General features: G+C 72.4%; 91 protein-coding genes (2 of these 91 cut by a window edge). 51 read left to right on the top strand and 40 right to left on the bottom strand.

Features of this window, described 5'->3' with window-relative positions; all coding sequences use genetic code 11:
* Positions 1 to 544 carry the 5' portion of a Scr1 family TA system antitoxin-like transcriptional regulator gene (locus ACQP26_RS20650; protein ID WP_433493754.1) on the bottom strand. It extends 224 nt beyond the left edge of the window, so only the first 544 of its 768 coding nucleotides appear in the window; the start codon lies at positions 542 to 544; its stop codon lies beyond the left edge, outside the window.
* 88 nt (positions 545 to 632) lie between these two features.
* Here ACQP26_RS20650 and ACQP26_RS20645 point away from each other — a divergent pair, with 88 nt between their 5' ends.
* On the top strand, positions 633 to 947 hold the full coding sequence (locus tag ACQP26_RS20645; protein ID WP_013475922.1) for a hypothetical protein: 315 nt from the start codon (positions 633 to 635) through the stop codon (positions 945 to 947).
* Between the two features lie 65 nt (positions 948 to 1,012).
* Here the strand turns inward: ACQP26_RS20645 and ACQP26_RS20640 are convergent, their stop codons facing one another.
* Positions 1,013 to 3,868 carry an aconitate hydratase gene (locus tag ACQP26_RS20640; protein ID WP_269705094.1) on the bottom strand — a complete coding sequence of 952 codons (2,856 nt, stop codon included), beginning with the start codon at positions 3,866 to 3,868 and terminating at the stop codon, positions 1,013 to 1,015.
* 156 nt (positions 3,869 to 4,024) lie between these two features.
* Here ACQP26_RS20640 and ACQP26_RS20635 point away from each other — a divergent pair, with 156 nt between their 5' ends.
* The 3 genes from ACQP26_RS20635 to ACQP26_RS20625 all read left to right on the top strand — a co-directional run bounded on the left by ACQP26_RS20635 (position 4,025) and on the right by ACQP26_RS20625 (position 7,605).
* Positions 4,025 to 4,381 (top strand): VOC family protein, encoded by a 357-nt coding sequence (locus tag ACQP26_RS20635; protein WP_269705095.1) that lies wholly within the window; start codon positions 4,025 to 4,027, stop codon positions 4,379 to 4,381.
* Between the two features lie 23 nt (positions 4,382 to 4,404).
* Positions 4,405 to 5,058, top strand: coding sequence for a DedA family protein (locus ACQP26_RS20630; RefSeq protein ID WP_269705096.1), 654 nt, complete (start codon positions 4,405 to 4,407; stop codon positions 5,056 to 5,058).
* A gap of 999 nt (positions 5,059 to 6,057) precedes the next feature.
* Positions 6,058 to 7,605, top strand: a complete 1,548-nt coding sequence (locus ACQP26_RS20625; RefSeq protein ID WP_433493753.1) for an IS110 family transposase — start codon at positions 6,058 to 6,060, stop codon at positions 7,603 to 7,605.
* A gap of 4 nt (positions 7,606 to 7,609) precedes the next feature.
* Here ACQP26_RS20625 and ACQP26_RS20620 read toward each other — a convergent pair whose 3' ends face one another.
* Positions 7,610 to 8,446 carry a hypothetical protein gene (locus ACQP26_RS20620; protein ID WP_433493752.1) on the bottom strand — a complete coding sequence of 279 codons (837 nt, stop codon included), beginning with the start codon at positions 8,444 to 8,446 and terminating at the stop codon, positions 7,610 to 7,612.
* Between the two features lie 41 nt (positions 8,447 to 8,487).
* Positions 8,488 to 8,679 (bottom strand): hypothetical protein, encoded by a 192-nt coding sequence (locus tag ACQP26_RS20615; protein WP_269705098.1) that lies wholly within the window; start codon positions 8,677 to 8,679, stop codon positions 8,488 to 8,490.
* Here ACQP26_RS20615 and ACQP26_RS20610 point away from each other — a divergent pair.
* Both ACQP26_RS20610 and ACQP26_RS20605 read left to right on the top strand, forming a co-directional pair.
* On the top strand, positions 8,678 to 9,439 hold the full coding sequence (locus ACQP26_RS20610) for a hypothetical protein (RefSeq protein WP_433493751.1): 762 nt from the start codon (positions 8,678 to 8,680) through the stop codon (positions 9,437 to 9,439). The two genes, ACQP26_RS20615 and ACQP26_RS20610, sit on opposite strands and share 2 nt — an antisense overlap.
* 41 nt (positions 9,440 to 9,480) lie before the next feature.
* Positions 9,481 to 9,870 (top strand): hypothetical protein, encoded by a 390-nt coding sequence (locus tag ACQP26_RS20605; protein WP_030274248.1) that lies wholly within the window; start codon positions 9,481 to 9,483, stop codon positions 9,868 to 9,870.
* Positions 9,871 to 9,922: 52 nt separating this feature from the next.
* Here ACQP26_RS20605 and ACQP26_RS20600 read toward each other — a convergent pair whose 3' ends face one another.
* Positions 9,923 to 11,434, bottom strand: coding sequence for an APC family permease (locus ACQP26_RS20600; RefSeq protein ID WP_269705101.1), 1,512 nt, complete (start codon positions 11,432 to 11,434; stop codon positions 9,923 to 9,925).
* A 198-nt stretch (positions 11,435 to 11,632) separates the two neighbouring features.
* Between ACQP26_RS20600 and ACQP26_RS20595 the strand changes: the two genes are divergently transcribed.
* Positions 11,633 to 12,286 carry a GOLPH3/VPS74 family protein gene (locus tag ACQP26_RS20595; RefSeq protein ID WP_421498485.1) on the top strand — a complete coding sequence of 218 codons (654 nt, stop codon included), beginning with the start codon at positions 11,633 to 11,635 and terminating at the stop codon, positions 12,284 to 12,286.
* 39 nt (positions 12,287 to 12,325) lie between these two features.
* On the opposite strand, the gene ACQP26_RS20590 is transcribed toward ACQP26_RS20595, so the two are convergent.
* On the bottom strand, positions 12,326 to 12,925 hold the full coding sequence (locus tag ACQP26_RS20590; protein WP_433493750.1) for a GNAT family N-acetyltransferase: 600 nt from the start codon (positions 12,923 to 12,925) through the stop codon (positions 12,326 to 12,328).
* Between the two features lie 197 nt (positions 12,926 to 13,122).
* On the opposite strand from ACQP26_RS20590, the gene ACQP26_RS20585 reads away from it, so the two are divergent.
* Positions 13,123 to 13,767, top strand: coding sequence for a cellulose binding domain-containing protein (locus tag ACQP26_RS20585; protein WP_433493749.1), 645 nt, complete (start codon positions 13,123 to 13,125; stop codon positions 13,765 to 13,767).
* Between the two features lie 142 nt (positions 13,768 to 13,909).
* A complete protein-coding gene (pulA, locus tag ACQP26_RS20580) occupies positions 13,910 to 19,408 on the top strand; it encodes a pullulanase-type alpha-1,6-glucosidase (RefSeq protein ID WP_433493748.1) in 5,499 nt (1,832 codons plus the stop codon).
* 71 nt (positions 19,409 to 19,479) lie between these two features.
* On the opposite strand, the gene ACQP26_RS20575 is transcribed toward pulA, so the two are convergent.
* The 3 genes from ACQP26_RS20575 to ACQP26_RS20565 form a co-directional block, all read right to left on the bottom strand.
* On the bottom strand, positions 19,480 to 21,366 hold the full coding sequence (locus ACQP26_RS20575; protein ID WP_433493747.1) for a hypothetical protein: 1,887 nt from the start codon (positions 21,364 to 21,366) through the stop codon (positions 19,480 to 19,482).
* Between the two features lie 284 nt (positions 21,367 to 21,650).
* Positions 21,651 to 23,384 carry a hypothetical protein gene (locus tag ACQP26_RS20570; RefSeq protein WP_433493746.1) on the bottom strand — a complete coding sequence of 578 codons (1,734 nt, stop codon included), beginning with the start codon at positions 23,382 to 23,384 and terminating at the stop codon, positions 21,651 to 21,653.
* Between the two features lie 265 nt (positions 23,385 to 23,649).
* A complete protein-coding gene (locus ACQP26_RS20565) occupies positions 23,650 to 25,125 on the bottom strand; it encodes an aminopeptidase P family protein (protein ID WP_433493745.1) in 1,476 nt (491 codons plus the stop codon).
* A gap of 112 nt (positions 25,126 to 25,237) precedes the next feature.
* On the opposite strand from ACQP26_RS20565, the gene asnB reads away from it, so the two are divergent.
* Entirely contained in the window at positions 25,238 to 27,199 is a 1,962-nt protein-coding gene (asnB, locus tag ACQP26_RS20560) for an asparagine synthase (glutamine-hydrolyzing) (RefSeq protein ID WP_433493744.1), read from the top strand.
* Positions 27,200 to 27,259: 60 nt separating this feature from the next.
* Here the strand turns inward: asnB and ACQP26_RS20555 are convergent, their stop codons facing one another.
* Positions 27,260 to 28,411 (bottom strand): lytic polysaccharide monooxygenase auxiliary activity family 9 protein, encoded by a 1,152-nt coding sequence (locus ACQP26_RS20555; RefSeq protein ID WP_433493743.1) that lies wholly within the window; start codon positions 28,409 to 28,411, stop codon positions 27,260 to 27,262.
* A gap of 335 nt (positions 28,412 to 28,746) precedes the next feature.
* On the opposite strand from ACQP26_RS20555, the gene ACQP26_RS20550 reads away from it, so the two are divergent.
* Entirely contained in the window at positions 28,747 to 29,679 is a 933-nt protein-coding gene (locus tag ACQP26_RS20550) for a carbohydrate kinase family protein (RefSeq protein WP_281577281.1), read from the top strand.
* A 96-nt stretch (positions 29,680 to 29,775) separates the two neighbouring features.
* On the opposite strand, the gene ACQP26_RS20545 is transcribed toward ACQP26_RS20550, so the two are convergent.
* Positions 29,776 to 31,002 carry a multidrug effflux MFS transporter gene (locus ACQP26_RS20545; protein WP_269705113.1) on the bottom strand — a complete coding sequence of 409 codons (1,227 nt, stop codon included), beginning with the start codon at positions 31,000 to 31,002 and terminating at the stop codon, positions 29,776 to 29,778.
* 83 nt (positions 31,003 to 31,085) lie between these two features.
* Here ACQP26_RS20545 and ACQP26_RS20540 point away from each other — a divergent pair, with 83 nt between their 5' ends.
* Both ACQP26_RS20540 and ACQP26_RS20535 read left to right on the top strand, forming a co-directional pair.
* A complete protein-coding gene (locus ACQP26_RS20540; RefSeq protein ID WP_269705114.1) occupies positions 31,086 to 31,595 on the top strand; it encodes a MarR family winged helix-turn-helix transcriptional regulator in 510 nt (169 codons plus the stop codon).
* Between the two features lie 7 nt (positions 31,596 to 31,602).
* Positions 31,603 to 32,517 (top strand): aminoglycoside phosphotransferase family protein, encoded by a 915-nt coding sequence (locus tag ACQP26_RS20535; RefSeq protein WP_433493742.1) that lies wholly within the window; start codon positions 31,603 to 31,605, stop codon positions 32,515 to 32,517.
* Between the two features lie 13 nt (positions 32,518 to 32,530).
* Here the strand turns inward: ACQP26_RS20535 and ACQP26_RS20530 are convergent, their stop codons facing one another.
* Positions 32,531 to 33,358, bottom strand: coding sequence for an MBL fold metallo-hydrolase (locus tag ACQP26_RS20530; protein ID WP_433493741.1), 828 nt, complete (start codon positions 33,356 to 33,358; stop codon positions 32,531 to 32,533).
* Positions 33,355 to 33,759, bottom strand: coding sequence for a thioesterase family protein (locus ACQP26_RS20525; protein ID WP_433493740.1), 405 nt, complete (start codon positions 33,757 to 33,759; stop codon positions 33,355 to 33,357). The genes ACQP26_RS20530 and ACQP26_RS20525 overlap by 4 nt, the downstream gene beginning before the upstream one ends.
* 115 nt (positions 33,760 to 33,874) lie before the next feature.
* On the opposite strand from ACQP26_RS20525, the gene ACQP26_RS20520 reads away from it, so the two are divergent.
* Entirely contained in the window at positions 33,875 to 34,945 is a 1,071-nt protein-coding gene (locus tag ACQP26_RS20520; RefSeq protein ID WP_433493739.1) for a phosphatase PAP2 family protein, read from the top strand.
* 116 nt (positions 34,946 to 35,061) lie between these two features.
* Here the strand turns inward: ACQP26_RS20520 and ACQP26_RS20515 are convergent, their stop codons facing one another.
* The 3 genes from ACQP26_RS20515 to ACQP26_RS20505 form a co-directional block, all read right to left on the bottom strand.
* Complete coding sequence (locus tag ACQP26_RS20515; RefSeq protein ID WP_433496172.1) at positions 35,062 to 36,423, bottom strand: PH domain-containing protein; 1,362 nt, start codon at positions 36,421 to 36,423, stop codon at positions 35,062 to 35,064.
* Between the two features lie 191 nt (positions 36,424 to 36,614).
* Positions 36,615 to 37,142: a PH domain-containing protein gene (locus tag ACQP26_RS20510; RefSeq protein ID WP_269705121.1), complete on the bottom strand. Its 528-nt coding sequence runs from the start codon at positions 37,140 to 37,142 to the stop codon at positions 36,615 to 36,617.
* A gap of 73 nt (positions 37,143 to 37,215) precedes the next feature.
* Positions 37,216 to 37,425 carry a hypothetical protein gene (locus tag ACQP26_RS20505; RefSeq protein WP_269705122.1) on the bottom strand — a complete coding sequence of 70 codons (210 nt, stop codon included), beginning with the start codon at positions 37,423 to 37,425 and terminating at the stop codon, positions 37,216 to 37,218.
* A 254-nt stretch (positions 37,426 to 37,679) separates the two neighbouring features.
* Here ACQP26_RS20505 and ACQP26_RS20500 point away from each other — a divergent pair, with 254 nt between their 5' ends.
* The 7 genes from ACQP26_RS20500 (at position 37,680) to ACQP26_RS20470 (ending at position 44,693) form a co-directional block, all read left to right on the top strand.
* Positions 37,680 to 38,786 (top strand): AAA family ATPase, encoded by a 1,107-nt coding sequence (locus tag ACQP26_RS20500; protein ID WP_269705124.1) that lies wholly within the window; start codon positions 37,680 to 37,682, stop codon positions 38,784 to 38,786.
* Positions 38,765 to 39,712, top strand: coding sequence for a DUF58 domain-containing protein (locus ACQP26_RS20495; protein ID WP_269705125.1), 948 nt, complete (start codon positions 38,765 to 38,767; stop codon positions 39,710 to 39,712). The genes ACQP26_RS20500 and ACQP26_RS20495 overlap by 22 nt, the downstream gene beginning before the upstream one ends.
* Positions 39,709 to 40,659 (top strand): VWA domain-containing protein, encoded by a 951-nt coding sequence (locus ACQP26_RS20490; protein ID WP_433493738.1) that lies wholly within the window; start codon positions 39,709 to 39,711, stop codon positions 40,657 to 40,659. The genes ACQP26_RS20495 and ACQP26_RS20490 overlap by 4 nt, the downstream gene beginning before the upstream one ends.
* A 558-nt stretch (positions 40,660 to 41,217) precedes the next feature.
* On the top strand, positions 41,218 to 41,922 hold the full coding sequence (fabG, locus tag ACQP26_RS20485) for a beta-ketoacyl-ACP reductase (protein ID WP_013287372.1): 705 nt from the start codon (positions 41,218 to 41,220) through the stop codon (positions 41,920 to 41,922).
* 23 nt (positions 41,923 to 41,945) lie between these two features.
* Positions 41,946 to 42,713, top strand: coding sequence for an enoyl-ACP reductase FabI (gene fabI, locus ACQP26_RS20480; protein ID WP_135241111.1), 768 nt, complete (start codon positions 41,946 to 41,948; stop codon positions 42,711 to 42,713).
* Positions 42,714 to 42,848: 135 nt separating this feature from the next.
* Positions 42,849 to 43,880: a ferrochelatase gene (locus ACQP26_RS20475; RefSeq protein WP_433493737.1), complete on the top strand. Its 1,032-nt coding sequence runs from the start codon at positions 42,849 to 42,851 to the stop codon at positions 43,878 to 43,880.
* A 33-nt stretch (positions 43,881 to 43,913) separates the two neighbouring features.
* A complete protein-coding gene (locus ACQP26_RS20470) occupies positions 43,914 to 44,693 on the top strand; it encodes an HAD-IIA family hydrolase (RefSeq protein WP_091048117.1) in 780 nt (259 codons plus the stop codon).
* 22 nt (positions 44,694 to 44,715) lie between these two features.
* On the opposite strand, the gene ACQP26_RS20465 is transcribed toward ACQP26_RS20470, so the two are convergent.
* Positions 44,716 to 45,510, bottom strand: coding sequence for a hypothetical protein (locus ACQP26_RS20465; RefSeq protein WP_433493736.1), 795 nt, complete (start codon positions 45,508 to 45,510; stop codon positions 44,716 to 44,718).
* A 161-nt stretch (positions 45,511 to 45,671) separates the two neighbouring features.
* On the opposite strand from ACQP26_RS20465, the gene ACQP26_RS20460 reads away from it, so the two are divergent.
* The gene (locus ACQP26_RS20460) at positions 45,672 to 46,484 is read left to right on the top strand and encodes a DUF3097 domain-containing protein (protein WP_269705128.1); all 813 of its coding nucleotides are present in this window, start codon (positions 45,672 to 45,674) and stop codon (positions 46,482 to 46,484) included.
* Between the two features lie 236 nt (positions 46,485 to 46,720).
* Here the strand turns inward: ACQP26_RS20460 and ACQP26_RS20455 are convergent, their stop codons facing one another.
* On the bottom strand, positions 46,721 to 48,031 hold the full coding sequence (locus ACQP26_RS20455) for a serine hydrolase domain-containing protein (protein ID WP_433496171.1): 1,311 nt from the start codon (positions 48,029 to 48,031) through the stop codon (positions 46,721 to 46,723).
* Between the two features lie 128 nt (positions 48,032 to 48,159).
* On the opposite strand from ACQP26_RS20455, the gene ACQP26_RS20450 reads away from it, so the two are divergent.
* The 4 genes from ACQP26_RS20450 to ACQP26_RS20435 all read left to right on the top strand — a co-directional run bounded on the left by ACQP26_RS20450 (position 48,160) and on the right by ACQP26_RS20435 (position 52,970).
* Positions 48,160 to 48,633 (top strand): NfeD family protein, encoded by a 474-nt coding sequence (locus tag ACQP26_RS20450; RefSeq protein ID WP_269705129.1) that lies wholly within the window; start codon positions 48,160 to 48,162, stop codon positions 48,631 to 48,633.
* A 5-nt stretch (positions 48,634 to 48,638) separates the two neighbouring features.
* Positions 48,639 to 49,745 carry an SPFH domain-containing protein gene (locus tag ACQP26_RS20445; RefSeq protein WP_269705131.1) on the top strand — a complete coding sequence of 369 codons (1,107 nt, stop codon included), beginning with the start codon at positions 48,639 to 48,641 and terminating at the stop codon, positions 49,743 to 49,745.
* Positions 49,746 to 49,873: 128 nt separating this feature from the next.
* Positions 49,874 to 50,677, top strand: a complete 804-nt coding sequence (locus ACQP26_RS20440; protein ID WP_043329731.1) for a hypothetical protein — start codon at positions 49,874 to 49,876, stop codon at positions 50,675 to 50,677.
* A gap of 91 nt (positions 50,678 to 50,768) precedes the next feature.
* Entirely contained in the window at positions 50,769 to 52,970 is a 2,202-nt protein-coding gene (locus ACQP26_RS20435) for a transglycosylase domain-containing protein (protein WP_433493735.1), read from the top strand.
* A gap of 14 nt (positions 52,971 to 52,984) precedes the next feature.
* Here ACQP26_RS20435 and ACQP26_RS20430 read toward each other — a convergent pair whose 3' ends face one another.
* Positions 52,985 to 53,677, bottom strand: a complete 693-nt coding sequence (locus ACQP26_RS20430; RefSeq protein WP_433493734.1) for a thymidylate kinase — start codon at positions 53,675 to 53,677, stop codon at positions 52,985 to 52,987.
* Positions 53,678 to 53,798: 121 nt separating this feature from the next.
* On the opposite strand from ACQP26_RS20430, the gene ACQP26_RS20425 reads away from it, so the two are divergent.
* Positions 53,799 to 54,359 carry a dihydrofolate reductase family protein gene (locus tag ACQP26_RS20425; protein ID WP_433493733.1) on the top strand — a complete coding sequence of 187 codons (561 nt, stop codon included), beginning with the start codon at positions 53,799 to 53,801 and terminating at the stop codon, positions 54,357 to 54,359.
* Between the two features lie 4 nt (positions 54,360 to 54,363).
* Here the strand turns inward: ACQP26_RS20425 and ACQP26_RS20420 are convergent, their stop codons facing one another.
* On the bottom strand, positions 54,364 to 56,196 hold the full coding sequence (locus ACQP26_RS20420; RefSeq protein ID WP_433493732.1) for a thiamine pyrophosphate-requiring protein: 1,833 nt from the start codon (positions 56,194 to 56,196) through the stop codon (positions 54,364 to 54,366).
* 102 nt (positions 56,197 to 56,298) lie between these two features.
* Between ACQP26_RS20420 and ACQP26_RS20415 the strand changes: the two genes are divergently transcribed.
* The 3 genes from ACQP26_RS20415 to ACQP26_RS20405 all read left to right on the top strand — a co-directional run bounded on the left by ACQP26_RS20415 (position 56,299) and on the right by ACQP26_RS20405 (position 60,527).
* Positions 56,299 to 57,111, top strand: a complete 813-nt coding sequence (locus ACQP26_RS20415; RefSeq protein WP_433496170.1) for a TrmH family RNA methyltransferase — start codon at positions 56,299 to 56,301, stop codon at positions 57,109 to 57,111.
* Between the two features lie 57 nt (positions 57,112 to 57,168).
* Entirely contained in the window at positions 57,169 to 58,620 is a 1,452-nt protein-coding gene (gene argG / locus ACQP26_RS20410) for an argininosuccinate synthase (protein ID WP_269705141.1), read from the top strand.
* A gap of 98 nt (positions 58,621 to 58,718) precedes the next feature.
* On the top strand, positions 58,719 to 60,527 hold the full coding sequence (locus ACQP26_RS20405; protein ID WP_433493731.1) for a PucR family transcriptional regulator: 1,809 nt from the start codon (positions 58,719 to 58,721) through the stop codon (positions 60,525 to 60,527).
* Between the two features lie 214 nt (positions 60,528 to 60,741).
* On the opposite strand, the gene ACQP26_RS20400 is transcribed toward ACQP26_RS20405, so the two are convergent.
* Entirely contained in the window at positions 60,742 to 62,091 is a 1,350-nt protein-coding gene (locus tag ACQP26_RS20400) for a hypothetical protein (protein ID WP_433493730.1), read from the bottom strand.
* Positions 62,092 to 62,178: 87 nt separating this feature from the next.
* On the opposite strand from ACQP26_RS20400, the gene murD reads away from it, so the two are divergent.
* A complete protein-coding gene (gene murD / locus ACQP26_RS20395) occupies positions 62,179 to 63,525 on the top strand; it encodes a UDP-N-acetylmuramoyl-L-alanine--D-glutamate ligase (RefSeq protein ID WP_269705145.1) in 1,347 nt (448 codons plus the stop codon).
* A 4-nt stretch (positions 63,526 to 63,529) separates the two neighbouring features.
* Here the strand turns inward: murD and ACQP26_RS20390 are convergent, their stop codons facing one another.
* The 3 genes from ACQP26_RS20390 to ACQP26_RS20380 form a co-directional block, all read right to left on the bottom strand.
* Positions 63,530 to 64,075 carry a DUF6114 domain-containing protein gene (locus tag ACQP26_RS20390; RefSeq protein ID WP_433493729.1) on the bottom strand — a complete coding sequence of 182 codons (546 nt, stop codon included), beginning with the start codon at positions 64,073 to 64,075 and terminating at the stop codon, positions 63,530 to 63,532.
* A 1-nt stretch (position 64,076) separates the two neighbouring features.
* Entirely contained in the window at positions 64,077 to 64,706 is a 630-nt protein-coding gene (locus ACQP26_RS20385) for a DUF6230 family protein (RefSeq protein ID WP_269705147.1), read from the bottom strand.
* 181 nt (positions 64,707 to 64,887) lie between these two features.
* On the bottom strand, positions 64,888 to 65,643 hold the full coding sequence (locus tag ACQP26_RS20380; RefSeq protein ID WP_433493728.1) for a TetR/AcrR family transcriptional regulator: 756 nt from the start codon (positions 65,641 to 65,643) through the stop codon (positions 64,888 to 64,890).
* Positions 65,644 to 65,992: 349 nt separating this feature from the next.
* On the opposite strand from ACQP26_RS20380, the gene ACQP26_RS20375 reads away from it, so the two are divergent.
* Positions 65,993 to 66,679, top strand: a complete 687-nt coding sequence (locus ACQP26_RS20375) for a Tat pathway signal sequence domain protein (protein WP_269705149.1) — start codon at positions 65,993 to 65,995, stop codon at positions 66,677 to 66,679.
* 128 nt (positions 66,680 to 66,807) lie between these two features.
* A complete protein-coding gene (locus ACQP26_RS20370; RefSeq protein ID WP_433493727.1) occupies positions 66,808 to 68,103 on the top strand; it encodes an aspartate aminotransferase family protein in 1,296 nt (431 codons plus the stop codon).
* A gap of 3 nt (positions 68,104 to 68,106) precedes the next feature.
* On the opposite strand, the gene ACQP26_RS20365 is transcribed toward ACQP26_RS20370, so the two are convergent.
* Positions 68,107 to 69,486, bottom strand: a complete 1,380-nt coding sequence (locus ACQP26_RS20365) for an acyltransferase family protein (RefSeq protein WP_433493726.1) — start codon at positions 69,484 to 69,486, stop codon at positions 68,107 to 68,109.
* A 163-nt stretch (positions 69,487 to 69,649) separates the two neighbouring features.
* Between ACQP26_RS20365 and ngcE (ACQP26_RS20360) the strand changes: the two genes are divergently transcribed.
* The 4 genes from ngcE (ACQP26_RS20360) (at position 69,650) to ACQP26_RS20345 (ending at position 73,662) form a co-directional block, all read left to right on the top strand.
* The gene (ngcE, locus tag ACQP26_RS20360; protein ID WP_433493725.1) at positions 69,650 to 71,065 is read left to right on the top strand and encodes an N-acetylglucosamine/diacetylchitobiose ABC transporter substrate-binding protein; all 1,416 of its coding nucleotides are present in this window, start codon (positions 69,650 to 69,652) and stop codon (positions 71,063 to 71,065) included.
* The gene (locus tag ACQP26_RS20355; protein WP_013287344.1) at positions 71,065 to 71,973 is read left to right on the top strand and encodes a carbohydrate ABC transporter permease; all 909 of its coding nucleotides are present in this window, start codon (positions 71,065 to 71,067) and stop codon (positions 71,971 to 71,973) included. The genes ngcE (ACQP26_RS20360) and ACQP26_RS20355 overlap by 1 nt, the downstream gene beginning before the upstream one ends.
* Positions 71,970 to 72,884, top strand: coding sequence for a carbohydrate ABC transporter permease (locus ACQP26_RS20350; RefSeq protein ID WP_269705153.1), 915 nt, complete (start codon positions 71,970 to 71,972; stop codon positions 72,882 to 72,884). Before ACQP26_RS20355 ends, ACQP26_RS20350 begins: the two co-directional genes overlap by 4 nt.
* An 85-nt stretch (positions 72,885 to 72,969) precedes the next feature.
* The gene (locus ACQP26_RS20345; protein ID WP_433493724.1) at positions 72,970 to 73,662 is read left to right on the top strand and encodes a hypothetical protein; all 693 of its coding nucleotides are present in this window, start codon (positions 72,970 to 72,972) and stop codon (positions 73,660 to 73,662) included.
* A gap of 167 nt (positions 73,663 to 73,829) precedes the next feature.
* Here the strand turns inward: ACQP26_RS20345 and ACQP26_RS20340 are convergent, their stop codons facing one another.
* Positions 73,830 to 74,819: an N-acetylglucosamine kinase gene (locus tag ACQP26_RS20340; protein ID WP_433493723.1), complete on the bottom strand. Its 990-nt coding sequence runs from the start codon at positions 74,817 to 74,819 to the stop codon at positions 73,830 to 73,832.
* 157 nt (positions 74,820 to 74,976) lie between these two features.
* On the opposite strand from ACQP26_RS20340, the gene ACQP26_RS20335 reads away from it, so the two are divergent.
* The 9 genes from ACQP26_RS20335 to ACQP26_RS20295 all read left to right on the top strand — a co-directional run bounded on the left by ACQP26_RS20335 (position 74,977) and on the right by ACQP26_RS20295 (position 83,746).
* A complete protein-coding gene (locus ACQP26_RS20335; protein ID WP_269705156.1) occupies positions 74,977 to 75,924 on the top strand; it encodes a MurR/RpiR family transcriptional regulator in 948 nt (315 codons plus the stop codon).
* Positions 75,921 to 76,670: an SIS domain-containing protein gene (locus tag ACQP26_RS20330; RefSeq protein WP_269705157.1), complete on the top strand. Its 750-nt coding sequence runs from the start codon at positions 75,921 to 75,923 to the stop codon at positions 76,668 to 76,670. Before ACQP26_RS20335 ends, ACQP26_RS20330 begins: the two co-directional genes overlap by 4 nt.
* A gap of 23 nt (positions 76,671 to 76,693) precedes the next feature.
* Entirely contained in the window at positions 76,694 to 78,106 is a 1,413-nt protein-coding gene (gene ngcE, locus ACQP26_RS20325) for an N-acetylglucosamine/diacetylchitobiose ABC transporter substrate-binding protein (RefSeq protein WP_030500335.1), read from the top strand.
* Positions 78,107 to 78,128: 22 nt separating this feature from the next.
* Positions 78,129 to 79,070, top strand: a complete 942-nt coding sequence (locus tag ACQP26_RS20320; protein WP_120569017.1) for a carbohydrate ABC transporter permease — start codon at positions 78,129 to 78,131, stop codon at positions 79,068 to 79,070.
* A 13-nt stretch (positions 79,071 to 79,083) separates the two neighbouring features.
* The gene (locus tag ACQP26_RS20315) at positions 79,084 to 80,034 is read left to right on the top strand and encodes a carbohydrate ABC transporter permease (protein ID WP_433493722.1); all 951 of its coding nucleotides are present in this window, start codon (positions 79,084 to 79,086) and stop codon (positions 80,032 to 80,034) included.
* Between the two features lie 134 nt (positions 80,035 to 80,168).
* A complete protein-coding gene (locus ACQP26_RS20310) occupies positions 80,169 to 81,842 on the top strand; it encodes a bifunctional 3'-5' exonuclease/DNA polymerase (RefSeq protein WP_433493721.1) in 1,674 nt (557 codons plus the stop codon).
* Between the two features lie 140 nt (positions 81,843 to 81,982).
* The gene (locus tag ACQP26_RS20305) at positions 81,983 to 82,576 is read left to right on the top strand and encodes a nucleotidyltransferase family protein (RefSeq protein ID WP_116507115.1); all 594 of its coding nucleotides are present in this window, start codon (positions 81,983 to 81,985) and stop codon (positions 82,574 to 82,576) included.
* A 39-nt stretch (positions 82,577 to 82,615) separates the two neighbouring features.
* Entirely contained in the window at positions 82,616 to 82,948 is a 333-nt protein-coding gene (locus ACQP26_RS20300) for a TfoX/Sxy family protein (protein WP_433493720.1), read from the top strand.
* Positions 82,949 to 83,029: 81 nt separating this feature from the next.
* Positions 83,030 to 83,746: a VOC family protein gene (locus ACQP26_RS20295; RefSeq protein WP_433493719.1), complete on the top strand. Its 717-nt coding sequence runs from the start codon at positions 83,030 to 83,032 to the stop codon at positions 83,744 to 83,746.
* A 39-nt stretch (positions 83,747 to 83,785) separates the two neighbouring features.
* Here ACQP26_RS20295 and ACQP26_RS20290 read toward each other — a convergent pair whose 3' ends face one another.
* Genes ACQP26_RS20290 through ACQP26_RS20255 form a run of 8 tightly spaced genes read right to left on the bottom strand, consistent with a single transcriptional unit; the run spans position 83,786 to position 92,830 of the window.
* Positions 83,786 to 85,429 carry a DUF4127 family protein gene (locus tag ACQP26_RS20290; protein ID WP_433493718.1) on the bottom strand — a complete coding sequence of 548 codons (1,644 nt, stop codon included), beginning with the start codon at positions 85,427 to 85,429 and terminating at the stop codon, positions 83,786 to 83,788.
* Positions 85,426 to 86,139, bottom strand: a complete 714-nt coding sequence (locus ACQP26_RS20285) for an N-acetylmannosamine-6-phosphate 2-epimerase (RefSeq protein ID WP_433493717.1) — start codon at positions 86,137 to 86,139, stop codon at positions 85,426 to 85,428. The genes ACQP26_RS20290 and ACQP26_RS20285 overlap by 4 nt, the downstream gene beginning before the upstream one ends.
* The gene (locus ACQP26_RS20280; RefSeq protein ID WP_433493716.1) at positions 86,136 to 87,056 is read right to left on the bottom strand and encodes an ROK family protein; all 921 of its coding nucleotides are present in this window, start codon (positions 87,054 to 87,056) and stop codon (positions 86,136 to 86,138) included. The genes ACQP26_RS20285 and ACQP26_RS20280 overlap by 4 nt, the downstream gene beginning before the upstream one ends.
* Positions 87,053 to 87,895, bottom strand: coding sequence for a carbohydrate ABC transporter permease (locus tag ACQP26_RS20275; RefSeq protein WP_013475968.1), 843 nt, complete (start codon positions 87,893 to 87,895; stop codon positions 87,053 to 87,055). The genes ACQP26_RS20280 and ACQP26_RS20275 overlap by 4 nt, the downstream gene beginning before the upstream one ends.
* A complete protein-coding gene (locus ACQP26_RS20270; RefSeq protein WP_269705165.1) occupies positions 87,885 to 88,832 on the bottom strand; it encodes a carbohydrate ABC transporter permease in 948 nt (315 codons plus the stop codon). Before ACQP26_RS20270 ends, ACQP26_RS20275 begins: the two co-directional genes overlap by 11 nt.
* Before the next feature lie 10 nt (positions 88,833 to 88,842).
* A complete protein-coding gene (locus ACQP26_RS20265; protein WP_433493715.1) occupies positions 88,843 to 90,126 on the bottom strand; it encodes an ABC transporter substrate-binding protein in 1,284 nt (427 codons plus the stop codon).
* Between the two features lie 21 nt (positions 90,127 to 90,147).
* Positions 90,148 to 91,743, bottom strand: a complete 1,596-nt coding sequence (locus ACQP26_RS20260) for an FAD-dependent oxidoreductase (protein WP_269705167.1) — start codon at positions 91,741 to 91,743, stop codon at positions 90,148 to 90,150.
* Between the two features lie 40 nt (positions 91,744 to 91,783).
* A complete protein-coding gene (locus tag ACQP26_RS20255) occupies positions 91,784 to 92,830 on the bottom strand; it encodes a LacI family DNA-binding transcriptional regulator (RefSeq protein ID WP_433493714.1) in 1,047 nt (348 codons plus the stop codon).
* Positions 92,831 to 93,214: 384 nt separating this feature from the next.
* Here ACQP26_RS20255 and ACQP26_RS20250 point away from each other — a divergent pair, with 384 nt between their 5' ends.
* Positions 93,215 to 93,700 carry a hypothetical protein gene (locus tag ACQP26_RS20250; RefSeq protein ID WP_433493713.1) on the top strand — a complete coding sequence of 162 codons (486 nt, stop codon included), beginning with the start codon at positions 93,215 to 93,217 and terminating at the stop codon, positions 93,698 to 93,700.
* Position 93,701: 1 nt separating this feature from the next.
* On the opposite strand, the gene ACQP26_RS20245 is transcribed toward ACQP26_RS20250, so the two are convergent.
* From ACQP26_RS20245 to ACQP26_RS20225, 5 genes are all read right to left on the bottom strand, one after another.
* On the bottom strand, positions 93,702 to 94,511 hold the full coding sequence (locus ACQP26_RS20245; protein WP_073831818.1) for a metal-dependent hydrolase: 810 nt from the start codon (positions 94,509 to 94,511) through the stop codon (positions 93,702 to 93,704).
* Between the two features lie 198 nt (positions 94,512 to 94,709).
* Positions 94,710 to 96,233 carry a hypothetical protein gene (locus ACQP26_RS20240; protein ID WP_433493712.1) on the bottom strand — a complete coding sequence of 508 codons (1,524 nt, stop codon included), beginning with the start codon at positions 96,231 to 96,233 and terminating at the stop codon, positions 94,710 to 94,712.
* A complete protein-coding gene (locus tag ACQP26_RS20235) occupies positions 96,233 to 97,213 on the bottom strand; it encodes a serine/threonine-protein kinase (RefSeq protein WP_433493711.1) in 981 nt (326 codons plus the stop codon). The genes ACQP26_RS20240 and ACQP26_RS20235 overlap by 1 nt, the downstream gene beginning before the upstream one ends.
* An 80-nt stretch (positions 97,214 to 97,293) precedes the next feature.
* Complete coding sequence (locus ACQP26_RS20230; RefSeq protein WP_433493710.1) at positions 97,294 to 98,619, bottom strand: glycosyltransferase family 4 protein; 1,326 nt, start codon at positions 98,617 to 98,619, stop codon at positions 97,294 to 97,296.
* Between the two features lie 128 nt (positions 98,620 to 98,747).
* Entirely contained in the window at positions 98,748 to 100,691 is a 1,944-nt protein-coding gene (locus ACQP26_RS20225) for an amylo-alpha-1,6-glucosidase (RefSeq protein ID WP_433493709.1), read from the bottom strand.
* 42 nt (positions 100,692 to 100,733) lie between these two features.
* On the opposite strand from ACQP26_RS20225, the gene ACQP26_RS20220 reads away from it, so the two are divergent.
* A complete protein-coding gene (locus ACQP26_RS20220; RefSeq protein WP_433493708.1) occupies positions 100,734 to 103,454 on the top strand; it encodes an MGH1-like glycoside hydrolase domain-containing protein in 2,721 nt (906 codons plus the stop codon).
* A gap of 46 nt (positions 103,455 to 103,500) precedes the next feature.
* On the opposite strand, the gene ACQP26_RS20215 is transcribed toward ACQP26_RS20220, so the two are convergent.
* Positions 103,501 to 104,826, bottom strand: a complete 1,326-nt coding sequence (locus tag ACQP26_RS20215; protein ID WP_433493707.1) for a hypothetical protein — start codon at positions 104,824 to 104,826, stop codon at positions 103,501 to 103,503.
* 138 nt (positions 104,827 to 104,964) lie between these two features.
* Between ACQP26_RS20215 and ACQP26_RS20210 the strand changes: the two genes are divergently transcribed.
* From ACQP26_RS20210 to ACQP26_RS20200, 3 genes are all read left to right on the top strand, one after another.
* Complete coding sequence (locus ACQP26_RS20210; protein WP_433493706.1) at positions 104,965 to 105,663, top strand: HAD family hydrolase; 699 nt, start codon at positions 104,965 to 104,967, stop codon at positions 105,661 to 105,663.
* Between the two features lie 22 nt (positions 105,664 to 105,685).
* On the top strand, positions 105,686 to 106,471 hold the full coding sequence (locus ACQP26_RS20205; RefSeq protein WP_433493705.1) for a DUF4184 family protein: 786 nt from the start codon (positions 105,686 to 105,688) through the stop codon (positions 106,469 to 106,471).
* Positions 106,472 to 106,986: 515 nt separating this feature from the next.
* Positions 106,987 to 115,343, top strand: the 5' portion of a protein-coding gene (locus ACQP26_RS20200; protein WP_433493704.1) for a DNRLRE domain-containing protein. It continues 775 nt past the right edge of the window; only the first 8,357 of its 9,132 coding nucleotides appear in the window; its start codon is at positions 106,987 to 106,989; its stop codon lies beyond the right edge, outside the window.

Raw genomic sequence — 115,343 nt, 5'->3', positions numbered from 1 at the left:
CCGGCACCACGTGGAGCTGCACGTTCGGCAGCTCGGCGCAGGCGAGCAGGTGGGTCACCTGCGCGGCCATCAGCGCCCGGTCGCCGGCGGCGGCGCGGCGCAGTACCTGCTCGTCGAGCACCACGACGTACAGCGGCCCGCGCGGCCGGGTGAGGATGCCCTGCCGGTCCAGCCGGGCGGTGACCAGGTCGGTGACCTCGTCGGCGGTCAGTGGCTGGCCGATGAAGGTGGCCCGGGCGTACGCCTCGGTCTGCAGCAGGCCCGGCACCCACGCCAGCTCGAACGTGCGTAGCGCGACCGCCTCGCGTTCGATGTCCACCCACGGGCGGAACCAGACCGGCTCGCGGCGGCGGACCGCGTCCGGCCAGAGCGCCTCGATCGGCTGGCCCAGCAGGTTCGCCACAGTCGCGCGGTGCCGGCTCTGCGGGATGTGCCCGGGGTTCGCCCATCTGGCCACCGTCTTCGGATGCAGGCCGAGCCGTTCCGCCAGGCTCTCGGCGGTGTGGCCGGCGCCGGCCAGCGCGGTGACGAAAGCATGGTTCATGCCCGTTCCTCCCCGGAGCAAAAGAACCGTCCGAAGGAGATTACACAACGCTGTGTGATTGTTCGGGCACCCTCGGCACGGTGAAGGCATGACCGAACCGACACCCACATCGGCGTACCCCCGGGTGGTGCTGCCGCTGACCGGCCACCGCGCGTGCGGTCCGGCCTGGCGCTGCGACCGCTGCGGTGAGCCCTGGCCGTGCCCGACCCTGCGGGCCGCGCCCACCGACGCGGCCCGCCGCGCCACGATGATCCCCGAGTTCTCCCGGCTCACCCGGCAGGCCATCCGCGACCTGCGCGGCCGGCCCGACGGCCCGGACCCGATCGCGATCGTGCGGCGTTTCCTGTGGTTCCTGCCGCTCACCGACGCGGAGGCACGCGCCGTCGCGCTCCGGCTGCGATGACCACGGTACGGCGAGGGCCGCTTCCCGCCGGAGCGGGAAGCGGCCCTGTGTCAGCCGTACGCGAATCAGCTCGCGATCATGCGGCGCAGCACGTACTGCAGGATGCCGCCGTGCCGGTAGTAGTCCGCCTCACCCGGGGTGTCGATGCGGACCACGGCGTCGAACTCCACACCGGTGTCGGTGGTGACCTTCACCGTGCGCGGGGTGTCGCCGTCGTTCAGCGCGGTGACGCCGCTGATCGAGAACGTCTCCGTGCCGGTCAGGCCCAGCGACTCGGCGGTCTCGCCGCCCGGGAACTGCAGCGGCAGCACGCCCATGCCGATCAGGTTCGAGCGGTGGATCCGCTCGTACGACTCGGCGATGACCGCCTTCACGCCCAGCAGCATGGTTCCCTTTGCGGCCCAGTCCCGCGACGAGCCCGAGCCGTACTCCTTGCCGGCCAGGATGACCAGCGGGACGCCCGCCTCCTGGTAGGCCATCGAGGCGTCGTAGATCGAGGTCTGCTCGCCGGTCAGGTGGTTGACGGTGAAGCCGCCCTCCACGCCGGGGACCAGCTGGTTGCGCAGCCGGATGTTGGCGAACGTGCCCCGGATCATCACCTCGTGGTTGCCCCGGCGGGAGCCGTACGAGTTGAACTCGTGGCGGGCCACGCCGTGCTCGGCCAGGTACTTGCCGGCGGGGGAGTCCGCCTTGATCGAGCCGGCCGGGGAGATGTGGTCGGTGGTCACCGAGTCGCCCAGCTTCGCCAGCACCCGCGCGTCCGCGATGTCCTGCACCGGGGTCGGCTCCTGCTGCATGCCCTCGAAGTACGGGGGCTTGCGCACGTACGTCGACTCGCCGTCCCAGGAGAACGTATCACCGGTCGGGGTGGGCAGCGACTGCCAGCGCTCGTCACCGGCGAACACGTCGGCGTACGCGGCGCTGAAGCCGGTCGCGCCGATCGCGGAGGCGATGACGTCCTGGATCTCGGCGCTGTTCGGCCAGATCTCCCGCAGGAACACCGGGTTGCCCTGGGCGTCCTCGCCGATCGGCTCGTTCGCGAGGTCGATGTCCATGGTGCCGGCGAGCGCGTACGCGACCACCAGCGGCGGCGACGCCAGGTAGTTCATCTTGACGTCCGGGTTGATCCGGCCCTCGAAGTTCCGGTTGCCGGACAGCACCGACACGACCGCCAGGTCACCGTCGTTGACGGCGGCGGAGACCTCCTCCGGCAGCGGGCCGGAGTTGCCGATACAGGTGGTGCAGCCGTAGCCGACCAGGTTGAAGCCGAGCTTCTCCAGGTACGGGGTGAGGCCGGCGCGGTCGTAGTAGTCCATGACGACCTTCGAGCCCGGCGCCAGGGTGGTCTTCACCCACGGCTTGCGGGCCAGGCCCTTCTCCACCGCGTTGCGGGCCAGCAGCGCGGCACCGATCATGACCTGCGGGTTCGAGGTGTTGGTGCAGGAGGTGATCGCGGCGATCACCACGGCGCCGTGGTCCAGCTCGTACTCGACGCCGTCGGCGCCGGTCACGCGTACCGGATTGCTGGCCCGGCCGCCCGCGCCCACCGCGGCGGTCTCCAGGTCGCGCGGCGCGTCCGCCGGGTCGTTGACGCCGTTGGCGGGGGAGTCGCTGGCCGGGAAGGACTCGGCCGACGCCTCGTCGGCCGGGCCGTCGGCGCCGAACGGCTTCTCCTGCTGCGGCACGCCCGGCTTGCGGCCCGGGTCGCCGCCGGTCTCGTCGGCTGCCACGTAGTCGCTGAGCGCGGCGCGGAACAGCGTCTTGGCGCTGCCGAGCGGCACCCGGTCCTGCGGGCGCTTCGGGCCGGCCAGCGACGGCTCGATGGTGCTCAGGTCGAGCTCGAGGCGCTCGGAGTACTCCGGCTCGCGCTCCGGGTCGTGCCAGAGGCCCTGCTCCTTGGCGTACGCCTCGACCAGCGCCACCTGCTGTGCGTCGCGGCCGGTCAGCTCCAGGTAGCGGACGGTCTCGGCGTCGATCGGGAAGATCGCCACGGTGGAGCCGTACTCCGGCGACATGTTGCCGATGGTGGCGCGGTTCGCGAGCGGCACGGCGCTCACGCCCGGGCCGTAGAACTCGACGAACTTGCCGACCACGCCGTGCTTGCGCAGCATCTCGGTGATGGTCAGCACCAGGTCGGTGGCGGTGGTGCCGGCCGGCATCTCGCCGGAGAGCTTGAAGCCGACGACCCGGGGGATCAGCATGCTGACCGGCTGGCCGAGCATCGCGGCCTCGGCCTCGATGCCGCCGACGCCCCAGCCCAGCACGCCCAGGCCGTTGACCATGGTGGTGTGCGAGTCGGTGCCGACGACCGTGTCCGGGTACGCCTGGCCGTTGCGCTCCATGATCGTACGAGCCAGGTACTCGATGTTGACCTGGTGCACGATGCCGGTGCCCGGCGGGACGACCTTGAACTCGTTGAACGCGGTCTGGCCCCAGCGCAGGAACTGGTAGCGCTCCTTGTTGCGCTCGTACTCCAGCTCGACGTTGCGCTCGAAGGCGTCCTCGCGGCCGAACAGGTCGGCGATGACCGAGTGGTCGATGACCAGCTCGGCCGGGGCCAGCGGGTTGACCTTGGTGGCGTCGCCGCCCAGGTCACGGACCGCCTCGCGCATGGTGGCCAGGTCGACCACGCAGGGCACGCCGGTGAAGTCCTGCATCAGCACCCGGGCCGGGGTGAACTGGATCTCCACGCTCGGGTCGGCGGTGGCGTCCCACGCGCCGAGCTGCTGGATGTGGTCGGCGGTGATGTTCGCGCCGTCCTCGGTCCGCAGCAGGTTCTCCAGCAGGATCTTCAAGCTGTAGGGCAGCCGCTCGTGGCCCTCCACCTTGTCGATCCTGAAAATCTCGTAGCTCGCGTCTCCGACGCGTAGCTGGGTCTTCGCACCGAAGGTGTCGAGGCTCGCCACGTCGTACTCCTTCACACCAGCGACCGTGAGTAGTCCTGAGCAGTTTGTCGCACCGACCGGAGCGCCGCCGTGCTTAGGCAACACTTACCTGCGTCGGTCTTAACAAAACCGTACGTCCGTCTTGCTATCCACGCAACCTCGTGCCACGCTGCGGGACGAGGAGGTGCCACCATGATCCATCACGTCCTGCTCGCCTGCCCCCGCGGCTCCGAGGACGCGTCCCGCTCCTTCTACGCCGGCCTGCTCGGCCTCACCGAGAAGCCCAAACCCCCGGCCCTCGCCGCCCGCGGTGGTTGCTGGTTCACCGGGTACGACGCCGAACTGCACCTGGGCGTCGAGGACGACTTCCGTCCGGCCCGCAAGGCGCACCCCGCGCTGGTGCGGCCCGACCTGGACGAGCTGGCCGCCCGCCTCGACGCCGCCGGACACGCCGTGACCTGGGGCGACGACGAGATTCCCGGCATGCGGCGGTTCCACACGTACGACCCGCACGGCAACCGGCTGGAGTTCTTGGCCCCCGCCGGGTGACCGGGCGCGGGTAGGGTCGGCGGGTGGTCGACGTACAGCACTGGCTCGCCGCGCTCCCACCGGGCCTGATCTGCCTGCTCGTGGGCGCGGTCATCGGCGTGGAGAGCATGGGCATCCCGCTGCCCGGCGAGATCGTGCTGGTCAGCGCCGCCCTGCTCGCCGCCACCGGTGCGGTCGGGCCCGAGTGGGTGGCCGCCGCCGCGGCGACCGGCGCCATCGTCGGCGACTCCATCGGGTACGCCGTGGGCCGCCGTGGTGGCCGTCCCCTACTGGAACGGCTCGGCCGGCGCTTCCCGAAACACCTCGGCCCGGCACACCTGGCCCGCGCCGAGTTGAGCTTCGCCCGGCACGGCGTCTGGGCGGTGTTCTTCGGGCGGTTCGTCGCGCTGCTGCGCATCCTCGCGGGCCCGCTAGCCGGAGCACTGCGTGTGCCGTACCGCCGGTTCCTGGTCGCGAACGCCGCGGGCGGGCTGGTCTGGGCGTTCGGCACCACCTACCTGTTGTTCTACGTCGGGCAGGCCGCCGAGCATTGGCTCAAGGACATCTCCTGGGCCGGATTGGTGCTGGCCGTGCTGGCCGGCGTGGCAAGCACCGCGTGGCTGCGCCGCCGCGCCAAGCGCCTGCCCCAGGCCGAAGCCCCCGACCAGCCCACCCCGGTCCCCGCCACCGACCGCTGACGCCGGACACCCAACCGCCCGCCCGAAGGCGGACGACCAGTCCAGCGCTCCCAGGGCATCACCGGCCAGGGCGCAGCGCGCTCTCCTCACGCCGTCCCGCCCGCGCGCCGACTCGCCCTCCCGCCACTCCACCCTCGCGCCGGCCCGCCCTCGCGCTGGCCCGCCCCCGTCCCGGCCCGCCCTCGCGCCGTCCCGCCCCCTTGCGGTGATCAAGGAGTTTGTGTCCTGTGAGGGCTCCCGCAGTGACACAAACTCCTTGATCACCGACGCGGATTGAGGGCGGGTGAGTGGGGCGGGGCGGATGGGGGAGGGCCGGGTCGGCAGGGTGGGGCGTGGCCGGCCGGAGCCGGCCGGGCAGGCGGGGTGGTTCGGGCAGGCAGGGCAGTTCGGGCCGGCTGGGCGATGGGCGGGCGACCGGCGGCGGGGCAGGGGACAGGGCGCGGTGGACCGGCTGGGCCAGGTGGCCGGGTGGCCGGGGTGCACGGGTGCGCGCGATGCCGCGCCCTGTCCTGCCCCGTCGATCATGAAGTTGGCGGTGGTTGGAGCCCGATTTGTCGCCGCCAACTTCATGATCGACGCGGTGGGGGTGGTGGGGTTGGGGCTGTGGTGCTTCTGGGGCGCCCCTGCTCGCGGTCACCCCTTGGGGTGGTGGAGATCTTGGTTGGAAACGGCCCCTATGAGGGCCGTTTCCAACCAAGATCTTTGTGCGTTCCGCTCTGCGGGACGGCGATCCTGGGAAGTGGGCGGTGGGCGGGGGCGGCCGGGGTCATGTAAGGAACTCCGGTGCTTGATCAGCGCGGGGGTCCTGGGATTGCATGAGCATCCCGGTTGGTCCGGTGGGTGGCGTCGAGTTGGGGTCTGAGGGAGAGCCTCGTACCGCTGATTGCCACCGCTGGTCTGGCCACGGATGCCCCGGATGAGGGAAGTGGGTCGGCCCTGTTGAGGTCGGGCCCGGTTGCAGCACATGAGTGGGAGCCGTCGTCGGATTGCTCTGCCTCCTTGGGACCGTGGCTGTTGTGCGGTGTTCCCGCGCGGATCGCCGGAGTAGGTGGTTGGTCGGTGCGCGGGAGGCGGCAAGTGCAGCGCAGGTTGGTCGGTATCGATCTGGGGATCGCGTCGGCGCACACGGTGCGGGTGCGTGACGAGGCCGGGCAGGAGGTGTGCAGGCGGCGGTGCGAGCCGACGCTGCAGAGTCTGACCGCGATTGAGACGGCGGCGCTGGCAGGCGCCGAGGCCGGGACTCGGTTGGAGGTGGTGATGGAGCCGACCGGGCCAGCGTGGTTGCCGATCGCGGTGTTCTTTACCGCCCGCGGGCATCTGGTGTTCCGGGTGTCGAGTGCGAAGGCCGCGGATCTGCGTCGATTCCTGTCGCGGCATGCGAAGTCCAACGGCATCGACGCGGACACCCTGGCCCGGCTGCCGTTGATCGATCCGGACGGGTTGCGGCCCCTGGAACTGCCGGATGCGGCCGCGGCGGCACTGGACCGGCGGGTGCGGGCGTGTGATCGGCTGACGATGGCCGCGTCCGAGCACAAGGTGCGGATCAAGGACCTGGTCCGGCAGGTGAGGCCGTGCACGCCGCTGACCGGTGATCTGGGCAAGGCCGATCTGGCGGTGCTGGAACGCTACGCCGACCCGCGTGCGCTGCTACGGCTCGGGCGGGCCCGGCTGACCGCGCTGATTGTCAAAGCGTCGAACAACCACCAGGGTCAGGCGCGGGCCGAGTTGTGGCTGGTCGCCGCCCGGGCCGCGGTCGACCTCTACGGTGAGCATCCGGCGGTCGCGTTCAGCGACCTGGCCGCGGAGATCGCGACCGAGGTGCGGCTGCTACGCGCCATCGACGCCGAACTGGCCTCGCACGCGGCCGAGCGGGAATCCTGTTACCGGTGGGTGGACCCGATGCAGCTGGCCCGCAGCCTGCCCGGCCTGGCCGAGGTCGGCGGACCGGCAATGACCGCGGTGATCGGTGACGCCGCCCGGTTCCCGACGGCGGCGCACTTCAAGTCCTACCTCGGACTCGCGCCGCGGGCGTCGGAGACCGGTGACACCAACCGCAAGGGCCAGCCGATGTCCAAGGCCGGCTCCCGGCTCGCCAGGGCCACCCTGATCCGGGCCGCGGACTGGGCCCGCAAGCAGGATCCCCAGCTCGCGCGGGTCTACCACCAGCAGATGGTCGAACGCGGCGCCGAGCACCTCAAGGCCAGCTGCGTCGTCGCGGCCCGGCTCGCCGAACGGCTCTGGGCCGTGATGCGCCGCCGCATGCCTTACGTGATCTGCGACCTCGACGGCACCCCGGTCACCCCACAGCAGGCGAAACAGCTCATCACCGAACAGTGGACCGTCCCCGCCAGCGTCCGCGCCCGCCGGCGCAGCACCAAAACCACCGACACGAAGGCGGGGAAGGCCCCTCAACGAGTCCTCGCGGGACATGTCAGGTCAGACGCGCAAAGCGCCGACAAACGAGGCGACCTTCCCCGCCAACGATCGTCCAACCAGCCGACCTACAAGGTCAAGCCGGCCACCACCTTGACAGCCGATCCCCGATAGGGAATCAGGGGGCGGTGAGCAGGGCGATCAAGGTGTCGCGGGCGGTGCGGACTGCGGCCCGGGACTCCTCGGTGTGGTCGAGCGCGTCGAATCCGTGCTGCCCGTTCGGCACGTCCACCACGCACAGCGGGATGCCGCGCCGCCGCGCGACCACAGTGAACGCCTCGACGGTGGGAGCGACCTCGGGCCGTTCCCGCCCCGCCCGGGTCAGCACGAGCGTCGGCCGCGCCGCGCCCTCCGCATGCGCGGCGTCGACGTCGACGCTTTCGGAAGATGCCGCCTCCGGGCGCGGGGCGTCGACGACGGGAGAGTCGGGAGAGGCGGTGCCGGACGGAGCGGCGGGCTGGTCCAGCGCGTCGACCGGGCGGAAGCGCGGGTCCACCGGCGGCCACCCGGGCAGCGGCGCCAGCAGCGGATAGGTGGCGGCCACGCCGCGCAGCCAGGCGGGCGGGTCACGGAGCCAGTCGCCGAGCAGCAGGCCGGCGCCGGAGAAGAACCAGAGGCCGAGCCGGTCCGGGTCGACGCGCGGGTCGGCGCGGAGCAGTTCGGCGGCGGCGGCCACCCGGGCGGCGACCGTGTACAGGTCGTCCGGGCTCGCCACGGTGAGCCGGGGGATCGCGGTCAGCACACCCGCCTCGGCGAGCAGCGCGCCGTAGCCGCGGTAGAGCGGCCAGTCACGTGCGTCGGGCGCGTCGGGCGGCCCCGGTACGCCGTGCACGACCACGACGGCGGGATGCCGGTCGTCGCCGGTGGGCACGTGCAGGTCGACGTCGCCGTGCCGCTCCACGGCGGCAGGTGGGGGATCGAGGACGAACGGGCTCTCCCAGAAAACGGTTCCCATCATGACAATGGTAGGAGAATCCGCCGTCCGCGACCGTCCCGTCAGGACGGCGGCGAGGCCTTGGCGTGCCGTTCGCGCAGCCGGTCCCGGATCTCCTCCGGCGTGTACGCCCGGCGCCGCCGCTCGGCCCGGGCCACCACCACTCCGGTCGCCGCGACGCCGGCGAGACCCGCGAGACCGAGTACCTTCCACCACCGCATCCGTTGCCGCATCCGCATAGGGTAGTCCTCCATGAGCATCAGCCTGGACGAGGCCGTGGAGCTGACCCGCACCGGCGATCTGTGGGTGTTCCGCGGACGCAGCGTGCCCGACCGGGCCATCCAGCTCACCACGAACAGCCCGGTGAACCACGTCGGCATGGCCGTGGTGCTCGACGACATGCCGCCGCTGATGTGGCACGCCGAGCTGGGCCGTTCGCTGCCGGACATGTGGACCGGCACCCACCAGCGCGGCGTGCAGCTGCACGACCTGCGGGACGCGGTCTGCGTCTGGGCCAACCGGTACGGCCAGCGGGGCTGGCTGCGCCAGCTCGAACCGCCGGCCGACACGGCGATGGAGGAGGCGGTGCTGCGTACCGTGGCGCGTCTGGACGGGACGCCGTTCCCGTCCACCGCGCAGCTCGCCTGGCGGTGGGCCCGGGGCCGGTTGCCGCACCCGCGCCGCCTGAGCCTCGGCGACCTGCGGGGCAGGGCCGGCGACCGGAACCAGACGGGCATCCTGAGCAAGATCATCGACAGGGGCGATACCGGCGACCGAGCCGAGACCGGCGACACCAGCGAGATCGGCGACACCAGCAGGGAGAACGCGGCAGGACTGGAGACGGCGTACTGCGCCGAGGTGGTCGCGGTGACCTACGAGGCGATGGGTCTGCTGCCCGCCGGGCGGCGGCCCAACTGGTACGACCCGGGCCGGTTCTGGAGCGGCGACGACCTGGCGCTGCGCGGCGGCGCGCACCTCGGCGCCGAGATCGAGGTGCGGATCCCGCCGCGCTGAGAAAGGTTTGCCGCGAGGGCGCGCCGGTAATGAGGAGCGTCGTGACGGCTTCCACCGACCTCGACACGCTCACCGACTTCTTCGACCGGTACGGCGTGGCGCTGACCACCGCCGACGTGCCGGCCATCGCCGGCTGCTACGCCCTGCCCGGGCTGGTGGTCGCCGACACCTACAGCTTCTCGTTCACCTCGCCGGCGGCGGTGGCGCTCAGCTTCGTCGGCGCCGCCCCGGACTACCAGGAGCGGGAACTCGTCGCGGCGAACGCGCAGATCGAGGACGTGCAGCAGATCTCGGCGCTGCTCACCGAGGTGGCGGTGCGCTGGGAGTTCCTGGACAGCCAGGGCGGCGCGGTGCCCGGCGAGCGCTACCGCTACCTGCTGCGCACCACCGAGGACGGCCCGGTGATCTGCACCGTCATCCGTACCGCCTGATCGTGGTGGTGCGGCGGCCGGCCACGCGGGCCGGCCGCCGCACCGACGGGCGTCAGCGGTGGTGGGCGCCGGCCCAGCGGTCGGCCTCGGGGGCCGGGTGCAGGCCGGGCTCGTGCAGGCCCTCCTCGGTGACCTGGCCGATCCGGCGGTAGGTCTCCGGCCGGCTGGTACGCAGGATCACGCCCCAGATCAGGCCGAGCACCCCCGCCGCCACCGGGATCGCCGGCAGCAGCCACTTCAGGTAACTCGCCGTGTCGGGGGCGAGCAGCGCGTCGAAGTTGAACAGCAGCACCAGCAGCACGGCGGTGAGCAGGACCGTGCCGAGCCCCGGCGCGATCGCCCGCTGCCACGCGCTCTCCGGGCCGGGACGGCCCCGGAAGAAGCCCACCACGGAGGCCGAGGTGAGCGTCATCAGCAGCACGACGCCGACCGCCGCCGCGCCGGACAGCCAGGTGAACAGGTCGATGACCGGGTCACGGCCGGTCATCGCGAACGCCAGGAACACCACCACGGCGAGGATGCTCTGCATCACCGAGCCCGCGACCGGGGCGCCGCTGCGGCTGGAGGTGGCGCCGAGGAAGCGCGGCAGGACCCGCTCCCGGCCCAGCGCGAACAGGTAACGCGCCACGCCGTTGTGGAACGACAGCAGGGCGGCCAGCACGCTGGTGATGAACAGGACGTTGGCGATGTCGGCGACGACGGCGCCGGTGTACTGGTCGAGCGCGCCGAAGATGATGCCCGGACCCGCCTCGGCGCTGGCCGCCGGGGCGTTCTCCGGCCCGGTGAGCACGGTGAGCGCCCAGGCCGAGAAGGCGTAGAACAGGCCGGTGAACGCGACCGCGATGTAGGTGGCGCGAGCCACGGTGCGCCGCGGGTCCTTGACCTCTTCGCTGTAGATCGCGCCGCTCTCGAAGCCGGTGAAGGAGGCGATGGTGAACGCGAGCACCGCGCCGAAGCCGGCGCCGAACAGGTGGCCGGGGCTGATGCCGGCGGTGGTGACGGTGCCGCCGTCGGGGTTGGCGAAGGCCACCAGGTCGAAGATCAGCACGGCCACGCACTCGAGGATGAGCAGGACGGCGAGGACCGTGGCGTTGAGGTCGATGCGCAGGACGCCGAGCGCGCCGATGAACACCCAGGCCAGCAGCGCCCAGACCCACCAGTCGAGGCTGATGCCGGTCTTGGCGTCCATGAAGTCGCCGAGGATCGCGCCGAGCAGGCCGTACAGACCGATCTGGATCGCGTTGTACGCCGCGAGCGCGACAGCCGAGCCGGCCACCCCGCCGGCCCGGCCGAGGCCGTTGGCGATGTACGCGTAGAAGGCGCCCGCGTTGGCGACGTACCGGCTCATCGCGGCGTAGCCGGTGGCGAAGACGGCGAGCACGGCGGCGAGGAGCACGTATCCGAGCGCGGCGCCGATGTTGCCGCTGACCGCGTACATGGTGGTGACACCACCGCCGAGAACGGTCAGCGGGGCGGACGCGGCGACGGTGAAGAAGACGAGGTGAGCGGTGCCGAGACGACCGCGGCGCAGCCCACCGTCGGAGAAGAACGGATCGGAGGACAAGGCTTCTCCAGGGGAGGGAGTGAGGGGATTGAGGTGTCTACTTCGGAACAACCTGAAGCAGGGTATTGGTGATCACGTATCGTGACAACCCCGCTTCGATATCGATTGGGGTGCGCGTGATCGCCCGGAATTGAGCTGTGCGTGGTCATGCCGTACCGTCCCGTGTCGACGATCACGGCCACCGTTCGAGGATGGACCATGACCTACCCCGGGGCACAGGCCACTTACCGGCTTGCGGATGCGCTGTTCCTTATCGGACACGACGAGTTCACCGGCAAGCCACACGTCGCCGTCGACCGGCTGGAGTGCGGGCTGGCCGGCGCCGCGCTCGCCGAGCTGATGTTCGAGGGCCGGATCGCCCTCGACGGAGGGGGGATCGCCGCTGTCGACCCGCGGCTGTGGCAGGAGCCGCTCACCGACCTGCTGATCACCGAGATCCTGCGCCGCGAGGGCGCGCATCCGGCCCGGCTGTGGATCCGTTACCTGCGGACCCAGCTCAACATCAACGAGCGGGTGGGCACCCGGCTGGTCACCGCCGGCGTCCTGCGCCGGGAGCAGGGCAAGCTGATCGGCCGGATGGTGCGCTGGCCGGCCATAGACCCGAACCAGGCGGCGTCACCGCGGGTGCGGCTGACCGCGATGCTGATGCACTCGTCCCCGGCCGAGCTGGACCCGGGCACGCTGCTGCTGGCGACGCTCGCCGAGGCGGTCGGCCTGGCCGCGCACATCTTCGACCCGCAGGTGGCCACGCGGATGCGCGACTGCCGCCGGTTCCTGCCGGCTCAGCTCGAGGGGCTGCTCGCCGCCGTCGTGGGCGCGCTCGACGTCACCACCACGACGGTACGGCGCTGACGTCCCGCCCCGGGCCGAGCCGGGGCGGGACGGCACCGGTCAGGCCGGGTCGCGCCACATCGGCTGGAGGCTGGGGCCTTCCGGCAGGTCCAGCGTGACCGGGCGGCGCCGGAATCCGAGCCGCTCGTAGAGCGCGGCGTTGCGCGGCGAGCTGGCTTCCAGGTACGCCGCGGTGCCGGCCTGATCCAGCTCGGCCAGCTTGTTACGCAGCAGCGCCGACCCGACGCCCTTGCCGTGATGGTCCGGGTGCACCCCGATGAAGGGCAGGTACCAGTGCGGCTCTCCGGGGTGCTGGGCGCTCATCATCTCGTCGAGCGTGCCGAACCGCTTCATGGCCTCCGCGCCGATGGCGGTCTCCATCCCGTCGAACTCGTCGCCGTCCTCGGCGTCGTGGCCCTCGCCGGTGGGCAGCCAGAGCGTGACGCCCAGCCCGTCACCGGCGATGTACACCTCACCGGTGCGCAGCGCCAGCGCGACGAACGGTGCGAAGAAGGCGCGGTGGACCCGCGCGCGATGGTCGTCGTCGGGGAAGACCCAGCCGCTCACCGGATCCCGCATGAAAGCCTCGGCGAGAATCACCGTCACGACGGCGGCGTCCGTCGCGGACGCCCGCCGGATACTGTCCTGCCACTCAGTCACTGGCTATCCGTCCTACCGGCTCGACGAGCCATTGTGGTCATTGATCGGCGTGCAAGGTATCAGGTGCGAGGCACCGTGCGGCAGGGCTCGGGCGGGACGCTCGCCGCCACCCGGTCCGGGTGGCTACGCTGGCCCGGACCCCCGACAGGAGGACCATGTCCCGCACGCGCCGCCCCGGTCCGCAGCCCGGAGCCGCCATGACCTCGTCTCCCTGGATCCTTGTCGCCGCCGGCGTGGTCGTGATGGTGGTCCTGCTGGTGGTGGCGCTCGGCTCGGTGCGGGGCCGCAGTACGTTCCCGGCAGCCGGTCCGGCCGATCCGGTGATGTCGCTGCCGCAGGTCCCGCCGACGCCCACGGCGGCCGGTGCCGCCGGTCCGTCGTCGGTGTCCGCCACCGCCCCGGTGGTGCCGGGTCTGTCGCCCCGGTCCACGGTGCTGCCCGCCCGGCCGACGCCGGCCGCGTCGACTCCTAGCCCTCGGGGTGTGGCCCGGCCGGTGCTGCCCCCGCCGTCTCCGTCCGCGCCGCCGTCCGCGGTGACCGGCCGGTACAGCGTGGCGAGTGCGTTCGACGGCGGCTTCATCGGTGAGGTGCTGCTGGTCAACACCGCGCGTACGGCGCACGGCTGGACGGTGCGTGCGGTGTTCCCCGGTGGCCGGCTGGTCACCGCCTGGGTCGAGGGCGCCGAGCAGGGCGTGTTCCGCTTCGACGACGGCGTGTTCACCTACCGCAGCGGGTTCGACCTGGCCCCCGGGCAGTCCCTGCCGGTGCGGTTCCACATCGAGCGGGCCGGCACCCGCCCGGTGAGCTGCACCGTCGACGGCACACCCTGCGCCGGACGCTAGGTCGCACGGCCCGGTAGGGGGCTGGCGTCGGTGCTCCTCTTGCAAGGTGGCTGCTTTGTTGCGGCAGTGTTTGCAAGGTATTGCAGAATGTTTCGGCAAGGGCTAGCGTGCGGGCGAATCAGCGACCAGAGAAAGGCCGTCGATGAAACCGCCGCCGATATCCCCCAAGGCGCTGCTCGCCCTGGTCACCTCCCTCGTACTCACTCTCGTCGGCGTGCCGGTGGCCCTCCACCAGCTCGGCGCCGACGCCACCGGCCCGGCCGCCGCCACCCCCGACGTGCTGGCCGCCGGCAACGCTCCGCAGTGGAACCGCGAGCCGTCCCCCGACGCGCTGCTCAAGGCCGCCACCAGCACCAGGAAGGCGGAGCAGTTCTACTTCGTCCTGCCGGACCGCTTCGCCAACGGCGACAAGCGCAACGACACCGGCGGCCTGACCGGCGGCCGGCTCACCACCGGCCACGACCCGGCCGACAAGGGCTTCTACCACGGCGGCGACCTCAAGGGCCTGATCGACCGGATGGACTACATCCAGGGGCTCGGCACCACCGCCATCTGGCTCGCCCCGATCTTCAAGAACCGGCCCGTGCAGGGCACCGGCGCCGACGTCTCGGCCGGCTACCACGGCTACTGGATCACCGACTTCACCCAGGTCGACCCGCACTTCGGCACCAACGCGGAGCTGAAGAAGCTGGTCGACCTCGCCCACCGCCGGGGCATCAAGGTCTACCTCGACATCATCGTCAACCACACCGCCGACGTCATCCGGTACGCCGAGGACAAGTACGGCTACGTGGACAAGAAGACCACGCCCTACCGCGACGCGCAGGGGCGCCCCTTCGAGGACCGCAACTACGCCGACGGCACCCGGAAGTTCCCGGCCGTGAACTCGACGTCGTTCCCGTACACCCCGGTGTTCGCCACCCCGGCCGACGCGAAGGTCAAGGTCCCGGCGTGGCTGAACGACCCGACCATGTACCACAACCGCGGTGACTCCACCTTCGCCGGGGAGAACAGCGAGTACGGCGACTTCTTCGGCCTCGACGACCTGTGGACCGAGCGTCCCGAGGTGGTGCGCGGCATGACCGACATCTACGCCGAGTGGATCGGCAAGGCCGGTGTGGACGGGTTCCGCCTCGACACCGTCAAGCACACGAACCTCGACTTCTGGCCGCAGTTCGCCCGGGGCGTCGAGGCCGCCGCGGCCAAGGCCGGCAAGAAGGACTTCTTCATGTTCGGCGAGGTCTACAGCGCCGAGCAGGAGATCCAGTCCACCTACGTGCGGCAGGGCGGACTGCCCGCCACGCTGGACTTTTCGTTTCAGGAGGCGGCACGCGGGTACGCCGCCGCCGACGGCTCGGCCAAGGCGCTCGCCGACGTCTACGCCAAGGACGACCTGTACTCCGCGCGCGACACCAACGCCAACCGGCTCACCACGTTCCTGGGCAACCACGACATGGGCCGGATCGGCTCGTTCGTCGCCGCCGCCGGTGGTGACGACGCCGCCCAGCTGAACCGCAGCAGGCTCGCCCACCAGCTCATGTTCCTCACCCGTGGCCAGCCGGTCGTCTACTCCGGCGACGAGCAGGGCTTCACCGGACCGGGCGGCGACAAGGACGCCCGGCAGGACATGTTCGCCTCGCGGACCGCCGACTACCTCGACGACGACCTGATCGGCACCACCCGCACCCACGCCGTCGACCAGTACGACACCCGTCACCCGCTCTACCGGACCATCGCCGAGCTGGGCAAGCTGCGGTCGGCACACCCGGCGCTGCGCGACGGTGTGCAGGTGACCCGGTACGCGGCCGACGGGCCCGGCGTCTTCGCGTTCTCCCGCGTCCTGCCGTCCGACCGGATCGAGTACGTGGCCGCGGTGAACAACGCCGCGACCCCGCAGACTGTCAGCGTGGACACCTGGTCGGCCGGCGCCCGCTTCACCGGCGTGTACGGCGACGCCGCGGGCGCGACCGCCGGCGCGGACGGCAAGCTGAGCATCACCGTACCGGCGATGTCGGCGCTGGTGCTGAAGGCCGACCGGGCGATCCCGCAGGCCGGGGCACCGAAGATCACGATCACCGAGCCGGGCGACACCCCGGTCCCCGGCAAGGCCGCCGTCACCGCCCAGGTGACCGGCGACCCGCTCGCCACCGTCACGTTCGCCGCCCGGGTCGCGGGCGGCAAGTGGACGCTGCTCGGCACCGCGCAGCGTGCGCCGTACACCGTGCACCACGACCTGACCGGCCTGCCCGGCGGCACCCGCGTGGAGTACAAGGCGGTGGTCCGCGACGGCAAGGGCCGCACCGCCACCGCCCGCGCCACCGGCACCGTCGGCACCCCCGACCAGGGCGAATCGCGGGACTGGGCGATCGTGCACTACCAGCGCCCGGCCGGCGGGTACGACGACTGGCGGCTCTACGCCTGGGGCGACATCGACCCGGCGTACGTGACGCAGTGGCCCGCCGGGCAGCCGTTCGCCGGTGAGGACTCGTACGGCCGGTTCGCCTGGGTCAAGCTCAAGCCCGGCGCGAAGTCGGTCGGCTTCCTCGTGATCGACGGCGACGGCAACAAGGACGTCGCGAACGACCGCACCATCGACGTGACTGCGACCGGCGAGGTCTGGGTCAAGCAGGGCGACCCGGCGGTCTACCCGACGCGGCAGGCCGCCACCGGCGAGCCCGACCCGCCCGTCGCGCAGGACACGGCGCTGATCCACTGGCGCAAGGCCGACGGCAACTACGACGGCTGGGGCCTGCACCTGTGGGACGGCGCGGCCACCCCGACCGACTGGGCCGCGCCGCTCAAGCCGGAGAAGATCGACGCGTACGGCGCGGTGTTCCGGGTGCCCCTGGCCGCGGGTGCGACCGGGCTGAGCTACATCATCCACCGAGGCGACGAGAAGGATCAGCCCGATGACCAGCGGCTCGACTTCGCCTCCGCGGGGCGTGAGGTGTGGCTCCTGGCCGGCGTGAAGGGACGGCTGCTGCCGACCACCACGTCCGGCGCCGCCAAGGACCTCGACATCACCAAGCAGAAGGCGCACTGGATCGACAGGTCCACTGTGGCCTGGCCCACCGGGCCGACCGACGGGCGGCGGTACGCGCTCGCCGTCGCTCCGGCCGGTGGGATCGGCCTCGCCGACGGTGAGCTGACCGGCACGTACACCACCATCGGGCTGCGGGCGCAGCGCAACGGGCTGACCGAGGCGCAACGGCAGGCGTACCCCCATCTCTGGGCCTCGCGCGCCTTCACGCTGGACCGCGCCGACCTGGCCAAGGTGCCGGCGGCGCTGCGCGGCCAGCTCGTGGTGACCGAGCGGGACGCCGAGGGCGCGCTGCTCGCCGCCACCGGCGTGCAGATTCCCGGTGTGCTCGACGACGTCTACGCGGCGGCGACCGGCGCGAAGCTCGGCCCGACGTTCGCCGGGCGGGTGCCCACCCTGGCGGTGTGGGCGCCGACCGCGCGGACCGTCTCGCTGGAGCTGTTCGACTCACCCACGGCCCAGCCGACCACTGTGGCGATGCGCCGCGACGACCGCACCGGCGTCTGGTCGGTACGCGGCACGAAGGCGTGGAACGGCCGCTACTACCGCTACCGGGTGCAGGCGTGGCAGCCGGCCACGCAGAAGATGGTCACCGCGTCGGTGACCGACCCCTACTCGGTGGCGCTCGCGGCGAACTCCACGCACAGCCAGATCGTCGACCTGACCGATCCGGCGCTCGCGCCGGCCGGCTGGGCGAACCTGCGCAAGCCGGCCGCCCCGCCGGCGTCGAAGATCCAGATCTCCGAGCTGTCGGTGCGGGACTTCTCCATCGCCGACACCACAGTTCCGGCCGACCGGCGAGGGACGTATCTGGCGTTCACCGACCCGAACACGGCGGGCATGAAGCACCTGCGGGCGCTCGGCGACGCCGGGGTCAACCACCTGCACCTGCTGCCGGCCTTCGACTTCGCCACCATCCCGGAGAAGCGGGCCGACCAGGCCCGGCCGAACTGTGACCTGGCCGCGCTGCCGCCGGACTCCGACGAGCAGCAGAAGTGCGTCGCGGCGGTCGCCGGCACCGACGGCTACAACTGGGGGTACGACCCGCTGCACTACACGGTGCCCGAGGGCGGGTACGCCGTCGACCCGAACGGCGCCAAGCGCACCACCGAGTTCCGGCAGATGGTCGCCGGGGTGAACAAGGCCGGCCTGCGGGTGGTGATGGACGTGGTCTACAACCACACCTCGGCCGCCGGCGCCGACCCGAAGTCGGTGCTCGACCAGGTGGTGCCGGGCTACTACCACCGGCTCCTGGAGGACGGGACCGTCGCCAACTCCACCTGCTGTGCCAACACCGCCCCGGAGCACGCCATGATGGGCAAGCTCGTGGTGGACTCGCTGGTCACCTGGGCCAAGGCGTACAAGGTGGACGGTTTCCGGTTCGACCTGATGGGCCACCACCCGAAGGCGAACATCCTGGCCGTACGGGCCGCGCTGGACAAGCTCACGCTCGCCCGCGACGGCGTGGACGGCCGCAAGATCCTGCTCTACGGCGAGGGCTGGAACTTCGGCGAGGTCGCCGACGACGCCCGCTTCACGCAGGCCACCCAGGCCAACATGGCCGGTACCGGCGTCGGCACGTTCAACGACCGGCTCCGCGACGCGGTGCGCGGCGGCGGCCCGTTCGACGCCAACCCGCGGGCGCAGGGCTTCGCCTCCGGCCTGTACACCGACCCCAACGGCGACGACGTGAACGGTTCGGCGGCGGACCAGCGGGCCCGGCTGCTGCACCAGCACGACCTGATCAAGGTGGGGCTGACCGGCAACCTGCGCGGCTACCGGTTCACCGACTCCACCGGCAAGCGGGTCACCGGCGCCCAGGTCGACTACAACGGCGCGCCGGCCGGATACACGGCCGCGCCGGGCGAGGCGGTCACCTACGTCGACGCGCACGACAACGAGATCCTGTACGACGCGCTGGCGTACAAGCTGCCGCAGGGCACCTCGGCGCAGGACCGGGCCCGGATGCAGGTGCTCGCGCTGGCGACCACGGCGCTCGGGCAGGGCGCCGGGTTCGTCACCACCGGCTCGGAGCGGCTGCGCTCGAAGTCGCTGGACCGCAACTCGTACAACTCGGGGGACTGGTTCAACCAGATCCGCTGGGACTGCGCCCAGGGCAACGGGTTCGGTGCCGGCCTGCCACCGGAGGCCGACAACCGCGACAAGTGGTCGTACGCGAAGCCGCTGCTGGCCGACCCGTTGCTGGTGCCGGACTGCGCGGCGATCGAGTTGGCGAACGCCCGGTACGCGGAGCTGCTGCGCGTGCGCCGGTCCTCGCCGGTGTTCGGGCTCGACACCGCCGAGCAGGTGCAGAAGCGGGTGGCGTTCCCGCTTTCCGGGACGACTGAGACGCCGGGCGTGCTCACCATGACCCTCGACGCCCGCGGGCTGGACGGGACGTGGAAGTCGGTGACCGTCGTCTTCAACGCCACGCCGGAGACGGCGAAGCAGACGGTCACCGGGCTGCGCGGGGCGAACGTGGCGCTGCACCCGGTGCTGCGGAACTCGGCCGACCCGGCGCTGCGTACCGCGTCGTTCGACCGGGCCGCCGGCACGTTCACCGTACCCGCGCGCAGCGTGGCGGTGTTCGTCCAGAGCTGACCGCACGGCCGACCGGCCCCCTGCCACGTCACGTGGCAGGGGGCCGGTCGCGTTACCTGTCGACCGTCAGGTCAGTTGAAGCAGTCCTCGACGGTGTTGGCGCAGTTGGTCGGGTCGTTGTTGCTGATGAGGGACTTGTCGTCGAGCTTGACGCGTCCTTCGTTGTTGAGGACGCCGCCGGCGACCCGGTGGAGCTTGCTGGAGTCGGTGGCGGTGTTCTTGGTGACGTTGGTCTTGGTCAGGGTGATCTTCGCCTTGTTGTTGAAGATGCCGCCGCCGTTGAGGGCGGTGTTGCCCTTGATGTCGGTGTCGCGGATGGTGAGGGTGGCGTTGTCGTCCTTGTCGTGCTCGCGGGTGAGGAAGCCGTCCTCGATCTTGATGAGCCACTCACCGTTGAAGATGCCACCACCGAAGCGGTTGGCGGTGTTGTCGACGATCTTGCTGTCGGCGATCGTGGCGCTGGCGTGCTCCTTGTTCTCCGGGTAGCCCCAGTGCTTGCCACCGGTGACCACCACACCGCCGCCGTCGCCGTCGGCGTGGTTCTTGGCGACGTGGACCTTCTCCAGGAGCAGGTCGGTGTTCTCGGCGTACACGCCGCCGCCGTTCTCGCAGGCGGTGTTGCCCGTGATCGCGGTGAAGGAGACCGTGACGGTGCCGCCGCTGCTGAACAGACCGCCACCGTTCTTGCCGGCGCGGTTGTCCGACAGGCTGGACTTGACGCCGTCCTTGCCGTGGTCGGAACCGAAGATCTCGACGATCCCGGCCGCGTGGTGCTTGCCCTTCGGGTCGTAGCCCTTCGGCGCGGCGGAGGCCGCCGGGCCGTGCCCACCGGACAGGCCGCTGCCGTTGGCGATGCCGCCGCCGTTGCCGCCTGCGGTGTTGTCGTCGACGTGGGTTTCCTCGACCTTGAGGATGCCCTCGTTGAAGATGCCGCCGCCGTCGCCCTGGGCGTGGTTGCCGACGACCTTGCTCTCCTTGAGCCAGGTGCGGCCGTAGTTGGCCACGGCGCCGCCGTCGCCCTCGGCGTTGTTGTCGACGAGCTTGACGTTGTCCAGGTAGGCGCTGCCGCCACGCTCGACGAGCAGCGCGCCGCCGTCACCCTCGACCCGCTTGTCGTCGTCCTTGCCGCCGTTCATGCCGTCGGCAACGGGCGTGACAGTGGCGGCGGTGGTCGCCGCGGCCGGGGCCGCAACAGCCGGGGCGGCGGCCGGAGCCGCGACCGCCGGAGCGGCCGGAGCGGCAGCCGGGGCGGCGGCCGGCGGCTGGCCGCCGCCGGGAGCCCCGCCACCCGGGTACTTGAACTCGTTGGCGTTGCCGCCCTTGACGGTGAGGTCCTTGAGGGTGAGGTCGCCGCCGTCGACGACGCGGAAGATGCGGAAGGTGTCTTCGGCGTCGCGTTTGATGGTGGAGCCGTTGCCCTTGATGGTGACGTCCTGCTTGATCTCGGGCAGGGCGGAGCCGAACTTGCGGTCCTTGACGCCGAGTTCGTAGGTGCAGTTCTCGGCGAGCTTCAGGGTGCCGCCGTGGTCGCGGTTGGCCAGTTCGAGGGCGTCGACCAGGGCGTCGTCGTCGCAGGCGACGTCGCGGGTCTTGCCGTGGTCGTCCTTGCCGTCCTTGCCCTTGTCCGGGCCCCACTCGCCGCGGTCACGGCCTTCCTGGCCACGGTCCTTGCCGTCCTTGCCGTTCCAGTCCTTGTCGTGCCCGTCCTTGTCGTAGCCGTCCCGGCCGTACTCGCCCTTGTCGCCGTGGTCATCGGCGCTGAGCTGCTGCGTGGTCGACCACTTGACGTCGGCGAGGCGGTGCGGGCCGGTGGCCCCGGTGGTCGCGTAGGCCACGCCGGCGAGGCTGACCGCTCCGGTCAGGCCCACGACGCCGGTGGCGAGCCACATCCGGCGACGCCGGAGCGGGGAGATGGTCTTGCTGGTGGCGTCATTGTTATTGCGAAGGTAGTTGGACATCGGAGCTCTCTGCCCTCTCCTTGTACCTGACAAGGTCGCTTCGCCTCGGCGAGGCGGCCTTCGCTACAAATCGGTTGTAGCTGCTGAAGATGACCGTATGAGAACCTTCTTCGCCTCGCGGCCATACACGAAAAAAACCCGCATAAGGGTGCGGGTGGGATGGGCGGACGCAGTGCGGTCCGGACGCCCCGGCGGGGGACACGGCGGTCGGCCGGGCCGCTCTGGGGTGGGAGCCCTCCTCGCACGACGGCGAGAAGGGCTCCCCGGTTATGTGGTGGTGCGGTTCAGTTGAAGCAGTCCTCGACGGTGTTGGCGCAGTTGGTCGGGTCGTTGTTGCTGATGAGGGACTTGTCGTCGAGCTTGACGCGTCCTTCGTTGTTGAGGACGCCGCCGGCGACCCGGTGGAGCTTGCTGGAGTCGGTGGCGGTGTTCTTGGTGACGTGGGTCTTGGTCAGGGTGATCTTCGCCTTGTTGTTGAAGATGCCGCCGCCGTTGAGGGCGGTGTTGCCCTTGATGTCGGTGTCGCGGATGGTGAGGGTGGCGTTGTCGTCCTTGTCGTGCTCGCGGGTGAGGAAGCCGTCCTCGATCTTGATGAGCCACTCACCGTTGAAGATGCCACCACCGAAGCGGCCGGCCGTGTTGTCCACGACGGCGCTGTCGGCGATCGTGGCGCTCCCCTCGAGGCCGTCCTTCTCGGCGCCGTTCCCGGCCCAGTCCCGCCCGCCGGTCGTCACCACGCCGCCGCCGTCGCCGTCGGCGTGGTTGCCCGCCACGTGGACCTTCTCCAGCAGCAGGTCGGTGTTCTCGGCGTAGACGCCGCCACCGTTCTCGCAGGCGACGTTGCCACCGATCGCGGTGAACGAGACGGTGACCCAGCCGCCGCTGCTGAACAGACCACCACCGTTGCGACCCGCCCGGTTGTGGCTCAGCGTGCTCAGCGAGGCGTCCTTGCCCTCGTACGCCCCGATGATCTCGACGGTGCCCGCGTGGTGCTTGCCGTGCTCACCCTTGTCGGCCTTCGCGGCCGAGGCCAGGTCGACCGGCCCGTCGTGGTGCTCACCGCTGCCGTTGGCGATGCCGCCGCCGTTGCCGCCTGCGGTGTTGTCGTCGACGTGGGTCTCCTCGACCTTGAGGATGCCCTCGTTGAAGATGCCGCCGCCGTCGCCCTGGGCGTGGTTGCCGACGACCTTGCTCTCCTTGAGCCAGGTGCGGCCGTAGTTGGCCACGGCGCCGCCGTCGCCCTCGGCGTTGTTGTCGACGAGCTTGACGTTGTCCAGGTGGGCGCTGCCGCCACGCTCGACCAGGAGCGCGCCGCCGTCACCCTCGACCCGCTTGGCATCCAGCTCGGCCAGGTCGGCGGCCTCCGGCACGGACGGCCCGGGGTACTTGAACTCGTTGGCGTTGCCGCCGGAGACGGTGAGGTCCTTGAGGGTGAGGTCGCCGCCGTCGACGACGCGGAAGATGCGGAAGGTGTCTTCGGCGTCGCGCTTGATGGTGGAGCCGTTGCCCTTGATGGTGACGTCCTGCTTGATCTCGGGCAGGGCGGAGCCGAACTTGCGGTCCTTGACGCCGAGTTCGTAGGTGCAGTTCTCGGCGAGCTTCAGGGTGCCGCCGTGGTCGCGGTTGGCCAGTTCGAGGGCGTCGACCAGGGCGTCGTCGTCGCAGGCGACGTCGCGGGTCTTGCCGTGGTCGTCCTTGCCGTCCTTGCCCCACTCGCTGCGGTCACGGCCTTCCTCACCACGGTCCTTGCCGTACCCGTCCTCGGCCTTCTCGCCGCCCTTCCCGCGCTCGCCGCGGGAGTCGTCGCCGGCGCTCTGCAGCGCGGCGGCGTGGTTGTCCGCCACCGGTTCGGTGCCGGGATTGTCGTCGCGGGCGGCGAGACCGCCGAGCGCCGCCAGCCCGACGACGCCGGTCAGCCCGGCCACGCCGGTGGCGACCCAGAGCGCCCGCCGCCTGCTCGTCCGCGGCGGGGGCGCCATCGGAGCGCCGCCGTCGGGTGTCGTTACGTCGTTCGACATGAGAGCCCTTTCGGTTCTTCCCAAACGGGTCGCACCGCCCCAGGCCGGGCGACCAGCTACAAACCGGTTGTAGCCTCTGATCAGCACCGTATGAGAAGGTTCCTCGCGAGGAAGACGTATCCGAAAAAAGCCCGCATTCCTCCCACGAACGGCGGGCGGTGACCAACCACGTCAGGGGGACCGGAACGGCCCAGACAGCGACGGGCCCCACCACCCGCCGTCGAGGCGCGGAGGTGGGGCCCGCCGGAGAAAGCGGCCGCAGGGATCAGCCGGGCAGGCGGGGTCCCGCCTCGCGTTGCTCGGCCAGCCAGGTCTCCACCTCGGCGGAGGCGCGCGGCAGCCCGGCCGACAGGTTCACCGGGCCGTCGGCGGTCACCAGGATGTCGTCCTCGATCCGCACGCCGATGCCCCGCAGCTCCTCCGGGACCAGCTCGTCCTCCGGCTGGAAGTAGAGCCCCGGCTCGACGGTGAGCACGTACCCCTCGCCGAGCGGCCCCTCGCGGTAGGTCTCCTTGCGCGCGTTGGCGCAGTCGTGCACGTCGATGCCGAGCATGTGGCTGGTGCCGTGCAGCGTCCACCGGCGGTAGACCGTGGAGGCCGGGTCCATCGCCTCGTCCACGCTCACCGGCAGCAGCCCGAGATCCTTCAGCGCCTCGGCCAGCACCCGCATCGAGGCCAGGTGCACGTCCCGGAACGCCACGCCGGGCCGGCACATCTCGATGCCGGCCTGCTGCGCGGCGTACACCGCGTCGTAGACCTGACGCTGCAACGGCGTGAACCGGCCGTCGACCGGCAGCACCCGGGTCACGTCGGCGGTGTAGAGGTTGCGGTTCTCCACGCCCATGTCCATCAGCAGCAGGTCACCCGGGCGGGTGGCGCCGTGGTTGTGCACCCAGTGCAGGATCGTGGCGTGCTCGCCGGCCCCGACGATCGAGCCGTACCCGACATCGTTGCCGTCGTGGCGCGCGCGCAGCGCGAAGACGCCCTCCAGCAGCCGCTCGGAGACCCCGCGGTCGGCCGGCAGCGCCCGCGCCACGTCCTCGAAGCCGCGCACCGTGGCGTCGCACGCCTCCTGGAGCTGCGCGATCTCCCACTCGTCCTTGACCAGCTTCAGCTCGGCGATCGTGATCGCCAGCTCCCGGTCGCGGCCGGGCTGCCCCTCGGCACGCGCGCCGTCGTAGGGACGCACCGCCGCGTCCACCCGGGCGTCGAAACCGCGAAGCACCCGGGTACGCCCCGGCGCCAGCTCGGCCAGCGCCGCGTCCAGCTCGCTCAGATCGGCCGTCGGCAGGCCCAGCTCGGTGGACTTCTCCCGCAGCGTCGGCCGGCGGCCCACCCACAGCTCACCGTGGCGGCTGCGGAAGAACTCGTCCGTCGCCCGGGACGAGCGGGGCCGCATGAACAGCGTGGACTCGCCACCCGGCCGCAGCACGAGGACGCTGTCCGGCTCCAGGTCGCCGGTCAGGTACGCGAAGTCGCTGCCCGGCCGGAACCGGTGGTCGGTGTCGTTGGCGCGTACCTTCTCGTTGCCCGTGGGGATGACCAGCGTCTCGCCCGGGAAGGCCTCGGCCAGCGCGGCCCGCCGCTTGGCGTGGTTGGGCACCTCCGGGCGCGGGGTGACCGGCAGTTCGGTGTCCCGCCAGCCCTGCCGCATGAACGACAGGAACGCCTCCGGGAAGTCCGGGTCGTGCGACTCGGTGCCGTCCGCCGCCTTGCCCTGCCGGTTTCGCTCCTCAGCCATCATTCGCCCTCCCTGAGCCCCGTCGCTGGTCCCGACGGTACCGCGCGCACGTCAGCGGGAGGTGCCTGCGGTGCCGCGACGACGGCTTCCGGCGCGTGGAAAGATGGCGGCCATGTGCGGACTCCTGGCCTTCTTCAGCGCGCGCGGCGACGCCGCCGCCCACCGCGACCACATCGCCGGCGCACTGGAGTGCCTGCACCACCGTGGCCCGGACGAGACCGGGGTCGAGGTGGTCGGCGACGCCTCCGGCCGGTACGCGGACGGCGTGTTCGCGCACAAGCGCCTGGCGATCATCGACGTGGCGCTGAGCCACGAGCCCCTGCCCTACGCGGGCGGGCGCTACCTGCTCACCTTCAACGGCGAGATCTACAACTACATCGAGCTGCGTGAGGAGCTGATCCGCGACTACGGCGCCCAGTTCGCCACCAACGGCGACGGCGAGGTGATCGTCGCCGGCTACCACTACTGGGGTGAGCAGGTGCTCACCAAGCTGCGCGGCATGTTCGCGTTCGTGATCTGGGACCGGCAGGAGCGGCGGGCCTTCGGCGCGCGGGACTACTTCGGCATCAAGCCGCTGCACTACCTCGAGACGCAGGACGGCCTCTACCTCGCCTCGGAGAAGAAGGCGCTGCTGCCGTTCGCGCACTCGGCGTACCAGGGCGACGCGGGCATCGACACCGCCAACCTGAGCCACTACCTGACGCTGCAGTACGTTCCCGAGCCGGGCACGCTGCACAAGGGGATCAGCCGGATCGGCTCGGGGGAGTACCTGACCTGGACCCCGGGCGGCCGGATCGAGGTGCGCCGCTGGTACCGGCCGGTGTTCCGCCCGGCCCCGGTCTCCGACGAGCAGCGGTTCTACCACGACATCCGGGAGACGCTGCGCGAGAGCGTCCGGATGCACATGCGCTCGGACGTGCCGGTCGGCTCGTTCCTGTCCAGCGGCATCGACTCCACCGCGGTGGTGGCGCTGGCCCGCGAGTTCAACCCGAACATCCTCACCTTCACCGTCGGCTACGACGTGCCCGGCTACTCCGAGATCGACGTGGCCCAGGACTCGGCCCGGCACCTCGACGTGACCACCATCCCGACCAAGATCGGGCCGCAGGACATGATCGACGCGCTGCCGAAGATCGTCTGGCACCTGGACGACCCGGTCGCCGACCCGGCGCTGGTGCCCCTGTACTTCGTGGCGAAGAAGGCCGCCGAGCACGTCACCGTGGTGCTCTCCGGCGAGGGCGCGGACGAGTTCTTCGGTGGCTACACGATCTACCGGGAGCCGCTGTCGCTCAACGCGGTTAACAGCCTGCCCGACGGCGTGCAGAAGGGCCTGCGCGCGGTGTCCAAGGCCATCCCGCAGGGGGTCAAGGGCAAGAGCTTCCTGGAGCGCGGCACCACCCCGATCGAGGAGCGCTACTACGGCAACGCGCGGATGTTCACCGAGGAGGAGAAGCAGCACCTGCTGCGCCGCTACGACCCCTCGGTGCGCTACACCGACGTGACCGCGCCGATCTACGCCGAGTGCACCGAGCTGGACGACGTCACCAAGATGCAGTACGTCGACCTCTACACCTGGCTGCGCGGCGACATCCTGGTCAAGGCCGACCGGATCTCGATGGCGCACTCGCTGGAGGTGCGGGTGCCGTTCCTGGACCGGGAGGTGTTCAACGTCGCCGCCGGCATCCCGGTCGACCTGAAGCTGCCGCCGCGCTCCGAGGCCACCAAGTACGCGATGCGCCAGGCGCTGCAGGGCGTCGTGCCGCCGGCCATCGTCAACCGCAAGAAGCTGGGCTTCCCGACCCCGACCCGGGTCTGGCTGCGCGGCGAGATGTACGAGTGGGCGCGGCACGTGCTGTCCACCTCGGGCGCCGGCGACCTGATCGACCTGTCGTACGCGATGCGCCTGCTGGAGGAGCACAAGCGGGAGGAGGCCGACCACTCCCGCAAGGTGTGGACCGTGCTGATCTTCTGCATCTGGCACGCCATCTTCGTGGCCAAGACGCTCGACCCGGGCATCCAGCGCAACCAGTCCGCGCTGCTCACCAAGCCGGTCGTCGGCAGCATGGTGCGCTGACCCGAGCGTGACGAGGAAGGGCCCCCGGGATGTTCCCCGGGGGCCCTTCTCCGTGCGTGATCAGCGACCGGTGCAGGTGACAGTCGGCAGGGAGTTGGTGCCGGAGAAGTTCGCCGTGAAGCCGAACGTGGTGGTGCCCTCCGGCGGGACGCTGCCGTTGTAGGCGGCGTTGGAGACGCTCACCGACGCCCCGCTGCCGCTCAACGTGCCGTTCCACACCTGGTTGATGGTCTGGCCGCTGGGCCAGGTCCAGTTCGCGGTCCACCCGGAGTACGTCCGGGTGCTGTGGTTCATGATCGTCACTTCGCCCTGGAAGCCGCCACCCCAGGCGGTGACCACCTTGTACACCGCCATGCAGGAGCCGGCCGGCATGGTCGGGCTGGTCGTCACCGGCGGAGGCGAGGTCGGCGGTGCGGTCGTCGGCGGCGCGGTGGTGGGCGGCGCGGTGGTGGGCGGCGCGGTGGTCGGCGGCGCGGTCGTCGGGGGGTTGCTGCCGCCCGAGCCGATCCCGGTCACCTCGCCGTTGCCGCCGTCGAACGTCACGTCCGAGCAGCCGAAGAAGTTCTCCTGGCTGTCCGAGCGGACCCAGCGCGAGTAGATGATGTGCCGGCCGCTCTTGTTCGACGGCAGGTTGCCGCTGAAGTAGTAGTGCCCGTCGTTGGTGCCCACCGCGCCGCGCTGCGGCGGGTTGGTCACCTGCAGGAACGGCTGCTCCTCCAGGTCGCTCCAGGCCAGCGGCCGGTTCGGGCTCCAGCTGTCCTTGGTCACGTAGAAGTAGAACGTGCCCGGGTGGTGGGCCCAGTTGCTGTACCGGAACTCGATCGACCGTCCAGCCGTCAGGTGCGTGAGCGGCCAGTCGTTGCGCGCCGCGTCGTACCCGCTGAAGCCGGGGTTGCCGCCGCTGCACAGCTTGCCGTCGGGGATGAACCCGACGGTGCGCCCGCCGGCGTCGGAGCGCAGCACGCTGAACCAGTTGTACAGCGAATTCGCCCCGCTCTCGGCCACCGCCGACGAGCAGGCGGGGTTGTTCGGCCGGATCTCACCGGTTCCGGTGAGGCCGTCCTTCCAGCACAGGTAGGTGCGGGCGCCCGGCGTCATGGCCGCGCCGTGCGCGGCCGCCGGTCCAGAGTTGGTGACCAGGGCGAACGCGCCCAGGGTCAGGGTGGCGGCCGCGGTGAGCAACGCGGCCGTACGGGATCGGGTTCGGTGCACGGGGATCTCCTGACTCGCGGAGCGTGGCCCGGTTCGGCCTGCTCCGCTGCGACGAGCGGATGCGACGATCGCGGTGCCCGCGCCCGGTCAGCGTGCGGCCGGGGCCGTCGACGGGCGCGCACCGTCTGCGGTCCGTTGCCCAACGGACCGTGGATGCCCTCGCGTCGGATCGACCCGGCGGCCGGTGACGCGGCAGCCCCCGCGTCGTCACCCGGCACCGCCATCCCACCACGTCCGGCCGCGGCCCGCAATAGGTGCTGCTCGATGCCAGGGTCCCGGCGCGCCGGGCACCCGGCATGCGCCAGGATCGGGGGAGGACGACGAGGGGAGCCAGGATGGGGTACGCGGTGGTGCTCGGCGAGGCACTGGTGGACCTGCTCGACGCCGAGCACGACGGGGAACCCGTCTACCGGCAGGCGATCGGCGGCGGCCCGCTCAACGTGGCGGTGGCGATCGCCCGGCTCGGCGGGGACGCACGGTTCGTCGGGTCGCTCGGCGACGACGCGCTGGCCGGACGGATCCGCGCCTTCCTCACCCGCGCGGGAGTGGACGTGAGCGGGACGGTGACGGTGCCGGCCCCGACCGCGCTCGCCGTGGCCACGTTCGCCGGTGCGGAGCCCGACTTCCGCTTCTACGGCGAACCCCGCTCGTACGCGCTGCTCGGCCCGGACGACCTGGACGTGGCGCTGGTCGAAGGTGCGGACGTGCTCTACTGCGGCTCGATCGTGCTGCTCGACCCGCCGGTGCTCGCCGCCGCGCGGCGTGCCTGGTCGATCGCGGGCGCGCTGCGGGTGTTCGACCCCAACGTGCGGCCCCGCCTGCTCACCGCGCCGGGCGCGCTGGACGGGCTGCGGGCGGTGGTCGCCGAGTTCGCCGCCGCCGCGCACCTGGTCAAGCTCAGCAGTGCCGACGCGCGGCTGCTCTACCCGGACGAGCCGGTCGAGGGCGTCGCCGCGTACCTGCGGGAACTGGGCGCGAGCACGGTCGTGGTGACGCTGGGCGCGGACGGCGCCCTGGTCGCGGCCGCCGACGACGTGGTGCGCGTCCCCGCGCCGAAGGTGGACGCGGTGGACGCCACCGGCGCGGGTGACTCGGTGATGGGCGCGCTGGTGGCCGACCTGCTGGCCGCCGGTGAGCCGGCCGACCCGGCGGGCTGGCGGGAGCGGGTCGCGTTCGCGCTCCGGGTGGCGGCAGTCGTGTGCGAGTCGCCCGGCGGCGCCACCGCGATGCCCACCCGCACCGAGGTAGCAACCCGCTTCGCGGGGTAAGGAAGGGCCCCTTCTCAACGCCTGAGGTAGAGGAGGGGCCCCTTCTTGACACCCGCCCCCCACGCGGCGGCCAGCTCAGGCGCGCGGCGGCCGACGTCAGGCGCGCGGGCGGGCCAGTGTCAGGACGGCGGTCAGGGACAGGGCGGCGGCGCCGGCCAGGACCACCGCCATCGGCAGCGCGCTGCCCTCGCCGCCGAGCCCGACCAGCGGCGCGGCCAGCGCGCCCACCACCGACTGGAGACCGCCCATCAGCGCGGCGGCGGTGCCCGCGTGCCGGGCGTGCGCGTCCAGCGCCAGCGCGGTGCTGTTGGGCATCACCATGCCGAGCGAGCCGACGAAGGCGAACAGCGCCACCGCCGTCAGGGCCAGGCTGCCGGCCAGCGCCCCGCTCAGCACGCCGAGCGCGGTGACCAGGCCGGCCACGAGCGTGGTGACCAGCAGCCGGCGCGGGGTGAACCGGTCGAGCAGCCGGGCGTTCGCCTGACCGACGGTCACCAGGGCGAGCGCGTTGACGCCGAAGATGACGCTGAACACCGCCGCGGACACGCCGAAGACGTCCTGGAACACGAACGACGACCCCGAGATGTACGCGAACAGCCCGGCGAACGCGAAGCCCTGCGTCAGCGCGTACCCGAGGTAGACCCGGTCGGCTAGCAGCGACCGCATGGTCCGGACGGTGGCCCCCAGGCCACCGGTGTTGCGGCGCTCGGCGGGCAGCGTCTCCGGCAGACGCAGCGCGACGGCGACGGCGAGCACCGCCCCGATGACGGCGAGCGTCACGAAGACGGCCCGCCACGAGCCGAATCGCAGCACCAGGCTGCCCACGCCGGGCGCCGCCACCGGCGCGACACCGAAGACCAGGGTGAGCCGGGAGAAGTACTTCGCGGCGTCCCGGCCCGCGTAGAGGTCACGGACGACCGCGCGGGCGACCACCACGCCCATGCCGCCGGCGACGCCCTGGGCGAACCGCGCGGCGGCGAGCAGCGGGGCGTTCGGCGCCACGGCGCACGCCAGCGCCAGCACGGTGTACGCGACCACGCCGACCAGCACCGGACGGCGGCGCCCCCAGCGGTCGCTCAGCGGGCCGGTGACCAACTGCCCCACGGCGAGACCGATCAGGCAGGTGGTCAGCGAGAGCTGGATGCCGGCCTGGTCGGCGCCGAGGTCGCGGGTCATGGCCGGGAAGGCCGGCAGGTACATGTCCAGCGACAGCGGGCCGATCGCGGTGAGCGAACCGAGCAGCACCAGCAGCGTCACGCCGCCGGTGGAGGCGGTGGTGCGGCGGGCGGTCGGGCGCGCGGTGGCCGGCGCGGCACTGCTCACGAGTGGGTACCCCCTGGATCTGGTGCGTCCGGGGTACCTTACATCTGTAGTCAGAACTATTGCGATGTGAGGCGGGTGACTCCGTGGCGACGAACGAGCAGGTCGCGCGGTTCGGCGCGGCCCTGGGGGAGCTGCACCGGCTCCTGCGCCGGCGGACCGGGGCGCGGGTGGGACGGGACCCGCTGCCCGAGGCGCAGGTGGAGGTGCTCCTGCTGGTCCGGGAGAGCCCGGGGATCAGCGGCAAGGAGGTGGCCCGGCGTCTCTGCACCGCGCCCAACACGGTGAGCACGCTGGTCCGCGACCTCAGCGACGCCGGGTTGCTGGCCCGTGACCGCGATCCCGACGACCGCCGTGTGGTCCGGCTGCGTGTCACCGACGCCGCCCGGGAGCGGATGGCCCACTACGAGGCCCACCGCGCGGCGTTGCTCGCCGGCGCCCTCGCCGAGCTGGACCCGCCGGTACGGGCGGCGATCCTGGCCGCCGCCCCGCACCTCGACGCGCTGCGGGACGCGCTGCGGAGCCCCGCCCGGCCGGAACCACAGGGGCGGGCCGCCGGAAACCCGGTGGCCGCCGTGCCGCCCCGCCCCGCATGATCACCGGATGGCGCTGCACCAGGACGAGATACCCGTCGACGAGGAGATCGTCCGGGCGCTGCTGACCGCCCAGCGCCCCGAGTGGGCCGCCCTGCCGCTCACGCCCGCCGGCGCCGGGACCGACAACACGATGTACCGCCTCGGCGCCGACCTGCTCGTCCGGCTGCCGCGCACCGCGGAGAAGGCCGGCGCCCTGCGCAAGGAGCAGCAGTGGCTGCCCCGGCTCGCGCCGCTGCTGCCGTACCGGGTGCCGGAACCGGTGTACGCCGGCGTCCCGGCCGACGCCTTCCCGCTGCCGTGGTCGGTGCAGCGGTGGATACCGGGCGACGAGGTCCGTTCCGGCACGGTCGCGGACTGGGCCGCCCTCGGCGCCGACCTGGCCGTGTTCGTCCGGCGCCTGCACGCGGCAGACCTGCTCGGCGCGACCCGCGCGGGCCCGCTGAGCGGATACCGCGGCGGCAGCCTCCACCCCTGCGACACCTGGATCTCCCCGGCGCTCGACGACTGCCGCGACCGGATCGGCGACGAGACGGACGTCGACACGCTGGTCCGGCTCTGGCGGGACGCCCTGGCCCTGCCCGAACCCGCAGGGCCGTACGTCTGGCTGCACAGCGACCTCAAGCCCACCAACCTGTTGGTACAGGACGGCCGGCTGCGGGCGGTCATCGACTTCGGCGGCCTGACCGTCGGGCACCCGGACGCGGAACACGCGCCGATCTGGGACCTTCCGCCGGCGGCCCGGCACGCCTACCGGGAGGCGCTCGGCATCGACGACGTGACCTGGGCGCGGGCCCGCGCCTGGGCGCTCGGGGTGGCGGCCAGTGGCGTCTCCTACTACTGGGACACGTTCCCGGCGTTCGTCGCCGAGTGCCGCAACCGCCTCCGCGAGATCCTCGCCGACGCCGACGCCGACGCCGACTGAGCCCGGGGGCCGGTCAGGCCGTGCCGTCCAGCTCCGCGTAGCCGCGGCGGGCGGCGATCAGGCCCGGCCGCGCGCCGAACGGTGACTCGGCCGCCACCCGCTCCGGCGGGGCGCTGCCGGTGTGCCCGGCGCGGATCAGCCACGCCTGCCGCGCGAGCTGCGCGTGCTGCTCGCGGACGAAGTCCGCGCCGACCGGCTCGCCGTGGCCGGGCACCACCACCGTCGTGGGCGTGGTCAGTCGCAGCAGGTCGGCCAGCGCGTCCGGCCACGTCAGGGGGTACGACTCCTCGAACGCCGGCGGCCCGCTCTGCTCCACCAGATCGCCGGCGACGAGCACGTCCGCGTCAGGTACGTGCACCACCAGGTCGGCGTCGGTGTGCCCGTGCCCGGGATGGCGCAGCACCACCCGCCGGCCGCCCACGTCGAGCACCGTCTCCTCGTGCACCTCGTGCGTCGGTGCCCGCAACTCGGTACGCGCCAGTTCCTCGGCCAGCGCAGGGTGCCCGGCGCGCATCTCCTCGTACGCGGCGCGCCGCACGGCGTCGGACCGGTCCCGCAGCGCCGCCGCGGCCTGGGCCTGCGCGTAGATCGCGGTGTCCGGACCGGCCAGCGTGGCGTTGCCGAAGCAGTGGTCGAAGTGGTGGTGCGTGTTCACGATCGTCCACGGGTACGGCGTCACCGCCCGCGCCGCCTCCGCCAGCTCCCGGGCCTGCCCGGCGGTGGAGAGCGTGTCGACGAGCAGCGCCGCGCCGTCACCGGCCACCAGCACCACGTTCACCGCGAGCGTCGGCTCGCGCAGCACGTGCACCCCGGCGGCGACCTCCGTGAACCCGGCGGTCATGGCTGGCGTACGGCCCGCTCGACGAAGCGCTGCCGGTCGACCAGCGCCCGCTCGACCCGGCCCTGCGCCGCGACGGTGGCCCCGTCGGTGACTGTCACGTCGAAGACCAGCCGCTTGCCGTCGACCTTCACCAGCTCGGCGTGGGCGGCCACGGTACGACCCACCGGCGTCGCCGCGCGGTGCTCCAGCTCGACCCGTACGCCGACGGTGGTGGACCCGGACGGCATCCGGGTCGCGGTGGCGGCCACCGTCGCCGCCTCGGCCAGTGCCAGCACCCGGGGTGTGCCGAGCACCGGCACGTCCCCGGAGCCGACCGCCTGCGCGGTGTCGGCGTCGGTCACTGTCAGCTCGACCCGGGCGGTCAGGCCCGGCGCGAAGGGCGACTCCGGCGTCTCCTGCATGCGGCCGAGCCTAGTGCAGGAGACAGGCGGGCGTCCGGCGTCCGGGCCGCCGCCGGGCCGGTCGTCACCGCCCGCCCGCAGGCCCGCCTGTCGCACGCCGTTAACCTTGTCCGCGATGGCCGAGCTGACACAATCTCCGACCCCCGCCCCCGACGCGCCGACCGAGTCGCCCGACGGCGGGCGCCGCCGTGTGATCGCGATGACCATCTGGGGCGTCGCGTTCGTCGCCGCCTGGCTCGCCATCGGCCTGCCCACGGACCCGGCGTACGCGTTCCTGTGGATCTGGGCCGGCACGATCGCGTGGAACTCGGCCCGCCCGTGGCGCAGCCACCTGCGGTTCGCCCGGGACTGGATCCCGGTGGTGCTGCTGCTCGCCGCGTACAACCTGTCCCGGGGGTTCGCCGACAACGGCGCCACGCCGCACGCGATGGAGCTGATCGTCGCCGACCGCTTCCTGACCGGGTGGCTCACCGGCGGCGAGGTGCCGACGATCTGGCTCCAGGAGCGCCTGTACGACGCGTCCGAGGTGCGCTGGTGGGACGTGCTGGTGAGCTGGGTCTACTTCTCGCACTTCGTGGCGACGTTCGCCGCCGCCGCCGTGCTGTGGATGCGCAACCGGCGGCGCTGGATCGCGTACATGTCCCGCTGGGGCTTCCTGTGCGCGGCCGGGCTGGTGACCTACTTCGCGTACCCGGCGGCGCCGCCGTGGTGGGCGGCGCAGAACGGCCTGCTCACCGAGGTCGCGCGGATCTCCACCCGGGGGTGGAAGGAGATCGGCATGCACGGCGCGGGCAACCTGCTCAACGCCGGGCAGATCGCCTCCAACCCGGTGGCCGCGATGCCGTCGCTGCACACCGCGTTCGCGCTGTTCGTGGTGTTGTTCTTCATGCGCTCGGTACGCAAGCGCTGGTGGCCGCTGATGCTCGCGTATCCGCTGGCCATGACGTTCACGCTGATGTACAGCGGCGAGCACTACCTGATCGACGTGCTGGTGGGCTGGGCGTACGTGGGCCTGACGTTCCTGGTGGTCGGCCTGGCCGATCGCTGGTGGGCGGCGCGGCAGGCCCGGCGTGCCGGTGAGCCCGCCGTCGCCGCCGGCGAACCGCCCGCCGAGGCCGGCACCGCCACCGACACCCCGGACCGCGTCGCCGACGACCGGGACGCGGTGCCCGCCGAGCGCCGGTAGACCGCCCGCCGGTCCGCCGGGCCGGTCAGCGGTCGGCCCGGCGGGCCGGTCAGCGGTCGCGGTCGGCCCGGCGGGCCGGTCGGCGGTCGTGGTCGGTCCGGCTCAGCGGTCAGCGGTCAGCGGTCGCTGTCGGTGCGCCGGGCGGCGTGCGAGCGTGCGGTCAGCTCCGCGGCCAGCTCCCACGCGTCGGCCAGGTCCCGGTGTACGGCCGCCGCCCCGGCCCCACCGGCGGTGTCCGCGTGCACGGTGGCCAGCCGCAACAGCCGCTGCACCGGACCCCGGGTGACGCGCACGCTCTGGATCCGGGCGTACGGCACCAGCGTCAACTGGCGGGTCAGCAGCCCGGAGCGGGCCACGAAGACGCGCTCGTCGAGACCCGCGCCGACCACCCTGCGGCTCAGCGGGCGCAGCCAGCGGGCCCGTTCCGGGGGAGGCGTCGTGGGCAGCGCGTCCAGCCGCACGCCGGGCAGCACCTCCGCGACGACAGTCGCGCCGGTGCCCGCGTCGCCGACCGGCAGGAGGCGGTCCGGGCGGTTGCGGTCGTCGAGCTCACCCGCGGAGTAGCCGGCCACCTCCAGCCGCAGCCGCAGCCACCCCTTCATCCGCCAGAGCAGCGGCCAGGTCGCCCGTACGGTCTGCACCCGGTGCAGCGGCACGGTCTGCACCCGCGTCTCCAGCAGCCCGTTGTGCACCCGCAGCGTGCCGTCGTCCCGGTCGAGCCGGAAGCTCCAGTCGTCGAGCACCCGGCGGATCGGTTGCAGCACCACGCCGGCCATCGCGGTGAGCGTGCTCGCCACCGCGATGAACGACCACGAGCCCTCGGAGAAGAACTGGGCGCCGACGAACACCAGGCCCACCGGCAGCAGGAACGCCTGCGGCGTGAGCAACTGGCTGACCAGCAGATCCTGGTTGCGGACGGTGTGCAGCCGGCGACCGACCGGCACGGGTGCGGCAGGCGCGCCGGGCTCGGCCGCCGGCACCGGCGCCGGGGCGGAGCGCCCCGCCACCGCGAGCAGCCGTTGCCGTAGCGCGGTCGCCTCGGCCACGCTGAGGTAGGCCAGCGGCGCCTCGGTCTTGCCCCCGCCGACCACCTCCAGCCGCAGCTCGGCCAGGCCGGTGAGCTGGGCCAGCAGGGGCCGGACCACCTCGACCGCCTGCAACCGCTCCAGCGGGATGGCCCGGGTACGACGCCACAGCAGGCCCTCGTAGACGCGCAGTTCGCGGCCCACCAGGTGGTAACCGGTGTTCCACCAGCTCACCACCGACAGCACGGTGGCGCCGAGCACGAAGACGGTGACCAGCGCCGCGAACCAGCCGAAGCCGACCCGCGACAGCGTCGACCAGGAGAGCCCGGCGATCACCACGACCAGCGACTTCGCGCCGTGCAGCGCCGGGCTGAGCGGGTGCAGCCGCTGCCGTGGCTCCTCGCCGCCGGACGGTCCGGCGGCCGGACCCCACGGTCCCGGGTACGGCGGCAGCGGCGCGGGCCACGGCCCGGGCGCGGCGGGATCCGGGCCGGACGGCGGCCCGTACCCGCTTGCCGCCGAGCCGGGCGGCCCGTAGCCGGGTGGCGGTGCGTACCCGGGCGGTGGCCCGTATCCGGGCGGGCCGGGCGTCAGCTCGGGCCGGTCGTCGGGGGGCGGCGGGGCGCCGGGGTCGCTCCGGTCGCTCACAGGCCCTCCGCCCGGTCCTCGCCCAGCGCGGTCAGCCGGTCGCGCAGCCGGGACGCCTCGGCCGGGCGCAGACCGGGCACCCGGGCGTCGCTCGCGGCGGCTGCCGTATGCAATTGCACGGTGGCGAGGTCGAACGCGCGCTCCAGCGGACCGGCGCTCACATCGACGAACTGCATTCGCGAGTACGGGACGATGGACAGCCGCCGCACCAGCAGGCCGTGGCGCACGAGCAGATCGTCGTCGCGCTCGGCGTACCCCCAGGCGCGGACCGCGCGCACGATGGTGACCGACCGCCAGACGCCGATGAGCAGCGCCACGCCGACGGCGGCGCCGAGCAGCCAGTGCCCGGACAGCGCCCAGGCCACGCCGAGCACCACGAGCGCCACGGCCAGCCCGATGCCGAGCCGGATCAACTCCACCCAGATCAGGTCGCGGGAGATGGGCTGCCAGCGGACCGTGTCCGGCCAGGGCTCCAGAGCGCTGCGCGCGGCGGGCGGGAGGCCGGCGGGGCCGTCACCGCTCATCGGGAGGACCTGCCGTGCTCGGCGCCGGTACGGGCTCGGATCGTCTGCTCGCTCACGCTTCGAGCGTAGGCGATCAGGGAAGCGGGACCACCTCGCGGAGGAAGCCGCGTGCGTCGAGGAACTCACCGAGGGAGCCGCGGTGCTCCGGGCAGGCCAGCCAGGTCTTGCGCCGGTCCGGCGCGTGCAGGCGGGGATTGTGCCAGCGAAGCTGGTAGGCGGCGGGTGCGCGACACCCCCGCGCCGAGCAGATCAGCGTCTCGTCCGGGGTGGTGGGAGTCGTCACCGGGGCGAGTCTAGAGGCCGCACGCCGGGAGTTTTAGCGCCGGGCGGCCACGGGGGGAGCCGCCCGGCGACGGGGTGAATCGTACACACTGCGGACCCCTTGTTGTCCACCCGTGTTCAGCGTTTCTCGCGCCGCGGGACGGCGTGGGGGGACGTCGCGGCGAAAATCGTGCCTCTCCCACCCTCGGCTCTCAGCGAGGCATGACAGTCTTGATACGCACCACGCCACGACGACGACCCTGCTGTGGAGGACCGGTGGCCCAGCCGACCACACCCGACCTGCCGAACCCGACCGAGGTGGCGCCGGACGCGCCGCCCCCGGCGGGCACCACCCCGGCGCAGGACGCCACGCTGCTGGAGCGGGCGCTGTTCGAGACCAAGCGGGTGATCGTCGGCCAGGACCGGATGGTCGAGCGGATGTTCGTCGCGCTGCTGGCACGCGGTCACTGCCTGCTGGAGGGCGTACCCGGTGTGGCCAAGACGCTCGCCGTGGAGACCCTGGCCCGGGTCGTCGGCGGTTCGTTCGCCCGGGTCCAGTTCACGCCCGACCTGGTGCCCGCCGACATCATGGGCACCCGCATCTACCGGCAGTCCAGCGAGAAGTTCGACGTCGAACTGGGCCCGGTCTTCGTCAACTTCCTGCTCGCCGACGAGATCAACCGCGCGCCGGCCAAGGTCCAGTCGGCGTTGCTGGAGGTGATGAGCGAACGGCAGGTCTCCATCGGCGGCGAGAGCCACCGGGTGCCGGACCCGTTCCTGGTGATGGCCACCCAGAACCCGATCGAGCAGGAGGGCGTCTACCCGCTGCCGGAGGCGCAGCGGGACCGGTTCCTCATGAAGATCGTCGTGGGCTACCCGACCGACGCCGAGGAGCGCGAGATCGTCTACCGGATGGGCGTGGCCCCGCCCGAGCCGGCCCGGGTGTTCGACACCCCGGACCTGGTCGCCCTCCAGCACAAGGCCGACCAGGTGTTCGTACACAACGCGCTCGTCGACTACGCGGTCCGGCTGGTGCTCGCCACCCGGGCGCCCGCCGAGCACGGCATGCCCGACGTCGCCCAGCTCATCCAGTACGGCGCCAGCCCGCGCGCCTCGCTCGGCCTGGTCCGGGCCACCCGCGCGCTGGCGCTGCTGCGCGGCCGGGACTACGCGCTGCCGCAGGACGTGCAGGACATCGCGCCGGACATCCTGCGCCACCGGCTGGTGCTCAGCTACGACGCGCTCGCCGACGACGTACCGGCCGACCACATCGTGCACCGGGTGATGTCGACCATCCCGCTGCCCGCCGTCGCGCCCCGCCAGCAGGCCACACCGCCGCCACCGGCCGTGCCGCACAACGGATGGCCCGGGCAGCGGCCGTGACCCCGCCCACCCCGCTGAGCGCCACCGGCGACCGCTCGGGGGCGGCGCTGGCCCGGCTGCAGCTCATGGTCACCCGCAAGCTCGACGGGCTGCTCCAGGGCGACTACGCCGGGCTGCTGCCCGGACCGGGCAGCGAGGCGGGGGAGTCCCGGGAGTACCGGCCCGGCGACGACGTGCGCCGGATGGACTGGCCGGTCACCGCCCGCACCACCATGCCGCACGTCCGGCGTACGGTGGCCGACCGCGAACTGGAGACCTGGCTGGCCGTCGACATGTCGGCCAGCCTGGACTTCGGCACCGGACGCTGGCTCAAACGGGACGTGGCGGTCGCCGCCGTCGCCGCGCTGGCCCACCTCACCGTGCGGGGCGGCAACCGGATCGGCGCCGTCGTCGGCACCGGCGGTCCCGGGACGATGCTGCGGCTGCCCGCCCGCTCCGGCCGGAAGGAGGCCCAGGGGCTGCTGCGGGCGGTCGCCGGCGCCGAGATCCGGCCCGGCCGCAGCGACCTCGGCGCGCTCGTCGACATGCTCAACCGGCCGCCCCGCCGGCGCGGCGTGGCGGTGGTGATCTCCGACTTCCTCGCGCCGCCGCAGCAGTGGGGCCGGCCGCTGCGTAAGCTGCGGGTCCGCCACGACGTGCTCGCCGTCGAGGTGGTCGATCCGCGGGAACTGGAACTGCCCGACGTGGGGGTGCTGCCGGTGGTCGACCCGGAGAGCGGGGAACTGCACGAGGTGCAGACCGCCGACCCGGGCCTGCGCCGCCGGTACGCCGAGGCGGCGGCCGCCCAGCGCGGGGCGATCGCCGCCGAGCTGCGCGCCGCGGGCGCGGCCCACCTGCGCCTGCGTACCGACCGAGACTGGCTGCTGGACATGGTGCGTTTCGTTGCCGCGCAGCGGCACGCCCGCACCCGAGGGACGACTCGATGATCCGTTTTCTGCAACCGTGGTGGCTGCTCGCCGTGCTGCCGGTGCTCGCCCTCGCCGCCGCGTACGTCTGGCGGCAACTGCACCGCCGGCAGTACGCGCTGCGGTTCACCAACGTCGACCTGCTGCGTACCGTCGCGCCCAAGGGACTGGGCTGGCGGCGGCACGTGGCGGCGATCGCGTTCCTGCTCTGCCTGCTGGTGCTGGCGACCGGGCTGGCCCGCCCGGCGATCGACACCCGGGAGCCGCTGGAGCGGGCCACGGTGATGCTCGCCATCGACGTGTCGTTGTCGATGCAGGCCGACGACGTGTCGCCGAACCGTCTGGAGGCGGCGCAGGAGGCGGCCAAGCAGTTCGTCGGCGAGTTGCCGGAGAGCTACAACCTGGGGCTCGTCTCGTTCGCCAAGTCGGCGAACGTGCTGGTGCCGCCGACCAAGGACCGGGCCGCCGTCACCACCGCCATCGACGGGCTGGTGCTGGCCGAGGCGACAGCCACCGGCGAGGCGGTCTTCACCTGCCTGGAGGCGATCCGGTCGGTGCCGGCCGACGGCGCCGCCGGCATCCCGCCGGCCCGGATCGTGCTGCTGTCCGACGGCTACCGGACCTCGGGCCGCTCGGTGGAGGAGGCCGCCGCGGCGGCGCAGGCGGCGAACGTGCCGGTGTCCACCATCGCGTTCGGCACCGACTCCGGCCAGGTCGACATCGGCGGGCAGCTCCAGCGGGTGCCGGTGGACCGTACCGCGCTGTCCCAGCTCGCGGAGACCACCCAGGGCTTCTTCTACGAGGCCGCGTCGGCCAGCGAGCTGAAGCAGGTCTACCAGGACATGGGCAGCTCGATCGGCTACCGCACCGAGCCGCGCGAGATCACCCAGTGGTACGCGGGGATCGCGCTGCTGCTGGCGCTGTGCGCGGGCGGGCTGAGTCTGCTCTGGACGTCGCGGCTCGTGTGAGCCGGAACCGGCCGGCGGTGGTCAGTGACCGCCGCCGGCCAGCACGAACAGGACGGCCACCCAGACGGCGGCGAGGGTGAAGCCCAGCGGGGCGACGTAACGGCTCATGGGTGTGCTCCGTGGCGACGGTCGGCCCGGTGCGGGCCGTGGGAGGGCGGGGCGTACGCGCACGAAGTCGTGACCGGGTGCTCCGCCGCGCGGCAGGCCACACCCCGGCGTGGTCGCCGGAGAGCGGATGCGGTGCGGAGGCGGGAAGCGGGTCAGCCGCGTCGACCGAGCCGTGGCTCAGCGGGGCTGACGGTGGGCCCGGCCACGACTGGGAGGATCGCTATCTCGCACAGCGATCACCTCCAGCGGTCGGCGGGGCCCGGATGCGGGCGCAGACCGGCCCGCAGACGCGATCATCGTACACCGGGGGTGTGGGTGCCGCGCGCGCGGTCGCCGGTCCCGCGGACCCCGGTCGGAGCGGCGCTGTTGACCTGCGCGGGTTAGCGCTTACCTGTCGGTAACCCCTAGGCTCCGACCGGACCGAGAGATCACTGGAGCAGAGGGGGATCCGTGGCCCGAACCGTGCTGGTGACCGGCGGGAACCGGGGGATCGGCCTGGCCATCGCGCAGGCGTTCGCCAAGCAGGGCGACCGGGTGGCCGTCACCTATCGCAGCGGCGAGGCTCCGGACGGCCTGTTCGGCGTGCGGTGTGACGTGACCGATGCCGAGTCGGTGGACGCCGCGTTCACCGCGATCGAGGCCGAACTCGGCCCGGTGGAGGTGCTCGTCGCCAACGCCGGCATCACCGACGACACGCTGATCATGCGGATGTCCGAGGAGCAGTTCGCCCGCGTCCTCGACACCAACCTGACCGGCTCGTTCCGGGTCGCCAAGCGGGCCTCGACGAAGATGCTCCGCGGCCGCTGGGGGCGGATGATCTTCATTTCCTCGGTGGTCGGTCTCTCCGGCGGCGCGGGCCAGGTCAACTACGCGGCCAGCAAGGCCGGCCTGGTCGGCGTGGCCCGCTCGATCACCCGCGAGCTGGGCACCCGCAACATCACCGCGAACGTGGTGGCGCCCGGCTTCATCGACACCGACATGACCGCGGGCCTGCCCGAGGAGCGCAAGGCCGAGATCCGCAAGTCGATCCCGGCCGGCCGGATGGCCACCCCGGACGAGGTCGCGGGCGTCGTCACCTGGCTCGCCTCGGACGCGGCCGGATACGTCACCGGCGCCGTCATCCCGGTCGACGGCGGCCTCGGCATGGGCCACTGAGCAGAGCACGGAGGAGACACGCAATGTCCGGACTTCTCGCCGGTAAGCGGCTGCTGGTCACCGGCGTCATCACCGACGCGTCGATCGCCTTCTCGGTGGCGAAGCTCGCCCAGGAGAACGGCGCCCAGGTCGTGCTCACGGGCTACGGCCGGCTCTCCCTGGTGGAGCGGATCGCCAAGCGGCTGCCCGAGCCGGCGCCCGTGATCGAGCTGGACGTCACGAACGAGGAACACCTCGCGGGGCTGGCCGACAAGGTGCGCGAGCACGTCGACGGCCTGGACGGCGTGGTGCACTCGATCGGGTTCGCCCCGCAGAGCTGCCTCGGCGGCGGCTTCCTCGACGCCCCCTGGGCGGACGTGGCCACCGCGCTCCAGGTCTCCACCTACTCGTACAAGTCCCTCGCCATGGCCGCGCTGCCGCTGATGTCCGCCGGCGGCGCCGTGGTGGGCCTCACGTTCGACGCCACCAAGGCGTGGCCGGTCTACGACTGGATGGGCGTGGCCAAGGCCGGGCTGGAGTCGGCCTCCCGCTACCTGGCGCTGCACCTGGGCAAGCAGGGCATCCGCAGCAACCTGGTCGCGGCCGGCCCGCTGCGCACCATCGCGGCCAAGTCCATCCCCGGCTTCGACCAGTTCGAGGACGCCTGGACCGAGCGGGCCCCGCTGGGCTGGAGCCTGACCGACCAGGAGCCCGCCGCCCGGGCCTGCCTGGCGCTGCTGTCCGACTGGTTCCCGGCCACCACCGGCGAGATCGTCCACGTCGACGGCGGCTACCACGCCATCGGCGCCTGAGATGTAAGGAAGGGCCCCTTCTTAACGCCTCGTGCAGCGGAAGGGGCCCTTGTTAACACGTCGCGGCCCGGGTGGTCACCGCGCCGACCAGGGGGCGTCGCCACGCCGTGACGGCGGGCGAGGAACAATGGCCCCATGGCGTACGACGCGTTGGTGCTGGTCTCCTTCGGTGGCCCGGAGCGGCCCGAGGACGTTCTCCCGTTCCTGCAGAACGTGACCCGGGGGCGGGGGGTGCCCCCGGAGCGGCTGGCCGAGGTCGCCGAGCACTACCTGCACTTCGGCGGGGTGTCGCCGATCAACCAGCAGTGCCGTGACCTGCTCGCGGCGATCCGCGAGGACTTCGCCGCCAACGGCGTCGACCTGCCGGTCTACTGGGGCAACCGCAACTGGGACCCGATGCTCGCCGACACGGTCGCCCGGATGCGCGACGACGGGATCACCCGGGCGCTCGCGTTCGTCACCAGCGCGTACGGCGGCTACTCGTCCTGCCGGCAGTACCAGGAGGACATCGCCTCTGCTCGCGCCGCGGTCGGCCCGGACGCCCCGCTGATCGAGAAGTTGCGCCAGTTCTGGGACCACCCCGGCTTCATCGAGCCGCACGCCGACGCGGTCCGTGCCGCGCTGGCCCAGCTCGACCCGGCGAAGCGGGACAGCACCCGGCTGGTCTTCACCGCGCACTCCGTACCGATGTCGGCGGCCGTCAGCGCGGGGCCGCACGGCGGCCGCTACACCGCGCAGCTCGAGGAGGTCGCCCGGCTGGTGCACGCCGCGGCCGCGCCGGACCTGGCGTACGACCTGGTCTGGCAGAGCCGGTCCGGGCCGCCGCAGGTGCCGTGGCTGGAGCCGGACGTCAACGACCACCTGGCCACGCTGCCCGAGCAAGGCGTGACCAGCGTGGTGGTCAGCCCGATCGGCTTCGTCTCCGACCACCTCGAGGTGGTGTGGGACCTGGACACCGAGGCGCTGGAGACGGCCAAGCAGCTCGGCCTGGACTTCGTCCGGGCCGGCACCCCGGGGGTCGACCCGCGGTTCGTGGCGATGGTCCGCGAGCTGGTGCTGGAGCGCACCGCCCCGGACGGGGAGCGGCTGCGCCGCCGCCTCGGCGAACTGCCGGCCTGGGACACCTGCCCGGCGCTGTGCTGCGTGCCCCCGGCCCGCCGGCCCTGAGCCCGACCCGACGACACCCCTGGGGACGACACGATGCTTGACCGCAAGCCGGTGCAGAGCTGGCTCACCGACATGGACGGCGTGCTGGTGCACGAGGGGCAGCCGGTGCCCGGCGCCCCGGAGTTCGTCAAGAAGCTGCGTGCCTCCGGCAAGCCGTTCCTGGTGCTGACGAACAACTCGATCTACACGCCCCGCGACCTGCAGGCCCGGCTGGCCCGGATGGGGCTGGACGTGCCGGAGGAGGCGATCTGGTCGTCCGCGCTGGCCACCGCCCAGTTCCTGGCCGACCAGCGGCCGGGCGGCACCGCGTACGTCATCGGTGAGGCCGGCCTGACCACGGCGCTGCACGCGGTGGGGTACGTCCTCAGCGACTTCGCCCCGGACTACGTGGTGCTGGGGGAGACGCGCACCTACAGCTTCGAGGCGATAACGAAGGCGATCCGGCTGATCAACGACGGCGCCCGGTTCATCTGCACCAACCCGGACGCCACCGGCCCGTCGATGGAGGGCGCGCTGCCCGCTGCCGGTTCGGTGGCGGCGATGATCTCGAAGGCGACCGGGGTCGACCCGTACTTCGTCGGCAAGCCCAACCCGATGATGATGCGCTCGGCGCTGAACACCATCGACGCGCACTCCGAGTCGACCGCGATGATCGGCGACCGGATGGACACCGACATCCTGTGTGGCCTGGAGGCCGGACTGGAGACGATCCTGGTGCTCACCGGCATCAGCAGCCGGACCGAGGCCGAGCGGTACCCGTACCGTCCGTCGCGGATCGTCGACTCGGTGGCCGACCTGATCGACGAGGTCTGAGCCGGGGTCCGCGGCCGCGGCGCTAGAGCCGCAGCGGCGCGTTGCAGGCGGCCACCAGGGCCTGCCGGCAGGCGGTGGTCAGCGGCCGCAGCGCCGCGTCGCGCTGCTGCGCCTCGTAGGTGTTCACCGCGCCGCCGGGCGCGCTCTCCCCGGCCAGCGCGAGCACCCGATCGAGTACGGCGGCACGGGCGAACAGGCGGCGGGCGCGCGGGTCGAAGCCGGGCGGCAGGTCGGTGGCGCCGTCCGGGCGGCGCAGCGCGGCGAGCGCGCCGGCGAGTTCCGGCCGCCACTGTGCGACGTCGAGCCGGGTCAGCGTGGCGGTCGTCTCGGCGAGCACGGCGGCGAGTTCCGCCTCGGCCTCCGCCGCGCCGGGTGTGGCGAGCGACGCCTTCGGCGCGTCCACCGGCAGCGGGTGGACCCGCCAGAGCACCGTCTCCCAGGTCATCCCCGAGCCGGAGGTGTGGGTACGGACCTCGGGCACCAGCCCCATCCCGCTCGCCACCACGGCCTCGCCGGCCACCAGTGCCGCCCCGGCGAACGCGCCCGGGCCGGGCAGGCCGCGCGGGTCGCCGGGCGCGGGCAGCACCAGGCGGATGTCGTCGGGCGAGTGCTTGGCGAGGCTGGGCAGCGCCTCCCGCAGCGACACGTCGGTCCAGGTGCCGGGGGCGTCGGCGACGAGGTGCTCCTCGTCGCCGGCGACGGCGTCGGCCACCTCGTCGAAGGGCACCAGGCCGGCTCGCCAGGCACGCACCCAGGCGACGAACCGGCTCGACCGGCGCGGAGCCAGTGTGGCCGCGCCCGCTGCGGGGGAGGACATGCCGAAAGGGTACGTGCTCCGCGCCGCTGCTGTCTCGGCTGCCGCTCCGGCGGCGCGACCTGGCCCCAACTACCCCCTTCGCACCGGTTCGTGCCGACGGATGGTGGCCCGGTCGGCGCGTCGCCGAGCGACACGCCGGGGCGCTGGTTAGCGTCTGCGGCATGGCGGGGCGATACGACGGGGACGTGCTGGCCGGCGACTGGCGACGACGGAAGGTGACTCCCGAGGTCGACGCCGAACCCGATCTGGTGGTCGAGGACGCCGACTCCGGGTTCTGCGGCGCTGTGGTCGGCTTCGACTCCGGCGCGGTCGTGCTGGAGGACCGCCACGGGCGGCGGCGCAACTTCCCGATGCTGCCCGCCGCGTTCCTGCTCGACGGCAAGCCGGTCACGCTGCGCCGGCCCGCCCGCGCCCCGGTGCCCGCCGCGCGACGCCGTACCGCGTCCGGCTCCATCGCGGTGGACGGCGTACGGGCGCAGGTCGCCAAGGCCAGCCGGATCTGGGTCGAGGGCGTGCACGACGCCGCGCTGGTCGAGCGGATCTGGGGCGACGACCTGCGCATCGAGGGCGTGGTGGTGGAACCGCTGGACGGCATCGACGCGCTCGCCGACGAGGTACGCGCGTTCGCGCCCGGCCCGTCCCGCCGCCTCGGCGTGCTCGTCGACCACCTCGTGCCCGGCTCGAAGGAGAGCCGCATCGTCGCAGGGGTCAACTCGCCGCACGTGCTGGTGACCGGGCACCCGTACGTCGACGTGTGGCAGGCGGTGCGCCCGGCGGCGCTGGGCATCGCGGCCTGGCCGGTGGTGCCTCCCGGGCAGCCCTGGAAGGAGGGCGTCTGCGCGGCGCTCGGGGTGGCCGAGCCGGCCGACATGTGGCGGCACATCCTGTCCCGGGTGGACAGCTTCGCCGACGTGGAGACCCCGCTGATCAACGCCATGGAGCGCCTGATCGACTTCGTCACCGAGCCGGCCTGACCGGTTGCGGTGGGGGCCGGGGGCGACCGTGCCCGGACCCGGTCGTCCCTCCGCCAGGGTGATCAAGGAGTTTGCGGGCGTGCTGGAGATCAACGCCGACACAAACTCCTTGATCACCGGGGTGAGCGGTGCGGGTGTGCGTCGATCATGGAGTTGTGGTCCCTGGGGATCGGGCATAGCGGGGCGAAATGAGGGCCACAAGTGCAAGATCGGCGGGGGTGGGGGCGAGAGCGGGGTCAGGGGAGGTCGTCGGGGGAGCGGGTCAGGACGAAGGTGGCTATGTCGAGGGCTACCGGGGTGCCGGAGTCGTCGCGGATCACGGTGAGGATCTCGCCGTCCTGGGAGCCGGAGCGGCCACGCCACCGGTCCGGGCCCTCCGGGGTGAAGCGCAGCTGCGGCCTGCCCACCTGACCGCCGACCAGGTCACCGGAGGCGTCGACGCGGAACTCGTACTCGCCGCCCATCCACCACCAGCGGCCGGTCAGCGCGGCCACGTCGGCGGCGGGCGGGCCGGCCGGGCGCCAGGGGGTGGGCGCGGCCGGTTCGGCGTCCAGCACCAGCGTGAGCGCCTCGCGGCCGAGCGCGCCGATGTGGTGGCCGCGCAGCCCGTACGCGTTGGCGAAGTTGACCACTGCGGTGCGGGTGGGCCGGTGCACGGCCAGGCCGGCCACGTACCCGGGCATGGAGCCGCCGTGCCCGACGTACACCCGGTCGCCGACCCGGTAGAGCTCGATGCCGAGGCCGTGCCCGCCGGTCCACGAGTCCAGGTCGTTTATCACCAGGGGCGCGCACATCTCGGTGAGCGTGGCGGGGGAGAGCAGTGCCGGGTCCGGGTCGGCCAGGAACGCGGCCCAGCGGCCCAGGTCCTCGACAGTCGACCAGAGCTGCCCGGCCGGAGCCATCGCGCCGGTGTCGGTACGCGGCTCCTCCCGCAGCGTCTCGTGCCAGGGGTGGACGACGTAGCCGTGGGCGTACGGCTCGGCCGGGTGGTACGTGGTGCGGCGCATGCCCAGCGGTGCCAGCAGCCGCTCGGTCAGCAGGTCCGCCCAGGGCGTGCCGGTGATCCGTTCCAGCACGGCGCCGAGCAGCCCGTACGCCAGGTTCGAGTAGTGGTAGACGAAGTGCGGCGGATAGGCGATCTTGTCCGGCGTGAGCCCGGCCAGCAGCGTGTCCAGGTCCATGCCCCCGGCCCGCTCCCACCAGTCGCCGTCCGGCTCGCGTTGCAGGCCGGCGACGTGGCCGAGCAGTTGGCGCACGGTCAGCGCGCCGACCGGAGTGCCGGGCAGGTGGGCGTCCAGCGGGTCGTCGAGCGCCAGCCGTCCGGCGTCGCGCTGCTGCATCACCAGCACCGCGGTCATGGTCTTGGTGATCGAGCCGACCCGGTACTGGAGGTCGCCGTCCGGGCGGGGTGTCTCACCGGCGACCGCCAGGTGCGCCAGCCGGCCGTCGCGGACCACGCCGAGAGCGAGCGAGGGGCCTCGCCCTTCGGCCTGGGCCCGGGCGACCAGCAGGTCCACCTGGCGCGCGGTTTCGGGCAGCAGGGACATGTCGTCCTCCTCGTCGGCGGTGGGCGCGGTAATCGGCGCGATCAGCACCGGCATCGAGATCCGCCGTGCCGAGCCTAGCGATCATGACAGTTCGATGACACGTGCGTTGACGTGTCAGGATTGTTCTCGTGGACGCCGTGTTCTGGATCGTTCTGGGTGTGGTATTAGCGGTCGCCGAGATCTTCACGACGACGCTCTTCCTGATCATGTTCGGGGTCGGGGCGTTCGCCGCCGCCGGCGCCGCGGCGCTCGGTGCGCCGGTGGCGCTCCAGGCGGTGGTCTTCGCGGTGGTGTCGGCGCTGTCGGTGGCGGTGGTCCGTCCGGTGGTCCGGCGGCACGCCCGACCGGCGCTGGAGACCGGTGAGCAACCGTTCGGGGTCGAGGCGCTGGAAGGGGCCACGGCTGTGGTCCTGGAGCCGGTCGACGCCGACCGGGGCATGATCAAGATCGATGGTGAGCTGTGGACGGCCCGCTCGTACGACGCGACGCGCACGTACGCCGAGGGTGAGCGGGTGCAGGTGATAAAGGTCCGGGGCGCTACCGCCCTGGTATGGCAGGACGACATTTCCACCCCGGGCGAGCTGCCCGAAGCGAAAAGGTGAACGGTATGGAGTTTCTGGCGATCCTGATGATCGCGGTGGCGTTGATCGGTGTGGTGACGCTGTTCAAGGCGGTGCGGATCGTGCCGCAGCAGCGTCAGGACGTGGTGGAGCGACTCGGCCGGTACAAGCGCACGCTGAACCCCGGCCTGAACCTGCTGGTGCCGTTCGTCGACGCGGTGCGCACCAAGGTCGACATGCGCGAGCAGGTGGTCAGCTTCCCGCCCCAGCCGGTGATCACCTCCGACAACCTGGTCGTCTCGATCGACACGGTCCTCTACTTCAAGGTGGTCGACTCGGTTCGCGCCACCTACGAGATCTCCAACTTCCTCCAGGCCATCGAGCAGCTCACCGTCACCACGCTGCGTAACGTGATCGGCTCGCTCGACCTGGAGCGCGCGCTGACCAGCCGCGAGGAGATCAACAGGCACCTGTCCGGCGTACTGGACGAGACCACCGGCCGCTGGGGCATCAAGGTGACCCGGGTCGAGATCAAGGCGATCGAGCCGCCGCCGAGCATCCGCGACTCGATGGAGAAGCAGATGCGCGCCGAGCGGGACCGCCGTGCCGCGATCCTCAACGCCGAGGGGCACAAGCAGTCGCAGATCCTCACCGCCGAGGGTGAGAAGCAGGCCGCGGTGCTGCGCGCCGACGGTGACCGGCAGGCCCGGATCCTGCAGGCGGAGGGCCAGGCCAAGGCGATCCGTACCGTCTTCGACGCGATCCACACCGCCAACCCGAGCCAGAAGGTGCTGGCCTACCAGTACCTCCAGGCGCTGCCGCAGATCGCCAACGGCACGGCAAACAAGGTCTGGATCGTCCCGACCGAGCTGACCAAGGCCCTGGAGGGCATGGGCGGCGCGCTGGGCGGCCTGGCCAACATGGTCGGCGACCAGCCGTCGCCGGAGGCCGCCAAGAGCGCCGGCGAGGTCGAGCGGGAGGCCGCCGAGGCCGCCGAGGCCGCGGCCATCGCCGCCCAGGAGATCCACGACGAGGTACGCGTGGCCGAGGCGCAGGCCACCGGCGGCAACACCCCGCAGGGTCTGCCCGCGCCGGAGCCGGTGTCACCGGCGAGCCTGGTGAACGACCCGGCGGACCAGCGCGAGCGGGGCTGACCGGCAAATCCGAGAATCCCTCATACGGCGCTCCGGCGACTGCCACCATCGGTTTCAGGACGGGTGGTGAGCAGGGCCGGAGCGCCGTTGCGCGTCCCGGGCCGCCCGTGGTGCGAACGAGGTGAGGCATGAAGGACCCGGCGAACCGGCTGTTCTCCCGTACCCCGGTCCCCGGCGCGCACGACCCCGCCGGGCCGATCGGTTCCCGGCGTACCGGAGGGGGTTTCGGGGTCCTGCCGTTCGTTTCCGAACCCGGCCCGGGCGCCCCGGCCACCGACGCGACCTGGGCCTGGTCGATCCGGCGGTTCGCCCGCGCGGCGGTCTGGCTGCTCCCGGCGTACGCGGTCCTCTACGGCCTGGTGGCGATGGCCAGCGACGGCGGCGTGGGCAACGACCCGTACCCGGCCGACGGCCGGCCGCTCTACCTGGTCGGCTGGGTCGCCTCGGTGTGGCTGGGGCTGCTCGCCCTGCTCGCGCTCACCGGCCTGCTCGCCGCCACCCGCTGCCGCCGCGTCGCGCTGGCCGGGCTGCTGGCGAGCATCGGCGGGATGGTGCTTATGCTGCCGTTCGCCGGGCTGGCCGAGCAGACGCCGGTGTTCGGCGTGACCGCGCGCGGCATCGTGCTGTTCGGCGCCACCCTCTACAGCGTGGGCTGGTTCCTCACCGGCTGGTCGGTCGCCCGGTCCGGGATGTTCTCCTACGGTGACGGGACCATGCTGATGATCGCCGCACCGCTGCTCGGCCTGGGTGGCGCGCTGATCGGCTCCCTGCAGACGTTCGGCGCGATCTTCGTGCTGGTCGCCGGCATCGGCATCGGCTACCGCAGCGGCCGCCTGGTGCCCGAGACGATCGCCCGGGACGCGGCTGCCGCCAGCGTCGCCGCCGCTCCGGTGCCGCCCGCGTCACCGAAGGGCCCACTCGGCGCCGGTTGACCGGTTCTTCAGCTGGGCGGTTGCCGTGAAGTAACTGACAGTTGCCTGGCGAGGTGGCCGGTAGGCGGCTTTCGTGGCAACCCTGGAGACCATGCCGTCTCCCAGGTCGCCGCTGTCGCGGCTGTTCACCGTGCTGCTGGCCGGCCTGCTCGCCGGGCTCGTCCTCGCGCTCGCCGCGCTTCCCGGCGGCCTCCTCGGCGGGTTCGCCGCCCGGGCCGCGCTCGGCGCGTACGCGGACCTGCCCGACGCGCTGCGCACCCCCGTGCAGCCGCAGCGCTCCTACCTCTACGCCAACGACGGCACCACGCTGATCACCACGTTCTACGACGTGAACCGCACCGACGTGCCGCTGGCCGAGATCGCCCCGGTGATGCGGCAGGCGATCATCGCGGCCGAGGACCGGCGGTTCTACTCGCACGGCGGCGCGGACCTGCGCGGCATCGCCCGCGCGCTGGTGGCGAACGTCAAGGGCGGCGGCACCGAGCAGGGCGGCTCCACGCTGACCATGCAGTACGTCCGCAACGTGCTCAAGACCGACCCGAACCGCACCCCGGAGGAGCGGCAGGCCGCCACCGAGCAGACCGTCGGGCGCAAGCTCCAGGAGATCCGGTACGCGAACGCGCTGGAGCAGTCGCTGTCCAAGGACGAGATCCTCAACCGCTACCTGAACATCGCGTACTTCGGCTCCGGCGCGTACGGCGTCGCCGCCGCCGGCCAGCGCTACTTCGGCAAGGCCCCGGCCGACCTGACGCTGGGCGAGGCGGCGCTGCTCGCCGGCCTGGTCCAGTCGCCCGACGCGTACAGCCCGATCGACGGCGACAAGGACCAGGCGCTGACCCGCCGGGGGTACGTGCTCGACGCGATGGCCGAGACCGGCGCGGTCACCGCGCAGCAGGCCGCCGCGGCGAAGGCCGAGGCGCTGACGCTGCGCCCGACCGCCCAGCCCAACGGCTGCACCGCCACCGCCCAGGGCCACGACGACTGGGGCTTCTTCTGCGACTACCTGCGCCGCTGGTGGCTCACCCAGCCGGCGTTCGGCAGCACCCCCGAGGAGCGGGAGCAGGCGCTGCGCCGCGGCGGCTACCGGGTCGTCACCACGCTCGACCCGAAGATCCAGGAGACCGCGCAGGAGCAGGCCACCAAGGTCTACGGGTACGGCAACAAGCGGGCGCTGCCGATCGCGGCGGTCGAGCCGGGCACCGGCCGGGTGCTCGCCATGGCGGTGAACCGGCACTACAGCCTGGACGACAACCCGGACGGGCAGGCCAACCACCCGAACACGGTCAACCCGCTGATCTCCGGCGGCGCCAGCGTCGACGGCTACCAGGCCGGCTCGACGTTCAAGATGTTCACCATGCTGGCCGCGCTTGAGGCCGGCAAGCCGCTGTCCACCGGCTTCGACGCGCCGAGCCGGCTGCCCACCCGGTACGCCTCGGACGACGAGGGCAACTGCGACGGCACGTGGTGCCCGGCGAACGCCAACCCGCAGTGGATGGACGGCTACCGGATGATGTGGGACGGCTTCGGCCGTTCCGTCAACACGTACTTCGTCTGGCTGGCCGAGCAGGTCGGCGAGGACAAGGTGGTGGAGATGGCCCAGCGCCTCGGCATCACCTTCCGCGCCGACTCCGACGCCGCGTTCGCCCGCGACAACGCCGCCAACTGGGGCGCGTTCACGCTCGGCGTGGCCGCCACGACCCCGCTGGACCTGGCCAACGCGTACGCCACGGTGGCCGCCGAGGGCACGTACTGCACGCCGCTGCCGGTGGTCTCGGTGACCGCGCCCGACGGCGACCCCGTCGACGTGGCGCAGCCGTCCTGCAAGCGGGTGCTCGAACCGGACGTGGCCCGCGCCGCCACCGACGCGGCCCGGTGCCCGGTCGGCCAGCAGTCCGCGTTCGGGCAGTGCAACGGCGGCACCGCCACCGCCGTCGACTCGATCGTCGGCCGCCCGGTGGCCGGCAAGACCGGCAGCTCGGAGCGGAACGCCACCGAGACGTTCGTCGGCTACACCCCGCAGATCGCCGTGGCCGGCATCGCCGCCAACCCGGACGACGTCACCGACCTGGTCGGCTCCGCCGTGCAGGCGAAGGTGATCGACGCGGTGGCCCGGACCATCAAGACGGCGCTCACCGGCAAGCCGGTGGCCGCCTTCACCGCGCCCAGCCGGGCACTGGTCGGCGACCCGCAGCGGCCGCAGCCGCCCCGGCGGACCGAGCCGGACCGCCGCGAGCAGCGCGAGGACCGCGAGCTGCCCTCCGACGTGCTGCGCTGGCTGCGCGACCGCGGGTAAGGAAGGGCCCCTTATTAACGCCTCCGGTAGAGGAAGGGCCCCTTCTTAACACCGCGCCGCACGACACCGCGCCGCACGACACCGCGCCGCACGACGCCGCGCCGCACGGAGGGCTCGACGCCGCGCACGACCGCGTCGAGGGCGGCGGCCACCTCGTCCGGGGTGCCGTCGCCGTCGAGCGGGACGAACGAGCCGAACTCCGGCACCGCCCGGTACGCGGCGTCCAGCGCGCGCAGGTGCGCCAGTTCCTCGGTGTCGATGCCCCGGGCGGCCACCCGCCGCTGCGCCACCTCGGGGGAGGTGGCCAGGAAGCACACCACAGCCGGGCGCGGGAAGACCGAGTACGCGGCGCGCACCACCCGCCGTCCCCGGTCGCCCCGGGCCGCCATGATCACGTCCTGGCACCAGGTCCACCGGTCCAGCACCGCCACCCGTCCGGTCAGGCGGGCCACCGCGACGGTCCGGGCCATGGCCAGCGCGCGCACCGTCGCCTCCAGCGCCGGATAGACGGTACGGCCGAACAGCGCCACCCCGTCCGCCCGGCCGAGCGCCCGGGCCAGCCGGTTCCACAGTGGCCGCCCACCGGCGTTCTCGAAGTACCGCGCCCGGACACCGCGTCGGCGCAGCCGTTCGGCCAGCGCCTTCGCCTGGGTGGTCTTGCCGGAGCCGTCGACGCCGACCAACGCGATCATCACCGGGCGGCCCACAGCCCCGGACGCTAACGCACCCGGACAACCATGCACATGACGTGTCGGATCCGGTCCGGCGGCTCCGACCCACCGGCGAGCGCGCCCGGCCGGGACGCGCCGCAACGCGGAGGAACACATCATGGGCAACGTCATCTACGGGGTGCACACGTCTGTCGACGGCTTCATCGAAGGGCCGAACGGGGAGTTCGACTGGCCGGAGATGGGGGAGGAGCTGTCCGCGTACTCGATCGGGCTGGCCGAGCGGGCCGACGCCTTCGTCTACGGGCGGCGGGTGTGGGAGATGATGTCCTCCTACTGGCCGCAGGTCGAGTCGATCTCCGACCACCCGCACGACCTGGCGTTCGCGCCGGTCTGGCGGCGTACCCCGAAGATCGTGGTCTCCCGGACGCTCGCCGAGGCTTCCCACGGCGCCCTGGTGGTCGGCGGCGGCGACCTGGCGAAGGAGTTCGCCGAGGTCCGCGAGCGGTTCCCCGGCGACCTGCTGGTCACCGGCGGCACCGGCGCGGCGACGGCGCTGGCCGCGCTCGGGCTCGTCGACACCTTCGAGGTGATCGTGCACCCGGTGGTGCTCGGCGGCGGGCGGCAGGTGTTGCCCGGTCTGGCCCGGCAGAGCCTGCGTCTGGTCGAGACCCGCCCGTTCGACGGGCGGTCGGTGCTGCTGCGCTACGCGCGGGCCTGACGCCTCAGCGGCCCCGGCGGCGGGGCCGGTACGTGGCGAGCGCGGCCGGTACGCCGCGGCGCACGATGCCGGCCCGGTCGCTGTCCCCCCGCAGCACGGCGGCGGCGGTCTTGCGGGCCTGCTCGACGGTGAAGTGCGGCGGCAGCATCAGCTCGGCCGGGTCCACCACCGCGTTGACCACGACCGGCCGGTCCGCGTCGAGCACCCGCTGCCACAGGCCGTCCACCCGGGCAGGGGAGTCGACCAGCTCACCGCCGAGGCCCAGCACCTCCGCCCACCTGTGGTATGCCACGTCCGGCAGGTCCTGGCTGTCCGGGAACATCGGTGTGCCCTCGCCGGAGCGCTGCTCCCAGCTGACAAACGCGAGGTCCCGGTTGTTGAGCACCAGCACGACGAACCGGGGGTCGGCCCACTCCCGCCAGTACTTCGCCACCGTGATCAGCTCGTTGACGCCGTTCATCTGCATCGCGCCGTCGCCGAGCAGCGCGATCACCGGGCGGTCCGGGTGGGCGAACTTCGCCGCCAGCGCGTACGGCATCCCGCCGCCCATGGACAGCAGCGTGCCGGAGAGGCTGGCCAACATGCCGGGGCGCACCCGTACGTGCCGGGCGTACCAGGCGGTGGCGGTGCCGCAGTCGACGGCGAGCATGGCGTCGTCCGGCAGCGCGTCGTCGAGCGTGGTGAACAGCGACTGCGGGTTGACCGGGTCGGCGGGCTGGGCGGCGACCTCGCGTTGCGAGGCCCGCCACTTGCCGGTGGCGTCGGCGAGGGTGGCCCGCCAGGCGGTCGGGCCCGGCCCCGGGCCCAGCTCCCGGAGCAGGGCGCGCAGCGTCGGCCCGGCGTCGCCGGTCAGGTTCACCTCGGTCGGGTAGCGCAGCCCCATCCGGCTGCCGTCGATGTCGATCTGCACCGCCCGGGCCTGGCCCTCCGGCGGGTAGAACTCCGAGTACGGCATCAGGCTGCCGACGATCAGCAGCCTGTCGCACTCGCGCATGAGCTGCCAGCTCGGGCGACTGCCGAGCAGGCCGATCGCGCCCGTGACCCACGGCTGGCGGTGGTCGACGGCGGTGAAGCCGAGCAGCGCGGTGGCGACCCCGGCGCCGAGCCGGTCGGCGATGCGGCGTACCTCCTCCTCGGCGCCCAGCGCGCCCTGCCCGACCAGCATCGCCACCCGCTCGCCGCCGCGCAGCACCTCGGCGGCGCGGCGCACGTCGGCCTCCGGCGGCGCCGTCGGCTCGCTGCTCGGCACCGCGCTGGTGTGGTAGTAGCCGTGGGCGTGCGGCGGGTGCGGCACCGCGGGCAGGTCCTGCACGTCGGAGGGGAGAACCAGGGCCGTCACGGTACGCCGGGCCAGCGCCGTGCGGCAGGCCCGGTCGACCAGGTGCCGGGCCTGGGACGGGTCGTCGAGCTGGGCCAGGAAGGCCGAGGCCACGTCCTTGTAGAGCGAGAGGAGGTCCACCTCCTGGTAGTAGCCGCCGCCCTCGGCGGGCAGCGCGGTGTGCCCGAGCAGCGCCACCACCGGCTGGTGGTCGAGCTTGGCGTCGTAGAGGCCGTTGAGGGCGTGGATCGCGCCCGGCCCGCTGGTCACCACCACGCAGCCGAGCGGGCCGCCGCCGTACTTGACGTGCGCGCCTGCCGCGAACCCGGCCGTCTCCTCGTGCCGGACCTGGATGAACCGGGCCCGTCCCTCGGCGCGTTGCAACGCCGACGTCATGCCGTTGATCCCGTCGCCGGGGTAGCCGTAGTAGCGGTGCACGCCCCATTCGGCGAGCCGGGCCACCAGGTAGTCGGCGACTGTGGCGTCGCGGGGGAGGTTGCCGTCGTGATCCGCGCCCATCCTGGTTCCTCCGTCGCCGTCGGCCTCCCGCCTCCGTTCCCCGCCCCGGGCGCCGGAAACCCGGCCCGCGCCGGAGCGGCCGGGCGGGCCGGGCAGAATCGCCTGGTGCCCGTCCACGAGATCACCGACCCCGACGACGACCGGATCGCCGACTACCGCGCGCTCACCGACGTGGAGCTGCGTACCCGCTGGGAACCGCCGCACGGGTTGTTCATCGCCGAGGGGGAGCTGGTGCTGCGGCGGGCGCTGCGGGCCGGCTACCCGGCCCGGTCGTACCTGGTCGACGCGAAGCGGGTGGACCAGCTCGCCGACCTGGACACCGGGGACACGCCGGTGTACGCGGCCACGCCGGACGTGCTCCAGCGCGCCACCGGCTTCCACGTGCACCGGGGCGTGCTCGCGTCGTTCCACCGCAAGCCGCTGCGCTCGGCGGACGAGGTGCTCGCCGCCGCCCGGCGGGTGGTGATCCTGGAGGACGTCAACAACCACACCAACCTGGGGGCGATCTTCCGGGGCGCCGCCGCGCTCGGCGTCGACGCGGTGCTGCTGTCTCCCACCTGCGCCGATCCGCTCTACCGGCGCAGCGTACGGGTCAGCATGGGCGAGGTGTTCGCGGTGCCGTACGCCAAGCTCGAGCGCTGGCCCGCAGGACTGGACCAGGTCCGGGCAGCCGGATTCACGGTGCTCGCGATGACGCCCGCGCCGGATGCCGTACCGATGCAGCGGCTGACCCCGGCGCAGCGGGAGCGGGCGGCGTTGCTGCTCGGGGCGGAGGGGCCGGGTCTGACCGCGGCGGCGCAGGCCGCCAGCGACGTGCGGGTGGTGATCCCGATGCGGCGCGGCGTGGACTCGCTGAACGTGGCGGCTGCCGCGGCGGTGGCGTTCTGGGAGCTGGGCCGCGAGGACCCGCTCTGAGGACCCGCTCGCCCGACCGGCTTGCATGACCATGCGACGGCATGCATAATCTTCCTTGTGTCCAAGGTTCTCACCTCCCTGCCCATCGGCGAACGTGTCGGCATCGCCTTCTCCGGCGGCCTCGACACCTCGGTAGCCGTCGCGTGGATGCGCGACAAGGGCGCCGTCCCGTGCGCCTACACCGCTGACATCGGCCAGTACGACGAGCCCGACATCGCCTCGGTGCCCGGCCGCGCCCACACCTACGGCGCCGAGGTCGCCCGGCTCGTCGACTGCCGCGCCGCCCTCGTCGAGGAAGGGCTGGCGGCGCTGACCTGCGGCGCCTTCCACATCCGCTCCGGCGGGCGGGCCTACTTCAACACCACCCCGCTGGGCCGGGCCGTGACCGGCACGCTGCTCGTGCGCGCGATGATCGCCGACGACGTGCAGATCTGGGGCGACGGCTCGACGTTCAAGGGCAACGACATCGAGCGGTTCTACCGGTACGGCCTGCTGGCCAACCCGCAGCTGCGGATCTACAAGCCGTGGCTGGACACCGACTTCGTCACCGAGCTGGGCGGGCGCACCGAGATGTCGGAGTGGCTGCTGGAGCGCGGCCTGCCCTACCGGGACAGCACCGAGAAGGCGTACTCCACCGACGCCAACATCTGGGGCGCCACCCACGAGGCCAAGACGCTCGAACACCTGGACACCGGCATCGAGACGGTCGAGCCGATCATGGGCGTCAAGTTCTGGGACCCGTCCGTGGAGATCCCCACCGAGGACGTCACCATCGGCTTCGACCAGGGCCGCCCGGTGACGATCAACGGCAAGGAGTTCGGCAGCGCCGTCGACCTGGTGCTGGAGGCCAACGCCATCGGCGGCCGGCACGGCCTGGGCATGTCCGACCAGATCGAGAACCGGATCATCGAGGCCAAGAGCCGGGGCATCTACGAGGCCCCCGGCATGGCGCTGCTGCACGCCGCCTACGAGCGGCTCGTCAACGCCATCCACAACGAGGACACGCTCGCGAACTACCACAACGAGGGCCGCCGCCTCGGCCGCCTCATGTACGAGGGCCGCTGGCTGGACCCGCAGGCGCTGATGCTGCGCGAGTCGCTGCAGCGCTGGGTCGGCACGGCGGTCACCGGCGAGGTCACGCTGCGGCTGCGCCGGGGCGAGGACTACTCGATCCTCGACACCACCGGCCCGTCGTTCAGCTACCACCCGGACAAGCTGTCGATGGAGCGCACCCAGGACTCGGCGTTCGGCCCGGCCGACCGGATCGGCCAGCTCACCATGCGCAACCTGGACATCGCCGACTCCCGGGCCAAGCTGGAGCAGTACGCCTCCGTCGGCATGGTCGGCGGCGGCACCCCGCAGCGGGTCGTCGGCGCCGCCCAGGCGGCCTCGACCGGGCTGATCGGCGCCATGCCGCAGGGCGGTGCCGAGGCCATCGCGTCCCGGGGCGTGCCCACCGCCGAGGACGAGGCGCTCGACCGCGCCGCGATGGAGTTCGGCGTCGACTGATCACCGCCGCTCGTCCGTCTGCCCGCCCGCCGGTCCCCGCCTTCTCGGCGGGCCGGCGGGCGGTGTGGCCTTCGGCAACGGTGGTGACGCAGGGTAGCGTGTCGCCCGTGTTCCCTACCGTGCGTGAGGTGCTGGACCTGGTGCCCGTGCGCAACGGCGCGCCCCGCCTGGTCGCCGGAACCGCCGGGCTGGACCGGCCGGTGCGGTGGGTGCACATCGCCGAGGTGCCGGACATCGCCACCCTGCTCGGCGGCGGGGAACTGGTCCTCACCACCGGGATCGGGCTGCCGGGCGACGACGCCGGGCTCCGCGAGTTCATCGGCGCCCTCGCCGACGTCGGCGTCTCCGGGCTGGCCGTCGAGCTGGGCCGCCGCTACGTCAGCGGAGTGCCCCGGGTGATGGCCGCCGCCGCCGAACGACGCGGCCTGCCCCTGATCGAGCTGCGGCGGGGCACCCCGTTCGTCCGCATCACCGAGGCGGTGCACGCGCTGATCGTGGACGCCCAGCTCACCGAGCTGCGCGCCACCGAGGAGATCCACCAGCGGTTCACCGACCTGTCGGTGGAGGGCGCCGAACCGGCCGAGGTGCTGCGGCAGGCCGCCGAGCTGGCGGGCTGCCCGATGGTGCTGGAGAACCTGTCCCGGCAGGTGCTCGCGTACGACCCGGCGGGGGAGAACGCCGAACTGCTGCTGGACGGCTGGGAACGGCACTCGCGGCAGATCCGCCCGGCCGGGCGCACCGCGTACGACCCGGACAGCGGCTGGCTCGTCACCACCGTCGGCGCGCGGGGCCAGGACTGGGGACGGCTGCTGTTGCGCTGGCCGGCGACCGAGTCCACCCCGCCGACCCGGCTGACCATCCTGATCGAGCGGGCCGCCTCCACGCTGGCCCTGGGCCGGCTGATCCGGCGCGACGCCGAGGGCCTGGAACGGCAGATCCACCGCACGCTGCTGACCGCGCTGATCGACCACTCCCGCCCGGTGGACGAGGTGGCGCTGCGCGCCAAGGCGCTCGGCGTCGTCCTGGACCGCCGGCACCTGGTCGGCGTCGTGGTCCGGCACCGCGCCGACGAGCCGGCCGGGGACGCGGGCGCCCTCGACGACGAGTCCGCCCCGGCCCGCCGGGGCGGACGCCGCGACGCCGACGCCGAAGGCCCCGAAGCCGGCCCGGCCCGGTTGCGCGACCTCGCCGAGGCGGTCAGCCAGGCCGTCCGCGACGCCAAGCTCACCGCGCTGACCAGCCCGCTCGACGACCAGGCGGTGGGCGCGTTGCTGGCGCTCCCCGACGCCGCCGCCGAGGAGAAGGCACTGTCCGCGTTCGCCGCGGCGTTGCGTCGGGTACGCCTCGACGTCGCCCCCGCCCGCTCTCCGGCGTCCCGCCTGTCGGAGTCGCCCGACCGGCCCGTCAGCCGGGCCGTGACGTCGGGGAGCGCGCGACCGGCCGACGCGCCGCCCCGCGCCGCGATCGTGGTGGCGGCCGGGTCCGGCGTAGGCAGCATGCGCGAGGCGCGCCGGTCGCTGATCGAGGCGCGGCAGGTCGCCGAGGCGGCGCGGCGGGATCCCAGGGATCTGCCCTGCTACCGCCTGCCGCACGTCGGGCTGGCGGGGCTGCTGCACCTGCTACGCGACGAGCCCCGGTTGCAGACGTTCGTCGAGCGTGAACTCGGGCCGCTGCTCGCCTACGACGCCCAGCACCCGCGGGAGCAGTTGCTCGGCACCCTGCGGGCGTACCTGGAGCAGGGACGGAACAAGTCGGCCGGTGCGGCCGCCGCGCACCTGTCCCGGCCGGCGTTCTACGAGCGGCTGGCCCGTATCGGCCGCATCCTCGACGCCGACCTCGACTCGGTCGACAGGTGCCTGTCCCTGCACGTGGCCCTGCTGGCCCTGGACGCCGTCCGCACCCCCTGACCACCCCCCGCCCCCGCCCCGCCCGCCCCGCCCGCCCTCTCGGCCTCTGCCGCGCCGATCTTGGAGTTGTGGCGCCCAGAATGCCGGCTAAGCACCGTTATCAGAGGTGCCACAACTCCAAGATCGATAGGGTGCGGGCGGTGATCATGAGGTTGAGCCGGTGATTCGCCCTGAATTCGCACCGTCAAGTTCATGATCGACGGGGCGGGGCGGGTCAGGTCAGGGCGGTGAGGGTTTTGGCGTACGGGGCGGGCACGTAGTTGTCGCCGCCGGGGGTGAACACGTCGGAGGTCGCGGCCGCCTGCCAGGCGGTGTCGGGCAGCGCCGCCACCAGGGCGCGTACCACAGGGGCGTCGCGCCACTGGTCCTGCTGGGCGAGCAGGCTCAACGCGACGACCGACTCCTCCACCTCGCCCACGCACTCGAACGGCTTGTGCCCGTCGATGCCGAGCAGTTCCCGGTAGCCGGGGGTCTGGGACTCGTCGGCCAGCAGGTCACCGCCGAAGATGCCGGTCAGCCGCTCGCGGGGCATGAACGGGGCCATGGCCAGGAACACGAACCGGCACTTCGGGCAGTCGCGGCACCAGCGCTCGCTCGCGTCGCGCAGCTTGAACGCGGCGTTGCAGCTGGTCACCACCGCGTCGTACCGGTCGATCTCGGCGAACAGGCGGGCGATGTGCAGCTCGGACAGGGAACGCAGCAACGAGAAGTACGGCTCGGTGAGCCCGGCGTGCTCGGCCAGCGCGGCACGCAGCAGCCCTTCCGCCTCGACGCCCTTGGACCACTGATGGTTGATCTCGTGACCGTTCCAGATCAGGTTCGGGTCGGACGCGGACCGCTCGTTCGACATCACCACCGGGCCGAGGCCGTGCAGGACCGCGGTGGCCACGGCGATCAGCGAGTTGATCGCGGTGACCGGGATGTGCCCGTTGCGCGCGCCGGCCGCGTTCAGCTCGAACAGCACCGGGTCCAGCCGCCGCCGCGCGGCCAGCGGCACCAGGTCCGACGCCTCGTTCACCGACACGATCACGTGGTTCGGGTTGACCGAGAACGGCACCGGGTCCAGGCCGGCGCGGCGCAGCGCCTCCAGCGTGACGATGGAGTCCTTGCCGCCACCCACCGCTGAGAGCGGACGGCGGTCGGAGTTGTCCACCGGCACCGCCGGGTCCACGGTGCCGGCCGGCACCTCGGGACGCAGTTGCAGCACGTGCGGCAGCTCGTTGCGGTACGCGTACTCGGCGAGGCCCTTGGTGTAGACGGCGGTGACCAGCTCGACGGCGGCGGCGCCCAGCGGTGCGGGCAGCACCAGCCGGGGCGGCGCGGCGGCCTTGTAGTAGCTGACGCCGGCGACCACGTGCAGCAGTTCCAGCACCCGGGCCAGGGTGGCCGCGGTGGCGTCGGCGACCGGCTCGGCCGGCAGCGGAAGCGTGATCACCTCGGTGAACCGCTGCTCGCCGTCGGGGCCGGTCAGGGCGTAGTCGAACAGGACCTCGCCGGTGGCGAAGTCGATCGAGTAGGACGGGAACGTGAAGGCGTCCATCCGCCGCAGCTGCTCGTTGGGCACACGCCATACTAGGCCCTGGTTCGTCCGTCCGTGTCCGGCTGGGCCGGACCCTGCCCGCCGTGCGTCGACCGAGTCCGAGGAGAGCCCGTGCGCCTGTCTGATCTGCGCGGACGTCATGTCGCCGTCTGGGGCGCCGGCCGCGAGGGCCGGGCCGCGGTGACCGCGATCGCCGCGCACGGGCCGGCCGGCCTCGTCGTGGTCGACGACAGCGCGAACTTCCTCACGCTGCCCTGGGACGGTCCGCTCGCCGCCTCGGCGCCGCTCGTCACCGGCGAGGAGGGCTTCGAGCGCCTGGCCGCCGCCGACGTGGTGGTCCGCTCGCCGGGCGTGCCGAACACCCACCCGTGGATGGTGGAGCTGCGCCGCCGGTCCGTGCCGGTGACGCAGGGCAGCGCGCTGTGGATGGCCGACCATGCGGACCGCACCGTCGGGGTGACCGGCAGCAAGGGCAAGAGCACCACGTCCAGCCTGATCAGTCACCTGCTCACCGCGATGGACCGGCCGAACGTGTTCGGCGGCAACATCGGGGTGCCGCTGCTGGACCTGCCCGAGGCGGAGCTGTACGTGCTGGAGCTGTCCAGCTACCAGTGCTCCGACCTGACCGACTCGCCGCGGGTGGCAGTGGTGACCGCGCTGTTCCCCGAGCACCTGGACGCACACGGCGGCGAGCGGGAGTACTACCGGGACAAGCTGAACCTGATCGCGCACGGCCCGCACGCCGTCGTGGTCAACGGCGCCGACCCGCGCCTGGCGGCGGAGCTGGGCGACCGGGCCGCGGTCCGGGCCGGTTCGCCGGACACCACGCACGTGGCCACCGGGCCGGACGGTACGCAGTGGTTCCACCTGCGGGACACGCCGCTGTTCCCGCGCGCGGTGCTGCCGCTGGTCGGCCGGCACAACGAGGGCAACCTCTGTGTCGCCCTCGCGGTGCTGGATGCGCTCGGCGTCGACGTGGTGGCGCGCAAGGACAGCCTCGCCGTGGCGGTCGCGGAGTTCCAGGGCCTGGCGCACCGGCTCACCGAGATCGCCGATCCGTCCGGGCTGACGTTCGTCGACGACACGCTCGCCACCAGCCCGTACGCGGCGATGCACGCGATCGACGCGTACGAGGGTCGGCCGTTGACGGTGATCGTCGGCGGCGCCGACAGAGGGCTGGACTACAGCCCGCTGCGCGCGCACCTGGCCGACCGGGAGATCACCGTGATCGGCGTGCCGGACAGCGGCCCCCGCATCGTGGAGGCGCTGTCCGGGCTGCCGTCGGTGCGTACCGAGCTGGCCGACGACCTGGTCGCCGCCGTCGGGCTGTCCCGCAAGCTGACCCCGGCGGGCGGGGTGGTGCTGCTGTCCCCGGCGGCGCCGAGCTACGGCCGGTTCCGCAACTTCGAGCACCGCTCCGAGGTGTTCGCGCAGGCGGTGGCCGACACCGCCCGCTGAGCGGTCAGCCGCGCTCCGCGCGGGCGTTCCCCGGCGGGCCGGGCTCGCCGGAGAGGATCGCGTCGAGCGACTCCGTGGGCGCCGAACTGTCGACCGGCTCGCGCGGCGCGGGCGCCGTACCGGCGGACGTCGTACCGGCGGGCGTCGCCTCCGGGCCGGCGTGGGCCGGGCGCCGCTTGACCGGCGTCCAGGCGAATGCGAGCGCGCCGCCGACGAGCGCCAGCAGCATGCCGATCAGGAATCCGCCCAGGTTCGAGGTGAGCCAGGAGACCAGCCCGAGCACGAGGGAGAGCACCGCGTAGAAGATGCGTTGCTGCGGCGTGGTGATCAGCAGCACGCCGCAGATGACCAGGACGGCCGGGACCAGGTACGCGGCCAGCCCTTGCGGCCCGACGTGCAGCAGCACCCCGAGCGGTGCGCGCAGCGTCACGAGCATCTCCGCGCCACCGAGCGCGATGAGCAGCCCGGCGGTGAACGGCCGGGCCCGGCGCCAGCGCCGCCAGCGTGTGCGGACGCCGGCGGCGGGCGCCGAGTGCTGTCCCGCGATCACGTCAGCACCCTTCGGAGCTGAAGCCCATGCGCAGGTTGGGCAGTGTGAAGACGGCGGCGGTGGTGGCGTAGTTGTTCTGCCGCAGGTTGGTGATGGTCACGGTGTCGGCCTGCTGGGCGAACACACCCGGGTTGCCCTTGACGCCGGGGACCTTGTCGACGGTGCTGGCGTCCTGACCGACGTCGATGTTCTTGAAGGAGGCGTTACCGGCGATCTCGTCGCCGTCGACCACGAGTGTGCGCGCGGTGACGGGCTTTCCGGAATTGCCGGCGGTGATCCGCAGGTTGGTTCCGCCCAGGTTGATGCTCTGGCACAGATTCGTCAGTTCGGCCTTGTCGATCGCGGAGACGATCACGAGCACCTGCCCGCCGGTGTCGCCCTGGTTGGGGCTGTCCGGGATCATCTGGTCGAGCGTGGCGAACTGCTCGAACCCGGTGCCCTCCAGCTTGTCGGCGGTGACGGTGAAGGGCATGCCCGAGATGGCGAACTGCGCGCCGAGCACACCCTGCGCGGTCAGCACCACCATGCCGGCCGCCCCGGCCGTCACGGCGCCGAGCGTGACGGCGAACCGGCGCCAGCGTACGCCGCTTCGTGGTTGATCGGCCTCGATCTGCTCGATCTGCTCCGACATGCCGGCCCCTTTCGAGATCAATTCATCTGCGACGATGCGAATTGGCTTCGCATGATGCGCGCCGAGGGGCGCAGGCCGAAGTTACCGCTGAGTAAAGGGGCGGTCAACTGCCTGTAGCAGATCATTGGTCGGTATTTGCCAAAAGCGGCCAAAGTGAAAAACCGCTGCGGTTTCTCACCGCTCAGGGTTGGCCGGGCGCGCAGGGCGCGGTGGCGGCCGGACCGTCGTCCGCCCTCCCCGTGCGGGCGATGCGACCCGCCTCGTGCGGTCCGAGGAACGGCGCGACGGCCGCGTACGTGAGGGCCGGCAGCAGCAGCGGCAGCTCCTCGGCCCGCCCCTGCGCCACCCGCTCACGGATGGTGGCGTGGATGCCACCGACCACTGTGGACAACAGTGCCTCGCGGTCCAGGTCGGCCGGCTCCGGTCCGGCGCCGGCGAAGAACCGGCGGAAGCTGCGCAGGAGCGCGTCGCGCTCCCGGCGGGCATCAGGCCCGGCCGCGTCCACCTCGACCAGCGCCATCCGGGCGAAGGCGGGCACGCTCGCCAGCACGTCGAGCAGCGTGCGCAGCGCCGCCCGGACGGCCTCCGGCCACTCCGGGCCGGCGTCGCGGTAGGCCTCCTCCATCAGGTGCGACACCACGGCGATGCCGTGCCGGTACGCGGCCAGGAACGCGTCCTGCTTGCCGCTGAACAGCGTGTAGAACGCGGGCCGGGTGACCCCGGCGGCGTGGCAGATGTCGCTGACCCGGGCGTTGTCGTACCCCCGGGTGGCGACCTCCCGGACCAGCCCGTCGAAGAGGCGGTCCCGCTGGGTCGCCGCCACCTCCTCGGCCGGCACGCGGCGCGGGCCGCGCTTGATGGCGCGGTCCGGGTCGCGGCCGTGGCGGGCGCCCGGCAGGGGTACGGGCGCCGGCGACGGCGGGCTCGGGACTGTCACTCATCGACCTTTCTTGATGCGTTGACTTTACGACCCTCCGGGGTTTATAACTTTCGACACGCTCAGTTCACGCCTCGTCACCGCTGGTGATCTCTCCTGATCGGTCACCCGAACGCGTCGAAGGAGGGCCGGATGGCTGCCATTATCGCCGCGCGGACCCGTCCCCCCAAGGCCGGAGAGACCCAGGTGACGCGGCGACGCCGCACTGCGCCACGCCGCCCGGCCCGCTGAGGCCGCCACGGCGCACCACCACCTGCGGCGGACCGATCCCGGCCGCCGCACCCACCGGCTCCGTCCGCTCCGGACGCCGCCGGCACCGTTTCCTGTCCCACCGCCGGAAGGAACAACCATGCCCAGGTACGGACGCATCGGCGCGGGCCTCGCCGCCCTGGCGCTGCTGACCGGTCTGGTCGGCGCCGCCCCCGCCACCGCCGCACCCACCACCTCGCTCGCCAGCGCCGTGCTGACCTACCCGACCGTCGCCGGCACCGCCGTGTCGGTGGGCGACGTCATCCAGGCCAGCCTGCGCAGCGGCACCAACGCCACGTTCTACTCCTCGACCAGCGGCACCACCGGCATCAAGTGCGCCGCGTCCAGCTTCAGCGCCAAGGTGCTGACCAACCCGACCGCACCCGGCACCGCGACCGAGAGCCTCACCGCGCAGTCGTTCACCAGCTGCACGACGAACGTCTTCGGCACCACCGGCGTGCAGAGCGTGACTGTCAACAACCTGCCCTACACCACCTCGGTGACCAGCGCCGGCGTCGTCAAGATCTCCGGGACGACGGCGGCGCCGATCCAGAGCACCGTCGTGCTCAACTCCCTGCTCGGTACGATCACCTGCGTCTACCGCACCAGCACGAACACGCTGACCGGTACGGCGTCCAACGCCACCAACTCGATCACCTTCACCAATCAGCCCCTGACCAAGTTCTCCGGCCCGTCGCTGTGCTTCGGCACCGCGTACTTCACCGCGGCGTACTCGCCGGTGAAGGACACCAGCAAGACCGGTAGCCCGGCCGTCTACGTCAACTGACACCCGGCTCTCGGGCCGGTGGCCGGCGATCCGCCGGGCACCGGCCCGTGGTCGCGCCACCGTGGCACTTGTCCGCGCCGCACCGTGGTGGCAGCGTGCGGAGACTACCGCCGCTGAAGGGTGCGCCGATGACCTCCGACGACCTGCTGGCCCGGCACCGGGCCGTGCTCCCGTCCTGGATGCCGCTCTACTACGCCGAACCGCTGGAACTCGTCGCCGGTTCCGGCCGCCGGGTCACCGACGCGGCCGGCCGGACCTATCTGGACTTCTTCGGCGGTGTGCTGACCACGATGGTCGGTCACGACATCCCGGAGATCCGGGAGGCGGTCGAGCGGCAGCTGCGGACCGGCCTCGTGCACACCTCCACGCTCTACCTGATCCGCCGGCAGGTCGAGCTGGCCGAGAAGATCGCCCGGCTCTCCGGCATCCCGGACGCCCGCGTCTTCTTCACCAACTCCGGCACCGAGGCGAACGAGGCCGCGCTGCTGGTCGCCACCAACCACCGGCGCTCGCACCAGATCCTCGCGGTGCGCAACAGCTACCACGGCCGGTCGTACGCGACGATGGGCGTCACCGGCAACCGCGGCTGGTCGGCCAGCGCGCTCAACCCGTTGCAGGTGGCCTGGCTGCACTCCGGCGAACGGCTGCGCGGCCTGCTGGCCCGGCTCGACGCCGCCGACCGGGTCGACGCGGCGGTCGAGGACTTGCGCGAGGTGCTCGCCACCCAGACCGCGGGCGACGTGGCTTGCCTGATCGCCGAGCCCGTCCAGGGCGTGGGCGGCTTCGTGCACGGCCCGGACGGGCTCTTCGCCGCCTGGAAGAAGGTGCTCGACGAGCACGGCATCCTGCTGATCAGCGACGAGGTGCAGACCGGGTGGGGTCGTACCGGCGAGCACTTCTGGGGCTACCAGGCGCACGGCGTGACGCCGGACCTGCTCACCTTCGCCAAGGGCGTCGGCAACGGCTTCGCGCTCGCCGGCGTGGTCGGCCGGGCCGAGGTGCTGGAGTCGGTGCCGGCGATCAGCTTCTCCACCTTCGGCGGCAACCCGGTCTCCACCGCCGCCGGCAACGCGGTGCTCGACTACCTGCTCGACCACGACCTCCAGGGCAACGCCGCCCGGGTCGGCGCGATCCTGGGCGACGGCCTGCGCGCGGCCACCGCCGGGCTGGAGCAGGTCGCCGAGGTACGCGGCAAGGGCCTGATGCTCGCCGTCGAGTTCGTCCACCCGGGAACCGTCGAGCCGGACGCGGCGCTGACCACCCGCGTCTTCGAGGCGTGCCGGGCCGGCGGCCTGCTGGTGGGCAAGGGCGGCCTGTACGGCAACGTGATCCGGATGGGCCCGCCGCTGACGCTCACCGAGGAGGAGGCGCGGGAGGGCCTGGCGATCCTGGTCGACGCGATCCGCGCCTCGATCGGAGCGTGACCGTCAACCAGGACGGCGCAGTCCGGACCTGAGCAGTCGCAGCAGACCCGCCCCGGTCAGGTACGCCACGAGCGCCGGGGCGGGCAGGCCCAGCGGTTCCGGTGCCTCCTCGGGCGCGAGGCTGTTCAGCAGCAGGCCGACGAGCACGCCCGCGTACCCGGCGACGGCCAGAGCGGCGCGCAGCCGCCGGCCGCCCGCCCCGGCCGGCCCGGTCGCGGCCGGGCGGCGGGTGCGGGCCTCGACCGGGCCGAAGACGGCGACCAGCACGGCCAGCACCGCGGCCAGCGCGAGCAGCCACGGTACGCGCCACGCCCACCAGGCCGCCGAGCCGGCCGGGGGAGTGGGCAGCACGCCGAGCCGGTCCAGCAGGCCGACGAGCAGGATCGCGGCGGTCAGGTGCCAGAGGAACAGGGTGAGCACCACGGCGTTGACGGCGAGCACCGCCTGCCAGGGGCCGGACCGGCGCAGCCAGCGCCCGGCCGGGTGCCGCAGCAGCAGGATCAGGCCGAGCTGGGCGGCGGCCGCGGCGAGGAGCGCCAGGCTCGGCGGCGCCGCGTTGTCCAGCCGCTCGCCGGGGACGTGGAGCATCGCCACCGGGTACGGCCCGGCCACCGTGAGCAGCGCCAGCGCGACCAGGCCACCGCCGAGCAGGACCGCGCCCGCCCGGCGGGACAGCGGCAGCCGGCGGCGGAGCAGGCCACGCGGCGCGGCGTGTCCGGCGCGGGTGTCCGCCCGGGCGGCGTCGTACCAGGCGAAACCGAGCTGGTGTACGGCCAGCCAGCCGAACAGGTAGTTGCCGTCGGCGAGCACGGCCGGGCCGAGGAGCCGGCCGAGGTCGCCGAGCGCGACGAGGACCACGAGCACCACCGGCACGGCGAGCCCGAACCGGCGGTGCAGCGCCTCCATCGGCGGGGTCAGCGCCACCACCGCGACGTAGGCCACCAGGAACCACAGCGGGATGGTGGCGAACCAGACCACGGCGCGAACCTGCCCCGGGTCGGCGCCGCGCAGGGTGGCGATCCCCGCGCCCGCGGCCAGGACCAGCAGCAGCACGGTGGTGGGCCGGATCAGCCGGGCGCTGCGGTCCACCAGCCATCCGGCCGCCGACCCGCCCCGGCGCCGGCGGGCGGCCAGCGAGGCGGCGTTGGCGTAGCCGCCGACCAGGAAGAACACCGGCATCACCTGGGCCACCCAGGTCAGCGGCCAGGCCCAGCGCAGGTCCGCCAGCGCCGAGTGGCCGGCGGGACGGCCGTCGTCGTACCCGATCGCGGTGACGCCCCAGTGGCCGAGCACGACCATGGTGATGGCGAGCGCCCGGAGCAGGTCGATGTAGCGCTCCCGCCCCGGCGGCGTGCGTTGCGCGAGCTGCCGCAGGCGGCGCATGGGCTCAGGCTAGGCCAGCGGGCGCCGACCGGTACCGATAACGGATCGGTCGAGAGGGCTTGTGGTCCCGGTCGCACTGTCGTAGAAATTCTTCATTAGAAATGCTTCTGGTGAAGACAAGCGACAGGGTGCTCACCGCGCGTACCCGGACCGAGGAGATGCGATGAACAGGCGTGAGATCCTTCGGCGCAGCGCCGCCGCCGGTCTGCTGGCCACCCCCGCCGCCGGGCTGCTCGCCGGCTGCGCCACGTCGGGTGGGGGCGACGAGGGCGACAAGGACGCGTACAAGGGCACCAAGAGCGAGCAGAACCCGCTCGGCGTGGCCGAGGACGCCCCGCTGGAAGTGGTGATCTTCAACGGCGGCTTCGGGGAGGACTACGCCAAGGCCCACGAGGCCATGTACAAGGAGCGGTACCCGAAGGCGGCGATCAAGCACTCGGCCACCGCGGAGATCAGCAAGACGCTCCAGCCGCGCTTCGTCGACGGCAGCCCGCCGGACGTGGTGAACAACTCCGGCGCCGGCCAGATCGACTTCAACGGCCTGGTCTCGCAGGACGCGATCGCCGACCTGGGCGAGCTGCTCGCCGCGCCCAGCCTCGACACGCCTGGCAAGACGGTCAAGGACACGCTGCTGCCCGGCACCGTCGAGGTCGGCTCCTACGACGGCCGGTTCCTGGTGCTCAACTACACCTACACGGTGTACGGCATCTGGCACTCCACCAAGCTGTTCGCCGACCGCGGCTGGGAGGACGCCAAGACCTGGGACGACCACATCGCGCTCTGCCGCCGGATCAAGGCCGCGGGCATCGCACCCTGGACGTACGCCGGTGTGCACCCCCGCTACATGAGCTGGCCGCTGATCTCCACCGCGATCAAGCTCGGCGGCCCCTCGGTCGCGCTGGCGATCGACAACCTGGAGCCGAACGCCTGGAAGTCGGACGCGATGAAGACCGCCGCCGACGCCTGGCACCAGATCGTCAAGGACAAGTTCATCCTCGACGGCTCCCCGGGCCTGGACCACAAGCAGTCGCAGACCGCCTGGTGCCAGGGCAAGGCCGCGTTCATCTCCTGCGGCTCCTGGCTGGAGAGCGAGCAGAAGGACGTCACGCCGGCCGGCTTCAACATGACCGTCGCGCCGACGCCGAGCCTGGGCAGCGGCGACAAGCTGCCGTACGAGGCGATCCGCGGCACCGCGGGCGAGCCGTTCATGGTGCCGGCCAAGGCGCGCAACGTCGCCGGCGGCCTGGAGTACTTCCGGACCATGCTGTCCCGCAAGGGCGCCCAGGACTTCACCCGGAAGGTCGCCAGCCTGCCCGTGGTCGCCGGCGCCACCGAGGGCATCGACCTGCCGTACGGGCTCAGCACCGTGGTCAAGGCGCTCGACGCGTCCGGCTCCAACGGCTTCAACTGGGTCTACAACAACTACTACCGAAAGCTGGAGCGCAACCTGGTCGACGCGGCCTGCGGCGAGTTCTTCAGCGGCCGGATCGGCCCGGCCGAGTTCCTCGACCAGTGCCAGAAGGGCGCCGACTCGATCGCCGGAGACAGCTCGGTCAAGAAGTACAAGCGGTCCGCGTGATGCGACAGGGCCGCCTCCCCCTGATCCTCACGTTCCTGCTGCCCCCACTGGCGTTGTACGGCATCTTCGTGCTCTCGCCGTACCTCCAGGCTTTTCAGATCTCCACCACCGACTGGATGGGCTACTCCGCGCAGGCCGACCCGGTCGGCATGGCGAACTTCCGCACGCTGCTGCACGACGGGTACGTGTGGAACGCGTTGAAGAACAACGCGATCCTGCTCGCCGTGGTGCCGGTGGTGACGATCGGGCTGGGCCTGTTCTTCGCCAGCATGCTCACCATGGGCGGTCGCAAGGGCCGGGCCGGTGTGACCGGGGTGCGCGGCACCTCGGTCTACCGGCTCGTCTACTTCTTCCCCCAGGTGCTCTCGGTGGTGATCATCGCGCTGCTCTGGAAGGAGATCTACAGCCCGACCAGTGGCCTGCTCAACGGCGCCCTGCGCGCCGTCGGGCTGGCCACCCCGGCCTGGCTCGGCGACCCGCGCTTCGCGTTCTGGTGCGTGCTGGCGGTGATGGTGTGGAGCAACGTCGGCTTCTACGTCGTGCTCTTCGGCGCCGCCATGCAGGCGATCCCGCGCGACATCTACGAGGCGGTGCTGCTCGACGGCGCGTCCCGCACGACGATGTTGCGGAAGATCACCATTCCGCTGCTCTGGGACACCATCCAGGTCGCGTGGATCTACCTCGCCATCGCGGCGCTGGACGGCTTCATCCTGGTGCAGCTCATGACCAACGGCGGGCCGAACTTCTCCTCCGACGTGATCGGCCTGCGGATGTACGACACGTCGTTCGGCAGCGAGAACAAGTTCGGGTACGCCTCGGCGATCGGCGTGGCGATGTTCTTCCTGACCCTCTCGGTGGCGGTGCTGGCGCTGCGTACCGCCCGGCGCGATCGGATCGAGTACTCGTGACCACAGTGGATCCCACCGCGACGACCGCCGGCACCGCCCTCCCGGTCGACGGCGCGCAACCGGGCGACCGGCCGCCGCGCCGTGAGCTGGGCGTGGCGAACGTCTTCTCGCACGGCTTCCTGCTGCTCTGGGCGGCCATGACGGTGCTGCCGCTGGCCTGGATGGTGCTCAGCTCGCTCAAGACCAACGGTGAGATCGTCGCCGAGCCGTGGGGGTTGCCGGAGGCGCTGCGGTTCGACAACTGGACACGCGCCTGGACCACCGCGCACATCGGCCGGTTCTTCTTCAACAGCATCGTCGTGGTGGCCGGCTCGCTGAGCCTGACCATGCTGCTCGGCGCCACCGCCGCGTACGTCTTCGCGCGCTACGAGTTCCGCGGCCGGCAGGTGGTCTACTACCTGTTCGTCGGCGGCATGATGTTCCCGGTCTTCCTGGCCCTGGTGCCGCTGTTCTTCGTGGTCCGCAGCGTCGGCCTGCTCGGCACCTGGCCCGGCCTGATCCTGGTCTACACCGCCTACTCGCTGCCGTTCACCGTGTTCTTCCTGACCGCGTTCTTCCGGACGCTGCCGACGTCGATCGCGGAGGCCGCGCTGATCGACGGCTGCGGGCACTTCCGGCTGTTCTTCCGGGTGATGCTGCCGATGGCGCGACCGGGACTGATCAGTGTCGGGATCTTCAACTTCCTCAGCCACTGGAACCAGTTCCTGCTGCCCCAGGTGCTTCTGCCGGGCGACGGGCAGGACCGGATGCTCGCCCAGGGCCTGAGTTCGCTCGCGGTGAGCCAGGGCTACGCCGGTGACTACGCCCAGTTGTTCGCCGGCCTGACCATCGCGGTGCTGCCGGTGCTCGTGGTGTACGTGGCGTTCCAGCGTCAGGTTCAGTCCGGACTGACCGCCGGGCAGCTCAAGTGAGGTCGTTGCCACAGGTGACGGGGCAGTGGAGACGTTCGAGCTGACCTAGGGTGAGCCGGCACGCTCATCTATCGACAGGAATCTCATGTTCTTCCTTCTCTACACACTGTTGCTGATGCTCGGCGGCATCGCGATGGTCGTCGTCGGCGCGGTCGTCAAGGAACAGGGCAAGGGCTCCCGGATCCTCAACGTGGTCATCGGCCTGGCCTTCTTCGGGTACGGCTTCTACCTGCTGTTCCTGTTCGACGGCGACAGCTACCGGATCTTCTTCTACGTCTTCGTGCTGCCGATCCTGCTGATCGTGCGTGCGGTGAAGGCCCGCAAGGAGGCCCGCGAGCAGGCGGCGTCACAGCAGTTCGCCGGCGGACCGCAGTTCGCGGGCGGCCAGCAGTACGGGGGCGGCCAGCAGTACCCGGGCGGGCCGTCGTTCCCGGGTGGTCAGCAGTACCCGGGCGGGCAGCAGCAGTTCGCGGGTGGGCAGCAGCAGCACGGCATGTACCCGGGGGCGGGGCACGGCCAGCCCGGCCAGGGGTTCCCGCCCGCTCCGGGGCAGCACGCCCCGGGTCAGCCCGCACCGTACGGCGCCGCGCCGCAGGGTCACCCGGGCCAGCCCGTCCCGCAGGGCTGGCACCCGAATCAGCAGGCACCTCAGGGTGGCGCGCCCCAGGGTCACCCGGGTCAGCCCACGCAGTACGGCCCCCCGCCGCAGGCCCACCCGGGCCAGGCTGCGCCGCAGGGCTGGCACCAGGCTCAGCCGGGTTCGCAAGACCGATACTGATCAGCCAGGGTGCCGGCTCACGCCGACAACTGCCGGAGGCGGCGAGTGGAACGTCATGGGTGTCAAACGGGCGTTTTGACACCCATGACGTTCCACCCAACGGCCGAGCCGCGCGGCGGGGCGGGCAGCGCGGCGGGCGGGCAGCGCGGCGGGGCGGGGCGGGTAGGTCAGGCAGGTGGGGGCACCAGGCGGGTGTGCAGTGCGGCCGGGTCGGTCACCTCGGGCAGGTCGCAGGCGGCGAGCCACGCCGCGGCGGCCGCACCGTCCCCGGCGGCGTGCAGCGGCGCGTCCGGCCAGCGGCCTGCCAGTTCCGCGCGTACCGCGCCGGCCAGCGGGGTGTCGCCGGTGAGCAGCCCGCCGCCGAGCACCACCGGAACGGCCGCACCCGGCGGGCGGATCCGGGAGACGCTCTCCGCCAGCAGCGCCGCGGCCCCGGCGATCAGCGCGACGGCCGTCGGCTGCCCGTCGTGGGCCGACGACACGACGAGCGGCGCGAGCCGGGCCAGTTCCACCGGCGGCCGCCGCGTCACCGCCTGCACCACGGCTCCGGAGGTCGCCCGCGGCTGATCGTCCACCTCGGTGGTGCCGGTCAGCTCCGCCAGCACCTGGCGTCCCAGGTCGTCGGGGGCTTCCGCGCGGTCCAGATCGGCCAGTAGCCGGCGGACCGCCTCGCGGCCGAGCCAGAACCCGGATCCGGCGTCGCCGAGCAGCCAGCCGTGACCGTCGGCGGTGCGGTCCAGCCGCAGGTCGCGTACCTGGGCGGCGATCGCGCCGGTGCCGGCGACGAGCACGGTGCCGTCCGGGGCGGCGGTGCCGGAGGCGTAGGCCACTAGGGCGTCGCCGTGCACGGCGTACGGGCACCGTAGCCCCGCCTCGGCCCAGGCCCGGTCGAACGCGTCGCGGCCGTGCGGGTCGGCCAGGAGGCGGCCGGCCCCGGCGAGGCCGATGACGCCGGCGCGTACCCGAAGGGGGTCGATGTCGGCGAGCGCCGCGCGCAGGGCGGCGAGCAGCTCGGCGGCGGCCCGTTCGGCGCCGTGGCTGGTGGGGTTGCCGCCGCCGGCACGGCCGGTGCCCAGGCGTGTGCCGTCGAGGCTCAGCGCGGCCGCGCGGGTGGACGTACCTCCGACGTCGAGGCCGACCACGACGGTGTCCGACATGGTCTTCATGCTGGTCGGCCGCGTCGCCGGGCGCAAGATCGCGCCGGTGCGCCAGGTAACAGTTTGAAAACTTCACCCACGCCCTTGACACGGAGGGGCCTTCAGTAAGAACTTTTACCACTAACAGTTAACACTCTTTTCCGAAAGGCTTCCGCCGATGGTCGAGCACGAGGTGGAGACTTCCGCGGCGACCGCGGTGGTCGATGCCGGTCCGGCCGACCGGCTGGGCGCCGACGGCGTGCTGGCCAGGGTCCGGGCCGGCACGGGGGAGCTGACCGGGGCGCTGCGCCGGGTCGCCGAGCACGTGCTCAGCGACCCGGAGGCGGCGGCCCGGGCCACCATCGTCGAGCTGGCCGAGCGCAGCGGCACCTCGCCGGCGACCATCACCCGGTTCTGCCGGGCGATGGGCTTCGAGGGCTACGCCGACCTGCGGCTCGGCATCGCCGCCGAGACCGGGCGGGCGCGCTCGGCGGGCTGGACCGTCGACATCGGACGCGAGATCCAGCCCGGCGACCCGCTGTCCCGGGTGCTCGACCAGATCATGGCCGCCGACACGCGGGCGATGCACGACACCGCCGCGCTGCTCGACCTGGCCGAGGTGGAACGCGCGGCGGTCGCCATCGCCGGGGCCAGCCGGGTGAACATCTTCGGCGCCAGCGGCAGCGCGCTCGTCGGCGAGGAGATGCAGTTCAGCCTGCACCGCATCGGCGTCGCCGCGTGGGCCTGGAGCGACGTGCACGAAGGGCTGGCCAGCGCCGCGCTGCTGGGCGCCGGTGACGTCGCCCTCGGCATCTCGCACACCGGGCAGACCCGGGAGACGATCGAGCTGCTCGCCGAGGCCGGCAGCCGCGGTGCCACCACCGTCGCGCTCACCGGCTTCCCCCGCTCGCCGCTCGCCGAACTGGCCGACATCGTGCTGGTCACCGCCAGCCAGGCCACCACGTTCCGGCCGGACGCGCTCTCCGCCCGGCACCCGCAACTCGTCGTGCTCGACCTGCTCTACATCGCGGTGGCGCAGCGCACCCACGACCGCGCCCACGCGGCCTTCCGGCGTACCGCCCAGGCCGTCGACGGGCACAAGGCCGCGAAGGGGTCCCCATCATGATCAGTGCCCAGCGGTACGCCGACGCGGTCCGCCCGGTGCTCGACCGGCTGGTGGACAGCCAGGCCGTGGCGGTGGACCGGGCAGCCGACCTGATCGCCTCCGGGCTGCGCTCCGGTGGCGTGCTCCAGGCGTTCGGCGCCGGCCACTCGGAGGCGTTCGCCGCCGAACTGGTCGCCCGGGCCGGCGGCCTGGTCCCCGCCAACCGGCTCTCCCTGCACGACCTCGTGCTGCACGGCGACGCGCCCCGCGACGTGCTCGCCGACCCGAAACTGGAACGCGACCCGGCCGTGGCGCACCAGCTCTACGCGCTGGCGGCGCCGCAGCCGGAGGACGTGTTCGTGGTCGCCTCGCAGTCCGGCATCAACGGCTCGGTGGTCGAGCTGGCGACGCTCGTCAAGCGTGGCGGCCATCCGCTGATCGCTGTCACCTCGGTCGAGCACACCGCCCGGGTAGCTCCTCGGCACCCCTCCGGGCACCGGCTCGCCGACCTCGCCGACGTCGTGCTGGACAACGGCGCGCCGTACGGCGACGCACTGCTGCCGCTCGAGGGCGGCGGCGCGGTCTGTGCGGTCTCCTCGGTCACCGCGGCGCTGCTGGCGCAGCTGCTGACCGCCGAGGTCGTACGACGGTTCCACCAGGCCGGAGAGGTACCCCCTGTCTACCTCTCCGCCAACGTCCCCGGTGGGGACGAGCACAACCTCGCCCTCGAGTCGCGGTACGCCGGGCGTCTCCGGCGGACCGCCTGACCCGACCCACAAGGAGAGACAAGATGTCGGTTACCCCCGAGAAGTTCGGCGACGTCAGCCGTCGGACCCTGCTGCGGCGCGCCGCCGCGGCCGGTCTGCTGGCCGTACCGGCGGCGGGTCTGCTGAGCGCGTGCGCCGGCAGCGAGCCGAGCAAGTCCGACGGCGGCGGCGCGGCCAAGAGCAAGGACAACCCGTTCGGCGTCAAGGACGGCAGCGCGGTCAAGGTGGTCGTCTTCAACGGTGGCCTGGGCGACCAGTGGGCCAAGGAAGACAAGGTCATCTTCAACGCCAAGCACCCGAACATCACGGTCAACATGTCTTCGACCCAGAAGATCAAGACCGAAGAGCAGCCCAAGATGGCGACGCAGCCGAGCGACCTGGTGATGAACTCGGGCGCCGACATGATGGACCGCAGCACGCTGATCAACGAGGGCGCGATCGAGCCGCTGGACGACCTGCTCACCGCGCCGGCCTGGGACAGCGAGGGGACGGTGGCCGACAGCCTGCTGCCGGGCACCGTCGCCGACGGTACGCAGAACGGCAAGTTCTACGTCGTGAACGTGGCGTACACGGTGTGGGGCAACTGGTACAACGCGGCACTGTTCAAGAAGGAGGGCTGGACGGCGCCGACCACCTGGGACGAGTTCTTCGCGCTCGCGCCGAAGATCAAGGCCAAGGGCATGGCGCCGTACGTGCACGACGCGGTGCACGGCTACTACCCGCGCTGGGCGCTGTTCGCCAGCATCTGGAAGGCGGTCGGCAAGCAGGCCGTCGTCGACATCGACAACCTGAAGGACGGCGCCTGGAAGGCCGACGGCATCGTCGCGGCGCTGGAGCCGTGGGAGAAGCTGGTCAAGGACAAGCTGCTGCTGCCGGGCAAGCTCGACCACACCCAGTCGCAGCAGGCGTTCCTGGACGGCAAGGCGGCCTTCATCCAGGTCGGCACCTGGCTGAAGAACGAGATGGCCGCGACCATCCCGCCGGGCTTCGAGATGACCATCTCCGACTACTGGAGCAAGAGCGGCGACAAGGCCGCCAAGGACGTCTTCGCCTCCTCCGGCGAGGGCTTCGTGGTGCCCAGCAAGGCCCCGAACAAGGAGGCCGCGAAGGAGTTCCTGCGGGCCATCCTGTCCAAGGCCGGCTCGGCGAAGTTCGCCGAGCTGACCAAGTCGCTGGCCTCCACCAAGGGCTCCGGCGACAACGTCCAGGACACCGCGCTGGCGTCGGCGAACTCGCTGATGAAGAACGGCAGCTCGGACCTGATCTCGGTGAAGTTCCCGGACTTCTACGCCGACCTGGACAAGGAGAGCCAGAACCTCTCCGAGGAGCTGATGGCCGGCCGCCTGACCGCGCAGCAGTTCGTCGACAAGATGCAGGCGGCCGCCGACAAGGTCGCCAAGGACTCGTCGATCAAGAAGCAGACCCGCACCGCCTGATCACCGCGAGGAAGTGAGTCCAATGCGGCACGGAGTCGCGCGTTTCGTCACGGGCTTCCTGGCCCTGCCCGTCGCGCTGTACCTGTTCTACGTGGTGTGGCCGTTCGCCCAGGCGGCGGGATACTCGCTGACCGACTGGGGCGGGTACTCCGATTCCCAGCGCTTCGTCGGGCTGGACAACTACGTCCGGCTGTTCTCCGACGAGCTGATCCGGAAGGCGTTCTGGCACAACGTGTTCTTCCTGGTCACCGTGCCGCTGTTCACGATCGCGCTGGCCCTGTTCCTCGCGTTCCTGCTCAACGTGGGCGGACGCGAGGACAGGGCCGGCATCCGCGGGGTGTTCGGCTCCGGGATCTACAAGGTCATCTTTTTCTTCCCGCAGGTGCTGTCGCTGGTGGTCATCGCCGTCATGTGGCAGCAGATCTACCGCACCGACGGGCAGGGCCTGATCAACGGCCTGCTCATCAAGATCGGGCTGGTCGACGCGGACAACCCGATCGCCTTCACCGCCGACCCGGAGCCGTTCCTCGGCGTGCCGGCGGTGCTCTGGTGGCTGCTGTTCATCGCGGTGTGGAGCGGCGCCGGCTTCTACATGGTGCTGTTCTCCGCCGCGATGCAGTCCATCCCGAAGGACATCTACGAGGCCGCGATCCTCGACGGCGCGGGCCGGTTCCACACGTTCTTCAAGGTGACGCTGCCGCTGCTGCGGGACAGCATCTCGGTCGCCTGGGTCTATCTGGGCTTCATCGCGCTGGACATGTACGCGCTGGTGTTCGTCATGACGCCGAGCCAGGGCGGGCCGAACCACGCCAGCGAGATCTTCGCCTCGGTGATCCAGTTCAACGCGTTCCAGAAGGGCCAGTTCGGTTACGCCTGCGCGATCGCCGTCGCGCTGGCCATCTTCACCATCCTGCTGGCCGCGCTCCAGCTGAGGATCACCCGCCGTGAGCGGATCGAGTACTGAGGAGGTCTGGACGATGAGCACTGTGACCCACACCTCCGGCCCGGCCCGGTCCGACACGGCACCGCCTGCCCGGCCGCCGGCGGACCGGCGGAACGTCGGCAACGGCTTCGGCGGCCGGATCTTCAACGGCTTCTCCCACCTGTTCCTCGCGGTCTGGGCGATCATGGTGGTCTACCCGCTGCTGTGGGTGGTGATGTCGGCGCTCAAGACCGACTCGGAGGTGATCCGCGAACCGCTGTCGCTGATCCCCGACGCGTTGCAGTGGGACAACTTCGCCCGCGCCTGGACCGCCGGGATCGACAGCTTCTTCCTCAACACGCTGCTCGTGCTGGTGTTCAGCGTGACGCTGACGATGCTGCTCGGCTCGATGGCCGCGTACGCCCTGGCGCGCTACGAGTTCCGCGGCAACCGGCTGATCTACTGGATGTTCCTGTCCGGGCTGACGCTGCCGATCTACCTGGCCGCGGTGCCGCTGTTCAAGGGCGTCTACAACACCGGCGTCAGCCTCCCGTTGCTCGGCCCGAACAAGCACCTCATGCTGATCCTGGTCTACGTGGCGTGGTCGCTGTCGTTCACGATCTTCTTCATGCACTCGTTCTTCCGGACGCTGCCCGACTCGATCGCCGAGGCGGCCCAGGTCGACGGGGCGTCGCACACCCGCACGTTCTTCAGCGTGATGCTCCCGATGGCCAAGCCGGGCCTGATCAGCATCGGCATCTTCAACGTGCTCGGCCAGTGGAACCAGTGGTACCTGCCGACGCTGCTCATGCAGTCGGTCTCCGGCGAGCCGAAGAACCAGGTGATCGCCCAGGGGCTGATCGAGCTGTCGGTCAACCAGGGCTACAAGTCGGACTGGTCCGGACTGTTCGCCGGGGTGACCATGGCGATGCTTCCGGTGCTGATCGTGTACATCGTCTTCCAGCGCCAGGTGCAGTCCGGCCTCACCGCCGGCGTCGGCAAGTAACCCTCCGGGAGGTAAGGAAGGGCCCCTTCTTAACGCTCAGCGTTAACAAGGGGCCCTTCCTCTACCGCAGGCGTTAAGAGGGGGCCCTTCCTTCCCCGCGGAGCGTGTCGGGGGGAGGGGGCAGAATCACGTCCGTGCTGGTGGCGGTGGAGGCGGACGAGCGGGGCGGCGGCGTGCTGCAACCGCTGCACGCCGACGGCACCCCGTCCGGCCCGCCCGAGGAGGCGGCCGACCTGGCCACCGCCGTCGCCGCCCGGGAGGCCGCCGGCCACCCCCGCTGGCTGTGGGCCGCCTGGGCCGGCGTCTACCCGGCGCTGCTGCGCGCCGGGGTGCGGCTCGACCGCTGCCACGACGTCGAGCTGACCGAGGCGCTGCTGCTCGGGCACGCCGGCCGGTGGGGCGAGCCCCGCGCGCTACCGGCCGCCTGGGCCCGGGTCACCGGCGCGCCGGTCCCGCCGGACCCGGCGCCCCGCCCGCCCGAGCCGCCGGGCCACGCCCAGGCCGCGTTGTTCGAGCCGCCGTCCGGCCCGCCCGGTCCGGGCATCACGGCGTTGACCCGGGTGTACGCCGACCAGCTCGCCCGGATCGCCACGACCACCCACCCCGGCCGGTTCCGGCTGCTGGTGGCCGCCGAGTCGGCGGGCGCGCTGGTGGCGGCCGAGATGGGCGCGGCCGGGCTGCCGTGGCGCGCCGACGTGCACGACGCGATCCTGGCCGGCCTGCTCGGCGAGCCGTCCCCGGTCGGCGGGCCGCCGCGCCGGCTGGCCGAGTTGCAGGCCCGGATCGCTGACGCGTTCGGCGTACGCCAGGTGCACGCCGACTCGCCCGCGGAGCTGTTGCGGGCGTTCGCCCGCGCGGGCGTGGACCTGCCGAACACGCGCGCCTGGGTGCTGCGCGGGGTGGAGCATCCGGCGGCGCCGCTGGTCCTGGAGTACAAGGAGCTGTACCGGATCTGGACGGCGCACGGCTGGGCCTGGCGCGACGCCTGGGTGTCCGGCGGCCGGTTCCACCCGGAGTACGTGCCGGGCGGCGTGGTCTCCGGCCGCTGGGCGACCCGGGGCGGCGGGGCGTTGCAGATTCCGAAGGTGATCCGGCGGGCGGTGGTGGCGGACCCGGGCTGGACGTTCGTGGTCGCCGACGCGGGCCAGCTCGAACCGCGCGTGCTGGCGGCGGTCTCCGGCGACGAGCGGCTCGCCGCGGCGGGCGGTGCCGGTGACCTGTACGCCGCGCTGGCCCGGGACGCGTTCGCCGGTGACCGGGCGAAGGCCAAGGTGGCCCTGCTCGGGGCGATGTACGGGCAGACCGGCGGGGCGGCCGTGCCGGCCCTGGCGGTGCTGCGGAAGAACTATCCGACCGCGTTCGGCTACGTGGAGGCGGCGGCCCGCACCGGTGAGGCGGGCGGGCTGGTCCGGTCGTGGCTGGGGCGCACCTGTCCGCCCGGGTCGGCGGGGTTCGCCGAGGGGGAGGAGGCGATGCCGGACGGCGGGGCCGATCCGCACAGCCCGTCGGCGCGGGCGGCCCGTTCACGTGGGCGTTTCACCCGCAACTTCGTCATCCAGGCCACCGCCGCCGAGTGGGCCTCCACGCTGCTGGCGACGCTGCGTACCGAGCTGGCCGGCACGGAGGCGGAGCTGGTCTTCTTCCAGCACGACGAGGTGATGGTGCACTGCCCGGCCGGGCAGGCGGCGGCGGTCGCCGAGGCGGTCACCGCCGCCGGGGCGCGGGCCACAGGGCTGCTGTTCGGCGACACCCCGGTCCGGTTCCCGCTGGACCTGTCGTCAGTGGACTGCTACGCGGACGCGGCATAGTCACGCAAATTTCCGTTTTGCCCCGCTACCCGGCCCTGGCCGTGCTCGTTGGGCCCGGTGTGCGTACGACGGGACGGACCGGGCGGCTGTGCCCGGTCCGTCCCCTGATCGAGGGGGCACCGCTGAACCGGATCGCTGCAATGATCATCGCCGCCGGTGGCGGCCGCCGCATCGGCGGACCCGAAGCGCTGCTGCACCAGGGCGAGAAGCCGCTGGTCAGCCAGATGATCGACACGATGGCCGAGGCGGGCTGCGCGCAGGTCGTGGTCGTCCTGGGCGCGGCGGCCGAGCAGGTGCGGCAGACCACCGACCTGACCGGCGCCACAGTGGTGGTCAACCGCGCGTGGGGCACCGGGGTGGGCTCCTCGATCCGGGCCGGGCTCGCCGCGCTCACCGACGACGACATCGAGGCGGTGGTCGTGGTGCCGGTGGACATGCCCGGGCTCACCGCGACGGCGGTACGCCGGGTGACCGCCCTGCCGTATCCGGACGTGCTGGTCTGCGCCACCTACGACGGACTGCGCGGCTACCCGATGCTGTTCGGCCGCCGGCACTGGTCCGGCATCGCCACGCTGGCCAGCGCCGACGTGGGGGCGCGGCCGTACCTGCTGGCGCACAAGGACCAGATCGTCGACATCGCCTGCGACTCGGTGGCCGACGGCAGCCGGATCGACAGCCCGGAGCTGATGGCGCTCTACGGCCTGTCCATCCCCGAGCAACGCGTCGGCGCCTGAGGCGCGCCGCTTGTCGGACCCGGGTGCCAGGATCGGACCGTGGCCTACGACGAGGACCTGGCGAACCGCGTACGCGAACGCCTCGGGGGTGAGCCCGGCATCACCGAGCGGCGCATGTTCGGCGGCCTGGCGCTGATGCTGCGCGGCAACATGGCGGTGGTCGTGCGCGGCGCGGGCGGCCTGATGGTCCGGGTCGACCCGGCCGAGGCCGAACGCGCCCTGGGCGAGCCCGGCGCCGAGGCGACAGTCATGCGGGGCCGGGAGATGCGCGGCTGGGTCACCGTGTCGCCGGCCGCCTGCGAGCGCGACGCCGACCTGGCCCGCTGGGTCGACCGGGGCGTCCGCTTCACGCGCGGCCTCCCGGCGAAGTAGCCCGCCCGGATATCCGGGTGCGCGACCCGGCCGCCCGTCCTACGCTGCGGCCAGTCGGCAGCGGGGGATCGGAGACGACGGATGGCGGTTCACCTCTACGCGGTCAGCCTCGACGCGGGCGACACGCGGCGGCTCGCGCGGTTCTGGTCCGGCGTGCTGGGCCGGGAGATCGTCGAGCACCCGCGCGAGGGCGTGGCACTGGGCGGCGACGCACACAGCGACGTCCGCATCCGGTTCCTGCCCAGCGAGGCGCCCAAGACGGTGCAGAACCGGATCCACTTCGACCTGACCAGCGCGTCGCCGCGGGCCCAGCAGGACACCGTCGACCGGGCGCTGGCACTGGGCGGCCGGCACATCGACATCGGCCAGGGCCCGGACGACGACCAGGTGGTGCTCGCCGACCCCGAGGGCAACGAGTTCTGCGTCATCGGCGCGGGCAACACCTTCCTCGCCGGCTGCGGCCCGCTCGGCGCGATCAACTGCGACGGCACCCGGGCGGCCGGCCTCTTCTGGAGCGAGGCGCTGGGCTGGCCGCTGGTCTGGGACCAGGACGAGGAGACCGCGATCCAGTCGCCGCGCGGAGGCGCGAAGGTCACCTGGAGCGGCCCGCCGCTGATGGACCGCGGCGGGCGGGACCGCGTACACCTGGATCTGGTCGCGGACGGTGACCGGGACGCGGAGGTCGACCGGCTGCTGGCGCTCGGCGCGACCCGGGTCGGCACGGGCCGCCACACCGCCGGCGACGTGGTGCTGGCCGACCCGGACGGCACCGAGTTCTGCCTCCTGACGGCCCGGTGACGCGGGTACGGCCCCAGGGACCGCACCCGCGTCCTCCGATCAGCGCAGCCGCAGGCTCGGCTCCAGCGTGACCTCGAACAGCCGGTCCCACGGCAGCTCGACCCGCACCGCGGTGACCCGGTCCAGCGTCGCGGTGAACGTCTTGCGTCCGCGTACCCCGAGCACCAGCTCGTGCCCGGCGAAGTGGTCGGCGAAGTACCGCTCGGTCAGCGGCACCAGCCGGTCGCGTACCCAGCCGTCGAAGTAGCGCTTCTGCTCGGCGGTCAGCGCCAGCGGGTCCCAGCCCTGCGCGCGGGCGTGCGCGTACGCCTCGACCTGCACCACGTTCTTCCACGGGTCGTCCTTGACGAACCGGTAGAGCAGGTACTCGGCGTGCGCCTGGGCCGGCCCGCGCAGCTCCGGCACGCCGAAGCCGCTGCCGGACGAACGCAGGTACGCCCACCGCGCGGTGCCGTGCGCGAGCGCCAGCCCGAGCGCGTTGCCGCCGGTGTTCCACCCCGAGTACGACAGCAGCGCCGGCAGGTCCAGGCGGGCCTCCATCCGGGACACCAGGTCGTGGTCGCCCTTGTTGACGATCAGCGGGTCCACCACGATCACCGGGGTGCCGGCGGCCAGCAGCTCACCGATGCGGCCGACGAACGCGTCCAGGTCGGCGGTCCGCTGCCCGGCCGTGGCCGAGGGGGTGTTCACCGCGAGGACGATGTCCGCGTCGCCGGTCACCACCCGGCCGCCCACCGAGGTGACGTGCCGGCGGATGTTCTCCGCGAACGGGATGCCCTCCAGCGCGGCGGTCCAGCCCTCCCCGGACACCCCGGCGTACTCCACCCGGTAGGTGGGCGCGGCGCCGGCGGCGACGACCCGCGCGACGAGCAGCGCGTTGACCTCGTCGGCGCCGGGGAAGATCTCCACCCGGTCGCCGACGCCGAGCCGCGCCACCAGCGCCTCCAGCTCGACCCGCTCGGCGCGGGCCAGGCCGACCGGCGCGGTGTCGTCCTCGGAGAGCACCAGGTGGCTGATCGTCCCGTCCGCGACCCACTCCACCATCAGCCGGTTGACCTGGTGGTTGCGTGCCCGCGCGGCCAGGTAGTCCTCGACCACGGCGTCCGGGATGCGCGCCCGCACGGCGTCGAGCTGGCCCCGCAGCGACTCCTGGCCCAGATTGACCACCTGGTCGTACAGCTTGGCCCACTGGACCAGCAGGTCACGGTAGTTGTCCAGATCGGTGCCGGTGCTGGTGATCGCGAGCCGCTGGATCGTGTCGTGCACCTCGATCACCGCGTCGGACCGGCGTGCGCGCAGCCGCCGGATCGCCTCCAGGTTGCGCAACGCGTCGGCCAGGGCCGGTGCGGCGGTACGCGAGGCGATCAGGCCCCCGTACGCCAGCATGCTCACCGAGATCACGTACCCGTCGACGCCGTCGACGCCGTCGAGCCAGCGGGCGATGCCGGCACCGTCACCGGGGGTGAAGAAGCGGCCCAGCAGGTTCCGCGGCGGCAACAGCACCTCGGCGTCGGCGCTCGCACCGGTCATCTCCGCGCAGTACGTGTTGACCGGCCGGTCGTCCAGCGGCACCAGCGCCACGCTCGGTCGCCGGCCGGCGGGCCGGGCGAAGGCGGGGCCGCCGAGGGCGACGGTGGCCAGGCCGGCCGCGCCGGTGGCCGCAAGAAGGGTTCTTCTCTTCATCGATGCTCCCTTTTCTCCGGCGCGCTCGCCGCCCGGGGGGTGGCCGGAACCAGCCGGCGGGTGATCCACAGCGGTGAGGTGACGGCGTTGCCCGTCACCACCGCGTGGGCGCCCGCCTCGAAGGCCCGGCTGATCTGCTCCGTGGTCCGGTAGCGCCCCTCGGCGATCACCGGTACGGGCAGCAGCGCGGCGAGTCGCGCCACGAGCCCGAGGTCGGGCCCGTCGATCGGGGGGCCGGCCGGCGTGTAGCCGGACAGCGTGGTGGCGACCGCGTCCGCGCCGGCCTCGACGGCGGCGACGCCTTCGGCCACAGTGGCGACATCGGCCAGGACCAGCGCGTCGCTCTGCTCGTGCACGGCGCGGACGGTGTCGGCGAAGGTCCGGCCGTCGGGCCGGGGACGGTCGGTGGCGTCCACCGCCACGACGTGCGACCCGGCCCGCGCCGCCTCCAGCGCGTGCCCGGCGGTCGGGGTGATGAAGACGCCTCCCGTGCCGTGCTTGTACAACCCGATCACCGGAACGTCGACGGCGGCGCGTACCGCCCGCACGTCGTCGGGGCCGTTGACCCGGACCGCCACCGCACCGCCACGGACCACGGCGGCCGCCACGCGGGCCTGGACGTACGGGTCGCGCATCGGGTCGCCGGGGTCGTCGGGCAGGGGCTGGCAGGACACGACCAGCCCGCCGGCCAGATCGTCCAGGACACTCACGTGCTTGTTCCTCCGTCGTGGTGGATCGGTGCGGTGGCGAACCGGGCGGCGCCGACCACCACCGCGTCGGCGCCCAGCGCCGCGGGAAGCAGCGGCACGTGTGCCCAGCCGCCGGGTAGCTCCGCCCGGTAGGCGGCCGTCGCGGCGGGGAGCACTGTGGCGGCGGCGCCGCCGGCGACCACCACCGCGTCCGGGTCGAGCAGGGCGACCAGCCCGGCCAGGGCCGCGCCGAGCGCGGCGCCGGCCCGGTCGACGACCTGCCGGGCGGCCGCGTCACCGGCCGCCGCGCGCCGCGCCACCTCCCGCCCGGTGACCGGGTCACCGCCGGTGAGCGCGTACGCGGCGGCGAGGCCGGTGCCGGAGGCGATCGCCTCCAGGTGCCCGTACCGGCCGCAGCCGCAGCGCAGCCGGTGCGCGCCCGGGACCGGCAGGTGCCCGAGCTGGCCGGCCGCGCCCCGGGCGCCGCTCACGACCTGCCCGGCGTTGACGATCGCGCCGCCCAGCCCGGTGCCGACGGCGGCCAGCAACACGTGCCCCCGGCCCCGTCCGGCGCCGGCCCAGCACTCGCCGAGCGCCGCCGCGGCGACGTCGTTGGTGACGCGCACCGACCGGCCCAGCCGCGCGGCCAGCTCGTCGGCGACCGGGGTGCCGGCCCATCCGGGCAGGCTGCCGGTCGCGTACCGGATGGCGCCGGTCGCCGGGTCGACGGTGCCCGCGGTGCCCACCCCGACCGGTTCGGGGCCGGCGGCGGCGAGCAGCTCCGCGGCAAGGCCGGCGGCGGTGTCGAGCACCGCGGCCGGCCCGCCGCGCGCGGGGGTGGTCGCCTCGCGGCGGTCGAGCACCCGCGCGCCGGGATCGACGAGGGCGGCGGCGGTCTTCGTGCCGCCGACGTCGATCCCGACGACCGGCGCGGTCATCCCTTCAGACCGGTGTGCGCGAGTCCTTCGACGAACTGCTTCTGCGCGATGACGAACACCGCCAGCACCGGCAGCGCGGTCATCGACGCCGCCGCGAGCTGGACATCCCACATCGGACCGCCGTACGCGTCGACGAACTGGGTGAGCGCCTGCGGCAGGGTGAACTTGTCCGGCGAGGAGAGGAACACAATCGGTTCCAGGTACAGGTTCCAGCTGTGCAGGAACGTGAAGATGGCCACCGCGCCGAGCGCGGGCCGGGACAGCGGAAGCGCGATCTTCCAGAACGTGGCGAAGCGTCCCAGCCCGTCGACCCGCGCCGCCTCCTCCAGTTCCCCGGGGAGGCTGATGAAGAACTGCCGCATGATGAACGTCGCCAGCACGCTCGGCGCCCCGAAGATCGGTACCAGGATCAGCGGCCAGTGGGTGTCGATGAGGTCGAGCTTGAAGAACATCTGGAACAGCGGCACGATCGTCACCTCGCTCGGGATGAGCAGGCCCGCGAGGACGACCAGGAACAGCACGTTCTGTCCCCGGAACCGGATCCGCGCGAACGCGTACCCGGCCAGCGACGCCACGGCCAGCGTGCCGACGGTGACCAGCAGCGCGATGTAGAGGCTGTTGAGGTACTGCTGCCCGAACGGCTGCAGCTCGAACACCCGCCGGTACGCGTCCAGCCGCGGATCGGTCGGCAGCAGCTGCGGCGGGAAGGAGAAGATGTCCGCCACCGGCTTCAGCGACGAGGTGACCATCCACCAGGTGGGGAACACGAACGGGACGGCCAGGACCATCAGCACCCCGTAGAGCACCAGCTTGGTCCGCCGGGACAGGTCACGATTCATGGAAGACCCACCTCTTGCGCATCTGCCACTGCAGCACTGTCAGCGCGAGCACGATGACGAACAGCAGGATCGACAGCGTGGCGCCGTAGCCGAAGTGATGGAACTGGAAGGCCTGCTGGTAGAGGTAGTAGACGAGCACCGTGGTCGAGGTGCCGGGCCCACCCTGGGTGAGCACCGCGATCTGCGCGAAGACCTGCAGGGAGCCGACCACCGTGATGATCGACGTGAGCATGATCGTCGGGCTGATCAGCGGCACGGTGATCCGCCAGAACTGGCGCAGCCGGCTCGCGCCGTCGACCTCGGCGGCCTCGTACAGCTCGGCCGGCACACCCTGCAGGGCGGCCAGGAACAGCACCATGTTCAGGCCGACGTTCTTGAACACCTGCACGACGATCACCGACAGCATCGCCGTGCCCTCGCCGCGCAGCCAGTTGGGGCCGTCGACGCCGATGGTGTCGAGCAGGCCGTTGATGCCGCCGTTGTCCTGCAGCAGGAAGCCCCAGACGATGGTCCACGCGACCAGCGAGACCACCACGGGGGAGAAGAACAGGGTGCGGAACACGATGGTCCCGCGCAGCCTCTGATTGAGCAGGACGGCCAGCAGCAACGCCAGGCCGAGGTTGAACACGACCAGGCCGACCGAGAACAGGCCGGTCGACCGCAGCACCGGGCCCAGGTTGGGGTCGTCGGCCAGCGCGGCGTAGTTGTCGGTGCCGATGTAGTCGAAGCTGCCGGCCAGCACGTTCCACTCGTGCAGGCTGTACCAGACCACGAGGACCAGCGGCAGGATCACGAAGACCACGCTGCCGAGCAGCTGCGGGGTGATGAACAGGTATCCGGTGAGCTGGTCCCGCCGGCGGGTGGTCCAGAACGGCCGGGCCCGGCCCGGGGCGGGCCCGGCAGCAGCCGGGCCCACCCTGGTGTCCGTCTGGGTCATGATCCTCGGCCTACTTCGCCAGCAGCGGCTGGATCTTGGAGCAGACGCCGTCGAGTACGCCCTTGACGTCCGCGTCCGCCTTCCACAGCGGGTCGAGCGCGGCGCGCACCTGCTGGCTCAGCTCGGCCTGCCCGGAGTGGCTGGGCTTGACCGTGCCGTTGGTGATGCCGTCGATGACGACCTTCTGCAGCTGCTCCGGCTTGAGCTTCGGGTTCGTCTTCGCAAGCGTCTCGGCGGTCAGCTGGGACTGCCGCGGCGGCGGGAAGAACTGGGCCAGCTTCGCCGAGTTGGTGGGGTTGGTGAAGAAGGCCAGGAAGTCGGCGGCCTGCTCGGCGTGCGGGCTCTTCTTCATCACGCCGATGCCGGCCTGGCCGACCACCGCGTACGGGCCCTTCGGGCCGGCCGGCAGCGGGACCAGGTCCCAGTCGAAGCCGTCCTCCTTCAGCAGCGAGGCACGGGAGATCTGGGTGACGGTCATGGCGGCGTCACCGGCGAAGAAGTCGGCGGTCGTGCCCGGACCGGGCAGCGCCTTGCCGGTGAAGATCGCCTTGTGCAGCGTGGTCATCGCCTCGACCATCTCCGGGCTGTTGAACCCGCAGCTGCGGCCGTCCTCGCTCCACGCCTGGGCACCCCAGCCGGTCCAGAACGTGGCCAGGTTGTCCCAGCCCTTGTAGTCGAAGTCGCGGACCACGAGCCCGGCCTTGCCCGACTTCGCGGCGGTGGCGCCGGCCGCGGCGAGCGCGGTGTCCCAGGTCCACTGCCCGGCCGCGATCAGCTCGGCCGGGGTCTTCTGCCCGGCCTTCTTGAGCATGTCGTTGTTCACGAACACGCCGAACGGCGAGGTCGAGAACGGATACGCGAAGAGCTTCCCGTCGTTGCGCCAGAGCTTCAGCGTGGCGGGGGACAGGTCGTCGTACTGGTAGCCGTCGGCCTTCTTCAGCGTGTCGTCGAGCGGGCTCAGCGCGCCGGAGGCGACGAAGTCCGGCGCCGAGTTCTCGAAGATCCACGCGAGGTCCGGCGCGTTGCCGCCGGCGATCTGCGTGGTGAGCGTCGTGGTGTAGTTCTCGAACGGCAGCGGGTCGAACTTGATCTCCGCGACGTCCGGGTTGTTCTTGCGGTACTCGTCTGCGATCTCGTTGAACAACTTGAGGTGCGCCTCGTTCGCCGACCAGACGGTCATCCGCAGGCTCGCCGGACCGTCGTCCTTGGCGTCGCCGCCACCGCCGCAGGCGGTCAGGGCGAGCACACCGGTCATGGCCGCCGCGACCAGGCCGGACAGTCTTCCGTATCTCACTTTCTTCTCCTCACCGGGGGTTCAGTAGCCCGCGATCTGCGGCCAGCGGCATTCCACGCCGGCGGCCGAGATGCGGTCCGTGAATTCGGCCAGCAGGCGGGGGGTGCCGCGGACCGCGCGCGGGGACTCGCCCCGCGCAAGGCAGAAGTCGGCCAGCAGGCCGGCGACCTCACCGACGTTCCACTCGACCGGGTGCAGTCGGTAGCTGCCGTTGGTGATGTGCGTGGTACCGATGTTCTTGCCGGCCGGCAGCAGGTTCTCCATCCGCTGCGGGATGAGCGCGCCGAGCGGGATCTCGAACGGGCAGGAGCCGACGTCGATGTAGTTGTCGCCACCGGTCGACGGGTGCAGGTCGATGCGGTACATGCCGACGCCGATCGAGTCGGGGTAGCTCACCGCGCCGTGCTCGCCGCGTACGGCCAGGGAGAGGTCCTGCTCGACCACCGTGTACTCGGCGCGGATGCGACGCGACTCCCGGATGTAGGGCGCCTGCGCCAGCCCGTCGGGGCTGCCGGTCACGTCGCCGCGCAGCCGCAGCCCCGGGTAGCCGGTGCCGCCGTCGGGGCGGGGCGCCTCGGTCTGCAGCCAGTACAGGACGGAGTACGACAGCTCGCGCGCCTGGGACAGGTGCCAGGACGCGTTCGGCACGTCGATGACCGGGCCCTCGAAATAGTCGATCATCGGCCAGTTGACGAGCGTGATGTCGCTGCCGTACGCGCCGTCGACGAAGTTGCGCCGCGCGGCGATGCGCCGGAACGTCCAAAGGTTGCCGTCGCCCGGGTTGAGCCGCTGGTCGGCGTTGACGCCCAGCGGGTCGTCGTCCGGGTTGGGGGTGAAGCTGCGCTCGACGATCTCCAGCGTGCGCGGGTGCGGCGACCGCCAGGACAGCAGCCGGTCGCCCCAGAAGTCCGGCTTGTAGTCGCGCCAGAAGTCGTAGCCGGCGGGCCGGTCGATGGTGTGGTCGCCGTCGACGTGGTCGAGTGCGAAGCAGACCGACACCGCCTGCATGTTCAGCGGCTGCGCCTCGGCGGGCGCGCTCGGCTCACCGGTCTGCGCCTGCGACTCGAACCCGGTCACGTACTCGGTGCCGGTCAGCGGCAGCAGCTCACCGGTCTCGGTGGCGTCCAGGACGTACGGCGCCTCCACCTCGATCCGCTCGTCGCGGTCCCGGTGGACGAGCGTCACGCCGGTGACCCGGTCGCCGTCGGTCTCGGCCGCGACGGGCCGGTACGGCTGCAGCACCGTCAGCCGCCCGGACCCCCGGTACGGCGCGAGCATCTGCTCCAGGACGGCGACCGCGACCCGGGGCTCGTGGCAGAGCCGGCTCACCCAGCCGGCGCCCGGGTTCAGGTCGGTCCACGCCCGGGACCGCTCGGTCAGCGGGTAGTGGCGGCGGTAGTAGTCGCGGATGCCGTCGCGCAACTCCCGGTAGCTCGCGGTGGCGCCGAACTGCTCGATCCAGGAGTGCTCGTCCGGCGGGACCGCCTGGCTGGTGAGCTGCCCGCCGAGCCAGTCGAACTCCTCGGTCAGGATCACGGACCGGCCGGCACGGGCCGCGGCCAGCGCCGCGGCGACACCGCCCAGTCCGCCCCCGACGACGAGGACGTCCGCACGCATTAGTACCACTTGCTTCCTTCCAGTTGCGCGGCCGGGCGTGTCAGCGCCGGTCGGCCGCCGATCCAGGGACGCCGAGGGTGTCGCCCTCGACGAGTTCGCAGGGCAGGAGCCGTTGCTGGAGGCCGCCGGCGCTGCCGTCGATGACGCCGGTCAGCACCTCGACGGCCTGGCGGCCCATCTCCTCGCGCGGGATGCGGAACCCGGTGAACGTGATGTCGGTGGGCACCGGGACGGTCGGGTCGCCGAGGGTCACGACGGACAGGTCACCGGGCACCGTGAGCCCCTTGCGGCGGGCGGCCGCCTCGAGCGCCACGGCGGTGGCGAAGTCCTCCACGAAGGCGACGGTGCTGCCGTCGGCCCGCAGGGCGTCCACTGTGGCGTCGGCCGTCCCCGCCGTCGCGGTGATCTGGCGGGCGCTGTCCGCGCCGGTCGCGCCGGCGTGGAAACCGCTGCGCCGGTCGTGCGATGACTCGGCCGAGGTGCCCATGCCCACGTACGTCAGGCGCCGGTGCCCCAGCTCCACCGCCCGCTCGGCCAGCCGGTGGACCGCGCTGGCGTAGTCGGCGCCGACGTAGGGCACCGGGCCGCCGGCGTCGTCGCGGCGTCCGACGGCGACGTAGGGGAACCCGTCGCGGTTGAGCCGGAGCAGCTCCGCGCCGTCGATCTCCCGGCCGAGCAGGATGCAGCCGTCGGCCAGCCGCAGCCGGTTGTCCTGGTGGAAGATGCGCCGCCGGCCGTCCACCACCGGGGCGCTGGTGAACAGCAGCAGGTCGCAGCCGACCCGTTCGGCGTACTCCTCGATGCCGAGCAGGAACGGGTGGAAGAAGTCCCGGCTGCCGCTGGGGAAGGCCGGCTCGTAGGTGAAGACGCCGATGATCCGGTTGAACCCGGAGGCGAGGCGGCGGGCGGCCGGGTCGGCGGCGTATCCCGTCTCGGCGATGACCTGCAACACCCGGTCCCGTGTCTCCGGCGCGATTCGGACGTCGGCGTCGGTGCGGTTGTTGAGCACCAGCGACACGGTCGCCTGGCTGACGCCGGCCATGCGCGCGATGTCACGCTGGGTGACACGCCTGGGGGGAGGGGTCACGTCGGTCCTTCCACTTCCGCTAATGCGTATTAGCGATCGGGTCGGGATGGAGCCTCGCTGCTCTCCCGGCGTCCTGTCAAGGGGTGCCCGGAAGATTTCCGCCCGATGAACTGCCTGATGTAATGCGGATTAGCAACCGTGTCCGTCGCCGCCTGGCGGCTGTCCGGCCGGGGATCTTGACAAGGGCCGACCGGGCGCGCGACAGTAGGCGGGCCTCGGCGCTAATGCGCATTAGCGTGTCGTCGATCGTCCACGCTGACGATCGACGGACTCCTGCTTCCCTACCCATAGTGATATTCGGGTGCGGCCTCTGCCCGCCGCCGCCCGGGCGCTACCGTTCTCATCGGACGGTCGTGGCGCCGTCCGCACGGGGGAGGGGACAACGTGGGCACCGCTGTCGCTCGTCATCTCGCCGGAGCCGTCGCGGCGTGGCTCGTCGTCGTCGCGGAGGCGGTCGCCGGCTACCTCGGCCTGCTGGCGTACGCGCTGGTCACCGGCGCCGACCCGGGCGGCCCGCTGGCCGGACCGCTGGTGGTGCTGATCGTCGGGCTGCTCGGCGTGGCCGCGCTGCCGCTGCTGTTCGCGCCGGCCGTCGCGCTCGGCGAGGCAGCGGGCCGGCGGCGGGCAGGTCCGGCGCTCGCGTACGCCGGGCTCGTCGCGGTCGTGCTGGCCGCCGGGTACACCGCGGCGGTGGCGGTCGCCACGGACGTGCCCGGCGACCTGGTGCCGCTGGTGGCCGGGATCAGCGCGCTGCTGGCCCTCGCGCCGACGGCGGCGTACGCGCTCACCGCCCGCGGCGTGGGGTGGACGGCCCGGCTGATCCGGCGCCGGGCGGCCGGCGCCGGGGCGGCGCCCGCCGAGGCGGGCTGACCTACACCTGGATGTCGAAGCGCTGCAGCACCGAGGGCGCGACCAGCCCCACCGCGGCCAGCACGGACAGGATCGTCATCGCGGTGCGCAGCACCACCGTCTCGGCCTTGCTGCCGGTACGCAGAGCGATCTTGTTGGGCAGGCCGATCATCGTCCACATCCGCCGTTTGATCGGGATGGGCCACAGGATCGGCACCCCGGCCCGGGTGATCATGTCGCCGAGGATGTGCACGAAACAACCCACCCCGACGGCAAGCCCGATCATCGGGTAGCCCCGGTCGCCGGGCAGGTTGGCGAACGTGAACCAGGCCGCGGCGGCGGACACCAGCGTGACCACCACCCAGCCGGCGCGCTCGGCCCACCTGTCGAACAGCCCGCGCAGCGCCAGGCCGATCATGAAGAAGAGGATGCCGACCACCGCCCACTTGCCGTAGTGGGCGCACAGCGCGGTGGTGCCCCAGCCGACGAGCACGGTGAACGGGATGGTGTGGGTCAGTGTGCGGTGCCCGTTGTTGCGGCGCGGATCCTTGCTCAGCTTGGTGGCGTAGTAGACGCCGAGCGAGATCTTCTCCATCACCTCGGCGACGAAGAGGCTGACCACGCCGAAGGTGCGGGCCACGGTGGCGCCGCCCTGGTTGCGGGTGACCTTCCCGGACAGGTCGAGGTCGGGAAAGAGCGCCCCGCCGGCGCAGACCGCGGTGCCCACCGCCAGGGCCAGCGGTGTCTGGTGGTAGTCCGCGAACTGGGCCATCGCCCAGGAGCCGGTCAGCCACACCGCCGCGCCCGAGAGCGCGTGGGACGGTCCCATCATCTCGGCTCGCCCTTCCCGAAGATCTTGATCCACAAAACTACGCCACTGTAGTCAGCGCGTGCGACAGAGGGGCATCAGCCGGACGGTCCACTGGGGAAGGGGTTCCGTGGGCGCCGCGGGGCGTACCGCGCCCACCCGGGAGTATGGCGGCCCGCGCGGCCGGAGCCACGCCGACTGTCGGTGATGGGACGGTCCGGTTCAGCCCGCCGTCCGGGTGGGCCGGACCGTCCCCAGGCTCGCGCGGATGACGGCGAACTGCTTCGAGGCGGCCGGCCAGTCGGCGTCGGACGTGGTCCAGCCGAGCGTCCAACCGGCCCGCTCGCCGGGCAGGACGCGCAACGCGCGCATCCGCTCTCCGTAGGGTGCGGTCCAGACGCACTCCCACGCCGCGCCCGGTCCGTCGGCCTCCAACCGGATCTTCTCGTACTGCGGAAGCCGGCCTGCGGAGGTCAGGTCCCGCTCGGACGACTTCAGCCGGCCCACCGGGTCACCGCCCGGGTACGGCTCGACGCCCAGGATGCGCCGCGTGGCCGGATCCTGGAAGCAGGTGGTGTCACCGGAGCGCAGTTGCAGCCAGCCGGCAGGCAGGGCGATGCGGAAGCCGCCGGTGTCGGCGGGCCAGACCCAGCCGGCGGGAACCGCCACCGGCGGGTTGTCCGGGGGCGGCCCCTTGCGGACCGGCGTGCCGGCCACGTCGGGCCGGACGCACGGGAACGGCGGAGGCGGCGCCCCCGGCCCGGGCGGGCGGTCCCAGGGCTGTGCGACGGCCTCGCGGGAGCGGTCCCCCTGCGGTGGATCGTCGCGACCACCGGTGATCGCCAGCGCGGTGCCCACACCCGTCGCCACGGCGAGCAGCACGGCCCCCAGGACGAGTCCCCACCGGTGCAGCGGGTTTCCGCCCCCGGCCGGGACCGGAGGCTCGGCGGGGCGGGGGACCCCGGCGGGCCGGGGCGGGGCGGGATGCACCGCGCCGCTGTCGACCGGCCCGCTGTGTGCGACGGGGGGAGGCGTGGTGACCGGCGCGGCGCCGGGGCCGACGATGTGCACCGGGCTGAGGGCGTCGGCGCGGGGTGCCGACTCGGGGCCGGCCGGGCTGCCCGGGTCGACGAAGCTGGTGAGGACCGTCGGACCGAGGCTGATCGGGCCGGGGCGGGCCGGCCCGCCCCGGGGCGGCTCCACTGTCGCGCCGGGAGCGGCCTGCCCGGGTTCACCCGCGGTGCCTCGCTCCGGCGCACCCGCTCGGCCCCGTTCCGGTTCACCGTCCCGGCCCCGTTCCGGCTCGCCGCTCCGGCTCTGCTCGGGTGGCACGGCCCGGCCGACCGCGGCCGCGCGGCCGACAGCGCCCGCGCGGCCGACAGCGCCCGAGCCGGTCCCGGCCGAGCCGCCGACCGCACCCGAGCCGTTGGCCGCCGGGTCACCGACCACGGTCGCGCCGCTGTTCGCATCCGCACGGCGGTTCGCCTGCCCACGGCCGGTCGAGGACGAGGGGTCGCCCGTGTCCGCGTGCCGGAGTGCGCCCGAACGGCCGCCCGGGGACGACTGACCGACGGCGTCCGCCCGTCCGGTGGGGACCGGCCGGGACGCCGTACCGGAGGGACCCGCCGGGCCGGACGTGTCCGCCACGTCGCCCGATGGTGACGCGCGGCCGCCCTCGGTGGGCGGCGCCCATTCGCTGCGCTTCGCCGCCCGGCTCCACGCCCGGGCGGCGGCAGCCGGTGGCATCAGGTCCGGGTAGATGCCACCGGGAGCCGCTGCCGGGCTGCCCGGCGGCCCCGGCTCGTCACCGGCCCCGGCCCGCGCCGCGACGTCGTTCTCGCGTCCGCCGGCGGGCCGGTCGGACGACGCGGCGGGGCGCGGCCCGCGGACCCGGCGGCCTCCGCGTCGGCCTCCGACACCGCGGCGACGCCGAGCAGGCGGGCCGTCTCGCGGTGCCCGAGGCGGGTACGCGGATCGCGGCGCAGCAGCCCGGTCAGCACCGGTGTCAGCGGGCCGGCGTGCGGGGCCGGATCGGGCGGCCGGGTGGCGAGCGCGGCGAGCGTGGCCATCGCGGTGCTGCGGGCGTACGGCGAGCGGCCCTCCACCGCGGCGTGCAGCGTGGCGCCGAGCGACCACATGTCCGCCTCGACGCTGGACACGCCCTCGGCGGCCCGCTCCGGTGCCACGTACTGGGGGGAGCCGAGAACCAGGCCGGGCCGGGTCATCGCGCCGTCGCCGCCCTCGAACACGGCCAGCCCGAAGTCGGTGAGCAGGACGCGGCCGTCCCGGGCCAGCAGCACGTTCGCGGGCTTCACGTCCCGGTGCAGCACCCCGGCTTCGTGCGCGGCGCGCAGCGCGGCGAGCACCGACAGGCCGATCTCGGCGGCCCGCCCGGGCGGAAGCGGGCCGTCGTTCTCGATGATCTCCTGGAGCGAGCGGGACGGGACGTACTCCATGATCAGCCAGGGTTCGCCCTGGACCCGGACCACGTCGTAGACCCGCACCACGTTGGGGTGGTTGAGGCGCGCCGACGTCCGCGCCTCGCGCAGCGTACGGGCGCGCAGCTCGTCCCGCTCGTTCTCGGCGAGCCAGTTCGGCGGCACGACCTGCTTCACCGCGACCTCGCGTTGCAGCTCCTCGTCGCGCGCCCGCCAGACCTGGCCCATCCCGCCGCGGCCGACCAGTTCGAGCAGGCGGTACCGCCCCGCGATCACTACATCCCGCACCGCACTCCTCACCGCTGGTCAGTGGTCCACAATAGCCAACGGATCGGACGGTACCTATCGCATGTCAGTGCGTCATTCCCCTAACTTGCCGCGCCGGCGAGCAGGTTGCCCTCCGGGACGGCGATCGGCGACCGGTCACCGGCCAGCAGGGCGGTGGCCCGGCGGGCCTGGAACGCGTCGTGGTCGCGGCGGGCGGTGGCGTAGGCGGCGGCGGTCCGGGCGGCGATGGCCGACCAGGTGTACCGGCGGCTGACCATCGTCCGGGCCTTGCGCGCCACCCGCCGGGCGAACACCTCGTCGCCGAGCAGCCGGTCGACGGCGCCGGCCAGCGCGTCCGGGTCGCCGTGCGGGAACGTCACCCCGGTCACCCCGGGCTCGACGATCTCGGCGAGCCCGCCGGTACGCGCGACAGCGAGCGGCGCGCCGGCGGCCGCCGCCTCCAGCGCGATCATGCCGAACGGCTCGTAGAGGCTGGGGATCACCGTGGCGTCGGTGGCGGCGAGCACCGCGGGAAGCTGGGTGGCGTCCATGAAACCGGCGAACCGGACGGTGTCCCCGAGGTGCAGCCGCCGCGCCTGGTCGACCAGTTCGTCGCGGTACGGCCCGTCCCCGGCGATCACCACCCGCAGGCCCGGGTGCCGCTTCGCCAGGTGCGGCACGGCGTGCACCAGGTGCTGCACGCCCTTCTCGTAGACCAGCCGGCCGGCGTACCCGACGAGCGGCCCGCCCGCGGCGAAGCGTGCCCGGGCGGAGGCGACCGCGTGCGGCCGGGCACGCCAGGCCCGGTCGTCGACGCCGTTGGCGACCACGTCGATGCGCCCGGCCGGTACGCCGAACAGCCGGGCCACCTGGTCGCGCATGTATCCGGAGCAGGCGATCACCCGCCCGGAGGCGTTGCTCAGCCAGTGCTCGACGCCGTGGATGGTGCGGTTCATCTCCTCCGGCAGCCAGCCCTGGTGCCGGCCGGCCTCGGTGGCGTGGATGGTGGTCACCAGCGGCACGTCCAGGTGTTCGGCCAGCGTGACGGCAGTGTGCGCGACGAGCCAGTCGTGGGCGTGGATCACGTCGTAGGAGCCGGACGAGGCGGCGCGCAGCGCGGCCCGGGTCAGCGTGTGGTTGAACGCCATGGTCCAGGCCAGCAGCGAATCGGTGGCGAGCGGGAACCGGACCGGGTCCTCGGCGGCGCGGACGACGCGCACGCCGTCGGCGTACTCCTCGAGGGGAGCGCCCACGGCGTGGCGGGTGACGACTGTGACCTCGTGCCCGGCGGCGGCCAGCGCCACGGACAGCGCGTGGACGTGGCGGCCGAGGCCACCGACGAGCACCGGCGGGTACTCCCAGGAGAGCAGCAGCACCCGCAGGCGCCGGGCGGGCTGGATGTCGATCACTTCGGCGTCAGCTGACACGCGGCCCCCTTTGAGTTGTGGTGTCCCCACCCCGGCGGCGGCGTCGCCGCGCTCCGGTGGGGTCGGCACCCATCCTGCCGAGGGGTCGATAACCGGCGGCGACGCGCCGGTTGCCGGTCTGTAACGCGTTACCGGCGCGTGCGCCGCGCGCGCAGCAGCTCGGCCACCGACCACGCCTGGAACGGGCACCCGGTGGCCCTGTGCGGTGCCGCGCCGTCGGCGGTCTCGCTCACCGAGCCCAGGCCGTCCTCGGCCAGGTGACCCACCAGGCCCACCAGCAGGTCGTCGGTGGTCAGCCCGGCCCGGCGGTACGCGTCGAGCAGCGGCCCGGTCAGCCACGGCCACACGGTGCCCTGGTGGTACGCGGAGTCCCGCTCGGCGGGTCCGCCCCGGTGCCGCCCGGTGAAGCCGGGGGAGTCCGGGGCGAGGCTGCGCGGGCCGAGCGGGGTGAACAGCGCCTCGGTGACGCGGCGTAGCACGGCCTCGTCCGGCTCCAGCGGCGCGTGCGGCAGGGACCAGGCGAGCAGCTGGTTGGGGCGCAGCAGGTCGTCATCGTGGTGCGTGGCCCCGCCCAGCGGGTACGCGGGCGCCGGGGCGTCCACCACGTCGTACAGCCAGCCGGCCGGGGCGGGGAAGCGCTCCCGGAACGCGGCGGTGGCCCGGCGGTGCAGGGCGTGCAGCGCGGCGGCGTCGCGCCCGGCCAGCTCGGTCAGCTCGGCGAGCCCGGCCAGCCCGTTGATCCACAGCGCGTTGACCTCGACCGGTTTGCCGGTACGCGGGGTCACCGGCACCCCGTACACCCGGGCGTCCATCCAGGTGAGCGCCACGTCCGGCGGGCCGCCCTGGGCCAGCAGGCCGTCGGCCGGGTCGACGCCGATGCCGTACCGGGTGCCCGCCACGTGCGCCTCGACCACGCCGTGAAGGGCGGGCAGCAGCTCGTCGCCCAGGTCGGTGTCGCCGGTGACGGTGACGTGCCGGTGCACCGCGTGCAGGAACCACAGCGTCGCGTCGACGGTGTTGTACTCGACCCGCCCGGTGTCGGCGGTGTTCGCCAGCATGCCCTCGCTCAGCGTGGCCGCGTACGCCCACAGCAGGTCCCGGCCCTCGTCGGCCCGGTTCGTGCACAGGAACAGGCCCTCGTAGGAGATCATCGTGTCCCGCGACCAGGCCCCGAACCAGGGGTAGCCGGCGACCACGTCCGGGCCGGTGGCGGTGCGCACCACGAAGGCGTCGGCGGCGAGCGCGAGCGTCGCCTCGACCGCGTCGCCGGGTTTCGCCGCGGCGACCACCGCCCGGCTGCGCCGCCGGGCCGCCTCGACCACCGCGGTCGCCGGGGGCGGCTCCTCGGCCAGGTCGTCCGCCCAGGCCAGCACCGACACTGTCGCGCCGGGCTCGTCGAGCGCGCCGGTGAACCGGCCCGCGTACCAGAGGTCCTCGTCCGGGTGCAGGCCGCGCTCGGCCTCGGTCCGGTGACGCACCCCGTGCCACCACTGACCCTCCGGCGTCCAGTCCGGCCCGGCCAGGCGGTACGCGCCGTCGACCACCGCGCCGCCGGCCGCCGGTTCCAGCCGGGGCGCCGGGCCGTCGGCGCGCCGCTCGCCGTGCGCGTCGCGCCAGGTGCAGGCGGCGGCCAGGTCCAGCCGCACCGGGCCGCCGGAGATCAGCCGGTGCACCACCGCCACGCAGGAGCGGCCGTACGTCATGGCGATCTCCCGCTCGATCACCACGTCGCCGACGCGCCACCGCCAGCGGGGCACCCCGTCGGCCAGGTCGAAGTGCTCCAGCAGCTCGAAGCCGCGCGGGTCGACCACGCCCGAGGACCACTCGTGCGCGCCGAGGCGGACCTGCCGCCCCGACGGCAGCGTCACCGCCGGGTCCAGGCTCACCAGTCCCACCTTGCGGGACGCCGGCGTGTCACCGGCCACCACGAGCAGCCCGTGGTAGCGCCGGGTGCGCAGTCCGGCGACGGTGCCCATGGCGTACCCGCCGCGCCCGTCCGTGACCAGCCATTCCCGCGCGGCGGCGGTGGACAGCTCGCCGCAGACCTGCGGCCCGAAACGGATGTCGATCAACTTTCCTCCACCGCCAGCGAGGTGTGACATGCCACGGCGACAATGGCCGCTGTGGAGAAGTACCCCGGTGGCGTCGAAGATGTGCCAGTGATCACCGACCGGTCGACCTCCGCGTCCCCCGACCCCGAGCGGCACCGGCTCGCCCAGGCCGACGCCGGGGAGCAGGACTGGCGCGCATGGGGCCCCTATCTGTCCGAGCGGGCGTGGGGGACGGTACGGGAGGACTACAGCGAGCACGGTACGGCGTGGGACTACTTCCCCCACGACCACGCGCGGTCCCGAGCGTACCGGTGGAACGAGGACGGCATGGCCGGCGTCTGCGACGACCGGCAGACGTTCTGCTTCGCCCTCGCGCTGTGGAACGGGCGCGACCCGATCCTCAAGGAGCGGATGTTCGGCCTCGGCGGCGACGGCGGCAACCACGGGGAGGACGTCAAGGAGTACTGGTGGTACCTCGACAGCACCCCGACGCACTCCTTCATGCGCTGGCGCTACCACTACCCGCAGGCCGCCTTCCCGTACGACGAGCTGGTCGCGGTGAACGCGCTGCGCGGCCGGGACGACACCGAGTACGAGCTGGTGGACACCGGCATCTTCGACGACGACAGGTACTGGGCGGTCACCGTCGACTACGCCAAGGCGTCACCGACCGACATGTGCGTGGTGATCACCGTGGCGAACCGGGCCGACACCGACGAGACCCTGCACGTGCTGCCCACGCTCTGGTTCCGCAACACCTGGGCGTGGGGGCTGCCCGGCACCGACCGGATGCCGAAGCTGGTCGGCGAGGCGGCCGGGGAGGGGGCTGGCGCCCGGCTCGTCGGTGAGCACTGGGTGCTCGGTCAGCTGCTGCTGGAGGGCGACGGCGACCCGGTGCCGCTGCTGTGCGACAACGAGACCAACGCCGAGCGGCTGTGGGGGCTGCCGGGGCGGTCGGCGTACCCCAAGGACGGCATCAACGACCACGTCGTGGCCGGCGCCGCCACCGTCAACCCGGACCGCACCGGCACCAAGGGGGCGCTGCACTACGTGCTCGACGTGCCGGCCCGCGAGCAACGCCAGATCCGGCTGCGGCTCACCCGGACCGCGCCGCCCCCGGCCACCACGCCGCCCGCCCCGGCCGACCTGGGCGACGGGTTCGACGCCGTGCTCTGGGCGCGCCGGGCCGAGGCGAACCGATTCTTCGACAGCGTCATCCCGGACGCCGCCACGCCGGACGAGGCGCTGGTGGCGCGCCAGGCCATCGCCGGGCTGATGTGGGGCAAGCAGTTCTACCACTTCGACGTCGAGCGGTGGCTGACCGGCGACCCCGGGTCGGCGCCGCCGCCGGCCGGCCGCCGGCACGGGCGCAACAGCGCCTGGTGGCACATGAACAGCTTCGACGTGATCTCCATGCCGGATCCGTGGGAGTACCCCTGGTACGCGGCCTGGGACCTGGCCTTCCACTGCGTCACCATCGCCCGCGTCGACCCGGGTTTCGCCAAGGAGCAGATCCTGCTGCTGCTACGGGAGTGGTACCTGCACCCCAACGGGCAGATCCCGGCGTACGAGTGGGCGTTCGGTGACGTGAACCCGCCGGTGCACGCCTGGGCGGCGCTGAAGGTCTTCGAGATCGACGGCTCCCGCGACCACGAGTTCCTCGCCCGGGTGATGCACAAGCTGCTGCTCAACTTCACCTGGTGGGTCAACCGCAAGGACACCGGCGGCAACAACGTCTTCGAGGGCGGCTTCCTCGGGCTGGACAACGTCGGCCCGTTCGACCGCTCGGCCGCGCTGCCGGTGGCCGGGACGCTGGAGCAGTCCGACGGCACCGGCTGGATGGCCATGTACGCGCTCAACCTGCTCGACATGGCCATCGTGCTGGCCGAGCACGACCGCGCGTACGTGGACACCGCCACCAAGTTCTTCGAGCACTTCGCGTACATCGCCGCCGCCGCGTACCACCAGGGGCTGTGGGACGCCGAGGACGCGTTCTTCTACGACGTGCTGCGCCTGGCCGACGGCACGAAGGTGCCGCTGAAGGTCCGCTCGGTGGTCGGGCTGCTGCCGCTCGCCGCCGTCACCCGGCTGACCGCCCGGACCATGCGGCGGCTGCCCGAGCTGGGCGCCCGGCTGCGCTGGTTCCTCACCAACCGGCCCGAGTACGCCGAGGTGATCGGCGCCCGCCGGATCGGGCCCGACGGCCGCCAGCAGCGGCTGCTGTCGATGGTCGCCCCGGACCAGGTGGTACGGCTGCTGGCCCGGATGCTCGACACCGACGAGTTCCTCTCCGAGTACGGGCTGCGCACGCTGTCCCGGGCCCACCTGGACAAGCCGTTCACCGTCACGCTCGGCGGGCAGGAGTTCAGCGTCGGCTACGAGCCGGCCGAGTCGACAAGCGGCCTGTTCGGCGGCAACTCCAACTGGCGCGGCCCGATCTGGATGCCGACTAACTTCCTGCTGATCAGCGCGCTGCGCGACTACGCCGCGTTCTTCGGCGACGACCTCCAGGTCGAGTACCCGACCCGGTCCGGGGTGAAGCGCACGCTCGACGAGATCGCCGACGACCTGTCCGCGCGGCTGATCTCGCTGTTCACCCGCGACGGGTGGGGGCGGCGGCCGATCTACGGCGCCGCGCAGCTGTTCCAGACCCACCCGGACTGGCGCGACCTGATCTGCTTCCCGGAGTACTTCCACGGCGACAACGGCGCCGGCCTGGGCGCCTGGCACCAGACGGGCTGGACCGCGCTGGTCGCCGACCTGATCCTCACGCTGCGCCGCTGACCCGCGTGCGTGGGGCGCGACGGGAGCCCCGCCGCGCCCCACGCGCTCACGACAGCGGCAGGAACGCCAGCCGGGCGTGGTACTCCCCGGCCACCGTCACCGTGTCGCTGCCGACCCACAGGCCGCGGTCGGTGGCGTACAGCTCCTGGGTACCGACGCCCCGGTCCTTCGTCGGGTTCCACGGCAGCGCCTTGCCCGTGGTCGGGTGGATCGCCCCGATGCCCGGCCGCGGCACCGCGCCCGGACCGGCCGAGTTGCGGCCCTGCGGGTTGTCCAGCCAGCGCTGGTGGCCCCCGACGTAGACCGCCGCGCCGGTCACCGCCACCGACAGCAGCGTGTCACCGCCGGTGTAGTTGGCCCAGGTCGGCTGCTTGCCGCCGGTGGCGGTGCCGAACTCGAAACGCGCCGCGGTGTCGCAGAGCGTGCCCGGGAACGGGCCGCCGGTGGTGACCACCGCGAACCAGGTGCCGTCCGGCGAGATGTCGACGCCGCGCATGTAGACGGGCATCGTCCGCGCGCACTGCGGCTGGTAGCGGACGGTGGCCCAGCCGGAGAGCGTGGCACCGGCCGCGCTCAGGTCGGCGACGGCGATCTGGTGCCGCGCCACGCCCGCGACGCTGCTGAAGCCGCCCACGAACACCAGCCGCCGGCCGTCGGCGGAGACGTCCAGCGCCTCGACCTTAACCGGCGCGGTGGCACCGGAGGTGGTCGTACGAGGGCCGGCCAGGTTCAGGTTGACCGACGCGTCGGCCGCCCCGGTGGTGGCGTTCACCGCCGCCAGGGCGCGCCGGGTCACCCCGCCGACGGTCTGGAACGCGCCACCGACGATCAGCCGGTTGCCGACCAGGCGCATGTCGTTCACCTGGTTGTTCAGCGCCGGCGTGGTGAACCCGGCGACCCGGGCGCCGGTGGCCGCGTCGATCCGGGCCAGCCGGGACGCCGCCGTGCCGTTGACAGTGGTGAACGCGCCGCCGATGTAGAGCGAGCGGCCGTCCGGCGCGGCGGCGAGCGCCTTGACCGCGCCGTTTACCTGCGGCCGGAACGTGGTGTCGATCCGGCCGGTGGTCGCGTCCAGCGCCACCAGCCGGGGCATCGCCAGCTGAGCCGTCTGGTTGGCGTTGCGCACCTTGGTGAACGTGCCGGCGACGTACACGCGGTTGCCGATCTGGAGGATGCGGTGGACGGTGCCGTCCAGCGCGTGCGGCGTCCAGTCGACCGGGTTGGTGCCGACCACAGTGGTGTGTGCGGCGTTGACGGCACGTGCCGGGGCTCCCGGCAGCGCCGCGCCCGCGACGGCGAGCGTCACGGCCACCGCGACGAAGGCGCGCCGCCGGCGCCGCCGTCCGGGTGGATGATCGGGTGAGATCGTCATGGCCGAAGCATGCCGCCCGACCAGGGATTGCGCAGTCGGGTAGCCGCCGGTAACCGGCGGCCGACCGGATAAACCGCGTGGCCCGTCCGGCGAGCGGGCAGTACGGTGTGCGAGGTCCGCGAGGGGGAGGGGGAGACGATGCCGTCGCGCCGGGACGCCGCCGTGCTGGTCTTCGACGCCGACGACACGCTCTGGGAGAACAACGTCCTGTTCGAGCGCGTCATCGACGACTTCCTCACCTGGCTCGACCACCCCACGCTGGACCGGTCCCGGATCCGCGCGGTGCTCGACGACATCGAGCGCGCCAACGCCGTGGCGCACGGCTACGGCAGCAAGGTCTTCCTGCGCAGCCTCGGCGAGTGCCTGGAGAAGCTGCGCGAGCGTCCGGCCACCGCGCGGGAGCGCGCCGAGATCGAGCAGCTCGCCGCGGCGCTGGTCGGGCACCAGGTGGAGCTGATGCCGGGCGTGGCCGAGACGCTCGACGACCTGGCCGGTCGGCACGATCTGCTGCTGCTGACCAAGGGCGAGCGCGAGGAGCAGCAGCGCAAGCTGGACGCCTGCGGGCTGCTGCACCACTTCCGCGCCGCGCACATCGTGCCGGAGAAGGACGCGGACACCTACCGGTGGCTGGCCCGTGAGCACGCCTTCGACCCGGCCGCCGCCTGGATGATCGGCAACTCGCCGCGCTCGGACATCCTGCCCGCCCGCGCCGCCGGGATGAACGCGGTCTTCATCCCGAACGAGAACACCTGGGTGCTGGAGCACGACGAGCTGGATCCGTCCGACCAGCGGGTGATCCGGCTGGCCGCGTTCCCCGACCTGGTCCAGCACTTCTGACCGGGCCGGTAACGTCCGGGACGTGCCGCTGACCTTCCCGTCGCACCTGGCGCCGGTACTGCCGCTGAAGCGGTGGCGGCCGGACTGGTTCGACGGGGTGGCGCTGTGCACCGGCGCGGTGGCGCCGGACGTCGGGTATCTGGTCACCGGCACGTCGCTGGCCCTGGACCTGCGGACGCACACGCTCGGCGGGCTGCTCTGGTGGTGCCTGCCGGTGGCCCTCGCGTACGCCTGGGTGGTGCGTCGCGTGGTCGCCGGCATCGCGGTGCACCTGCCCGCGCAGCGGTTGTTCGGCTGGCCCTGGTACGTGATGCTGGCCCGGGTGCGGCACCCCTGGCAGGTGACCGTCTGCTCGGCGCTGATCGGCGCGTTCAGCCACGTGGCGTGGGACCGGGCCAGCCACAGCGAACGCCTGCCCCGGCTGCTCGGCGTCGCCGACTTCCGCGCGCTGACCGGCGTCTACTGGTTCCAGTTCGCGGACGTGGTCGCCGGCCTCGGCGGCGGGCTGCTGGTGGTCGTCCTGGCCGTGCACGAGGCCCGTCGCGGCCTGCGGGCGGACGGCGTACCCGCGTCCGCGCCGGCGGCGAACCCGAGCGTGTTCTGGCGGGTGGCGCTGGCGGTCACCGGGCTCGGCGCGCTGCTGCTGCCCGCCCTGCCGGCCGCGGGCGTCCCCGCCCCGGCGGGCGTACGGGCGCTGCACGTGGCCGCGCTGGCGCTCGTCGCCGGGGCCGTCGCGGCCCGCGCCGTCCCGTCGCGGCCGGGCGGGCGCAGTCCCCGTCTCGAAGTCGAACAGCGCGAAACCGGCTGACCCCGTTACGCCGACATGCCGCAATTCGGCATAGACATCAATCACAAGCGCAGCCGCCGGTCATCGCTTGTCCGGCCTGCGCGGACGCGCCTAACCTGAGCCGGCGTCCACGCCTCGTCGGGGTGAGACGGGGGCGCACCGGAGTCCGGTGGTAAGAGCACCGTGGAGCTGAGTGCGGGCATACCGGCTCGCCGCGCGGAGCCCGGCGGAAGGCGTCGTGCCACGCCTGCCGTGGTCCCGTGGCGCAGACCGCTACCGAACCGGACGGCCGGGGTCAGGACCGGGGAGTTGCGGACCCGGTCCTGACCCGTCCGGTCCTGCCGCCGCCCGTTCGCGCTCGGCGCCTGTCGCGATCGATACGCCTCCCGTCGTCGGCGGGACGGTTCCGCCTGCTCGCGGCCCGGTCGCCCGCACTCGCGGCGCCGCCTGGGAAGTAGCTGACGGATAGCCCGGCGTGTATGTGGTGTTCCTAGCCTTCACCCGTCCTGTCACCGGAGTTGACCGGAGGGTAACGGGTGAGACGACCATCGAAGGGCGCCCTGATCGGGGGCCTGGCGCTGGCCATGGTGGCCACGCTGGGCGGCGCCGCGGTCCTACCGGACCGCGATCCCGCCGCGACGGAGCAGGCCGCACCGAGCGGGAAGAACGACGACAGCGGACTGCTGGACCGGCTCGGCGGCGCGGCGCGCGGCCTGGTCGCCGGTGGTGGTCACCGTGCGAGACCCGAGGTGGTCAGCGCCGGACTCCACCGCAGCGACAAGCCCGTCGCCGGCCGGAAGTGGCCGGCGCAGAAGCGGGTCAAGGAGCTGACCGGCCGGCGGACCGAGAACGGCAAGATCTATCAGCTGTCCGACGGGCGGTTGCAGGCGGAGATCTCCGCCACGCCGCTGCACTACCGGGACGGCCGGGGCAAGTGGCAGCCCATCGACACCAGCGTCCGCCCGGTGGGCGAGTCCGGTTACGTGCAGGGCAACCGGACCAACGCCTACACCAGCCTCTTCGGCGACAGCTCGGACGAACTCGTGCGCTTCGAGCGGGACGGCCGCGCTATCGAACTGGGCCTGGCCGGCGCCGCCAAGGACGTCAGCCCGAAGGTCTCGGGCTCCACCGTGACGTACCCGGGGCTGGCCGGTGGCGCGGACGTGGTCTACGACGTGACCAGCACCGCGTTGAAGGAGAAGATCGTCCTGCGGCAGCCGCCGGCCGGTCCGGTGTCCTACACCTTCACGCTGGAGACGGCGGGCCTGACGGCGCAGCAGCGCGACGACGGTTCGATCGCGTTCGTCGGCCGCGACGGCGGCGCTCCGGTGTTCGTCATGCCGCCGCCGTTCATGTACGACAGCAAGGACGACAAGTCCTCCCCGCACGGCAAGGTGTGGTCGGACAAGGTCACCCAGAAGGTGACCCGCACGGGTGACACGTCGGCCGTCACGATCACCGCCGACGCGGGCTGGCTGGCCGAGCGGTCCCGGGTCTACCCGGTGGTGATCGACCCGACGATCAAGGTGCAGCCGGTGCCCACCGACGCGCAGGACGTGCAGATCTACTCCGGCGCCACGACCACCAACTACAACGACACCTACCAGCTGAAGGTCGGCACGGACGCGTCGAACGCGTACCGCACGCTGGTGAAGTTCGACGTCGGCTCGATCCCGCGCAACACGCCGATCGACGACGCGCAGCTGCAGATGTACTACTCGCAGACGCACCACGCGTGGGGCTTCGACGTGGCCATGGAGGCCCGCCGGGTCACCCAGCCCTGGACCGAGAGCACCGCGACCTGGGCGAACATGAACGCCAACATGGCCGCCCAGCCGGCCGGCAACATGGTCACGCAGGACGACGGCGACGCCGGCACCTCGGTGAGCGGCACCTGGTCGTACTCGACGAACACGGCGCTGACCGGGCTCGCCGTCAACGGCGACTACCGCTTCAACAGCGACACCACCACCGGGCACACCCACACCTGGGTGCCGACCATCACCGAGGCCGGCAACTACCAGGTCGAGGTGCACTACGTGTCGGAGTCGGACCGGCCGACGAACGCGCCCTACACGGTGCACTACAACGGCGGGTCGAAGACGTACACCGTCGACCAGACCGGCAGCGCCCGCGGCGAGTGGAAGACCCTGGGCGTGCACCCGTTCGCGGCCGGCACCACCGGCAAGGTCGTCCTCGGCGACGTGTCGGGCAAGTCGGTGATCGCCGACGCGGTGCGCTTCACCAAGTGGGGGGCGGCCACCAAGAAGGCCTCTGTCTCCAACGCGTGGAGCTCCTTCCCGGTCCGCAACGTCGTGCAGGACTGGGTCAACGGCACGTACGCCAACAACGGATTCATGGTGAAGGCGGTCGACGAGGCGGCCAAGGGTCGCGGCGGCCCGATCTACGAGGCCTCCGAGTACGCGTACAACAACGCCCGCCGGGACTACAACCTGCCGAAGCTGGTCATCACGTACGGCCGGCCCGGCGTGGCGGTCAGCCCGCCGACGACGCTCACCTCCACCGGCGCGGTGCTGGACTGGCCCGCGTACGTCGACCCGTCGTCGTCGACGGCGGACGACGCGGTGGAGTACCAGGTGCACCGCAGCATCTACCAGAACTTCACCCCGTCGGCGGCGACCCTGATCGCCCCGGTGTCCACCAGCACCCGCACCTATCAGGACACCACGGCGATCCCGACGGCGGCGGACAACACCGACCCGCTGGCGCGGAAGTTCTACTACTACATGGTCGCGGTGAAGACCCGCGACGGACAGGTCGTGGCCGGGCCGACCCAGTCGGCGATCCTGCCGAAGGCGGGCCAGATCACCCGGATCTACCGCACCGGCACCACGGACACCACGCTCTCCCAGGCCCGCCCGACGGAGAACGTGGACGTCTACGACGGTGACCCGTACGTCAGCCCGGGCAACAACTCGTCCTACTACGGGGACACCCGGGGCCTGGTGAAGTTCCCGACGCTGACCGGCATCCCGGCCAACGCCAAGGTCGTCGACGCCGACCTGCGGCTGTACAACAGCGGGCTCTACCCGGGCACCGACACCGACGAGTACGTCGACGTCCACAAGCTGACGCGGAACTTCACCGAGACCGCCGCGACGTGGAACACCTACGACGGCACCAACGCGTGGACCACCGCCGGCGGTGACTACGACACGACCTGGAAGGCGAGCTACAACCAGTTCACGAACGACCCCAAGTGGGCCACCTGGGACGTGACCCCGGCGGCCGACGGCTGGGTCAAGGACCCGACGAAGAACTTCGGCCTGCTGCTGCGGCAGCGCGACGAGGCGAACCAGACCGCGCGGGCGGTGCTGCTGTCGTCCGAGGCGCCGGAGCCGCTGCTGCGGCCGACGCTGGAGGTCACCTACCTGGAGCAGACCGCGGAGTCGACGTACTACGCGGCCTCGACCCCGGCGCTGGCCACCGCCAACTCCACGTACACGGTGCCGGTGACCCTGTCGAACCCGACGCTCACGGCGTGGAACCCGACCGACTGGGAACTCGCATACGACTGGAAGCGGGCCGACGGCGTCACCGACGGCGCCGACGCCAGTTACGAGTTGAAGACCGCGTTGCCGAAGAGCGTCCCGGCCGGCGGCACCGTCGACGTCTCCGCGCAGGTCAAGACGCCGCCGTCGTCCACCGAGGGCAACGAGCGCACCGACTACGTCCTGCAGTGGGATCTGCGCAACAAGCTCACCGGCAAGAAGCTCTCGGAGACCGCGTCGATCCCGGCGCTGCCGCAGAACATCTCCGTCGAGGAGCCGACCTCCGACCAGCTCGGCCTGGAGAAGTTCTACTCGTACGCGGGGAAGAACACGGGCGCCGGCGGCACCCTGATGAACAACCTGTACTCCGGCAACACGGTCTGGTCGTACAACGCGTTCAACAACCCGTCCCGGGGCCTGGCGACGTTCGTCCGGATGTCCTACAACTCGCTGGACACCACTGACACGGTGGCCGGGTACGGCTGGTCGTTGCAGGCGTCGTCGATGATGCGCCTCGGCGCCCCGCTGGACTTCCACCCCAATCCGAACCCGACGAAGGTCACCCTGACCGACGGTGACGGCACCAGCCACCGGTTCACCTGGGACGCGACCGCGAACGAGTGGAAGAGCCCGAAGGGCGTACACCTCTACCTGCAGAAGTACAGCAGCGTGGACTGCAAGCCCAACACCGACGAGCCGAAGGCGTGGGTGCTCACCCGGCCGGACCGCACGCAGTTCTTCTACGACTGCGAGGGCTTCCTGTCGAGCGTCGTCGACAACAACGGCAACGAGATGCTCTTCACCTACGAGGAGCGCAAGTCCAACAACAAGCCGACGAAGTTCCTGCGGTACATCACCGACCCGACCGGCCGGATCACCCTGACCATCGACTACTACGCCAAGGGTCAGACGTACGACTACATCAACGACACCACCTGGACGCGGGTCTCCGGCGCGACGAACCTGACCAACCCGAAGATCATCGACCACATCTCGCAGATCACCGACGTCTCGGGACGCAAGCTCACCTTCACCTACACCGACAAGGGCCTGCTCGGTGAGCTGATCGACGGCGCCGGGTCGGCGAACGGCACGCCGAAGACGTTCAAGTTCGCCTACGACATGACTCAGGGCAACAAGAACGTCAAGCTGGTCAAGGTCACCGACCCGCGGGGCAACGCGACCGGCGTGGTCTACAACTACCCGCAGACCGGGGACGACCCGAAGTTCCACTGGACCACCAAGTCCTACACCGACCGGCTCACCCACCTGACCCAGTTCGCCTACGTCGACCCGGACGGTCCGCAGGGCAACAACATCAACACCACGGTCACCGACGCGGAGAACCACGCCAGTCAGTACCTGCTGGACGGCTACGGCCGGGCGTACCAGACCACGAACGCCAAGAACGAGGTGACGAAGACCGGCTGGGACGACGACCACAACGTCATCCGGCTGGAGGAGGCGAACACCGCCGTCTCGACCTGGGCGTTCGACCCCAAGACCGGCTACCCCACCCAGATCCGCGACGCGGAGGCGGTCAAGAACAACTGGCCGGGCACCGTGCTGACCTACCAGCGCCAGCTCAACGGCTACGTGGCCGAGGTGGTCAGCAAGACCAGTTCCGAGGGCCGCAAGTGGACCTTCACGTACACCGCTGAGGGCGACGTCGCGACGGTCACCGACCCGGTGGGCAACACCACGTCGGCCGACGGCGACTACACGAGCGCCAACACCTACGACGAATGGGGTCAGCTGCTCAGCGCCCGGGACGCCAACGGCAACACCACGGCGTACGGCCCGTTCCACCCGAGCGGCTACCCGACGACCATCACGGACGCCGGCACCGGCAAGTCGTACTTCACCTACGACGACCGGGGCAACGTCACCGAGGTCAAGAACGGCAAGAACGCCAAGGTGACCCAGGCGTACGACACGTTCGGCCGGCCCACCACGAAGGTGGAGCCGATGGACGCGGCCAACAACCGCTTCATCACCACCAAGGCCCCGGTGTACGACCAGAACGACAACATCACCACCGCGTACGCCGCGAACGGCGCCGTGTCGACCTCCGTCTACGACAAGGCGGACCAGGTCGTCGAGACGCTCGCCCCGAAGGACGAGTCGGGCGACCCGGAGCGGAAGACGACCACGACGTACGACAAGGTCGGCAACGTCCTCACCGTCACCGAGCCGCAGGGCAACCTGACCTCGACGGCGGGCGACTACACGACGACCACGAAGTACGACGCGATCTACCAGCCGATCGAGGTCACCAACGGCCTCGGCCAGAAGGTGAAGTCGGAGTACGACAACGTCGGCAACGTCACGGTGCTGTACGACGCGAAGAAGACCGCCAGCGCGGCGGACGACTTCACCACGAAGTACGAGTACGACCTGAACCGGCGGGTCGTGAAGACCATCGACGCGGCGGGCAAGTTCACCACCGCCCGCTACGACAAGGACGGCCTGACGGTCGGCACCACCGACGCCGACGGCAACGAGTCGCTGGCGACGTACGACCCCCGCGGCGCGCTGGTGGAGTCGAAGGTGCCGCACAGCAAGGACGGCTCCGGCACCGTCACCTACCGCACCACCAAGTACGAGTACGACCAGGTCGGCAACCAGACGAAGCTGATCACCCCGCGCGGGGTGGACACCGCCGACGACGCGGACGACTTCTCCGTGGTGACCGTCTACGACGCGCTCAACCGCAAGAAGGAGGAGTGGTCGTCCTACGACAAGGACGACAGCCGTTACAAGACGCCCGACAAGACCTTCTACAGCTACGACGAGATCGGCAACCTGACGAAGGTCAGCGCGCCGCCGTCGGACGGGCAGACGGTCCGTAACGACACCGAGTACACCTACTACGACAACGGGTGGACCAGGACGTCCAAGGACCCGTGGGACATCGTCAACTCCTACGACTACAACGACCTGGGCCAGCAGACCAAGAACACGCTGAGCTCGGCCGGCGGGTCGACCACGCGGACGATGACCTGGCAGTACTACCAGTCCGGCAACGAGAAGGGACGGTCGGAGGACGGCCTGCCGGTCGGCAAGGACGTGGTCCTGGTCGACAACACCGACACCAACAACACCGCCTCGCAGGGCACCTGGACCAACGGGGCGGCCACCGGGCAGTGGGGCTACGACGTCTCCACCGCCCCGGCCGGCAGCGGATCGGCGCAGTTCAACTGGCAGCTGACCATCCCGCGCGACGGCACGTACGAGGTGTTCGTCCGGCACCCGCAGGTCACCGGTGCCGCGACGGACGCGAAGTTCACCATCACCCACGACGGCGGCAGTGTCACCAAGACGGTGAACCAGACGCAGAACACCGGCGCCTGGATCAGCCTGGGCAGCTACTCCTTCAAGGAGGAGGGCGTCCAGAAGATCACCGTCACCGACCAGGCTACCGGCAAGGTGCTGGCCGACGCGGTCAAGCTGGTGCGGGACAACTCCGCCGACGTCGACAACGAGCGCAAGGAGTTCACCTACCGGTACAACCCGAACGGGATGATGGTCGAGGTCAAGGACCTCAGCCCGGGCGCGAAGATCGGCCGGTACGACATCGCGTACGACCAGCTCAACCAGATCTCCACGGTGAAGGAGTTCGCCGGGCTCAGCGACACGAGCGCGAAGAACACCACGGCGCTGACCTACGACGACAACGGCAACCCGCTCACCTCGACCCACGACCTCACCTGGTCGAAGATCGAGTACGACCCGCGGGACATGGTCGCCAAGGTCACCAACGCCGACTCGCCGACGGCCGGCAACCAGCAGATCTCGTCGTTCACCTACACCAACCGCGGGCAGCTGCTCAAGCAGACCAAGCCCAACGGCAACACGGTGGACTTCGAGTACTACCTCGACGGCGCCACCAAGCGTCAGCTGGAGAAGACGTCCGGCGGCGCGACGGTCGCCGAGCACAACCTCCAGTACCAGGCCAACGGGCACCCGTCGCGGGACGTGCTGAAGCTGATGAACGCCGACAACTCGTCGGACTACATCGACAACACGTACGTCTTCAGCTACGACCCGCAGGACCGGATCGCCAAGCTGGACAAGACCGGTGACAGCACCTCGACGGAGACCTACACCTACGACGCCAACGGCAACACGGTGTCGCAGACCGTCGGGGGGACGACAAGCACCAGCAAGTACGACCGCAACCGGCTGCACTCGACCACCACGGCGGGTGTGACCTCGACGTACAACTACGACCCGCTGGGGCGCCTCGACACGGTGTCGGTCGGCGGCCAGCGGGCGCAGAAGTACTACTACGACGGCTTCGACCGGACCGCGAAGACCACCGCGGGCATCGGCGCCAACGCCAAGTCGACCACCTACGTGTACGACCCGTTCGACCGGACGGTGTCGCAGACGACGGCCGGCAAGACCACCCTGTTCACGTACCTGGGGATGGACAACCAGGTGCTGCGCGAGGAGGTCGCGGGCAAGGCGACGAAGTCGTACCAGTACGCGCCGTGGGGTCAGCAGCTGACCCAGATCAAGCACAAGGACGACGGCGCGCGGGAGTACTCGCAGTTCATCTACCGGCCGCGCGGCGACGTCATCGGCATCACGAAGGAGGACGGCAAGACCCGGGCGACGTACGGGTACACCGCGTACGGCAAGGACGACTCGTCGCAGTTCACCGGTGTGGACAAGCCGGGCGCGCAGCCGGCGGGCGAGGAGCCGTACAACGCGTTCCGGTTCAACGCCTCCCGGTGGGACGCGGGTTCGGGCACGTACGACATGGGGTTCCGCAACTACGACCCGGGCCTGAACCGGTTCCTGACGCGGGACACCTACGGCGGGGCGATGGCGGACATGGGTCTGGCCATGGATCCGTTCACCGGTAACAGGTACGCGTTCGCCGGCGGGAACCCGATCAGCTTCATCGAGCTGGACGGGCACCTGTTCGGGATGTCGTGGTCGGACATCGGCCACGCCACGCTGGACGTGGTCGGCATGGTGCCGGTGGTCGGTGAGGTAGCCGACGTCGCCAACGGCATCTGGTACGCGGCCGAGGGCAACTACGTCGACGCGGCGTTGTCGATGGCCTCGGCGATTCCGCTGGCGGGCAACGCGGTGACTGCGGCGAAGCTCGCAAAGACCGGCAAGAAGATCGCCGACGGCATCGACACCGCCAACGACGTCAAGAAGGGCGTCGAGGCGACCACCGACGCCTCGAAGGCGCTGCCCACCAACACACCGAAGCCGAAGACCGAGACCCCGGCGAAGCCGACCAAGTGCAACAGCTTCGTCCCGGGCACCAAGGTGCTCCTGGCCGACGGCTCGACCAAGGCGATCGAGGACGTCAAGGTCGGGGACCGGGTCCTCGCCTCCGACGTCGAGTCGGGCGACCG

It is taken from the genome of Micromonospora sp. CA-248089 (genome assembly GCF_050948515.1).
In the GTDB taxonomy this organism is placed as follows: domain Bacteria; phylum Actinomycetota; class Actinomycetes; order Mycobacteriales; family Micromonosporaceae; genus Micromonospora.
This window is presented reverse-complemented; position numbering and strand designations above follow the sequence as displayed.

What these genes read in the sequence shown, in the direction of transcription:
- ACQP26_RS20645 (WP_013475922.1), top strand. Translation starts at nt 633, where the DNA reads ATGACCGAACCGACACCCACATCGGCGTACCCCCGGGTGGTGCTGCCG.
- ACQP26_RS20635 (WP_269705095.1), top strand. Translation starts at nt 4,025, where the DNA reads ATGATCCATCACGTCCTGCTCGCCTGCCCCCGCGGCTCCGAGGACGCG.
- ACQP26_RS20620 (WP_433493752.1), bottom strand. Translation starts at nt 8,446, where the DNA reads ATGGGAACCGTTTTCTGGGAGAGCCCGTTCGTCCTCGATCCCCCACCT.
- ACQP26_RS20610 (WP_433493751.1), top strand. Translation starts at nt 8,678, where the DNA reads ATGAGCATCAGCCTGGACGAGGCCGTGGAGCTGACCCGCACCGGCGAT.
- ACQP26_RS20615 (WP_269705098.1), bottom strand. Translation starts at nt 8,679, where the DNA reads ATGGAGGACTACCCTATGCGGATGCGGCAACGGATGCGGTGGTGGAAG.
- ACQP26_RS20595 (WP_421498485.1), top strand. Translation starts at nt 11,633, where the DNA reads ATGACCTACCCCGGGGCACAGGCCACTTACCGGCTTGCGGATGCGCTG.
- ACQP26_RS20585 (WP_433493749.1), top strand. Translation starts at nt 13,123, where the DNA reads ATGACCTCGTCTCCCTGGATCCTTGTCGCCGCCGGCGTGGTCGTGATG.
- pulA (WP_433493748.1), top strand. Translation starts at nt 13,910, where the DNA reads ATGAAACCGCCGCCGATATCCCCCAAGGCGCTGCTCGCCCTGGTCACC.
- ACQP26_RS20575 (WP_433493747.1), bottom strand. Translation starts at nt 21,366, where the DNA reads ATGTCCAACTACCTTCGCAATAACAATGACGCCACCAGCAAGACCATC.
- ACQP26_RS20570 (WP_433493746.1), bottom strand. Translation starts at nt 23,384, where the DNA reads ATGTCGAACGACGTAACGACACCCGACGGCGGCGCTCCGATGGCGCCC.
- ACQP26_RS20565 (WP_433493745.1), bottom strand. Translation starts at nt 25,125, where the DNA reads ATGGCTGAGGAGCGAAACCGGCAGGGCAAGGCGGCGGACGGCACCGAG.
- asnB (WP_433493744.1), top strand. Translation starts at nt 25,238, where the DNA reads ATGTGCGGACTCCTGGCCTTCTTCAGCGCGCGCGGCGACGCCGCCGCC.
- ACQP26_RS20550 (WP_281577281.1), top strand. Translation starts at nt 28,747, where the DNA reads ATGGGGTACGCGGTGGTGCTCGGCGAGGCACTGGTGGACCTGCTCGAC.
- ACQP26_RS20535 (WP_433493742.1), top strand. Translation starts at nt 31,603, where the DNA reads ATGGCGCTGCACCAGGACGAGATACCCGTCGACGAGGAGATCGTCCGG.
- ACQP26_RS20530 (WP_433493741.1), bottom strand. Translation starts at nt 33,358, where the DNA reads ATGACCGCCGGGTTCACGGAGGTCGCCGCCGGGGTGCACGTGCTGCGC.
- ACQP26_RS20525 (WP_433493740.1), bottom strand. Translation starts at nt 33,759, where the DNA reads ATGCAGGAGACGCCGGAGTCGCCCTTCGCGCCGGGCCTGACCGCCCGG.
- ACQP26_RS20520 (WP_433493739.1), top strand. Translation starts at nt 33,875, where the DNA reads ATGGCCGAGCTGACACAATCTCCGACCCCCGCCCCCGACGCGCCGACC.
- ACQP26_RS20510 (WP_269705121.1), bottom strand. Translation starts at nt 37,142, where the DNA reads ATGAGCGGTGACGGCCCCGCCGGCCTCCCGCCCGCCGCGCGCAGCGCT.
- ACQP26_RS20495 (WP_269705125.1), top strand. Translation starts at nt 38,765, where the DNA reads ATGGCCCGGGCAGCGGCCGTGACCCCGCCCACCCCGCTGAGCGCCACC.
- ACQP26_RS20490 (WP_433493738.1), top strand. Translation starts at nt 39,709, where the DNA reads ATGATCCGTTTTCTGCAACCGTGGTGGCTGCTCGCCGTGCTGCCGGTG.
- fabI (WP_135241111.1), top strand. Translation starts at nt 41,946, where the DNA reads ATGTCCGGACTTCTCGCCGGTAAGCGGCTGCTGGTCACCGGCGTCATC.
- ACQP26_RS20475 (WP_433493737.1), top strand. Translation starts at nt 42,849, where the DNA reads ATGGCGTACGACGCGTTGGTGCTGGTCTCCTTCGGTGGCCCGGAGCGG.
- ACQP26_RS20470 (WP_091048117.1), top strand. Translation starts at nt 43,914, where the DNA reads ATGCTTGACCGCAAGCCGGTGCAGAGCTGGCTCACCGACATGGACGGC.
- ACQP26_RS20465 (WP_433493736.1), bottom strand. Translation starts at nt 45,510, where the DNA reads ATGTCCTCCCCCGCAGCGGGCGCGGCCACACTGGCTCCGCGCCGGTCG.
- ACQP26_RS20460 (WP_269705128.1), top strand. Translation starts at nt 45,672, where the DNA reads ATGGCGGGGCGATACGACGGGGACGTGCTGGCCGGCGACTGGCGACGA.
- ACQP26_RS20455 (WP_433496171.1), bottom strand. Translation starts at nt 48,031, where the DNA reads ATGTCCCTGCTGCCCGAAACCGCGCGCCAGGTGGACCTGCTGGTCGCC.
- ACQP26_RS20445 (WP_269705131.1), top strand. Translation starts at nt 48,639, where the DNA reads ATGGAGTTTCTGGCGATCCTGATGATCGCGGTGGCGTTGATCGGTGTG.
- ACQP26_RS20440 (WP_043329731.1), top strand. Translation starts at nt 49,874, where the DNA reads ATGAAGGACCCGGCGAACCGGCTGTTCTCCCGTACCCCGGTCCCCGGC.
- ACQP26_RS20435 (WP_433493735.1), top strand. Translation starts at nt 50,769, where the DNA reads ATGCCGTCTCCCAGGTCGCCGCTGTCGCGGCTGTTCACCGTGCTGCTG.
- ACQP26_RS20425 (WP_433493733.1), top strand. Translation starts at nt 53,799, where the DNA reads ATGGGCAACGTCATCTACGGGGTGCACACGTCTGTCGACGGCTTCATC.
- ACQP26_RS20420 (WP_433493732.1), bottom strand. Translation starts at nt 56,196, where the DNA reads ATGGGCGCGGATCACGACGGCAACCTCCCCCGCGACGCCACAGTCGCC.
- ACQP26_RS20385 (WP_269705147.1), bottom strand. Translation starts at nt 64,706, where the DNA reads ATGTCGGAGCAGATCGAGCAGATCGAGGCCGATCAACCACGAAGCGGC.
- ACQP26_RS20375 (WP_269705149.1), top strand. Translation starts at nt 65,993, where the DNA reads ATGCCCAGGTACGGACGCATCGGCGCGGGCCTCGCCGCCCTGGCGCTG.
- ACQP26_RS20370 (WP_433493727.1), top strand. Translation starts at nt 66,808, where the DNA reads ATGACCTCCGACGACCTGCTGGCCCGGCACCGGGCCGTGCTCCCGTCC.
- ACQP26_RS20365 (WP_433493726.1), bottom strand. Translation starts at nt 69,486, where the DNA reads ATGCGCCGCCTGCGGCAGCTCGCGCAACGCACGCCGCCGGGGCGGGAG.
- ngcE (WP_433493725.1), top strand. Translation starts at nt 69,650, where the DNA reads ATGAACAGGCGTGAGATCCTTCGGCGCAGCGCCGCCGCCGGTCTGCTG.
- ACQP26_RS20355 (WP_013287344.1), top strand. Translation starts at nt 71,065, where the DNA reads ATGCGACAGGGCCGCCTCCCCCTGATCCTCACGTTCCTGCTGCCCCCA.
- ACQP26_RS20345 (WP_433493724.1), top strand. Translation starts at nt 72,970, where the DNA reads ATGTTCTTCCTTCTCTACACACTGTTGCTGATGCTCGGCGGCATCGCG.
- ACQP26_RS20340 (WP_433493723.1), bottom strand. Translation starts at nt 74,819, where the DNA reads ATGTCGGACACCGTCGTGGTCGGCCTCGACGTCGGAGGTACGTCCACC.
- ACQP26_RS20335 (WP_269705156.1), top strand. Translation starts at nt 74,977, where the DNA reads ATGGTCGAGCACGAGGTGGAGACTTCCGCGGCGACCGCGGTGGTCGAT.
- ACQP26_RS20330 (WP_269705157.1), top strand. Translation starts at nt 75,921, where the DNA reads ATGATCAGTGCCCAGCGGTACGCCGACGCGGTCCGCCCGGTGCTCGAC.
- ngcE (WP_030500335.1), top strand. Translation starts at nt 76,694, where the DNA reads ATGTCGGTTACCCCCGAGAAGTTCGGCGACGTCAGCCGTCGGACCCTG.
- ACQP26_RS20320 (WP_120569017.1), top strand. Translation starts at nt 78,129, where the DNA reads ATGCGGCACGGAGTCGCGCGTTTCGTCACGGGCTTCCTGGCCCTGCCC.
- ACQP26_RS20315 (WP_433493722.1), top strand. Translation starts at nt 79,084, where the DNA reads ATGAGCACTGTGACCCACACCTCCGGCCCGGCCCGGTCCGACACGGCA.
- ACQP26_RS20305 (WP_116507115.1), top strand. Translation starts at nt 81,983, where the DNA reads ATGATCATCGCCGCCGGTGGCGGCCGCCGCATCGGCGGACCCGAAGCG.
- ACQP26_RS20295 (WP_433493719.1), top strand. Translation starts at nt 83,030, where the DNA reads ATGGCGGTTCACCTCTACGCGGTCAGCCTCGACGCGGGCGACACGCGG.
- ACQP26_RS20290 (WP_433493718.1), bottom strand. Translation starts at nt 85,429, where the DNA reads ATGAAGAGAAGAACCCTTCTTGCGGCCACCGGCGCGGCCGGCCTGGCC.
- ACQP26_RS20280 (WP_433493716.1), bottom strand. Translation starts at nt 87,056, where the DNA reads ATGACCGCGCCGGTCGTCGGGATCGACGTCGGCGGCACGAAGACCGCC.
- ACQP26_RS20275 (WP_013475968.1), bottom strand. Translation starts at nt 87,895, where the DNA reads ATGAATCGTGACCTGTCCCGGCGGACCAAGCTGGTGCTCTACGGGGTG.
- ACQP26_RS20270 (WP_269705165.1), bottom strand. Translation starts at nt 88,832, where the DNA reads ATGACCCAGACGGACACCAGGGTGGGCCCGGCTGCTGCCGGGCCCGCC.
- ACQP26_RS20260 (WP_269705167.1), bottom strand. Translation starts at nt 91,743, where the DNA reads ATGCGTGCGGACGTCCTCGTCGTCGGGGGCGGACTGGGCGGTGTCGCC.
- ACQP26_RS20245 (WP_073831818.1), bottom strand. Translation starts at nt 94,511, where the DNA reads ATGATGGGACCGTCCCACGCGCTCTCGGGCGCGGCGGTGTGGCTGACC.
- ACQP26_RS20240 (WP_433493712.1), bottom strand. Translation starts at nt 96,233, where the DNA reads ATGCCACCGGCTGCCGCCGCCCGGGCGTGGAGCCGGGCGGCGAAGCGC.
- ACQP26_RS20220 (WP_433493708.1), top strand. Translation starts at nt 100,734, where the DNA reads ATGGCCGCTGTGGAGAAGTACCCCGGTGGCGTCGAAGATGTGCCAGTG.
- ACQP26_RS20215 (WP_433493707.1), bottom strand. Translation starts at nt 104,826, where the DNA reads ATGACGATCTCACCCGATCATCCACCCGGACGGCGGCGCCGGCGGCGC.
- ACQP26_RS20210 (WP_433493706.1), top strand. Translation starts at nt 104,965, where the DNA reads ATGCCGTCGCGCCGGGACGCCGCCGTGCTGGTCTTCGACGCCGACGAC.